General features: G+C 56.7%; 96 protein-coding genes (2 of these 96 only partly in view). 47 read left to right on the forward strand and 49 right to left on the reverse strand.

Annotated features, from left to right (window positions below; all coding sequences use genetic code 11):
• The 3 genes in view from G536_RS0119310 to G536_RS0119320 are tightly spaced (each overlapping or abutting the next) and all read right to left on the reverse strand, a layout consistent with a single transcriptional unit that may run on beyond the window.
• Positions 1-327 carry the beginning of a DUF4097 family beta strand repeat-containing protein gene (locus tag G536_RS0119310; protein WP_022825249.1) on the reverse strand. 615 nt of this gene lie to the left of the window's left edge, so the window shows 327 of its 942 coding nt (coding positions 1-327); the start codon lies at positions 325-327; the stop codon falls past the left edge of the window.
• Positions 324-1,046, reverse strand: coding sequence for a hypothetical protein (locus G536_RS0119315; protein ID WP_022825250.1), 723 nt, complete (start codon positions 1,044-1,046; stop codon positions 324-326). The genes G536_RS0119310 and G536_RS0119315 overlap by 4 nt, the downstream gene beginning before the upstream one ends.
• Positions 1,043-1,591 (reverse strand): RNA polymerase sigma factor, encoded by a 549-nt coding sequence (locus G536_RS0119320; protein WP_051167056.1) that lies wholly within the window; start codon positions 1,589-1,591, stop codon positions 1,043-1,045. The genes G536_RS0119315 and G536_RS0119320 overlap by 4 nt, the downstream gene beginning before the upstream one ends.
• A gap of 185 nt (positions 1,592-1,776) precedes the next feature.
• Here G536_RS0119320 and G536_RS0119325 point away from each other — a divergent pair, with 185 nt between their 5' ends.
• Positions 1,777-3,897 carry a matrixin family metalloprotease gene (locus tag G536_RS0119325; RefSeq protein WP_033370544.1) on the forward strand — a complete coding sequence of 707 codons (2,121 nt, stop codon included), beginning with the start codon at positions 1,777-1,779 and terminating at the stop codon, positions 3,895-3,897.
• Positions 3,898-4,005: 108 nt separating this feature from the next.
• On the opposite strand, the gene G536_RS28940 is transcribed toward G536_RS0119325, so the two are convergent.
• Both G536_RS28940 and G536_RS0119335 read right to left on the reverse strand, forming a co-directional pair.
• On the reverse strand, positions 4,006-4,566 hold the full coding sequence (locus tag G536_RS28940; RefSeq protein WP_022825253.1) for a DUF6992 family protein: 561 nt from the start codon (positions 4,564-4,566) through the stop codon (positions 4,006-4,008).
• 185 nt (positions 4,567-4,751) lie between these two features.
• Complete coding sequence (locus G536_RS0119335; protein ID WP_022825254.1) at positions 4,752-5,699, reverse strand: 3-oxoacyl-ACP synthase III family protein; 948 nt, start codon at positions 5,697-5,699, stop codon at positions 4,752-4,754.
• 160 nt (positions 5,700-5,859) lie between these two features.
• Here G536_RS0119335 and G536_RS28945 point away from each other — a divergent pair, with 160 nt between their 5' ends.
• A complete protein-coding gene (locus G536_RS28945) occupies positions 5,860-6,429 on the forward strand; it encodes a hypothetical protein (RefSeq protein WP_157530781.1) in 570 nt (189 codons plus the stop codon).
• Between the two features lie 73 nt (positions 6,430-6,502).
• Here the strand turns inward: G536_RS28945 and G536_RS0119345 are convergent, their stop codons facing one another.
• Complete coding sequence (locus G536_RS0119345; protein WP_022825256.1) at positions 6,503-7,219, reverse strand: head GIN domain-containing protein; 717 nt, start codon at positions 7,217-7,219, stop codon at positions 6,503-6,505.
• Between the two features lie 200 nt (positions 7,220-7,419).
• On the opposite strand from G536_RS0119345, the gene G536_RS0119350 reads away from it, so the two are divergent.
• Complete coding sequence (locus tag G536_RS0119350; protein ID WP_022825257.1) at positions 7,420-7,911, forward strand: nuclear transport factor 2 family protein; 492 nt, start codon at positions 7,420-7,422, stop codon at positions 7,909-7,911.
• Between the two features lie 24 nt (positions 7,912-7,935).
• Here G536_RS0119350 and G536_RS0119355 read toward each other — a convergent pair whose 3' ends face one another.
• Together G536_RS0119355 and G536_RS0119360 are read right to left on the reverse strand one after the other, a co-directional pair.
• The gene (locus G536_RS0119355; RefSeq protein WP_022825258.1) at positions 7,936-9,693 is read right to left on the reverse strand and encodes a hypothetical protein; all 1,758 of its coding nucleotides are present in this window, start codon (positions 9,691-9,693) and stop codon (positions 7,936-7,938) included.
• A 244-nt stretch (positions 9,694-9,937) separates the two neighbouring features.
• Positions 9,938-11,986, reverse strand: a complete 2,049-nt coding sequence (locus tag G536_RS0119360; RefSeq protein ID WP_022825259.1) for a M13 family metallopeptidase — start codon at positions 11,984-11,986, stop codon at positions 9,938-9,940.
• A gap of 220 nt (positions 11,987-12,206) precedes the next feature.
• On the opposite strand from G536_RS0119360, the gene G536_RS0119365 reads away from it, so the two are divergent.
• The 3 genes from G536_RS0119365 to arfB all read left to right on the forward strand — a co-directional run bounded on the left by G536_RS0119365 (position 12,207) and on the right by arfB (position 14,036).
• Positions 12,207-12,635 (forward strand): hypothetical protein, encoded by a 429-nt coding sequence (locus tag G536_RS0119365; protein WP_022825260.1) that lies wholly within the window; start codon positions 12,207-12,209, stop codon positions 12,633-12,635.
• 98 nt (positions 12,636-12,733) lie between these two features.
• Positions 12,734-13,468, forward strand: a complete 735-nt coding sequence (locus G536_RS0119370; protein ID WP_022825261.1) for a PA2169 family four-helix-bundle protein — start codon at positions 12,734-12,736, stop codon at positions 13,466-13,468.
• Between the two features lie 160 nt (positions 13,469-13,628).
• Complete coding sequence (arfB, locus tag G536_RS0119375; protein ID WP_022825262.1) at positions 13,629-14,036, forward strand: alternative ribosome rescue aminoacyl-tRNA hydrolase ArfB; 408 nt, start codon at positions 13,629-13,631, stop codon at positions 14,034-14,036.
• Positions 14,037-14,105: 69 nt separating this feature from the next.
• Here arfB and G536_RS0119380 read toward each other — a convergent pair whose 3' ends face one another.
• The 3 genes from G536_RS0119380 to mgtE all read right to left on the reverse strand — a co-directional run bounded on the left by G536_RS0119380 (position 14,106) and on the right by mgtE (position 17,299).
• Positions 14,106-14,837 carry a hypothetical protein gene (locus G536_RS0119380; protein ID WP_022825263.1) on the reverse strand — a complete coding sequence of 244 codons (732 nt, stop codon included), beginning with the start codon at positions 14,835-14,837 and terminating at the stop codon, positions 14,106-14,108.
• Positions 14,838-14,881: 44 nt separating this feature from the next.
• Positions 14,882-15,799, reverse strand: coding sequence for a magnesium transporter CorA family protein (locus G536_RS0119385; protein WP_022825264.1), 918 nt, complete (start codon positions 15,797-15,799; stop codon positions 14,882-14,884).
• A 114-nt stretch (positions 15,800-15,913) separates the two neighbouring features.
• Positions 15,914-17,299 carry a magnesium transporter gene (gene mgtE, locus G536_RS0119390; RefSeq protein ID WP_022825265.1) on the reverse strand — a complete coding sequence of 462 codons (1,386 nt, stop codon included), beginning with the start codon at positions 17,297-17,299 and terminating at the stop codon, positions 15,914-15,916.
• 359 nt (positions 17,300-17,658) lie between these two features.
• Here mgtE and G536_RS28950 point away from each other — a divergent pair, with 359 nt between their 5' ends.
• From G536_RS28950 to G536_RS0119405, 3 genes are all read left to right on the forward strand, one after another.
• Positions 17,659-18,474 (forward strand): cyanophycinase, encoded by an 816-nt coding sequence (locus tag G536_RS28950; protein ID WP_051167044.1) that lies wholly within the window; start codon positions 17,659-17,661, stop codon positions 18,472-18,474.
• 178 nt (positions 18,475-18,652) lie between these two features.
• Positions 18,653-19,900, forward strand: a complete 1,248-nt coding sequence (locus tag G536_RS0119400) for an OmpP1/FadL family transporter (protein ID WP_022825267.1) — start codon at positions 18,653-18,655, stop codon at positions 19,898-19,900.
• Between the two features lie 21 nt (positions 19,901-19,921).
• On the forward strand, positions 19,922-21,367 hold the full coding sequence (locus G536_RS0119405; RefSeq protein WP_022825268.1) for an SGNH/GDSL hydrolase family protein: 1,446 nt from the start codon (positions 19,922-19,924) through the stop codon (positions 21,365-21,367).
• Between the two features lie 73 nt (positions 21,368-21,440).
• On the opposite strand, the gene G536_RS0119410 is transcribed toward G536_RS0119405, so the two are convergent.
• Positions 21,441-22,448: a YpdA family putative bacillithiol disulfide reductase gene (locus G536_RS0119410; RefSeq protein WP_022825269.1), complete on the reverse strand. Its 1,008-nt coding sequence runs from the start codon at positions 22,446-22,448 to the stop codon at positions 21,441-21,443.
• A 210-nt stretch (positions 22,449-22,658) separates the two neighbouring features.
• Here G536_RS0119410 and G536_RS0119415 point away from each other — a divergent pair, with 210 nt between their 5' ends.
• Positions 22,659-23,576, forward strand: a complete 918-nt coding sequence (locus G536_RS0119415) for a class I SAM-dependent methyltransferase (RefSeq protein ID WP_157530783.1) — start codon at positions 22,659-22,661, stop codon at positions 23,574-23,576.
• Between the two features lie 94 nt (positions 23,577-23,670).
• On the opposite strand, the gene polA is transcribed toward G536_RS0119415, so the two are convergent.
• The 5 genes from polA to G536_RS0119440 all read right to left on the reverse strand — a co-directional run bounded on the left by polA (position 23,671) and on the right by G536_RS0119440 (position 34,000).
• Entirely contained in the window at positions 23,671-26,559 is a 2,889-nt protein-coding gene (gene polA / locus G536_RS0119420; RefSeq protein ID WP_026880390.1) for a DNA polymerase I, read from the reverse strand.
• A gap of 174 nt (positions 26,560-26,733) precedes the next feature.
• On the reverse strand, positions 26,734-29,157 hold the full coding sequence (locus G536_RS28955; protein WP_022825272.1) for an MG2 domain-containing protein: 2,424 nt from the start codon (positions 29,155-29,157) through the stop codon (positions 26,734-26,736).
• A gap of 31 nt (positions 29,158-29,188) precedes the next feature.
• Positions 29,189-30,373, reverse strand: a complete 1,185-nt coding sequence (locus G536_RS0119430; protein ID WP_022825273.1) for a DUF4249 domain-containing protein — start codon at positions 30,371-30,373, stop codon at positions 29,189-29,191.
• A gap of 4 nt (positions 30,374-30,377) precedes the next feature.
• On the reverse strand, positions 30,378-33,152 hold the full coding sequence (locus tag G536_RS0119435; protein WP_022825274.1) for a TonB-dependent receptor: 2,775 nt from the start codon (positions 33,150-33,152) through the stop codon (positions 30,378-30,380).
• Between the two features lie 56 nt (positions 33,153-33,208).
• Positions 33,209-34,000 (reverse strand): hypothetical protein, encoded by a 792-nt coding sequence (locus G536_RS0119440; protein WP_022825275.1) that lies wholly within the window; start codon positions 33,998-34,000, stop codon positions 33,209-33,211.
• A gap of 260 nt (positions 34,001-34,260) precedes the next feature.
• Here G536_RS0119440 and G536_RS0119445 point away from each other — a divergent pair, with 260 nt between their 5' ends.
• Entirely contained in the window at positions 34,261-34,896 is a 636-nt protein-coding gene (locus tag G536_RS0119445) for a DUF1684 domain-containing protein (protein ID WP_051167046.1), read from the forward strand.
• Between the two features lie 62 nt (positions 34,897-34,958).
• Here G536_RS0119445 and G536_RS0119450 read toward each other — a convergent pair whose 3' ends face one another.
• From G536_RS0119450 to G536_RS0119465, 4 genes are all read right to left on the reverse strand, one after another.
• Positions 34,959-35,837: a glycerophosphodiester phosphodiesterase family protein gene (locus G536_RS0119450; protein WP_026880392.1), complete on the reverse strand. Its 879-nt coding sequence runs from the start codon at positions 35,835-35,837 to the stop codon at positions 34,959-34,961.
• 115 nt (positions 35,838-35,952) lie between these two features.
• On the reverse strand, positions 35,953-37,458 hold the full coding sequence (locus G536_RS0119455; protein ID WP_022825277.1) for a calcineurin-like phosphoesterase C-terminal domain-containing protein: 1,506 nt from the start codon (positions 37,456-37,458) through the stop codon (positions 35,953-35,955).
• An 87-nt stretch (positions 37,459-37,545) separates the two neighbouring features.
• Positions 37,546-38,991, reverse strand: coding sequence for a SusD/RagB family nutrient-binding outer membrane lipoprotein (locus tag G536_RS0119460; protein WP_022825278.1), 1,446 nt, complete (start codon positions 38,989-38,991; stop codon positions 37,546-37,548).
• Positions 38,992-39,142: 151 nt separating this feature from the next.
• On the reverse strand, positions 39,143-42,331 hold the full coding sequence (locus G536_RS0119465; protein WP_051167047.1) for a SusC/RagA family TonB-linked outer membrane protein: 3,189 nt from the start codon (positions 42,329-42,331) through the stop codon (positions 39,143-39,145).
• 180 nt (positions 42,332-42,511) lie between these two features.
• On the opposite strand from G536_RS0119465, the gene G536_RS0119470 reads away from it, so the two are divergent.
• Positions 42,512-43,120: a 3'-5' exonuclease gene (locus G536_RS0119470; RefSeq protein WP_084708715.1), complete on the forward strand. Its 609-nt coding sequence runs from the start codon at positions 42,512-42,514 to the stop codon at positions 43,118-43,120.
• 75 nt (positions 43,121-43,195) lie between these two features.
• Here the strand turns inward: G536_RS0119470 and G536_RS0119475 are convergent, their stop codons facing one another.
• The 3 genes from G536_RS0119475 to G536_RS0119485 all read right to left on the reverse strand — a co-directional run bounded on the left by G536_RS0119475 (position 43,196) and on the right by G536_RS0119485 (position 45,166).
• Positions 43,196-44,017, reverse strand: a complete 822-nt coding sequence (locus G536_RS0119475; RefSeq protein WP_022825281.1) for a TPM domain-containing protein — start codon at positions 44,015-44,017, stop codon at positions 43,196-43,198.
• Positions 44,014-44,475 (reverse strand): TPM domain-containing protein, encoded by a 462-nt coding sequence (locus G536_RS0119480; protein ID WP_022825282.1) that lies wholly within the window; start codon positions 44,473-44,475, stop codon positions 44,014-44,016. Before G536_RS0119480 ends, G536_RS0119475 begins: the two co-directional genes overlap by 4 nt.
• Positions 44,476-44,587: 112 nt before the next feature.
• Positions 44,588-45,166 (reverse strand): LemA family protein, encoded by a 579-nt coding sequence (locus G536_RS0119485; protein ID WP_022825283.1) that lies wholly within the window; start codon positions 45,164-45,166, stop codon positions 44,588-44,590.
• Positions 45,167-45,460: 294 nt separating this feature from the next.
• Here G536_RS0119485 and G536_RS0119490 point away from each other — a divergent pair, with 294 nt between their 5' ends.
• Positions 45,461-46,462: a sugar phosphate nucleotidyltransferase gene (locus G536_RS0119490; RefSeq protein ID WP_022825284.1), complete on the forward strand. Its 1,002-nt coding sequence runs from the start codon at positions 45,461-45,463 to the stop codon at positions 46,460-46,462.
• A 104-nt stretch (positions 46,463-46,566) separates the two neighbouring features.
• Here G536_RS0119490 and G536_RS0119495 read toward each other — a convergent pair whose 3' ends face one another.
• From G536_RS0119495 to G536_RS0119525, 7 genes are all read right to left on the reverse strand, one after another.
• Positions 46,567-47,238, reverse strand: a complete 672-nt coding sequence (locus G536_RS0119495) for a hypothetical protein (protein WP_022825285.1) — start codon at positions 47,236-47,238, stop codon at positions 46,567-46,569.
• Between the two features lie 12 nt (positions 47,239-47,250).
• Entirely contained in the window at positions 47,251-48,762 is a 1,512-nt protein-coding gene (locus G536_RS0119500) for a hypothetical protein (RefSeq protein ID WP_022825286.1), read from the reverse strand.
• Positions 48,763-48,784: 22 nt separating this feature from the next.
• Positions 48,785-50,140, reverse strand: coding sequence for a hypothetical protein (locus G536_RS0119505; protein WP_157530785.1), 1,356 nt, complete (start codon positions 50,138-50,140; stop codon positions 48,785-48,787).
• A gap of 10 nt (positions 50,141-50,150) precedes the next feature.
• On the reverse strand, positions 50,151-53,621 hold the full coding sequence (locus tag G536_RS0119510) for a hypothetical protein (RefSeq protein ID WP_022825288.1): 3,471 nt from the start codon (positions 53,619-53,621) through the stop codon (positions 50,151-50,153).
• A gap of 152 nt (positions 53,622-53,773) precedes the next feature.
• The gene (locus G536_RS0119515) at positions 53,774-55,258 is read right to left on the reverse strand and encodes a hypothetical protein (protein WP_022825289.1); all 1,485 of its coding nucleotides are present in this window, start codon (positions 55,256-55,258) and stop codon (positions 53,774-53,776) included.
• Between the two features lie 224 nt (positions 55,259-55,482).
• Complete coding sequence (locus G536_RS0119520; RefSeq protein ID WP_022825290.1) at positions 55,483-55,893, reverse strand: hypothetical protein; 411 nt, start codon at positions 55,891-55,893, stop codon at positions 55,483-55,485.
• Positions 55,894-55,907: 14 nt separating this feature from the next.
• Positions 55,908-57,281 (reverse strand): hypothetical protein, encoded by a 1,374-nt coding sequence (locus tag G536_RS0119525; RefSeq protein WP_157530787.1) that lies wholly within the window; start codon positions 57,279-57,281, stop codon positions 55,908-55,910.
• A 186-nt stretch (positions 57,282-57,467) separates the two neighbouring features.
• On the opposite strand from G536_RS0119525, the gene G536_RS0119530 reads away from it, so the two are divergent.
• On the forward strand, positions 57,468-58,994 hold the full coding sequence (locus G536_RS0119530) for a hypothetical protein (protein ID WP_022825292.1): 1,527 nt from the start codon (positions 57,468-57,470) through the stop codon (positions 58,992-58,994).
• Positions 58,995-59,093: 99 nt separating this feature from the next.
• On the opposite strand, the gene G536_RS0119535 is transcribed toward G536_RS0119530, so the two are convergent.
• Positions 59,094-60,359 carry a M48 family metallopeptidase gene (locus tag G536_RS0119535; protein ID WP_022825293.1) on the reverse strand — a complete coding sequence of 422 codons (1,266 nt, stop codon included), beginning with the start codon at positions 60,357-60,359 and terminating at the stop codon, positions 59,094-59,096.
• Positions 60,360-60,585: 226 nt separating this feature from the next.
• Here G536_RS0119535 and G536_RS0119540 point away from each other — a divergent pair, with 226 nt between their 5' ends.
• The 4 genes from G536_RS0119540 to G536_RS33110 all read left to right on the forward strand — a co-directional run bounded on the left by G536_RS0119540 (position 60,586) and on the right by G536_RS33110 (position 63,900).
• A complete protein-coding gene (locus G536_RS0119540) occupies positions 60,586-62,763 on the forward strand; it encodes a prolyl oligopeptidase family serine peptidase (protein WP_022825294.1) in 2,178 nt (725 codons plus the stop codon).
• Between the two features lie 170 nt (positions 62,764-62,933).
• On the forward strand, positions 62,934-63,167 hold the full coding sequence (locus G536_RS0119545; protein ID WP_022825295.1) for a hypothetical protein: 234 nt from the start codon (positions 62,934-62,936) through the stop codon (positions 63,165-63,167).
• A gap of 111 nt (positions 63,168-63,278) precedes the next feature.
• Entirely contained in the window at positions 63,279-63,767 is a 489-nt protein-coding gene (locus G536_RS0119550; RefSeq protein ID WP_022825296.1) for a GNAT family N-acetyltransferase, read from the forward strand.
• A gap of 4 nt (positions 63,768-63,771) precedes the next feature.
• Positions 63,772-63,900: a hypothetical protein gene (locus tag G536_RS33110; RefSeq protein ID WP_425402143.1), complete on the forward strand. Its 129-nt coding sequence runs from the start codon at positions 63,772-63,774 to the stop codon at positions 63,898-63,900.
• Positions 63,901-63,929: 29 nt separating this feature from the next.
• Here the strand turns inward: G536_RS33110 and G536_RS0119555 are convergent, their stop codons facing one another.
• The 9 genes from G536_RS0119555 to G536_RS0119595 form a co-directional block, all read right to left on the reverse strand.
• Positions 63,930-64,232: a DUF4286 family protein gene (locus G536_RS0119555; RefSeq protein ID WP_022825297.1), complete on the reverse strand. Its 303-nt coding sequence runs from the start codon at positions 64,230-64,232 to the stop codon at positions 63,930-63,932.
• Between the two features lie 158 nt (positions 64,233-64,390).
• Complete coding sequence (locus G536_RS0119560) at positions 64,391-64,840, reverse strand: DUF6526 family protein (protein ID WP_022825298.1); 450 nt, start codon at positions 64,838-64,840, stop codon at positions 64,391-64,393.
• A gap of 93 nt (positions 64,841-64,933) precedes the next feature.
• The gene (locus G536_RS0119565) at positions 64,934-65,323 is read right to left on the reverse strand and encodes a hypothetical protein (RefSeq protein ID WP_022825299.1); all 390 of its coding nucleotides are present in this window, start codon (positions 65,321-65,323) and stop codon (positions 64,934-64,936) included.
• A gap of 64 nt (positions 65,324-65,387) precedes the next feature.
• Positions 65,388-66,644 carry an MFS transporter gene (locus G536_RS0119570; protein ID WP_022825300.1) on the reverse strand — a complete coding sequence of 419 codons (1,257 nt, stop codon included), beginning with the start codon at positions 66,642-66,644 and terminating at the stop codon, positions 65,388-65,390.
• Positions 66,645-66,674: 30 nt separating this feature from the next.
• On the reverse strand, positions 66,675-67,637 hold the full coding sequence (locus tag G536_RS28960) for a cation diffusion facilitator family transporter (protein ID WP_022825301.1): 963 nt from the start codon (positions 67,635-67,637) through the stop codon (positions 66,675-66,677).
• Positions 67,638-67,800: 163 nt separating this feature from the next.
• Positions 67,801-70,260, reverse strand: a complete 2,460-nt coding sequence (locus G536_RS0119580) for a TonB-dependent receptor (protein ID WP_022825302.1) — start codon at positions 70,258-70,260, stop codon at positions 67,801-67,803.
• 312 nt (positions 70,261-70,572) lie between these two features.
• A complete protein-coding gene (locus tag G536_RS0119585) occupies positions 70,573-71,100 on the reverse strand; it encodes a hypothetical protein (RefSeq protein WP_157530819.1) in 528 nt (175 codons plus the stop codon).
• Positions 71,101-71,178: 78 nt separating this feature from the next.
• Complete coding sequence (locus G536_RS0119590; protein ID WP_071837773.1) at positions 71,179-73,605, reverse strand: TonB-dependent receptor; 2,427 nt, start codon at positions 73,603-73,605, stop codon at positions 71,179-71,181.
• 150 nt (positions 73,606-73,755) lie between these two features.
• Entirely contained in the window at positions 73,756-74,097 is a 342-nt protein-coding gene (locus tag G536_RS0119595) for a hypothetical protein (protein ID WP_022825305.1), read from the reverse strand.
• A 596-nt stretch (positions 74,098-74,693) separates the two neighbouring features.
• On the opposite strand from G536_RS0119595, the gene G536_RS0119605 reads away from it, so the two are divergent.
• From G536_RS0119605 to G536_RS28965, 3 genes are all read left to right on the forward strand, one after another.
• A complete protein-coding gene (locus G536_RS0119605) occupies positions 74,694-75,167 on the forward strand; it encodes a hypothetical protein (protein WP_022825307.1) in 474 nt (157 codons plus the stop codon).
• Positions 75,168-75,372: 205 nt separating this feature from the next.
• Entirely contained in the window at positions 75,373-77,217 is a 1,845-nt protein-coding gene (htpG, locus tag G536_RS0119610) for a molecular chaperone HtpG (RefSeq protein ID WP_022825308.1), read from the forward strand.
• A 212-nt stretch (positions 77,218-77,429) separates the two neighbouring features.
• Positions 77,430-78,392, forward strand: coding sequence for a toxin-antitoxin system YwqK family antitoxin (locus tag G536_RS28965; protein WP_022825309.1), 963 nt, complete (start codon positions 77,430-77,432; stop codon positions 78,390-78,392).
• 66 nt (positions 78,393-78,458) lie between these two features.
• On the opposite strand, the gene G536_RS0119620 is transcribed toward G536_RS28965, so the two are convergent.
• Complete coding sequence (locus G536_RS0119620; protein ID WP_022825310.1) at positions 78,459-78,818, reverse strand: YraN family protein; 360 nt, start codon at positions 78,816-78,818, stop codon at positions 78,459-78,461.
• 277 nt (positions 78,819-79,095) lie between these two features.
• On the opposite strand from G536_RS0119620, the gene lipB reads away from it, so the two are divergent.
• The 10 genes from lipB (at position 79,096) to porN (ending at position 89,483) form a co-directional block, all read left to right on the forward strand.
• Complete coding sequence (gene lipB, locus G536_RS0119625; RefSeq protein WP_022825311.1) at positions 79,096-79,878, forward strand: lipoyl(octanoyl) transferase LipB; 783 nt, start codon at positions 79,096-79,098, stop codon at positions 79,876-79,878.
• 69 nt (positions 79,879-79,947) lie between these two features.
• The gene (locus tag G536_RS0119630; RefSeq protein ID WP_022825312.1) at positions 79,948-80,364 is read left to right on the forward strand and encodes a hypothetical protein; all 417 of its coding nucleotides are present in this window, start codon (positions 79,948-79,950) and stop codon (positions 80,362-80,364) included.
• A gap of 62 nt (positions 80,365-80,426) precedes the next feature.
• Positions 80,427-81,500: an MraY family glycosyltransferase gene (locus tag G536_RS28970; RefSeq protein ID WP_022825313.1), complete on the forward strand. Its 1,074-nt coding sequence runs from the start codon at positions 80,427-80,429 to the stop codon at positions 81,498-81,500.
• Positions 81,501-81,526: 26 nt separating this feature from the next.
• The gene (locus G536_RS28975) at positions 81,527-82,726 is read left to right on the forward strand and encodes a DUF4271 domain-containing protein (RefSeq protein ID WP_022825314.1); all 1,200 of its coding nucleotides are present in this window, start codon (positions 81,527-81,529) and stop codon (positions 82,724-82,726) included.
• A 76-nt stretch (positions 82,727-82,802) separates the two neighbouring features.
• A complete protein-coding gene (locus tag G536_RS28980) occupies positions 82,803-83,633 on the forward strand; it encodes a uroporphyrinogen-III synthase (protein WP_022825315.1) in 831 nt (276 codons plus the stop codon).
• A 143-nt stretch (positions 83,634-83,776) separates the two neighbouring features.
• On the forward strand, positions 83,777-84,769 hold the full coding sequence (locus G536_RS0119650; RefSeq protein ID WP_022825316.1) for a PorP/SprF family type IX secretion system membrane protein: 993 nt from the start codon (positions 83,777-83,779) through the stop codon (positions 84,767-84,769).
• Positions 84,770-85,006: 237 nt separating this feature from the next.
• Positions 85,007-86,026, forward strand: a complete 1,020-nt coding sequence (porK, locus tag G536_RS0119655) for a T9SS ring complex lipoprotein PorK/GldK (protein ID WP_022825317.1) — start codon at positions 85,007-85,009, stop codon at positions 86,024-86,026.
• 90 nt (positions 86,027-86,116) lie between these two features.
• Positions 86,117-86,923 carry a type IX secretion system motor protein PorL/GldL gene (gene porL, locus G536_RS0119660; protein ID WP_022825318.1) on the forward strand — a complete coding sequence of 269 codons (807 nt, stop codon included), beginning with the start codon at positions 86,117-86,119 and terminating at the stop codon, positions 86,921-86,923.
• A 50-nt stretch (positions 86,924-86,973) separates the two neighbouring features.
• Positions 86,974-88,560 carry a type IX secretion system motor protein PorM/GldM gene (gene porM / locus G536_RS0119665; protein ID WP_026880399.1) on the forward strand — a complete coding sequence of 529 codons (1,587 nt, stop codon included), beginning with the start codon at positions 86,974-86,976 and terminating at the stop codon, positions 88,558-88,560.
• Positions 88,561-88,607: 47 nt separating this feature from the next.
• Positions 88,608-89,483, forward strand: a complete 876-nt coding sequence (gene porN / locus G536_RS0119670; RefSeq protein ID WP_022825320.1) for a type IX secretion system ring subunit PorN/GldN — start codon at positions 88,608-88,610, stop codon at positions 89,481-89,483.
• Between the two features lie 66 nt (positions 89,484-89,549).
• On the opposite strand, the gene uvrC is transcribed toward porN, so the two are convergent.
• From uvrC to porW, 3 genes are all read right to left on the reverse strand, one after another.
• Positions 89,550-91,364: an excinuclease ABC subunit UvrC gene (gene uvrC / locus G536_RS0119675; RefSeq protein ID WP_022825321.1), complete on the reverse strand. Its 1,815-nt coding sequence runs from the start codon at positions 91,362-91,364 to the stop codon at positions 89,550-89,552.
• 171 nt (positions 91,365-91,535) lie between these two features.
• Entirely contained in the window at positions 91,536-93,791 is a 2,256-nt protein-coding gene (locus G536_RS0119680) for a penicillin-binding protein 1A (RefSeq protein ID WP_026880400.1), read from the reverse strand.
• A 177-nt stretch (positions 93,792-93,968) separates the two neighbouring features.
• Complete coding sequence (porW, locus tag G536_RS28985) at positions 93,969-97,052, reverse strand: type IX secretion system periplasmic lipoprotein PorW/SprE (RefSeq protein ID WP_022825323.1); 3,084 nt, start codon at positions 97,050-97,052, stop codon at positions 93,969-93,971.
• A gap of 274 nt (positions 97,053-97,326) precedes the next feature.
• On the opposite strand from porW, the gene G536_RS0119690 reads away from it, so the two are divergent.
• From G536_RS0119690 to atpG, 8 genes are all read left to right on the forward strand, one after another.
• Positions 97,327-97,551, forward strand: a complete 225-nt coding sequence (locus G536_RS0119690) for an AtpZ/AtpI family protein (RefSeq protein ID WP_022825324.1) — start codon at positions 97,327-97,329, stop codon at positions 97,549-97,551.
• Between the two features lie 134 nt (positions 97,552-97,685).
• The gene (locus G536_RS0119695) at positions 97,686-98,093 is read left to right on the forward strand and encodes a hypothetical protein (protein WP_157530789.1); all 408 of its coding nucleotides are present in this window, start codon (positions 97,686-97,688) and stop codon (positions 98,091-98,093) included.
• A gap of 33 nt (positions 98,094-98,126) precedes the next feature.
• Positions 98,127-99,191: a F0F1 ATP synthase subunit A gene (atpB, locus tag G536_RS0119700; protein ID WP_022825326.1), complete on the forward strand. Its 1,065-nt coding sequence runs from the start codon at positions 98,127-98,129 to the stop codon at positions 99,189-99,191.
• Between the two features lie 48 nt (positions 99,192-99,239).
• Positions 99,240-99,500 (forward strand): ATP synthase F0 subunit C, encoded by a 261-nt coding sequence (gene atpE / locus G536_RS0119705; protein WP_019946527.1) that lies wholly within the window; start codon positions 99,240-99,242, stop codon positions 99,498-99,500.
• 166 nt (positions 99,501-99,666) lie between these two features.
• Positions 99,667-100,164: a F0F1 ATP synthase subunit B gene (locus G536_RS0119710; protein WP_022825327.1), complete on the forward strand. Its 498-nt coding sequence runs from the start codon at positions 99,667-99,669 to the stop codon at positions 100,162-100,164.
• Positions 100,165-100,252: 88 nt separating this feature from the next.
• Positions 100,253-100,813 (forward strand): ATP synthase F1 subunit delta, encoded by a 561-nt coding sequence (gene atpH, locus G536_RS0119715; RefSeq protein WP_022825328.1) that lies wholly within the window; start codon positions 100,253-100,255, stop codon positions 100,811-100,813.
• A 4-nt stretch (positions 100,814-100,817) separates the two neighbouring features.
• A complete protein-coding gene (atpA, locus tag G536_RS0119720; protein WP_022825329.1) occupies positions 100,818-102,401 on the forward strand; it encodes a F0F1 ATP synthase subunit alpha in 1,584 nt (527 codons plus the stop codon).
• Positions 102,402-102,497: 96 nt separating this feature from the next.
• Positions 102,498-103,388 carry an ATP synthase F1 subunit gamma gene (gene atpG / locus G536_RS0119725; RefSeq protein ID WP_022825330.1) on the forward strand — a complete coding sequence of 297 codons (891 nt, stop codon included), beginning with the start codon at positions 102,498-102,500 and terminating at the stop codon, positions 103,386-103,388.
• A 65-nt stretch (positions 103,389-103,453) separates the two neighbouring features.
• Here atpG and G536_RS0119730 read toward each other — a convergent pair whose 3' ends face one another.
• Positions 103,454-104,179: an HAD family hydrolase gene (locus tag G536_RS0119730; RefSeq protein ID WP_022825331.1), complete on the reverse strand. Its 726-nt coding sequence runs from the start codon at positions 104,177-104,179 to the stop codon at positions 103,454-103,456.
• A gap of 129 nt (positions 104,180-104,308) precedes the next feature.
• Between G536_RS0119730 and pafA the strand changes: the two genes are divergently transcribed.
• From pafA to G536_RS0119750, 4 genes are all read left to right on the forward strand, one after another.
• On the forward strand, positions 104,309-106,033 hold the full coding sequence (gene pafA, locus G536_RS0119735) for an alkaline phosphatase PafA (protein WP_281170620.1): 1,725 nt from the start codon (positions 104,309-104,311) through the stop codon (positions 106,031-106,033).
• Between the two features lie 138 nt (positions 106,034-106,171).
• Positions 106,172-106,756: an inorganic diphosphatase gene (locus G536_RS28990; protein WP_022825333.1), complete on the forward strand. Its 585-nt coding sequence runs from the start codon at positions 106,172-106,174 to the stop codon at positions 106,754-106,756.
• A gap of 112 nt (positions 106,757-106,868) precedes the next feature.
• Complete coding sequence (locus G536_RS0119745) at positions 106,869-107,555, forward strand: DUF6766 family protein (protein WP_033370548.1); 687 nt, start codon at positions 106,869-106,871, stop codon at positions 107,553-107,555.
• A gap of 39 nt (positions 107,556-107,594) precedes the next feature.
• Positions 107,595-108,539, forward strand: coding sequence for a UbiA family prenyltransferase (locus G536_RS0119750; RefSeq protein ID WP_157530791.1), 945 nt, complete (start codon positions 107,595-107,597; stop codon positions 108,537-108,539).
• A gap of 15 nt (positions 108,540-108,554) precedes the next feature.
• Here the strand turns inward: G536_RS0119750 and G536_RS0119755 are convergent, their stop codons facing one another.
• Positions 108,555-110,069: a bifunctional ADP-dependent NAD(P)H-hydrate dehydratase/NAD(P)H-hydrate epimerase gene (locus G536_RS0119755; protein WP_022825336.1), complete on the reverse strand. Its 1,515-nt coding sequence runs from the start codon at positions 110,067-110,069 to the stop codon at positions 108,555-108,557.
• A 39-nt stretch (positions 110,070-110,108) separates the two neighbouring features.
• Here G536_RS0119755 and G536_RS0119760 point away from each other — a divergent pair, with 39 nt between their 5' ends.
• The 3 genes from G536_RS0119760 (at position 110,109) to sdaAA (ending at position 112,633) form a co-directional block, all read left to right on the forward strand.
• Positions 110,109-110,942, forward strand: coding sequence for a M949_RS01915 family surface polysaccharide biosynthesis protein (locus tag G536_RS0119760; RefSeq protein WP_157530796.1), 834 nt, complete (start codon positions 110,109-110,111; stop codon positions 110,940-110,942).
• A gap of 105 nt (positions 110,943-111,047) precedes the next feature.
• Positions 111,048-111,524, forward strand: coding sequence for a peptide-methionine (R)-S-oxide reductase MsrB (gene msrB, locus G536_RS28995; RefSeq protein ID WP_022825338.1), 477 nt, complete (start codon positions 111,048-111,050; stop codon positions 111,522-111,524).
• Positions 111,525-111,733: 209 nt separating this feature from the next.
• Positions 111,734-112,633: an L-serine ammonia-lyase, iron-sulfur-dependent, subunit alpha gene (sdaAA, locus tag G536_RS0119770; protein ID WP_022825339.1), complete on the forward strand. Its 900-nt coding sequence runs from the start codon at positions 111,734-111,736 to the stop codon at positions 112,631-112,633.
• Between the two features lie 63 nt (positions 112,634-112,696).
• Here sdaAA and G536_RS29000 read toward each other — a convergent pair whose 3' ends face one another.
• Positions 112,697-113,761, reverse strand: a complete 1,065-nt coding sequence (locus G536_RS29000; RefSeq protein WP_022825340.1) for a hypothetical protein — start codon at positions 113,759-113,761, stop codon at positions 112,697-112,699.
• Positions 113,762-113,854: 93 nt separating this feature from the next.
• A complete protein-coding gene (locus tag G536_RS0119780; RefSeq protein WP_022825341.1) occupies positions 113,855-115,237 on the reverse strand; it encodes a LutB/LldF family L-lactate oxidation iron-sulfur protein in 1,383 nt (460 codons plus the stop codon).
• Between the two features lie 51 nt (positions 115,238-115,288).
• On the opposite strand from G536_RS0119780, the gene G536_RS0119785 reads away from it, so the two are divergent.
• On the forward strand, positions 115,289-115,343 hold the beginning of the coding sequence (locus G536_RS0119785) for a hypothetical protein (RefSeq protein ID WP_022825342.1). Its footprint extends 338 nt past the window's final position; only the first 55 of its 393 coding nucleotides appear in the window; it begins with the start codon at positions 115,289-115,291; its stop codon lies off the right edge, out of view.

Consider the following 115,343-nt stretch of genomic DNA (forward strand, 5'->3'; position numbering starts at 1 on the left):
GATGGTGGTGCCTTTGCGCGCTATCTGGTAGCGGGCGGCGGGGAGCTCTCGTTCGGCAATGGTGCGCTCGGGGTGGCGGGCGCTCAGCTTAAGCACCACCTGCACGGTGGGTTTGTCCCAGCCCTGCACCTTGAGGGTGGCTTTTTCGGCCCGAATCCGAATCAGTGTGCCGGTGGGGCAGGCCAGGGTTTGCTCAATGGTGCGGGTGAGCACCTGCACCTTGCGCTGCGCCTGCGCCGCTGGCAGCGTCAGCAGCAAGCACAGCAGCCCCAGCAGTAGGTCGCCCCAGCGGCGCGGCCGCCAGACGTAGAAAGGGTAAGCACTCATGAGATTAAGAGTTGAATCAGCTCCCGCGTAACGGAAGCTTTGAGGGTAGTAACCCGCACCTGGTTGCGGACCAGCTCGGGAGTGGCGCCAAAACGGCGGGTGGCTTGCTGCAAGCGGATTTCCTCGGTTTCCAGCTCGGTTAGCTGGGTGCGCAGCTCCTTGAACTCGCCCGACTGGCACACGGTCGGCAGCGAGGTGCAATGCGCATCAATGAAGGCCACTCCCTCCTGCCCCAGCGGGTCGATGGCCGATTGGATAGGTAGCGTGGCAGCGGGTGCTTCCACAGTTTCTTCGGAGTAGGTGATGGTTTCGTGCGGAGCAGAAGTTTCCTGGTACGCCACGGCGGGCGTATCGGCCACGGGGCGCTGCCACCACACCAGCACGCACACCAGAATGGCTGCGGCTATACCCGCTACGAAGCGTAACGGCCGGGCCGCCGACCACATAGTGCGAACTACAGCTGGCGTAACTGGTTCGGGAGTAGTGGTTTCGGTGGGTAGTTCAGTTGCGTCGAGGCGGCTGGCAATGGCGGCCCACAGAGCATCATCGGGGGCGTGAGTAGGAAGAAGGGGAAGGGTGCGGTGAATGGCTTGGTCAGCCGCCAGCTGGGCTTCGATATGGGCCCAGGTGGCGGGAGCGGGTTCGTGAGAGGGCAGTTCATTCAGTGCCCGCCGCAGGTTCTGGTGCCCTTGGTCGGGCAGCTCGGGGGTCTGGCTCATAGGTGATACAAATGGTAAAGTTTGACTTGCAGCAGCTTCTTGGCGTGAAACAGCTGCGACTTGCTGGTGCCTTCCGAAATGCCCAGCATCTCGGCCACTTCGCGGTGCAGGTAGCCTTCCACCTCAATCAGGCAGAATACGGAGCGGTAGCCGGCGGGTAGCTCACTGATGGCTTTTTCCAGGGCCTCGCCAGTTAAGTTATCGTGCCAGGCCACCAGCGGCTCGGGGTGGCGCTCCTGGTCGTACACTTCCATGCGTTGCTCGCGCCGGAGCGTAGCCAAGGCCCGCCGCACCACAATGGTTTTAATCCAGGCGCCTAGCGTAGACTGCTGCCGGAAGCTGGCCAACTGCCGGAACACATCCACAAAAGCATCCTGCAACGCATCCTGCGCCAAGTCGTGGTCGTTCCCCAGGATGCGTAGCGCACACGAAAACATGGCCGTTTTGTAGCGCTGATACAGCCGGTACTGCGCCTGCCGGTCCTGGTTGAGGCAGGCGGTCAGCAGCAGGTGCTCTTCAGCAGACGTATCGGGGGCGGGAGGCAGCGTCACGGAACGGGTTGTTTAGCCTAAAGGGAAGCGGCACCAAATAAAGGTTGGCAACCACTGAAAAAAAGCTTCAACCTGCTTGCCGTCAGCGGATAAATAATAGTGTAAAGTTCACAGGAACAGGCTTCCGGCTCCTATCCAAATCCCGTATCTTGAGGGCCTGTTTTCATTGCACCTTTTCTATGCTCTTGCGTTTTACCGCTCTCTGCCTGTTTGGTTTGCTTTTGGGCGACGCTGCCCAGGCGCAAATTTCCGCTGCTCCTGCTGAAACCCACTGTTTGGTTGTTCCGCTCGACCCCGCCCAGCGATCCAGCCAGGCTACGCTGGTAGTGGAAGCTACCGTGCTTAATAGCCGTAGCTTCTGGGACGCCCGCCACCAGCGCATCTACACGGCCCACCGGGTGCAGGTGTTCAGTAGCTTCAAAGGCCAAGCTCCCACTGAGCTGACCGTGCTAACCGAAGGCGGTACCGTAGACCTCACCCGCCATGAGCTAACCAATACGCTCACCTTGCAACCTGGCCAGCAAGGCGTGCTGTTTCTGGTGCCCGCTACCTTCCCCGGCACCGAAAGCGCCGGCCCAGCCTGGATGGCCTACGGCAGCCAGCAAGGCCTCATCGGCTACGACTTAGCCACCGGTATGGCCGCCGACTTGTTCCGGCAATATGGTACGGTGAGCTCATCATTCTACCAAAGCCTGACTACGCTCACCAGTGAGCCACGCCGAATAGTGCAGCCTAATCCGGTGCTGGCTGCGGCACTAAAGCAGCAGGAATCTCCTATTCTGGCCCGTGGCACGGCTCCGGTGGTCAGCACATTAAGCCCTGCCAGTATACCGGCCGGCACCGGCGCCGTGCTGACTATCAGCGGCAGTGGTTTTGGTGCAACGCGCGGAACAGGGTTTGTGGAGTTTCGCAACGCCGACAACGGTGGCTCCTCGCTGGTGAAGCCGCAGGATTCAGATTACGTCAGCTGGACTGATGCCCGCATTCAGGTGCGGGTTCCCTCGTTGGGGCAAGGGGTGAATGGCGCGTTGAGCCCGGCCGGCAGCGGACAGGTGCGCGTGACCACCGCCGACCAGCTGGCTGCTACCAGCTCGGCGGCCATTACCGTGCCCTACGCCATCAGCAACGTGCAGCTCAACGGTACCAACCAGATTCTGCGGCCTAGTCCCATCAACCAAAACGGGCGCGGTGGCTATACTTTCCGGTTTGAAGCAAGCTTTGCCAGCAACACGGCGGCCGTTACGGCCTTCCGCAACGCGCTGGCTACCTGGCGCTGCCAAAGTGCCATGAACTGGGACCTAGATGCTATTCCGCGTACCAGCCGGGGATCCAAAGAAGACGGCGAAAATAGTATTGGGTTTGACTACGCCGAGTCGGAATTGCCGGCGAATGTGCTGGGGCGCACCACCAGCTACTACCGCGGTTGCTTCCAGCCTGGTGGCGGCGTGGCATTTGCGGTGCAGGAAATTGATATGCAGTTCGATGATGCCACCACTTGGCAGTTCGGACCTCTGCCTGCCGTTTCACCCCAGCTGGATTTCGAGTCGGTGGCGGTGCACGAGCTGGGGCACGCACAGCAACTGGCCCACGTTATTTTGCCCCGCGCCGTGATGCACTACGCCGTGGCCCGTGGCCAAACTAGCCGCGCCATCAACCAAGATGATGTAACAGGCGGGCGGCTGGTGCTGCGTACCCGCGGCTTTGTACCGCAGGGCTGCGGCAGTGGGCCCATGCTGCCCGCACCCCTCACCGGCCTAGCGGCCATTACCACCACCGCCGGTATCGACCTCACTTGGACCACCCAAGACGAGTGTTTTCTCGACAACTTCGTGGTGGAACGCTCCTTGGCCCCCGATACCAGCGCTTGGCAAACCCTGGCTACCGTGCCGCGCGCCACTGGCAACGCCTACCGTTACCTCGATGCCCAGCCCCAGCCCGGTTTGCGCTACTACCGCCTGCGGCTGCGGCGGCCCGCCACTAGCTTCGGCCCCGCTTCCCTAGATACCACCGTGCCCGTGCTTGCCCAGGCCGATGCCGCCACGGCGCTGCTGCCCCAATTGTTTCCCAACCCCGCCGATGATACCGGCCTGACGCTGCAATATCCCGCCACCGCCAACGGCCGTTTGATAGTGTCGGTGGTGGATGCCATTGGCAGGCGGCACAGCATTATTGGGTTGGAGTTCCTGTCAGGCCTCAACCTATTGCGCGTTCCTACGGCCAGCTTGCGCCCTGGCTGGTATATCCTTCGTTTCCGCGTGCCCGGCGGCCGGGAAACCAATTTGCCCTTCGTGCGGCGATAGGTGATAAGTGGTGAACTGGTGAGCTTGCGAGATGGTGAGTTTGATGTTCTATTTGCGCCACTTGCGCAGATTAGCGCTAGCAGTACATAAACTCACCACTTCACTTATTCACAATTTAGCCACAAAAGCCACTGAGTTAGGGCCTGCTTCAAGGTGGCTCAGTAGCGGGTAAAGGCCAGTTTTGCCGTGGGCATGGTGGGCGGCGAACAGTATGCCATCGAAGGCCAGTAGGAAGCCGCCTTGCAACAGCAAAGAGCGGCCGTATCCCGTCAGGCGTTCCTGCTGACGCTGGGTGGAGCGGCTGCGGGCGCGCTCTTTCAGGTAGAAGCCGGTGGCCACATACGCCACATCCAGACCCGTATTGAGCAGGTAGAGGTTTTCGGTGCGCAGCTGGGCTTTCACGGTGCCGGCTTGATCGGTGGGTAGAGTGGCGCGGCGCGCGGCCAGCAAGGAGCCGCCGGCCAGCGCCAGGTTCACAACTCCCCAGCCCACGTTCATCTGGTGGAAGTATTTCTCGGGCCCATCGGTGGCAAAATACCGCGCGCCGCTCACGGCCACGTTGCCCACGGCCCAAGCGCTCAGCACTTGCATGCCACGTTGGTCGAGGGTGGTGCGCCGGGTGTTGTAGGCGGGCACGGTTTGCGCCACCAACGGCAGTGGCAACGACAAAAGGCAGCAGAACAGTCGTAATGGTAGAAACACGAGCCAGAGCATAAGTGGATACAGCGGAAAGCCGGACTTTGCAACATTTGTTTGCAAATCCCGGCTTTCTAATAGCCCGTAAACAATAGGCAAGCATGGAGTGTGGAAGTCTGTTCCGCGCTACATACTTACGTGGTAGATACCCTTACGTCTTACCGCTCCAGCAGCATAGCCCCGTAGGAGTAGCCCCCGCCAAATACGGTAATAATCACCCGGTTGCCTTCTACCAGCTGGTTCCAGGTGTCGCCGAGGCCGATGGCGGCGCCAGCGCATCCGGTGTTGCCGAGTTGCTCGATGTTGGATACGGCCCGGCTGGGGTCCATGCCCAGCTGCTTCACCACATTTTTGGTGATGCGTAGGTTGGCCTGGTGCGGAATCAGGTAGGTTACATCTTCCACGGCCAGCTGTTGGCGCTCCAGCAGTTGCTCGGTTACGCGGGCCATGTAGGTGCAGGCGTGCGTGAATACGTCGCGGCCGTGGGGCATCACAATGCCTTTTTCCACCGGCTTCAGCGTTACCGATTCGTCGGCTTTGCCCACTACGGCCGCGCCACCGGTTACCACTTCCACAATGCGCAGGTCGTCGGGCGAAATTCGCTCTTTGCTGATAAGCAGGGTGGAGGCACCATCACCCCAGAGGTGGCCGGCCATGGTATCCTGCTCGTTGTTGTAAGCGGTGTTGTGCTCACTCACTACCACCACCGCCCGAGTAGCTTTGCCCATGGCGAAATAGCCTTCCACAATCTCAATAGCGTTCAGCAGCGACGAGCAGGCCGAAGAAATACTCACCACCGGAATTTCATTGACGCCCAAATCCCGTTGTACGGCGTGGGCCAGCGTGTAAATGGTGTCGTGGGGGGTATAAGTGGCGCCCACAATCAGGTCGATGGAGCTGGCGGGGAAGGCAGGAGCCTGCGCCAAGGCGCGCCGGGTGGCCTCCAGGGCCATGGTGTTGGTGTTTTCGCCGGGGCCAGCCTTGCGCCGCTCTCTGATGCCGGTGCGCTCAATTATCCAGTCGGAAGCCAGGCCGTTGAGGCGCGTGAAATGCTCGTTGGTTACTACGTAATCGGGCAGATAAGCTGCCACTCGGTGAATATACACGGAGAAGAAAAGGTCGGGTTGGAGCGAAAACAGCTGTAAAGGTACGAGGCTGTAACCGGACCGTAAGGACTGATTAGCAGAGGGGCCCGTACTTTGCAGGGCGTTTTCGCGTTCAAACGCCGAAACCGGGGCCTAGTTCCCTTCCATCGGTTACAAGATTATGATGTTTTACCATTCCTCTTCCTTCTATTTTCCGCTTCTACTGGCCGTAGCCCTATTGCTGGGGGCCAGCCGGCCCGCGCAGGCCCAGAAATACCGCACTGCCGCCGGCCTCCGGCTTAGCTCGGGTATGTACGGCCTCACGGTGCAGCAAAAAATTCTACCCAAAACTACGCTGGAAGGGCTGGCGCTGGCTGGCTCACGCGAGGTGACGGGCACGGTGCTGGCCGAGCAGCACTTCGGGTTGCTCGGCCCCAGCCTCAACTATTACCTCGGGGCTGGCGGGCACGTGGGCAACCACAAGGACACGGGCGCGTTTGGCGGGGTTGATTTCATTGTGGGGGCTGAGTATAAAATTGCGCTCAGCCGCTTCGTTGTTGCCGCCGACTTCAAACCCAGCATCGAGTTCAACTCCGACGACTGGGCCCGGTTCCCCACGGCTTTTTCGGTGCGCTACATCCTCATCAAGGACAAGAAAAGCGGCTTCCTCAACGATGTTTTCGGCAGCGACAAAAACGATAAGAAAAAGAAAAAGGCCCCAAGCCAGCGCCGGGGCCTCTTTGATTGGTGATTTAGTGAGATAGTGAAATGGTGAGCTTGACGTTCTACCGGTGCCGCTTGCGCAGCCACGACATTAAACTCACCTACTCCTGCCGTACTCGGCCGCTGCCAGCGGTGGAGCTGCTGACTTTGGCGCCGCCCGTGACGTAGACGTTTCCGGATCCGGAAATCCGGGCGTCAAGCGTTTCGGTGGCGTTCAGGCGGCAGTTGCCGGAGCCGCTGATGCGTACGTTGCAGACGTTGGAGCGCACCTTGGCGGCTTGCAGGCTACCCGAGCCGCTGATGCTCACACTCTGGCGCGGGGCGGTACCCGCACCAAGGCTCACATTGCCGGAGCCGGAAACGGTGGTTTGCAACTCTTCGGTCTGCACAGGGCCCAGGTCCAGCGTACCCGAGCCACTTACGTTCAACGCCAATTCCTGAGCTTTTACGCCATCGGCAGCTTTCATTCGGCCCGAGCCGCTTACGGTGAGGGCGTTGACGGAGGGCACGGTTACGTACACTGTCACGGGGCCTTTGAACTTGTAGTTCGACCAGCTCATGCCCTTTTCCTGCTTGGTACCGATGCGTAGCCGGTTGCTACTCACGGCGGTTTCCAGGTGGGTCAGGTCTTCGGGCTGGGCATCTACCACCACTTTCTGGGGGCTGCCCTGCACCAATATCACCGTGGCCGAGCCGGCCAGCGTAACCTGGTTGAAGGTGTATACTTCACGCGTTTCGCGAGCGGCTGTAGCGGTGAAGCCGGCCAGCAGCAGCGCGCTGGCGAGGATAGGGGAAAGGAAGCGGCGCAGGGTTTGCATAGCGGCTGGTAGTTGGAAGTGAGGTATCTGCTGGGGAAGATGCCGGGCCGCGCCCAACCGTTGCCTGGCTTGCGGTACTCAAAGAAATAAACCTGTGCCGCTGCCGTAAATAGTGAAAAATCTGCCTGGCGGGCGCGGTTTTTTGTGCAGCTTTAGGTTTCCGACAAGGCCGAGTTTCGGCTGCTACCCATTGCCCTGCCATGCATCCCCACGACCAGCTTCTACACCGTTTTTACCAGGCTTTCCAGCGCCGCGACCATGCGGGTATGGCAGCCTGCTACCACCCTGAGGCTACGTTCGAGGATGCCATATTTCAGTTACAGGGTCCGGCCATTGGCAAAATGTGGCGCATGCTTTGTGAGCGGGGCCAGGATATGCGCCTAGCTTACAATGACATCCAGGCCGATGCGCAACAGGGTAGCGCCACTTGGGATGCGCACTACACGTTTTCGCAAACCCGCCGGCCGGTACACAACCATGTGCAGGCCCGCTTCACGTTTCAAGACGGCTTGATTCGCACCCACCACGACCGGTTCAGCTTCTGGCAGTGGTCGAGGCAGGCGCTGGGGCCGGTTGGCTGGCTGCTGGGTTGGTCGGGGTGGCTGCAAAACAAGGTGCGCAAATCGGCCGCTGAGGGGCTGGCCAACTACCGCGCCTCTTCTGATAAAGCCGTGGTCAACCCGGTGTCATAAGAATTGCCTGGCCGCTACCAAACCCTAGTAGTGCGTGTGGTTAACGACGGTGCTTTTCAGGTAGTCGCGGTTTTTCTTGAGGTCGGGGCCACTGGTGCGGGCCGTGCGGCTACCGTACACCGCAAGCCGGCCACGGGCCAGCGTAATCACCTGCTCAGCGCCGTTGCCCAGAAAATCGAACATGTGAAACACCGGGTCGGGGAAGTACAGCTCGCCGGTGCCCGCGTCGTTGAGGCGGAATTTGTGCCAGAACAGCGTGGTGGAGCCGTTGCCGAGCCAGTTGCCGCGCACGAAGTCGGGGTTGCCGTTGATGGGGTTGCCGGGCCACTTTTTCAGCAGGGTGCCTTGGTTATCGAACCAATAGAGCTGGCTAGATAAGTAAGGCTCCCCGATGGCCCGGTTACCGTAGGTGCGCCCGCCAATTACCACCTGCGGGCCGGGTACATTTTTCAGGAAGTCGCCCACGGCTAGCTGCTGGCTGTGCTCGGCGGTATTCTGCCAGATGATTTTGCCGGTCAGGGCCTCGTACACAAATACGCCAGTTTCACTGTTGGCCGTCACAATATCGAGCTTGCCGTCGTGGTTCACGTCCGCGAATTTGTAGCTGTCGGCGTGGTCGTGGTTGTCGGGCAGCAAATCGAACCGGTTCCAGATTTCCTGGCCGTTGTGGTCGAGCAGTAGCGTGCCCACTAGCACCTCATCGAGGCCATCGTTGTTGAGGTCAACGGGGTATACGTAGTGGCCGAGGTTGTCTTTCTTGCGGGTTTCGGTGTGTTGCCAGAGCTGCTTGAGGCCCGAAGAGTAAGCGGTGATGGTGATGGTGCCGCCCATGTCGGTGAATACTACCAAATCGTTTGGCCCATCGGGGTGCAGCTTGGCCACGGCCAGCCGGAAGTTGTTATATGCGTGGGGCAGCGGCCGGGTGGGCCACGGCGTTTTGCGCTTGATTTTGCCGGTGCGGCCGTCGGCTACTACCAGGTACTCCTGGCCTTCCAGCTGGCGCCAATGCACCACTTCCGCCTTGCCGTCCCGGTCGAAGTCCCAGACCACGCCGGGCGCTTCAAACTCTGAGCGTTCCTTGGTGTACTCGGTGGGCGCCTGGTAGCTCCACAGCGGGCGGCCTTCGTAGTCGAAAACGTGCGCGGAAAAATCGGGTTCCAGCACCAGAAAATCGGTTTTACCGTCGCCGGTTACGTCGCCGAACTTCACCGCGTTGGAAGCCGGAATAGCATAGCTTTTCAGCAATTGCACATCGGTAGGCAGTTGGTAGGGGCGCACGTCATCTTCGCGTAGGTTCGGGTTCTTGCTGAGTGCCAGCACGTCAAACGCCGGGCTGCTGTCGATGCGCGTTATCTTGATATTGAGCGAGCCCGCCGGCAATTCAAACGTGCCCCCGGCCTGCCAGCTCAGCGGCGTCTGCCCAAACGTAGCGGTGGTTACCTTATCGTTGACAGCTACTTTAAAGCCGGTTTTTCGTTCGCCCTGGCTGCGCACGTACAGGTAATACGTGCCGGCCTCGGGCACTGCTACCTTGGTCATCAGGTTGGTTTCCGACTTCAGCACTAGGGCAGTATTATTGAACACCCAAGGCGCTTTCAGGGCGTCGGCATCGGCAATGAGGTTGCCTTTGGGAATCTCCTGTAAGAAGTCGGAAGCGGGAATAAGCACTGTAGCCGGTAAGGGCGCCGGGCGGCTACCGCCAGGGCGGGTGGGTGTTTGCTGAGCCCAGGCGGGTAGGCTACCGGCAAACGCCAGCAGGCAAATAAGGAGGCGGGTTGTCATGGCGGCGTGGCTGGCGTGGAGTGGTAAATCAATGGTATCTATTTGCGCCGGGCGAAGCGTCCTGTACTTGCCTGTCGAAATTCGCCAGCAAAAAAAACCGGTCATGCCAGCTGATGCACCAACTAAAAAGCCCTTCTGCCAGACAGCAAAAGGGCTTTTCTTACTACATACCGCAACTAGAAAGGTAAAAGCTAGTTCCCTGAGCTGAGGAGGAGAACTAGCTTTACCTTTCTAGTTGCTCGAATTACCAGATGGTTACGCGGGCGGAGTCGGGGCGGTAGAGCTTGTCGGTGGGCTTCACGTTGAAGGCTTCGTAGAACGCCGGCACGTCGGCGAAGGGACCATTTACGCGGTAGCTGGCCGGCGAGTGCACATCGGTGAGGATGCGCTGGGCCAGTACCTCGTCGCGCTGGTGGCCTTGCCAACCCAAGGCATACCCCAGGAAGTAGCGCTGGGTGGGCGTGAGGCCGCCAATCTTCTCGCCCTTCTTGTACTGCTCGGTTTTCTTGAAGGCATCAAAGGCAATGACGATGCCCCCGAGGTCAGCAATATTCTCGCCGGCCGTGGCCTTGCCGTTGATGTGCAATGAATCGAGCACGGTGTAGCCGTTGAACTGGCGCACAATGCCGTTGACGCGCTTCTGAAACGCGGCCCGATCTTTCTTGCTCCACCAGTTGCGCAGGTTGCCTTTCTCATCGAACTGGCTGCCTTCATCATCAAAGCCGTGCGTCAGCTCGTGCCCAATCGTGCTGGCCCCCGCGTAGCCGTAAATGATGGCGTCGTCGGCGTCGGCATCCTTGAGGCCCGGAATGGCGAAAATGGCGGCTGGCAGCACAATTTCGTTGTTGCTGGGGTTGTAGTAGGCGTTGTAGGTCTGCGGGCTCATGCCCCACTCGGTGCGGTCAACAGGCTTGCCCAGCTTGTTGATGTTGAAGCGGTAGTTCCACTGGTTGGCGCGCATCATGTTGGCGGCGTAGGAGTCGCGCTTGATGTCCAGGGCCGAGTAGTCTTTCCACTTGTCGGGGTAGCCCACTTTCGGCGTGATGCGGGTGAGTTTCACCAAGGCTTTCTGCTTGGTGGAGTCGCTCATCCAAGTAAGGGCCTGAATATGCTCCCGGAAGGACTCGACCACGTTTTCGGTCAGCTTGGCGTAGCGGGCCTTGGTTTCGGGCGCGAAATACTCTTTCACGAATAGCTGCCCCAGGGCTTCCCCCATAGCGTTTTCCTCGTCGTCGAGCACCCGTTTCCAGCGGGCGCGCTGCTCTTTGCGGCCTTGCAGCACGGTGCCGTAGAAACGGAAGTTTTCGTTGTCGAAGGGGGTACTTAGGCGCTCGGCGTAGGTGTGCAGCAGTTGCCATTGCAGGTAAGCGCGCCAGTCATCCACGGGGGTAGTGCGCAGCAGGCGGCCCGCTTCGCGGTAGAACTCTGGCTGGCCCACAATAACGGTGTCCACCTGGCCTAGTTCCAGTTGCGTGAGCCAGGCTTTCCAGTCGAGGCCGGGCGTGAGCTTGCTCAGGTCGGCTACGGTCATCTTGTTGTAGTTGGCGTACGGGTCGCGTAGGGCTTCCAGCTTGCGCGAGGAGCCGGCCAGTGCCGTTTCCAGCTTCACAATCTGGGTGCTGTGGCGCTGGGCCGTGGCTGCATCTTCGCCCATCAGCGTCAGCATCTTGGTGATGTGTCCGCCGTACTCGTTGCGGATGTTGGCGGTGCGCTTGTCTTTGTTGAAATAGTAGTCCCGGTTGGGTAGGCCCAGGCCGGCTTGCCACAGGTACAGCACCATCTTGTCGCTGTTTTTGGCGTCCTGCATCACCGCCGGCCCCATCAGCGCATTCACGTTCAGCGGAATCAGGCGGGCAATGGCGGTCTGCACGTCGGCGGGGGTACGCAGGGCAGCCAGGCGGTCCAGCTCGGGTTTCAGAGGGGCCAGGCCCTGCTTGTCAATAGCCGCGGAATCCATGCCGGTGGCCCAAAAATCCCCGATTTTCTGTTGGGTGGAACCAGCAGTGGCTTTTGTGCCAGCGGCTTCTTTGTTGAGCGCCAGCAGGCGGCCATACACTTCGTTCTGCACTTCCTTGGCAATGCTCCAGCCGCTTTCGGAAGCCGGAATCGGGTGCTTCTTCAGCCACGCACCGTTGGCGTACTGGAAAAAGTCATCGCCGGGGCGGACGGTGGTGTCAAGGCTGGCCTGAAGCAAATCGGGCTGGGTGCTGCCTGCTTTGCCGCCCGACTGGCAGCCTCCCAATGCAAGTAAGAAAGCCGGCGCGGCCAGCAACTGGGAAAAACGGAAATTCATTGGGCAGGGGAAAGAGAATGATGGAATGTGCAAGTGTGAAAGTAGTGGTTCGCAACCAGCGAAAGAAGCGTAAGTAAGCTGAACGGGTTGCAAGGCCGCTTCACCCGATTAGCTTTCTCGTTTCTGAGTTGGGCTAGCCTAGAAACAAGGATGAAAAGCTACTCCGTTCGTATGAGGCTAAGGCCGCGGTGGCTTCCTGACTTGTGCTTTCTCAATCTGTATGTCAATCAAGCTCTTAGTGCTGCTCAACTTCACGCTGGCGGTGTACCTTACCGGCGTTATCTGGACGGTGCAGCTGGTGCATTACCCCAGCTTTGCGCAGGTAGCGCCCGATAAGTTTGTGGCGTTTCATCAGCAGCATTCCAACCGCATTAGTTGGGTGGTAATGGCTCCGATGGTGCTGGAACTGGGGCTGGCGGCGTGGCTGGCATGGCAGGGGCGGGGTTTGGGGGCGCCGGTGTGGTGGGCCTTGGCGCTGGTGCTACTGGTGTGGGCAGCCACGTTCTTCCTATCGGTGCCGTTTCATAACCGGCTGGGGCAGGGCTACGACTACGTGGCCATTGATGGGCTGGTGCGTACCAACTGGACCCGAACCCTGGCCTGGACGGTGCGAAGCGGCCTGCTAGGGTGGCTGCTATGGCGGCTGTAAGCGCCAGCATAAGAGTAGCCTATTTGTAAGCTCAACCTAACTCATTGAAACGGAATGGCGTAAGCGACGACACGAATCATCCTTATACGCTCAGAGCCATGAAACAACCTCAGCAATCAACCACGCCCGACAGCGGCTTGCCAAACGTTACTGCCCCCGATCAAGCAACCGATACCAACGGCGCCGCCAACCTCCTCGACCAAGCCAAGGAGTGGGTGAACGAAAGCAAAGTGCCCGAGTTGCTCACCCAGGTGAAGGTGCCGCAGTCAGTGAAGGACGCCGGTACCACTGCCCTCAACAAAGTCAACAAGCTGACCACCACTCAAAAAGTGGTGGGTGGCGCACTGTTGGCCGCCGGTGTGGGCTACTTAGCCGTACGCAGCCGCAAACCCAAAGCCAGCGCCCAAGCGGCTACTTTGCACGAGCTGCTGCTGTTCGTGAACGACCGGATTGAAGGTTATCAGCGCGCCGTAAACGAAAGCCAAGACGATAAGCTCAGCGGCTATTATAAGCAGCTAGTTAGCCAAAGCCAGCAGTTTTCCAACAAGCTCAACCAGCACCTGCGCCAGCAGGATGGCAGCCAGGAAAAAGGCAAAACCGTGAAAGGCCGCCTCTACCGCGCCTGGATGGATGCCAAAGCGGCCCTCACCGGCGCCGACGAAAAAGCCATCCTCGGCTCCAACATCTACGGTGAAGAGTGGGCTCTGAAAGCCTACGAAGATGCCCTCGACCAAGACACCCTCGCGGGCACGTTGCGCCTGGAAGTGGAGCGCCAGTATGCCATTTCGCAGAACACGTACAAGGAGCTACAGAAGCTAGCTGACAAGCTGTAAGCGCCTCGCTACCCAACAAGCCCTGCTGGCCGTGCTCTACCGTTGTAGCATCGGCTGGCAGGGCTTTTTGTGTGCTGGCTAACACACAGCGTGGCACTGCCTACCTACTTTTACGTAGGCTGGGTTGCTTATCCTTCGCTGTTCTATTTCTTTGCTTGCTATGCTTCCTCCCGCCGCCGACTTTCTGCCCGAACTAGTATTCCAAACCAGCCGCAGCAGTGGGCCGGGCGGCCAGAACGTGAACAAGGTGGAATCTAGAGTGGAGCTGCGGTTTCGGCTGCCCGAGTCGCAGCTGCTTACTGACGAGCAGAAGCAGGTGCTGCAAGTGAAATTGGCTTCCAAGCTGACCACCGAAGGCGAGCTGCTGGTAGTAGCCCAGGAAGACCGGAGCCAACTCCGCAACAAGGAAACCGCTCTCCGCAAATTCCACGAAATGTTGACCAAAGCCCTGCACAAACCCAAAGCGCGTAAAGCCACCAAGCCTAGCAAAGGCGCCGTGCGCCAACGCCTGGAATCCAAGAAAAAGCACGGCGACAAAAAGACGAACCGGGGCCGGGTGGATTATTGAATGGGGTAGCTGCTACTTAGCTGGCTGGAACAATCAACTGTCCAAAAATCAACGCTTAGATAGTAACGCTCAATTTAAATCCAGCCCGAACAGCACCCCAAACCACGGCTTGCGCTGGTAAATCCAGTTGATTCCGTCGGGGCCCAGCAACTGGTCGAAGCCGATGGCTAGGCCGAGGTTGAAGATGCGCGCATCGTAAATGGCCGCGCCGCCGGCGTGCACCACAAACCCTTCATACTCGGCCACGCGGGTTTGCTGGTTGGTTACGTCGGGGTTGATGATAGTAGAGCCTAATCCCGTAAACAGGCCGTAGCCCAGCCCCACCGTCCGGATTTGCGGCTCCTGATGGCCGTTCAGGAGTTGCTTGCTGTTGACGTGGTAGAAATCGAGCCGGCGGCCGAAGTACAGGGCCGCGTTGAAGTTGGTGTTGAGCTGCACCGGCACCGGCCCTTGCGGCGGCCGGGCTTTGAAGGGAATCGTGAAAACGTCGAGGTCGAACTTGCGGTCCAGCAGAATGACGTGGTTTCCCCGGCGCACGGCGTAGCTGAACTGCCGCGCCGCACCACTCGCCGGCTGCGACAGAAACGTAAGCGAATCGTGGTTTTGCTCCACATAAAAAGCCCGGTCCGGCTCCACGGAGGCGGCCAAAGCGGGGTCGTTGGTTCGGAAGAACTGGTAGTCGCCGGGCTCCAGGGTGGGCAGGCGCCCCACGGCCGCGCAGCCACTCAGTAGCACGCTAGCCGCCACCAATGGCCAGCCACGCCAGCAAGAGGTGCAACGCAGAAAGTTGAAGTGCGGCATAGGCTAAGTTATCATGGTATCACGTCACCCGATCAATACCTCAATCAAATCCAACCTTTGCGCTTGAACCACACATAGATACCCACCGATATGACCACCATACTCACCATAGCAATGGGGTAGCCGAGTTTCCACGTAAGCTCGGGCATGTGCTGAAAGTTCATGCCGTAGATACCGGCAATGAAAGTAAGCGGCAGAAAAAACGCCGAAAACACCGTGAGTACCCGCATGGCCTCGTTGGTGCGTTGCGACGACAACGACAAGTACAGGTTCATGAGGTTGGTGGCGCCCCCATCAAGCTGCTGGTACATGGTTTCCACTTTCACCTGCAAATCCTGGGTGTCTTGCAGCAGCGTGCTGTCGTTGGTGTTAGCCGCCGTTTGCCGCCGCAGCATAATCAGAATATCGCGGGTTAGGAGTAGCAGCTGCTTAGCGGCCGAGGCTTTGCGTTTCAAAAAGTAAAGTCCCTGCAAAGCGTTGGGTACTTCCTGCTTCAGAAAGATTTCGGTTTCATAATCATCCAGCTCCTTGGTGAGCGTGAGGGCTGGTTGCACGTAGCTGTTGAGGGCATAGCGCACGATATGAATGGCCACTTCCACCGGCGAGTCGCACTCTTCGCCGGGGGCCCGCGCTATATTCTTGAGGGCGCTCAGTACTGGGTGCGGCCGCCGGTGCACCGTGATTAGGTACTTCGAGGAGTAGAAAATGGCAATCTTGGTGCTCAGCTCCTGAATGGTGTCGGCCTGGGAGCTTTCGGGCATGCTAAACACCCGCAGAATTACGAAGTTCAGCCCGTTGGTCGATTCAAACTTGGGCAGGTGCGTGGGTTCCAGGCAGTCCAGTACCAAAGAATCGGGCAGGTCGTACTGTTCGGCTACGGCTTGCAGCTCGGCGGCAGTGGGGCCGGTGATATCGAGCCAGGCAAAATCGGCTTCCTGGCGGGTGAGAAGGGTTTCGGTCATTGGATTTAGCTGTTAGCTATCATTGGCTGTTAGCGGCGGGCTAGTAGCTGGTAGCCCGCTTACGTCAACGGCAAAGCCAACAGCTAACAGCCCGCCGCTAACAGCCAAAACATTCTACAGCAGCGTGCCGCGCAACACCATGGTTGCCACCGAGAAGTAGATAATCAGCCCGGTTACGTCCACCAGCGTAGCCACGAAAGGGGCCGAAGCCGTAGCCGGGTCGAGGCCCAGGCGCTTGAGCAGCATCGGCAGCATAGCGCCGGCCAGGGCACCCCACAGTACAATGCCCAGCAGCGAGAAACCCACTGTAATGGCAATCAGCTGCCAGTATTGGCCGAAGTACCCAGGGTCAACCACGGTGGCCCACAGCACAATGCGCAACGAACCGACCACGCCCAGAATCAAGCCCAGTAGCAAGCCCGACTGCAACTCCCGCCGCATCACCAGCCACCAGTCGCTGAGCTTGAACTCACCCAAACTCATAGCCCGGATGATAAGCGAGGTAGCCTGCGAGCCCGCGTTGCCGCCCGCCGAAATAATGAGCGGAATAAACAAGCCCAGCACGGCCGCCTTCTGCAAGTCGTCCTCAAAATGGTGCATGGCCGAGGTGGTCAGCATTTCGCCGATGAGCAGAATCACCAGCCAGCCGGCCCGCTTCTTTACCATGCTCCAGATAGACGTAGCCAAATAGGGCTCATCTAAGGCCTCCGAGCCGCCCAGTTTCTGAATATCCTCGGTGTCTTCCTCTTCCCGGATGTCTAGAATGTCGTCAATCGTTACGATGCCGAACAGCACGCCTTCGTCGTTCACCACCGGCAAGGCGCCCCGGTCGTTGCGCCGGAACACGTCGATGGCCTCTTCCTGGTCCTGCATGGCCCTGAGCGACACGTAGCGGTGGTCCATCAGCTCGCGCACCTGCTTTTGCGGGTCAGCCAGCAGCAGCTCCCGAATCCGAATGTCATCAATCAGCACACCCCGCCCATCGGTCACGTAGAGCATGCTCAGCGTTTCTGATTGGCCGCCGTGCCGCCGAATGTAGTCGAATACCTGTTGCACCGTCCAGTTTTCCCGGATAGCAATGTAATCAGGCGTCATCAGGCGGCCCACCGAGTACTCGGGGTAACCCAGCAGTTCCAGCGTCACCTTGCGCTCCGACTCCGACAGCGTCTGAATCAACTCCCGCACCAACTCGTCGGGCAGAAATTCCAGCAGCGCCGTCCGGTCATCGGGCGACATTTCGTTGAGGATGTTGGTGATTTTCTCCTGGGTCAGGTTGGTGAGGAAGTGCTTTTGCACTTCCAGGTCCAGGTATTCGAACACCTGCGTGGCCAGCCGTAGCGGCAGCAGCCGGAAAATAATCAGTTGTTCCCGCTCTTCTTCCTCCTCAATCAGCTCGACCAGCTCGGCCGGTTCGTAGAGTTTGAGGAGTTCTTTGAGTTTAAAAAACTCGCCCTCCTGAATCAGGGACGTGATGTGCTCGGTGGTCGGATGCTGATTCATGAATAATAGAAGGGCAGTGTCTCGCTAGGCAAGGGGAATTGGTGATTGAAACGGCGCGCAAAAATAGCCGGATTCCGTGGCTCAACCGCACAGTAACAGAAAAATAGCAATGGCACGAACCGCTATGTGGTAGCCTCAGCCACCCGGCAAACTCAGAGGTATAAGGTTGAGGTTGGAGCAGAAGCCAGGGAAGAAAGTAGGCGCTGCCCTCGCGACTAAACGCCAGCAGGCCGCTTTGGTTGAAGCCTGGTACTGATCAGCTTCGTGGCTTTTCCGGACGCAAACCGCGCTATCCTGGTTTTCCAGCCAGCCAAAAGTTGCGGCGACCCGTACATTTGAGCGTCCTCTTCGCGCTTCTCATGCCCCAACCAACGCCTGCTGCTTTGCCCCTCGGCACTCTTGTTGCCCTCGGTGGCGGCGACGACGATGCCCTGCTCGCCCTGCTCTGCGACATGCTGCCCACGCTGGATACGCCGGTCGAAATCCTGACTACGGCCTCCAGCAACCCCTCCCGTACCGCCGGGGCCTACGAAAAAGCTTTCCACGATTTGGGCTGCACCGCTGTCCGACACTTACCCGTGAACGAGCACCACCCCGCCGATACGCCGGCCACCCTGCGGCGGCTAAGCCGGGCCGGCCTGGTATTTTTCACCGGCGGCGACCAAGAGCGGATTGCGGAATACCTGCGCGGTACCGAGTTTCTGACGCATCTCCAGCACCGGTTCCAGACCGAGGCCAGCTTTATCATATCGGGTACCAGTGCCGGCGCCGCCGCTTTGCCTGGCCACATGCTGGTAGAAGGCTACGGTTGGCGGGCCATGCGCAAAGGCGGCATCCAAACTATGCGCGGGTTGGGGCTGTTACCCAACCTGTTCATCGACCAGCACTTTGTGGAGCGGGGCCGTTTCGGGCGCCTGATGCACGCCTTGCTGGCCCATCCTAGCTACCTGGGCCTGGGGCTGTCCGAAGAAACCGGCATCATTGTGCGGGGCGGCGCCGTGGCCGAAGTGTTCGGCGACGGTCTGATGATAGTGGTAGACGGCAACCACCTGCAAGGCAACAATATCGGGCGGGCCGGCCGCGGTGAGCCAGTGAGTGGCCAGGACCTGCGCGTGCATTTGCTGGTGGCCGGCCAACAACTGGATTTGCGCACGCGGCAGATTTCAAAGGTGTGAAATAAACAATATAGCTTGCACTATACTGCGGCAATGTATTGTTAATTAAGTACTTACTCACTAAGTATTTCTATTCACTAAAATCTTGATGAAGTTTGTTAGGCAAGCCTACTAATTATTGCTTTTTTCGCATACATTTAATCCCTTAGTCCTCAATTCTCACCCATTTCTTGTTTTTATGGACTCTAAATTTTTACTCCTTGCGGGAGGAGCGTTGCTGTCCGCAACGGTGGCTTCGGCAGGTGGTTATCAGGTGACGCTGGCCGGGCAGAAAAACAACGGCATGGGCGGCGTCGGGGTGGGTCTGTCGCTCGACCAGGCCGCCATGTTCTACAACCCCGGTGCCCTGGCCATGGTGCGCGACCGGGGGGTGCAGGTGGGCGTCAATTTCACGCTGGCGCGCAATGCGTACGTGGCAGAAGGCGGCAGCCAGCAGCGGGAATTGCGCAATAGCACCGTTACGCCGTTCAACCTGTACGCTGGCTTTGGGCCGGCCGAAGGGAAATTTCGGGCGGGCATTGCGGTGTACACGCCATTCGGCAGCAAGCTTCAATACGCCAACGGCTGGGAAGGCCGCACTTCTCTAACGGATATTACCCTGGAGTCTATTTACGTACAGCCTACGTTCAGTTATGCCATTACTGATAAGCTGAGCATCGGGGCGGGCCTAATGATTCTGGCGTACGGCTCGGTGAACTTGCAGCGCGACATTCCGTTGCCCGATTCGTTCGGTCACATCGAACTGGATGGTAAAGCCGAAAACAAGGTGGGCTACAACGCCGGTATCTTCTTCAAGCCTTCCGAAAAGCTGAGTGTTGGTATCAGCCACCGCTCCAAAATTGATGCGCAGGTGAAGGGCGGCGACGTTTCGTTCACCAACGTGACGTCTAGCTTTGCTTCGCGCTTTGAAGCCACCAAATTCGACGCCACGCTGCCGCTGCCGGCTACTACCAGCCTCGGACTCGGCATCATGCCCAATGAAAAACTGACCATCGGGTTGGATGTCAACTTTGTGCAATGGAGCAAGTACCGCGTGCTTCGCTTCGACTTCGATAAACAAGTCAATGGTAGCACTTTCAGCGAGTCGAAACGCTATTATCAGGATGCGCTGACGTTCCGGGTGGGTGGGCAGTACAAGCTCACCAGTGGCCTGACCGTACGAGCCGGTGGTAGCTACGACGCAACACCCGTGAAAGACGGCTACGTAACGCCCGAAACCCCCGACAACGACCGGATTAGCGGTACGTTGGGGGCTTCTTACTCGTTCGGTAAGTTCGGCCTGGACATATCGGGGCAATACATTTCCATTAAGAAGCGCACCCAAACCACGCAGGATCTGCTCAACAACGGGACCACCGACCGGATTGCCGGTACCTACAAAACCAACATCGTGATTCCAGGCCTGGGCCTGAACTACAACTTCTAATCGCGCCGCGTTTCCCACCCCATGAACACATTTCTATTTCGCAAGTCTGCGCCGTTGGTGGCGCTGCTAGGCCTAGGTCTCAGCGCTTGCCAGCCCGACCTAGAAAACGATGTGAAGCCTAGCGCCGGCTCGGTCGACTTCTCCCGCTACATTGCCGTGGGTAATTCCCTCACGGCTGGTTTTTCAGATAATGGTTTGTATTTGAGTGGTCAGCAGGCTTCGTATCCTAACCTGCTAGCAGGGCAGTTTCGGCAGGCCGGCGGCGGCGATTTTGTGCAGCCCTTGTTTCAGGCTGGTCAGGAAAATGGTTCGGGTTATCTACGCCTAGCAGGTTTTACTAGCACGGGTTCACCCATTACCGCCAATGTAACCACCAGTCTGGCTCTGAGGAGTGGGGCCACGGCTGCCCGGCCGCTCTACACCAAGTACATCGAGCCAGTGAACAATTTGGGGGTGCCAGGTATCCGGCTTTCGGACATTGAAACTGTTGGTTATGGCAGCACGGCTGGTAACCCCTATTTCGAGCGTATTACACCCGACGCACAGGCTACTCAAACCTATCTGGCACGAGTGGCCGCCTCTAATCCTACGTTCTTCACCAACTGGCTGGGCAACAATGATGTGCTAGGCTATGCCACAGCTGGTGCGGCAGCCAGCTTCCTAACGCCTATAGCTGACTTCACCGACAAGAACACCAAAGTCATCAATGCCCTGACCGCAAACGGCGCGAAAGGCTTAGTAGCTACCATTCCGGACGTAACCAATATTCCGTTCTTCACTACAGTTGGGCCGGCTTTCAAAGCTACACTCACCACCAACAACGTGCCCGCCGTAATTATTACTACCGGCGGCTTCAATACGTCGCTCACCGGTACGCCACCTACCCGGCGCACCATTGCCACATCCACCATCCGCGACGCTAGCGGCAACGGTGTGCAGCTATTTACGCTGACATCCTCACCCTATGTGGCGCTGTTTGGGCGGCCCAACAATGGCAAAGCCTGGCGCGATGTATACAATCAGGCGCGTCCTTCATTGCCAGCCGTTGTCACTTTAGGTCTGTTTCTACAGCTGCAAGGCGTGGATACCACTCAGGCGTTCGGGGCTAGCAATGGCAACCCAATTCCAAGTACGCTGGTCCTTGACGATACCGAGCAAGCCACGGTACGCTCGGCCACTACCGCTTTCAATGCCGCAATTACGGCTAAGGCTAACGAGAAAGGATTGGCCATCTTCGATGCTAATACGTTCTTCACGCGGGTAGCCAGTGCTGGTATCATCACAAACGGCGTGACCAATACGGCCAGCTTCATCAGCGGCAACCTGTTTTCGCTGGACGGCGTGCACCCTACTCCTCGGGGATACGCAGTGGTAGCCAATGAAATGATTAAGGCCCTCAATGCCAAGTATGGCGCCCGAATTGCGGAGGTAAATCCGAACGACTATATCGGAGTGAAATTTCCGTAATAGCCAAATGCCAACTTGATTTAAACCCCTTATCTGTTTTTCGGATGAGGGGTTTTGCGTTTAGCAGTTGTTTCTACTGGGGCGTGAGTTGCACGGGTTGCAGTACTTCTGGTAGTTCCGGAGCGGCCTCGCCGGCCAAACGCGCTGCAATTACCTGGGCGTGGTAGCGGCCATTCTCGATAAACCAACGGCTGGTGTTGAGGCCGCCACAGACGGTGCCCGCCAAGTACACGCCGGGCCGGTTGGTTTCCAGCGTATCGGCGTCGTGGGTAGGGGTTTGGGCGGCGTCAGTCTGGCAGGTGATGCCGAGGGCTGCCAACAACGAGAAGTCGGGGTGGTAGCCGGTGAGGGCATATACGTAGTCGGCTGGTACCGTAAGTAGGCCGTCGGGTGTATCGAGCTTCACGGAGTCGGTGAGGATGCGCTGGATGGTAGCGTTGAAGTGCACCTTGATGCGGCCTTCCTTGATGCGGTTCAGCAAATCGGGCCGAATCCAGTATTTCACCGAGTTGCTGATTTCTGGGCCGCGCACCACCATCGTTACGCGCGCCCCGGCTCGTAGGAGCTGTAAGGCCGCTTTGGCCGAGGAGTTTTTGGCGCCTACTACTACTACATCCTGGTCGACATGGGCATATGGCTCTTTGTAATAATGGTTGACGTGGGGCAGGTCTTCGCCCGGCACGTTGAGGTAGTTCGGCACATCGTAGAAGCCAGTGGCAATGATGACGCTGGCACAGGTTATGCGGTCTTTCTCGGTCACTACTTCATACTGGCCCGGTTCGCCTTCCAGGCTCATTACCCGTTCGTAAAGGCGCAGGTTGAGCTTTTCGGTTTGGGCCACGCGGCGGTAATAGTCGAGGCCGTCTTCGCGCAGGGGCTTATAGCTACTGGTAGGAAAGGGATGCCCCCCGATTTCCAGCAGCTCAGGCGTGGAGAAGAACTCCATGTTGGTGGGGTAGCCGATGATGGAATTTACCAGTGCCCCCTTGTCTACCACCACTGCCGTCAGTCCGCGCCGCTGCACTTCCAGCGCGCACGCCAGCCCCACCGGCCCAGCTCCAATTACAACCACATCAACCATATATATCAACTTTAGAAATCAGTGAAAGTGCGGCCCGACGAAACGGCAAGCGCGCTAAATAAGACCAATACGGCGGAATGCCGCGGCCGGTACGAAGCAGCTTGCTCCTGCCCGGCCAACGCTACGCCGCCCGTGCTTAAAACAGTGAAAGCCCACCTACGGGTTTCGGGGATAAGTGCGAACTTGCTTCCTGATTTGATTTCGAGCACTATGCGCACTTGTGATTTATGCGGGCATACCGATTTTCGGCCGCGCCCTTTCTACTACACCTTAGAAGGGCAGCGCCTGCAAGGTGTGCAGTGCCAGTACTGTGAGCTGGTATTTCTCGACCCGCAGCCCACACCTGCACAATTGGAGCGGCTCTACGGCAAGGAGTATTTCACGGAGCGCCCCAACTACGACCGGACCATTCAAGACCAAAAGTTCATCGAGGAAGGGGCGGCGCTGGATTTGAGTAAGCCCCGCGCCGATAAGTTCACCGATTATATGTTGCGCCACTACCCCGGCCGGCACTTCCGGTACCTGGAAGTGGGCTGCGGACCAGGCTACACGCTTAAGAGCCTGCAAAGCCTAGGCTGGGAAACGCACGGCCTCGAAATATCGGCTCACGCCGCCGAATTTGCCCGCACGCAGTTGGGCTTGCCCGTCGTAACCGGCAACATCGAAACCGCCGAGGATTTCCACGAAAGCCAGTTCGACTTAGCCTACCTCGGCGACGTGCTGGAGCATTTGCTGTCTCCTTCGGCTACCATTGCCAAGTTCCAGCGCATTCTGGCGCCCGGTGGCTTGCTGGTACTGGCCTTGCCCAGTGTGCTCAACTTGCCCAGCATGCGGGCCGGTTTTGCGCTATATAGCCTGCTGGGCCGGCAGCGCCGCATGGATTTGCCGCCGTATCACCTCTACGAATTCACGCCCACCACCATCCGGAAAATGCTGGCCAAGCACGGCTTTGAGGTAGTGGATTTGCTGAACCCCGTGAAAAAGCCCCAGCAGATTCGGTTGGGCGGCAACCCCGTGGAACAAGCCGGCAAGCTACTGGGCCAGTACCCCACCTACTTGCTGAATCAGGCCACCGGCCGCTTCGGCGACCGAATGTTTGTGGTAGCTAAAAACGGAAAGCCGAGCTGATTTTGTAGCTCAACCTCCCGTTTAACTTCTATTTAAACAGCCAGCCCGTCCGGTTTCATTAAACTGATTGCAACTGGATGAGCTTGTTTATTATTTAGTGTGCCTGCAACCAGTTGCGGCCGGTGCCTACTTCCACTTCCAGGGGTACACCGTGCGGTAGCAGCAAAGCCGTAGCCATCAACTCCTTGATTTTGGGCGTGATATACTCGATTTCTTCCTGTACGGCGTCGAACACTAGTTCGTCGTGGACTTGGAGGATCATCTTGGTGCCGAGCTTTTCCTCTAGCAGCCAGTCATGAATGTTGATCATTGCCTTCTTGATGATGTCGGCTGCTGTGCCCTGGATGGGGGCGTTGATGGCGTTGCGCTCGGTGTAGCCGCGTAGGGTAGCGTTGCGCGAGTTAATGTCGCGCAGGTAGCGGCGGCGGCCCAGCAGCGTGGTAGCGTATTCCAGTTCTCGTGCCTTATTGATGCTTTCGTCCATAAATTGCTTCACCGACGAAAACTCCTGGAAATAGGTGTCGATAATTTCGGTGGCCTCCTTGCGGCTGATGCCGATACGCTGGGCCAGCCCGAAGGCCGAAATGCCGTAGATGATGCCGAAGTTGACGGTTTTGGCTTTGCGCCGCATCTCGCCATCCACTTCGGCTAGCGGTACGTGAAATACCTTGCTGGCCGTACTGGTATGAATGTCCTGGCCCAACCGGAACGCTTCAATCATGGTTTTGTCGCCCGAGAAGTCGGCCATGATGCGCAGTTCCACCTGCGAGTAGTCGGCGGCGAGCAGCACGTGGTTTTCGTCGCGGGGCACGAAGGCTTTGCGGATTTCGCGGCCTTTTTCGGTGCGGATGGGGATGTTCTGGAGGTTAGGGTTGGTGCTGCTGAGGCGGCCGGTGGCGGTTACGGCTTGGTTGAAGCTAGTATGCACGCGGCCATCCAGCTCACACACCAGTTGGGGCAAGGCCTCCACGTAGGTACTGCGGAGCTTGGTCAGCTGGCGGTGTTCCAGAATCAGGCCGGCCACGGGGTTGTCGGCGGCCAGCACACTCAGAATTTCCTCGCCGGTGGCGTATTGGCCGGTTTTGGTTTTCTTGATTTTGCCACCACCGAGGCCCAGTTTATCGAACAGGATTTCGCCTAGCTGCTTGGGCGAGCCAATGTTGAACTCCTGCCCGGCAGCCGTGAAAATCTGCTGCTCGATATCCACAATGTAGCCTTGCAACTCGGTGGAATATTCGCCCATAGCAGCGCTATCAATCTTCACACCCTCATATTCGATGGCCGATAGTACTGGTACCAATGGGTTTTCCACCTCATTCAGCAAATCTAGCAAGCCCACTTCTTTCAGCAGCGGCTCGAATACGTGCTTGAGCTGCAAGGTCACGTCGGCATCTTCGCAGGCATAGTCCGACACTTCGGCCGGCGGAATGTCGGCCATGGTTTTCTGGTTTTTGCCTTTCGGGCCAATAAGCGAGATGATGCTGACGGGCGTGTAGTGTAGGTAGGTTTCGGCCAGCACGTCCATGTTGTGGCGCATGTCGGGCTCGAGCAAGTAGTGGGCCAGCATGGTATCGAACAGCGGCCCTTCAACCTCCACGTTATAGTGGCGCAGAATGGTGAGGTCGTATTTGATGTTCTGCCCAATTTTGAGGATGCCTTTGGCATCGAAAAACGGCCGAAACTCGTCTATCAGGGCTTGCGCGGCGGTGTGGTCGTCGTGCGGGACAGGCACGTAGTATGCCTCGCCGGGCAGCCAGCAGAACGATAAGCCTACCAGCCGCGCCGTCATGGTGTCGAGGCCAGTGGTTTCGGTGTCAAAGCTGACCTCTGCCTGCTGCAATAGGAAGTCCAGCAACGACTTGCGCAACTCGGGCGTGTCGATGAGGTGATATTGGTGCGGTATGTCGGCAAGGGTGAGGCGCGGACCGGCGGGGGCACCAAAGCTGCCGGTTTCGCCTTCTTCGGCACCAATGGCCACGGCTGCGTCGGAACTGCTGCCGAACAGGCTGCCTTGGCCTTCCGTGACCTTAGGCCGCCGGGCCCCGCGTGGAGTAGGAGCCGCAGTGCTGCTTGTGCCAGCCGCGCTGCCGCCGCCTAGTACGCGGGCAGCTAGTTGCCGAAACTCCAAGTCGTCGAACAGCTGGCGCAACGCATCTTCATCGGGCTTGTCGAGCACTAGTTTGTCGGCTTCAAACTCGATGGGTACGTTCAGGTGAATGGTGGCCAGTTCCTTGCTCATCAAGCCCTGCTCAGCGAAGTTGCGCACGTTTTCCTGCTGCTTGCCCTTTAGCTCGTCCACGTTGGCAATCAGGTTTTCCACCGAGCCGTACTTCTGAATTAGGGTTTTGGCCGTTTTCTCGCCGATGCCGGGAATGCCAGGAATGTTGTCGGAGGCGTCGCCCTGAAGGCCCAGAATGTCGATAACCTGCTCGGGCCGCTCAATCTCGAAGCGTTGCAGCACGTGCGCCACATCCAGGACTTCAGCAGCGTTGCCCATAAAAGCCGGGCGGTAGATTTTTACGCAGTCGGTTACCAGCTGGCAGTAGTCTTTGTCGGGCGTCATCATGAACACTTCCCCAAAGCCCTGCGCCTCGGCTCGGCGCGCCAACGTGCCGATTACGTCGTCGGCCTCGAAGCCATCTACCACTAGAATCGGGATGTTGAAGGCCTTGATAATCTTCTTGATATATGGAATGGCCAGCCCAATATCCTCGGGCATGGCTTGGCGTTGGGCCTTGTAGTCGGCAAACTGTTCGTGGCGGAATGTCTTTTTCTGGGCATCGAAGGCCACCCCGATATGCGTGGGCTTTTCCTTCTGCAACACCTCTACCAGTGTGTTGGTGAAGCCCAGAATGGCCCCAGTATTAAGGCCCTTGGAATTGACGCGCGGGTTCTTGCTAAAGGCAAAATGGGCGCGGTAAATAAGAGCAAACGCGTCGAGCAGAAAGAGCTTGTGGGGCTGGTTGGCGGCAGTATCGGTCATGGAAGCGAAGGTACGGAAGCGGATAAGGATAGCAGAAAGGTTGGCTACTACTCCTACGGCTACAGTCAACAAACGACAAGCAAGAAGAGTGGCAAAATGCGCCTTACCCACGAAAAAGCCGTTGCTGAATTGCTTCGGCAACGGCTTTAAGGCGTTGAGTGGCCGCTGAGGTTGTTACAGTGCCTGTTTCACTTCGAACGTGAAGCTGGTGCTGCCGGCCAGCCCAGTTTTTGAGAGGCCCTGAAGTACCACTATATAACGCCCGGCCTGGTCGCTGGTGTAGAAATCCAGCGTAGCCGGTGTGGTGCTGGTGGTCGATACGCTGGGGTTCCAGTAGAGTAGGTTGCGCAGGTCGGGGAGGCGGCTTTGGCGGGCCTCGGGCGTGTCGTAGCGGGGGGCGTAGAACTCGCGTTGCTCTTGCAAGCCCTCGTAGCGCTGCACTAGCACCCGCGCGTCGAGCGGGAAGCCTTCCAGGTCGCCTTTATAGGTGGTGTAGCTCACCAGACCATCGTACATCATAGCGCCGTGCAGATAACGGCTGTCCATTACTTCCAGCTTCCTGATTTTCAGCGGATCCATGGCCATCATCTTGTTCAGGTTGAACACGGGCACGCCATCGAGCAGCACCATGGGATTTTCGGTGAGCAAGGTTTTGTTGGTCTTATCAACCACCAAGAAATGAAAGCCGTCCTTTCGGATGCGTACTACCACGCCCGGCACATACTCGCGCATCACTTCCTCCAACACCTTAAAACGGGTGTACTTGTCCAGAAAGTAGGTTTCGTCGGGCTTGCCATAAAAACCCGAGCTGTCTACTACGGCTATTCTGGCTAACGCTGGCGCCTTGAAGTTACGGGCATACGTGGCCTGCACCTGCGTCTGAAAGTGACGTTTGGCGTAGTCGGCCTGGAAGCGGGGAAGGGGAGCAAAAGGCGCGGCCCGGAAGCCACTAAACTGGCTGGTGAATGGCGAAAGAATTTCAAAGCGGCTGGTGCTGTCCTGCCGCGGGTTGGTTTGCAGCACTACGTCCTGGGCACCATAAAAATTATCTAGCTCGAACTGCGCCAGACCACTAGCATCCGTCCGAGTATTGTTGAGTTTGATAATTCGGCTAGGGACTGACAGATAAGCAACCACCCCCCCGGCTGGCCGCTTAGACTCGGGCGAAGCTAGCCGAGCCTGGAGCAGCGGGGCGTTTAGCTCCGGCAAATGCTCAAACGTAGCAACAGAATCAGCCAGAATCTTTTCCCACCGAAACCGGCTCCAGCCCTGGGTCAGCATCAGGTTGTCGGCGGCGGCGGTGGCGGCTGGTTCGGTAGTGAAGTAATACGCGGGGTTTTCAATCCGGCCGCGTAGGTCCGACGTCAGCCACAGGTAGCTGTTGATGTCGGCCGCCGCCGTAGACGTCAGAGAATCCAGCCGATACACGGCCATCGATAGGTTAGCGCCTAGCGGCTGATCAGCCAGGCCGGTGGTAGCCACCTGCAAGCTCACTTTATCGCGGCTGGCGTACTGGGCTTTATCGGGGCGGGCGGCAATAGCTAATTTGCCGGTGGGCGGCTGAAAGTATAGCCGTTCACACAAAGGAGTATGGTTGGCGTCAAACAGCGTGAAATGCGAAATGCCATCAAGCAGCTGTTTTTTGCTGACCGTGAAGCTGGCGCGGCCATTAACGGTTTGGGTACGGGCCGTTACCGATACCTGCTGCCGGGCATGCCCCAATAAATACAAGGTTTCCGACTGCGCTTTTGTAGTGCTGACGGTGAACGTAAGGGCATCGGGGCTGCTGTTTTCTAGGTGCAGCACGTAGCCTTGGTCGAATAGCCGTGGCAACGACCGCCGGATAGCTGGAGCTTTCTGGGGCGTAACCACCGCGGTATACGTCTGGCCAGCTTCTGGCGTGAAGCTAAAGCTACCCATACCCGCCGTTAGAGTCTTGAAATCAACTATTACCGTTCCGTTTTGATTGAGTAGACGGCCCTCGGCTGGCACGCCCCGGCCGGTACGGTTGGTCACTTTGAAAGCTACCTTGCTGGCAAGGCCCTGCACTAGGTTGCCGCCTTCCGGGAAAAACTGCACCTCATACGCCGCCGAATCTTTGTTGGCCACGGCCCCCGAGGCGGTGAGCGTGTTGAGTATCGTTACGGAGCTATGAAAGTAAGAGTCCGGCCCGAAGTTTTTCATCCAGTTGGTATAAGCCCGCACCGTATATGTGCCAGAAGCCAAGGTGGCCGGCAGCACAAAAGCACCTTGGCCAGTAGCATCTTTCAGGGGAACTTTAGCCTGCAAAACGGCTCGGTTGTCGTGGTCGAGCACTTCTACATAGGCCACCTTGCTTAGCTTCAATGGCTGAGCGTGAGTGCCTTCCACGGTATACGCCTTGAACCACATGGTTTCGCCAGTGGTGTACAGGGGCCGGTCGAGGTGCAGAAATAGTTTCTCGGGCAGCGCGGCTTTCTGGTAGCGGCTGAACCGGCTAGCCAGCCCACCCAACGAATCGGAAGGAGCCTGCGCTGCCACATGGTTTGCTACTGCCAGCCCAAGCAGCAGCCCCAAGCAAGGCGCAAGGCGAGTAACTGTAGTTATCAATAAGGTCATACGGGTGCAATAGGTATACTTCACTTGAAAATTAAGGCCAGAAGCTAGGCTTCACTTCGGTACCTCGTGTGCGGCAATCCACACAGTCACGGGCCTTAGCTAAATAAGCTACCACTGTGCCGGCAGGGGAATAAATCCGGTCAATTGGCAAGTAGCCTGGGTTGTTGAAGTAGCTTAGCAGGGTTTCAGAAACTGGCCGAGGCGGTCGGTCCTTATACAAAAAGACGGTGTCGGGTGGTATACAATCCCTGTAGCCATTGGTAATAGGCCAGGTTCCAGGAAGCTCAGATCGGGAAATAAAGAGGCGTTTCTCTTGAATGGAATAGGCACCAACGTATCCTAAGGCTAATTCAGGCTCGTTGGTAAGACAACGGATGTTGCCGGTAAGCTGAGAAGGCAGCGGATCGAATAGTGTGCCGATGTTTTCGGTGTTTTTCTTAAGCTGGTCCCAGTACATATACTCCTCCGCAGTCTGGGCATACTGCTTAACTTGGATGCTGTATTTATACGCAAGTAGGTCGGAGGACGTGGGGAGTGAGCGAATAGGATAGTCCGCTACTACATCCTGGGTTAGCCGGATGGTATTGCTGATTTTAATTTCAGTGGATTTGGTGTTGCCCCAGCAAATGGTAGGAAATGGCACCGTTATGTCCTGTATCTGTCGGTTTTTGTATTCTACCACCGGCGAATAGGGCGGCCTGATTTCCCAGGTTTCCTCGTACTCCCAGCGGTAATACCGGGTGGCACTGGCGTCGTCGTGGCTATTAACATAGATGGTTAAGCCGTTATTAGCGGCGCGCCACGTAACGGCATCGATAGGCGGCGTGGTCTTGACTGGCACGAAGGATGATGCGTACTCCAAGCCCGCTGCTGTGCGAATGGAAAGGCGATAGTTCTTGGCTGGATTCAGGGTCAGGCTGGCCGAGGTATAGGTGCCTTTCACGCTGCCTTCCAACACTGGATAACGAGTACCACCTTCTTCCTCAATGAATAAAGTAGCGCGCGTTTCGATGGGTGGGGCTGTTTGGGCCGCTATATCAAACGTGCGTGACAGTTTGATACTGGTACTGCCCCGACTGTTAATGAAGCCATCAACCACCAGATAGCTCTTAGTGGTACTAATGGCGTCGGGCATGTAGGGGTCGATGCAGCCGGATAAAGCCAGGGTCAAGCACCACAGCACGGCCAGCCGGAGAGAGAGGGATAGTGCGCGCATCTAATTAGAACTTGAAGTTATAGGTGATAGTAGGAATAGGCTGGCCGAAGATGGAAAGCTTATAGCCTTTGATTTGGCCGTTTTCCGATTTGAAGTAAATGGAGTACGGGTTGCGGCGGCCCGTGAGGTTGTACACGCCCAGCGTCCAGGAGCTGTGGGCCAGTTTCTTCACCTTATGGCTGCCTTCGATATTCAGCGCAAAATCGGCGCGGTAATAGTCGGGTACGCGGTAGGCGTTGCGGTCGGAGTAATACACGCGCAACGAGTTGGCTACGTAGTACTTGGCTAGCGGCAGCGTGATGGGGCGGCCGGTACTGTAGTTGAAGTTCAGGGAAGTGCTGAAGCGGCGGCTGAAACGGTAGTTGCCAATCAGCGTCACATCGTGCGGTTTGTCGAAGTTGCTAGGGTAATAGCGGCCCCCGTTGATTTGCTCGGCCGTGGTACCGGTATTCACTTGCACCAACGAACGGGAATAGGTGTAGCTCACCCAACCGTTGATTTTGCCGGTCAGCTTCTTCACCATCACCTCCACCCCGTAGGCCTTGCCTTCGGCATTCACGATGTCGGTTTCAATGTGGTGATTGAGAATTAGGGTAGCGCCGCTCTTGTAGTCCACGAAGTCACGCAACGACTTGTAGTAGGTTTCCACCGACGTTTCGATGGTGTTGGACTTGAAGTTGCGGTAGTAGCCAATGGAGTATTGGTCGGCGAGCTGCGGGCGAATGTTGGCGTCGCTGAGCTTCCAGATATCGGCTGGCGACACGGAGGCTGTATTAGTGAGCTGGTGAATGTACTGGCGCGTGCGGTTGTAGCTGGCTTTCACCGAAGAATTATCCGACACGGCATACCGGGCCGACATCCGATACTCGGGGCCGTGGTAAGTGGCTAGTACCTTGCCTGAGTTGTAACGCACCGTGTCGGTGATGCTGCTTTCACTCCGCGTCACGCCCGGCGCGTAGCGGTACACGTCGCGCGGGCCGAGCGCATTGAACAGGGAATACCGCAACCCCAAGGATACCGACAGCCGCTGGTTGACATCAATCCGGTCAGAGACGTACAGGGCGCTTTCCAGGGCCTGCTCCCGCGCCAGAATATCTGGGTTAATCAACGACTCGGTACTGTTGGGCGTCAGGCTGCCCGGTGAAATATCGTAGCGCAACGTGCTGACCCCGAAGTCGATGGTGTGCTTGGAGTTAGGAAAGTAGCTGAAGTCGAGTTGGGCGTTGGTTTGGTTGATGCCGTACTTCAGGCTGGAGGCGTTTACTGGGTTCTTCTCGCTGGTAATGTCGTAGGCGTAGCGGCTGTAAGCACCGGTAAGCACGGCGTACAGTTTGTTGTTGAAGTTGTGCTGCCACTTCAAACTGGCATTCTGGTTCACATATTTATACGAGGTGTCACTGGCCAGCCGGAATTTATCGGCGCTGAGGTAGCCAGTAGCGTACAGCGTATTCTTATCGTTGAGCTGGCTGCTGACGTGGGCACTAACGTCGTAAAACGCCGCCGAACTGTTGCGGAACGAGCTGTTGTCGAGGCGCTTCAGAATCCAGTCGGAGTAGCTGGTGCGGCCACTGATGATAAAGGCCGTTTTGTCTTTCACAATCGGGCCTTCCAGCGTCAGGCGGCTGGTCAGCGGCCCAATGCCGCCGGAACCCGAAAACTTCTTCTTGTTGCCTTCCCGAGTCTTGATTTCCAGCACCGATGACAACCGCCCGCCGTACTTGGCCGGAATGGCGCTTTTATACAGCTCCACGGTTTGCAGAATGTCGGGGTTGAACGCCGAGAAGAAGCCGAACAAGTGCGACGGATTATAGATGGTAGTGCCGTTGAACAGAATCAGGTTCTGGTCGGTGGCGCCGCCGCGCACGTTCAGGCCGGTGCTGCCTTCCCCCACCGACTTCACGCCTGGCAGCGTAAGCACCACCCGCAGAATATCAGTTTCGCCGAAAGCCGTGGGCACTTGGCGCATCGTTTTGATATCCAGCTTCTCCAGGCCCATTTGCATGCCGGTCACGTTCTTGTCCTTCTCGGCCTCAATCACCACTTCTTTCAGCGGCGTAATATCTTCTTCCACCTCTATTTCCAGTTTGCCATCGGCCCGTAGCACCACTTGGCGCTTGGTGTTTTTGATGCCGATACCCCGGATTTTGATGTCGTGGCGGCCTACGGGTAGCGTGAGTGAGTAGTACCCAAACTGGTCGGTGCTGGTGCCTACAGCGGGAGCTTCGGTATAGATGGTAGCCCCAATTACCGGCTCGCCCGATTTCAACTCCCGCACATGGCCCGCCACCGTGGCTTTGCCGCTGCTTGAGCTGCCGTTGCCTATTTCGTACACCTTGTACTCGGCCTCACGCACGTAGCGCGACCGGCCTGGCGCAGTGGTAGGGGCGGCTTCGGTGCGTGGTGCGGGTGCTACGTCGCGGCTGCCGGGAGGGCGGAAAAAGCTGGGCGGTAGCATGGGGTCCAGCTCCACCCCGGCAGTTACAAACACCCGCCGCTCATCGTCGATGGCAAAGCGGTAGGGCGTATTTTGTAAAGCTCGCTCCAGCACGTTGCGTACGGGCTGGTCTTGCACTAGCAGCGTAACGTATAGGCTGTCAACGGCCTGTGGATCGAAGTAGAAGCGGTAGTCGGAACGGGCTTCTAGCAGCGCCACAAACTGCTTGAATGGTACGTGCTGAAAGTCGCCGCTAATAGTTTTTTCGGCGGGTTGCTGGGCCTGGGCGCGCAGGCATAACAAGCTGAATAAGAAGGTGACAAGCAACAGGTAGGCGTGCCTCATATAGAATAGCAGGGTGTGGCAACAGGAAATAAAGAACGAGTACTGTAAGAAGGCTATTACCGCCGCAAACCGGCGTAGTAACGAGTGAGATGCGCAATGTCGGCTTCGCGCCGGGCTTTCTTGAATTTCAGCTTGTTGTCTTTGATATATTGCTGTACTTCCTTGCTACGGTCGGCAAACAGCCGTGTAACAGAGCTTTTTGATTTGACGGGGTAATAGATGCCGTCCTTTTTAAGGAATAGCCTGTCAGTAACGTTGAATTCAATGTCTACTTGTCGTTGATTTATTCTTTCCTGTCTTCTTTTCGCGCGTTTGGCTAGCAGCTGTACTGTACTGTCTACCAGTACCTCGTAGTAGCCGGTGCGGAAAGCAGTTGGAGCCGTGCTATCGGCCTCTATCCGGATGAAGCGGTGCTCGTTGATGGTGAAATAGCGCATATCCTTGTCGAGGAAGCGCACTATAAACGGGCTAGTAGCGTGCTGAATCAACAACTGGTCGAGAACCACATCGTAGCTCAGCAGCAAATCAGAGAAATAGTGGTTGTTGTAATACACACTGCCTGGCTGCTGCTCGTCGGTCAGGAAATATTGGTGACCGATGCGGGCGTGGTAGCGCTTGGCATAATCCACGTATTCGGGCCCGTTGTAGAGCTGCGGATGCGTTACGAATGCTTGGGCGTATTGCTTTTCAAGCACCGCCATCGACGCCGAAACCAGCCGGCTGGTATCAGACTGTGCTTGCGCCTGTTGGTTGCCTAATACAAGAAATAGTAAATGTGCAATATATACTATCCGCTTAGGTGTGAAGTTGCTGGCAAAGTCTTGTAGAGAAGGGTAGTTTTGGAGCATAATGTACTACACTGCAAAGGAGGATAATAAGAGAGGCTAGCACTAGGTATCTGAAAAGTAACAATTAAAATTGTTCAATAACTAAATTAATGCATCGCCCGTAGATGAACCTCAACAGTAACAAGCAGGCCACGCAACGAACGAAGGCCAATGGGCAGTCAGCCTCATCCTGGATTTGCGCTTTTCTGCGCTCAAGTACCGCATCACGTAGCTAAGCGAGTGGCACTGCTAAATCATTTGGCGGATACTTACTTTGGGGCATGAAACAACCCTATGTAGTGGTGTGCTTGCTGTGGTTAGGCAGCGTTTGGGCCCAGGCGCAGTCAACCACGCCGGTGCCACTTTCAAAAGAAGAACACAGCAAGCAAGTGCTGGCTCATCAAGCCGAGCTGAACGCCGAATACCGGGACGCCGCCCGTTCACCGCTGCCGCCGGCTGTGCGCGGCCAATTCACTGGCCTGCCGTTTTTTCCTATTCGGTATGAAGCTTGCGTGCTGGCTCGTTTCGTACGCGACTCGTCGCAGGCGTCATTTGCTATGCCCACCAGCACTGAGCGTAAGGCCATGTACCGCAAGTATGGCGAGCTACATTTCGTGTTGGAAGGCAAGCCGCAACACCTAACGGTGTACCAGAGCCTGGATTTGCTACGCCGCAAAGAGTACCAGGACTACCTTTTCGTGCCTTTCACCGACCTTACCAACGGGCGCAGTAGCTACGGCGGTGGCCGCTACCTCGATTTGCGCCTGGGCCAGATCAAAGACGGGCAGCTGGTGCTGGATTTCAACCGGGCCTACAACCCATTCTGCGCCTATAGCTCCGCTTATTCCTGCCCGGTGCCACCCCCCGAAAACCGCCTCCCCGTAGCCATTGAGGCCGGCGTCATGAGCGACCATTAAACATTACGCCCCAAGCAATAAACTGCCTGGGGCGCGCTGCATACCGTTTGTGAGCGGCTGTGTTAGTGCTTGAATAAGTCCGGGTAATCGGTGATGATGCCGTCTACGTGAAGCTGGGTGAGGCGCTCGATATCAGGGGCGGTATTCACGGTCCAGGGAATGATTTGCAGGCTTTTCTGGTGGCACTCGTTTACCAGGTCCGTCGTAACCAGCTTGTAGTGCGGGCTGTAGATAGTGGGCTGGAAGCTGAGGCGTTGCAGATTAGCGGCCAAACCTTGCAGATTATCCACCAGCAGGGCCGTGCGCCAGGTGGGTTCGGCGCGGTGCACCAGCTCCAGGGTGCGTGGGTCGAATGACTGAATAGTGACGCGGCTGGCAATGCCTTTGGTGCGCACCACAGCCAGCAACAGCTCCACAAATTGCGCTGGCGCTGGGTGCAGTGTTCCGTCGCCAGTTGGGGTGGTTTTGGTTTCAATGTTGTAGCGCGGTGCAGGCAGCTTTTTCAGGCGGGCGTAGGCTTCAGCCGAATCAATGACTTCGGTGAGCAGGGGCTTGTAGGTGCGCAGTTTCTGCTGCCGCGGAAACTTGGCGTTGCCGTGGCTGCCCACATCGTAGCGCCGGATGGTGGCGTAGGGCAGGGAGTAGAGGCGGTGCCTGGGCTCGTCGGCTTTGGCAATCGGCTGGCCTGCGGGCGTCAGCACGAAGTCGGCATTCATGAACGGGTCGTGCGAGAGAACCAGCTGCTGGTCCTGGCTGACCAGTACGTCCATTTCCAGCGTGGTGACACCCAAATCCTGGGCTTTGCGCATGGCCGGAACGGTGTTTTCGGGCATCAGGCCGCGGCCACCGCGGTGGCCCTGCCGGTCGAGGGTAGCTGCCGACTGCGCCGTAGCGCCGAGCGTAGCCAGCAAAGCGGGTAGCAGGAAAACGAGCTTGGGCATTTCGGAAGGAAGAAAAAACAAACGGATTGAAAAACTCCGCAGCCCAAGGTAGCAACCCTGAACTGCGGAGTGAAACCAAATAAGTCAGCAGCGAGGCTGTCTGACAACCAATAAGCTAGGCCGTCAGCGTGTCGGTGTACACCTGCCCGAAACGGTCGGTGACTTCCACCCGGATTTCCTTGGCCTGCCCCGATACGCTGGCTACGAACAGGTGCTCGGTGAGGGTAGGGTCCACCCATTTGTGCTTGGCGGGGAGGGCCGGCCCCGCGTGCAGCCGCACCGACAGCGGGTCGAGGCCAGTGTGCTGGGTCATGTTGCCCTTGCGGACGCCATCCTCAAACCAAGCCACTTTCCAGGTTGGGTCCCAGTTCCAGACGTTCACCACCAAGTCGTTGGGGCGCTCGGGCAGGCTGCCTTTCGGGTAGATGCGGAACTGGTGGCTGCGCTCCTGCCCAATGGCTTTGTAGTACCATTTCAGCTCACTGCCGCGCACCTCGTACACGCCGTAGCCGCCGGGCGTGCCGTCGGTGCAGATGGGGCCGGTCCACCAGGCGCCGCACACGGTGCCGTGTACGTGTTCGGTCACGTTGTCAGCGGTTTGCAGCACCTCGTTGAAGTGCGTGTGCCCCGACATGATGTGCGCTTTGTAGGGTTTCAGCAGCCGGTACAGCTCTTGGCGGTTGGCCACCACGCCGCCCATCGGCTCTTCTTTGTCTTTATTGCGCAGGTGCTGCCGGGTGTAGGGCGGAATGTGCAAGCTCACTACTACCGTGGTGCCGGCCTTTACGTGAGCTAAATCCTGCTCCAGCCACGCCAATTGCCGCTCGGTCAGGTAGCCAATGTACTTCTTGGCGGCCCCGATGAAAAACACGTCATCGAGCACCACATAATGGATTTCGCCGCGGTTGAAGGAGTAATAAGTGGGGCCGAACAACTTTTTGAACGTGTCCGCCGAGCCTTCGTCGGCGCGGGCCGTCAGGTCCATGTCGTGGTTGCCGATTACCTGAAAGAACGGGATGCCAGTGCTGGCTACGCCCTCCTTGTAGTCCTCGAATATTTCGAAATGGTCCCACACCAAGTCCCCACAGCCAATGCCGTGAAACAGCGTGTTGGCGCCGTAGCTGGCAATCAGCTTTTGGGTGTCGGGTACGGCAGTGGCTTTAAACTCGGCGGCATCGGCCTTGGATATCATCTGCGGGTCGGCCCACACAATAAAGTTGTGCTGGCTGTCATCCTGCGCGAGCTTATGCAACTCGAAATCCGCTTTGAAGCGGCCCTTCACTGGCTCTTTTTTGCGGTAGAAACGCGCCACGCCCTGCTCGTGCGGAAACTCGTAGCCGCGCGGCACCGAGATGTACACAAACTCGGTGGCACCGTTGCTTTCCAGCGTATACTGGCCTTTGGCATCGGTCAGCACTACGCTGAGGCCGTCGGTAACGGCCACGCCCGCCACGCCTTGGCCACCCGCATGCACTTTGCCGCTGAGCGCGGCTACGGCCGTTTCGGGGCTGGCCGCGGCGGCGGTTGTTTTGGGTTGGGCCAAGCCCAGGTTCACATCCAGGGTTACGCCCAGGCCCGCCAGGCCAATCGATTTAAGGAAGGTTCTTCTTTGCTGCGACATTCGTACAGGTTAAATCAAGCGCAAGTAAAGAGCTGCGTCATGCTGCGCGGGGCGTAGCATGACCAGCCAATCAATCAATACCGAGGGTTACTTTTCCCACCACACTTTGGTGTTCACATCGTCGGCGCCCATGGCTTGCACGGCGGCGCGGTAGTTGGTGCCGTTGTTGGTTTGCACAATCAGCGGGTACTTGAAGCGCGTTGGCATCACACCATTGTTCTGCAAATCCTGGCCGCGCGGCAACACCGGCAGGCCGGTGCGGCGGTACTCAAACCATTGCTGGTAGTCGTTGAAAAACAGCGCGTAATACTTTTGCAGCATGATGCGTGCTAGGGTGCCGTTGTAGGCTACGGCGGGGTTTTGGAAGTACGTGGTAGGCACCGTCAGGCCCCATTGCTCAATGGCGGCCTTCACGCCCCGCTCGTAGTGCGTGCGGGCGTCGGCGGTGGTGTAGCCCCGTTGCGCGGCCTCGGCCTTGATGAGTTCCACTTCCGCGTAGCTCATCAGCACGGAAGGTACCGGTGCCGCTACCGTGGCCGTTACCAGCGCAATATTGAAGTTGGATGGCTGGTACTGGAACTGCGCATCGCTGCCGCCGTAGGCACTCGGAATGCCTTTATAGCCGATGGTGCTGCGGCCATCTTTGGTGCGGGCCTGAGTGTTGAACTTGGTTAAGCGCGGGTCGGTCCAGGTGTTCAGGTTGTCAATGAAAAACTCGGCGGCGGCCCGGCTGGTCGTGAAGTCGATGGCGCGGCCCCAGGGAGAAATATTAGGCGTAACGCCCGTAATCTTCAGGATGGCCGACTCGCTGTTCTGGGTGAATACCGGGTACTTGGCTGGGTCATTAATCATGGCCGACAGGCGGGTGGCGGTGTTCATTTCGGGGCGCTTGGACACGCGCAGCAACAGCCGCATACGCAGCGAGTTACAGAAGCGCCGCCAGCTGGCCACATTGTTGTCGAACAAGATATCCGTGCCGTAGTTCATCGGCCGGGTGGTATCAAACAAGGTGTTGGCCGCTTCCAGGTCGTTGAGAAGCTGCGTGTACACCTGTTGCTGCGAGTCGAACACCGGGTATAGCAGTCCTTCCTCGGCGCGGCTGGCCTCGGCCATGGGCACGTCGCCAAAGCAGTCGGTGAGGTTGGCATATACCCAAGCGTTGAGGGTGAGGGCCACGGCTTCGTAGTTAGGATCTTGGGCGGCCACAGCGGCGGCGCGCATCTCCCGAATGTTGGCCAGCCAACGGTAGTAGGTGTTCCAAGTGGAGTTGCCGGCACTTTCGCTCACTACGTAGCGGTGCACCCCGCCCGATACGCTCGGAAACGGCAGCGCCACCTGCATAATATCAAAAGTGAAGGCGTCGGCGCGGGCCGTGTTGAAGGCGGCCACTTCGTATACAATCGGGTTGAGCAGCGTACCAGGGCTGATTCGCTCGATGCGGGTCGGGTCGGTGTTCAGCTCCTCGAACCCATCGGTGCAGCCGGCTAAGCTACCGCTCAGGGCCAGCAAAATGAGGGATAAGTATTTTTTCATCGGAAACGGTAAGGCGAAAATTGAAAACTCTCAGAACGTCATGCAGAGGCGGCGCTGAAGCATCTCGCCTGCTGATGGTTGGTTACTAGCTCCTCAGAACGAGATGCAGAGGCGCCGCCGAAGCATCTCGTTCTGAGGAGCGAAGTCCTAGCTAGAACCGCAGCGTCAGGTTCACGCCCATGGTGCGGGTGGAGGGGAGCTGCCCGATTTCCACGCCGGGCAGAATAGTGCCGCCATTCAGAGCTGCCGTTTCCGGGTCGAACATGGGGAACTTGGTCCACATGGCTAGGTCGCGGCCGTAGAGGCCGATGGTGGCGCCGGTTAGGGCCTTAGTGCGGGCCAGTAGGGCGGCCGGCAAGTTGAACTCGATGCGGGCCTCGCGCAGCTTCAGGTAGGAGGCGTCGAACGAGTTGCTCTCGATGTTGGCACGGCGGTAATACTCGGCGTAGAAAGCCGCCGGAATAACCTTGGTGGTGTTGGGTGAGTAGGTGCCATCGGCATTGGCCACCACTCCGTCGCCGATGATGAAACCTTCCTCACGGCCCGGCAACGTTGATTTCAGCTTGCCCTGCTCGCTCATCTTGTGGTGAGTTTGGGAGTAGATGATGCCTCCATATTGCCCGTCGAAGAGCACACTCACCCGGAAGTTCTTGTAAGAAAACTCGTTCAGGAATCCGCCTTTCCAGTCGGCGTAGGCCCGCCCGATGTGCTTGATGTTGGCGGGCTGCACCGGCAAGCCGTCTTTGTTGTAGATAATCTGGCCGTCGGGCGAGTAGTCGAAGCCGTAGCCCCAGATGTCGCCGGTAGTACCGCCCACGGTGGCCAGAATGGTAGCCGTACCGCCGGAGCCAATTACCTGCTGATCAGTGAGTCCTTCGGCCAGACTCAGCACCTGATTGCGGTTGCGGGCCCAGGTGATAGTGTTTTTCCACTTGAAGGCGTTGTTGTCAACGGGCCGGGTATTCAGCACCACTTCCACGCCCCGGTTGCGTACTTCGCCCGCGTTCAGCAGGGCGCGGGTATAGCCGGTAGTGGGGTCGATGGGAACTTCCAGAATCTGGTTTTTTGTGGTGTTCTGGTACACGGTCAGGTCGGCACCAATTCGGCCCTGGAACATCAAGTACTCCACCCCAGCCTCGTAACTGACGGTTTGCTCGGGAGTTAAGTTTTTGTTGTAGAGCGTGGTAGCTACGGAGCCTGCGCCCGGAAAGTCACTCCGGCCGTAGTACTTGCTGGTGCCGTACGGGTCGGTGTCATTGCCCACCTTGGCCGCTGACAGCCGTAGCTTGGCCAGTGAAATGGAGTTGGGCATCGGGAACAGCTCATTAAGAATGAAGCTGGTGCTGACGGACGGGTAGAAGAACGAGTTGTTGCGGGCCGGTAAAGAACTCGACCAGTCATTGCGCCCAGTCACGTCGATAAAGATTTTATCGTCGTAGGAAGCCGTGAGCAGGCCGTAGGTGCTGTTGATGTCTTTCTCGTACACCGACGAGCCAAATAGCGTGCTGTTAACGCCGTTGGCGAGCTTGTACACACCCGGAACCACTAAGTCGCGCACCGAAGCATCGGTGCTGCGGTTGCGGCGGCGCATGGCGTTGCCGCCCACCGAGGCGCGCAGGTCGAAGTGGTCCTGGAACTGCTGGTGGTAGGTGAGCAGGAAGTCGGTGTTGACTTCGTAGTTGTTGATATCCTGCTGTTTGAAGTAGCCTTTCTGGAAGTTGGCCGTGCTGTAGGGCCGGCGCATTTCGCGCTGCTCTTGGGTCATGGCAACTCCTGAGCGTACCAGCAAGCTCAGGTTCTTGGTGAAATCGTAGGTGCCCGAAATGTTGCCGACCGTGGTGCGCGTAATGGCCGAGTTGGTCATTTCGTGGGCAATCAGGTAGGGGTTGTCAATAAACGAGCTGAACGGATGCACTTGGTCAATCTGGTCGAAGCCGTTTTTCCAGATGGTGCGATACGCGTCGAGCGGCACGTTGGGGTTCTGGAAAATCATGAAGTACGACAACGACTGGTTGTTGTAACCGGTGGCGGGCAGGTTGTCGCTGGTGCGGTTGGTGAAGTTGGCTTTGCCAGCCAGTTTCAGCTTGGGCGTGATGCTGTGGTTGACGCTCAGGGCCGCAGTGAGGCGCTCATAGCCCGTGTTGGGCATAATCCACTCGTTTTTGGTATGGGTGATGGAGGCCCGTGCCGAGCTGGTTTCATTGCCGCCTTCCAGCGCCACGCTATTGGTGAGCGTCGAGCCGGTCCGGAAAAAGCCCTTCACGTTGTCTTCGTACGGCACCCACGGCAGTCGCTCCGCCGACTGTGCCTGCGTTACAGGGTCGTACTGGTAGTACTGCTGCCCATTGAACTTCGGCCCGAAGGCGCTGCTGGTGCCACCCGTGCTGGCTCCGTCGGCAGAGGCGCCATAGGAGTAGTACATTTCACCGGCCGCATTGAAAGACCGGCCGGTGCCTTGGCCGTATTCGTACTGGTAATCGGGCCATTTCAGCACCGTATTCACGCTGTAGTTGCTGTTCACCGTTACACCCAGCCCCTTCTTTTTGCGCGAGCCGCTTTTGGTGGTGATGATGAGGGCGCCGTTGGCGGCTCGGCTGCCGTACAAAGCAGCGGCGCTGGCGCCTTTCAGCACCGTAATGCTGGCAATATCATCGGGGTTGATGTCGGCAATGCCGTTGCCAAAATCCACGGGTACGTCGTTGCCGGCCCCTGCGCCGTAGGCACTGCCTACGCCGGAGCTCGTGAGGCCGCTGTTCATGGGCACACCGTCTAGCACAATCAGCGCGTTATTGCCGTTAGGGTTCAGGGAGTTGTCGCCGCGCAACGAAATGCGGGTGGAATTCACCGGCCCCGAACCTGGCGAAATAAAATTCAATCCGGCCACCTTGCCCGACAACGCCTGCGAGAAGTTGTTGGGCCGGGCTTCCAGCAGTGCTTCGCCGCCAATGGTTTGGGTAGCGTAGCCCAACGCCTTCTGTTCGCGCTTGATGCCTAAGGCAGTTACTACCACCTCATTAAGCTGCTTGGTGTCGGGCGTGAGGCGGAGGTTGAGCTGGGTTTTGCCTTCTACCGGCACCTCGCGGGTCAGAAAGCCGATGTACGTAACCAGCAGCGTGGCGTCGGGGGCGGCATTTATAGTATAGGCACCCGTTACGTCGGTGGAAGCACCGTTGGTGGTGCCTTTCACTACCACGGTGGCGCCCGGCAGCGCGTTGCCTTGGTCGTCGGTTACGGTGCCCGAAACGGATTGAGATTGTGCAAAGGCAGTGCCGCTCAGAAAAAGCACGGGGATGCCCGTCGCACAGAGCCGGCTGGCTCGGGCTAAGTAACTGTGAAGCATGATTTTGTGGAGTTATTTCAACCGCAAAAGTATCTGCGCCACGTTACCGGGGTGTTACCTCAAGACTAAGTTATTGTATACTTCATAGAATAAACATACCATTTTTAGTATACAGCCGTAACAGGATGTTAGCTAAGCAGCAGCCCAACGCCGGGCGTCCCACTGCGTACAGCTTAGCCTATGCGCTATATCTCTCTTGATCTTGAAATGACAGGTGGTAATCCCCAGCGCCATCAAATTCTGGAGCTAGCCGCTGTGGTAGAAGACACCAAGCACGTGTTGCCGCTCACTGAGTTACCCGCTTTTCGTCGCGTGGTGCGCCACCCCGAATACGTAGGCACAGCCGGGGCCTTAGCGCTCAACGCCCGCCTGCTGAAAGAGCTGGCCGGTAAAGAGCCCAACCCCGAACTGTGCACCCCCGAGGAGTTACTACCCCAGCTGCGCGAGTTTCTGTTGCTTCACGGCTTCAAGCCCGACAAAAAAGACTGCGTAGCCGTAACTATGGCCGGCAAAAACATTGCCTCCTTCGACCTGGGCTTTCTGCGCGAATTACCCGGCTATGGTACGCTAGTCCGGGCCGAGCCCGCCATGCTGGACCCCGCCGCTTTCTACCTGAACTGGCGCAAAGATTCGCGCCTGCCTACCATGCAAATCTGCAAGGCCCGCGCCGCTTTCGAAGATGATACCGTGGCCCACGAAGCCTTGGCCGATGCCTTGGATGTGGTGCAACTCCTTCGCCCGTTTTACGAGACGCCCATGTATAAAGTGACTGAGCGAATGAGTGACTGAGTGAAGTAGCCTATACAGATGGGTACAGCCTACTTCACTTAGTCACTCATTCGCTCACTCAATCACTTATCGTAGTTACCAGTCGCCGCTGGCGCCGCCACCGCCGGAACTGCCGCCACCAAAACCGCCAAAGCCGCCGCCTCCACCGCCACCGAAGCCCCCTCCGCCGCCGCCAAATACGCCGCGTCCGCCAGAGAAGTCACCGAAGATGATGGGCGGAATCATGCCACCGCCCATGCCGCGGTTGTTGCGGCCGCCACCACCTTTTGAACGGAAAATCATGAACAGCACCAGTGCCGCAATAATCACCCAAAAGGTCCAACCGGAGCCGCTGTCGTCGTTGCTGCGGCGCTGCCGGGGCGCGGTGGTTTGGTCTGCTTTGTATTCACCTTTGGCCAGCGCAATCAGCTGGTCCGTCGCTCTGTCCAGGCCCTGGTAGTACTGCTGCTCCCGGAAGGCCGGCACAATGGTATTGGTGATGATACGCTTCGCCAGCGCATCCGGAATAGCACCTTCCAGGCCGTAGCCGGTCTGAATGCGGGCTTTCTGCTGCTGTTTAGCTACCAGCAGCAGCACGCCATTGTTGTTGCCTTTCTGCCCGATGCCCCAACTTTCGTAGAGCTTCTGAGCGTAATCGGCAATTTCGTAGTCGCCGAGCGTGGGTACGGTTACCACGGCAATCTGCGAGGAAGTGGAATCGTTGTAGGCTACTAGCTTACGTTCCAGCGCGTCCACTTCGCTGGCGCTCAGCATGCCCGCTAGGTCATTTACGAGGCGCGGCGGTGAGGGACGTGGCGGCGTGTCTTGGGCCCAGGCGCTGAACTGGCTGCATAGCAGCAGCACCAGCAGTAGCTGCCGAAGCCACGCCCGATAAAGTACAGGAAAAGAATGCATCATGCGCGGGGGGGCTTCGGCGTGCCACTGCCAAATGAAATGGCGTCGTCGAGTTCGTTTGTGTCAGTCACCGCGTTGTAAGGGAAATACCGTTTCAGTTGCTCCCCCACCATCCGGATGCCTTGTTCCAGTCCCACTACGTATTTGCCGCTCCGAAACTGGCTGAGCACGGTCTCTTTGGTGGTTTCCCAAAACTCATCGGGCACAGCGGAATTGATACCGGCGTCGCCGATAACGGCAAACTGCCGGCTTTGCCAGGCTAGATAGAACAGTACCCCGTTGCGTTGCGCTGTGCGGTGCATGTTCAGCTCGGCAAATACCTGGGCCGCTCGGTCGAGAGGCTCGGGGGTGGGGCAGTTGTCTTCCAAATGCACTCTTATTTCGCCGGATGTGGTGATTTCAGCCTGCCGGATAGCAGCCACTAAGGCAGCTTCCTGCTCGGAGGTGAGGGGGTTAGTCATAGGGTGGGGGCTTGGGGGCTTGCGGACTTAGGAGCTTGGCTGATATTCTGCCCTCAAGGTAGAAATAGAACACCAACCAAGCCCCCAAGACCTCAAGCCCCCAACAACCAAATTAAAACTGCACAGTAGGAGCCTTCTGCGAAGCCGCGTCGGCTTCGAAATAAGGCTTCTCTTTAAAGCCGAACATACCCGCAAACAGGTTATTCGGGAACGACTTCACAAAGCCGTTGTAGTCGTTGGTAACCGTGTTGAACTTGTTGCGCTCCACATTGATGCGGTTTTCGGTGCCTTCAATCTGGGCTTGTAGCTCTTGGAAATTGGCGTTGGCTTTCAGCTCAGGATAATTTTCCGATACCGCCAGCAACCGGCCCAAGCCGCTGCTCAGCTGGCTTTGGGCTTCCTGGAACTGCTTCAGGTTTTCGGGTGTCAGGTTATCGGCGTTGAGCTGCACGCTGGTCGCCTTGGCACGGGCATTGACCACATCGGTCAGGGTGCTTTTTTCGAAGTTGGCGGCACCTTTCACGGTGTTCACCAGGTTCGGAATAAGGTCGGCACGGCGCTGATAGGCGCTCTGCACGTTGGCCCATTGGGCTTTCACGGTCTGATCTTTTGACACCATGCCGTTGTAGCCGCACGATGATTGTGACAGCAGAAGCACCAGACCAGCGAAGTAAAGAAGGAAACGTTTCATAAAAAGTAAGGAGGGAGAGAGTTGGTAAATGGAAAGTCGGTGAACAGATGAGAAGTCGGCCCGTTCCGGCCGCTTGCCGCAGCCTCATACGGTGCTTTTGCAATAGTAAATAATATTACCGTTGCATAATATTTTAGGAGGTGCAGAACAGAGCGGCTGGCTTGCGGGTTACGTGCTCTTACAATTCCACTATTTCATCGTGCCAAAGTACGAATTCACGCCCCGACGGTTGTCTATGCGGCCGCTCCCGCCGCGATTCACTATTTTGCGGACTTACGCCACGCTCTGTTGCTCATGAAAGCTATTATTCCTGTTGCAGGTATTGGGTCGCGTTTGCGCCCGCACACGCACACGCAGCCCAAGTCTCTCGTGCCCGTGGCCGGCAACACCATCTTGGGCCACATCATCGACCGCCTAAGCGTAGCCGGCGTGCAGGAATTCGTGTTTATCATCGGCTATCTGGGCGAAAAGATTGAGAACTACGTGCGCCGCGCGTACCCCCAGATAAAGAGCACGTTTGTGGTGCAGGAGCCGCGCGAAGGCATCGGCCACGCCCTATGGCTGGCCCGCGACACGTTCCGCCACGAAGCCGACGGCATCCTGATTCTGCTCGGCGACACCATCGTGGACGTGGACCTGCCCGCCATGATGGCCACGCCCGGCAATGTGCTGGCCGTGAAGGAAGTGAAGACGCCGTCTATGTTTGGGCTGGTGGAAACCGCCCTCAACGGCCGCGTAACCAAAGTGGTGGAGAAGCCGCGCATCCCGAAGTCCAACTACGCGCTGGTGGGTCTCTACAAGATTGCCAACGCCGAGTGGCTTGCTGCCGCCTTAGAGCGCCTCATCAGCCAGGAATTGCGCACGCACGGCGAGTTTCAGCTGACCGACGCCCTGATGATGATGATTCAAGAGGGCGCCGAAATGACCACCGCCGCCGTGGACAACTGGTTTGACTGTGGCCGCAAAGATTCGTTGCTGGAAGCCAACGCCCGCCTACTCAACCGCCCCGAGTTCCTGGACCGTCGCGACTATTCCGAGTTTCCCGACACCATCATCATCCCACCGGTCAGCATCGGCAAGGACTGCGAAATCAGCAACTCCATCATCGGCCCCAACGTGGCCATCGGCGACCGGACCATCGTCAAGAACACCATCCTGAGCGAGTCCATCATCGGGTCGTACAGTGAGTTGCGCTCCGCCGTCATGCACGACTGCATCGTCGGCTCCGACGCCCTGTTCAAAGGCACCCGCCACAGCCTCAACATCGGCGATAACACCGAAATCGACTACAGCTAAGTGGTGATTTGGTGAGATAGTGAAATAGTGAGTTTGATGTTCTGCTGGCGCTACTTGCGCGGTTCGAACATCAAACTCACCATTTCACTATCTCACCAAATCACTTATTTCACCGCGTCAAGCGAGCCTATTTTGGGCTGGATTTGGATGATGAAACGCTTGTTGCGCTGTTCACGCTGAAAGCCGGTGTAGCGGCCGGCGCCGCGGTAGCCGCTGCCGCCCGGCACCAACTCCACGTTGCGCGGAAACCGGATACCCGCTTCGCGCCAGAGGTAGATAACGGCTAGCGCCCGGTTGTAGCTAAGCTGCCGTACGGCCTGTAAGTCGGCATTGATGGGGTGGTCGGCGGGGAAGCGCGGGTCCATGGCGGCGCGGCCCTCAATGAGCACGAGGTACTGGATACCGGCTTCTTGCTTGAGGCTTTGCATCTGGCGCAGCAGAAACCGGCCGGCTTCAATCAAGGGTTGGCGAGATGCAGCGGGTAGCTCGTAGCGGCCGGGCCGGAATTCCACCTCGAAGTTCAACTCGTAGCGCTTAAAGTCCTTGTTGTACACGAAGTAGCGCGGGTCTTCCAGCCGCTTCAGGGCCTCTTTTATCTCATCTATTTTCCGCTTCTCTTTGAGCTGTACTTTCAGCTGCGCATTGGCTGATATGAGGCCTGCTTGCTTGTCCTGAAATAGCTTGTAGCTCAGCACGAACAGCACCAGCATGGTCAGGAACAGGGCCGTCATCAGGTCCACGTAGCTGGGCCAGAAAAAATCTTTGCTTTGTTTCACCGGCGGCGGAGGTTAGCGGGGAGAGGAACCGTCGGACCGCCGGGGCGGAGTTTTCTTGCCGAGAATGGTGCGCTGGAACCAGTTCGGCTCCAGAATACGATCCAGCAAATCCTGCGTGCGGTCGGTTTGTTGCAGCAGCCGGGCCTGGATTTGCTGGTTTTGTTCGAGCTGGCGCTGCATGGCTTGCAGGGCCTCGGTGTTGCGCCGGGCCTGGTCTTCCTGCAAGCGGTTGAGCTGCATCTGTTGCGTGGGGAGCTGCTGAAACGGGCTCATGTACTCCACAATCTTCTCGTAGATATTGTCTTTGTTGAGCTGGCGGAAGTGGGCGCTCCACTGGGCGTGCGCCGCCTGGGCCTGCTTCTCGAACTCCTCGCGCCGCTGGTCCAGCGCCGCCCGCATCAGGGTAGCGTCCTCGTTTAGCGCCTGGTTCACGCCCTGGCTGATGTTGCGCAATAGTGCGTGATGCTCGCCAAAGAACCGCGCCTGCTCCCGAATGCGGTTGTCGTGCTCCTGCAAGTAGCCCGGCACCTGGTTCAACGACTGTTCCAAAGCGGTAAGCCGGTTCAGCAGCGCGGTAATAGTCGTCACGGTTTCGGCGCCCTTCTCCACCGACACATTCAGGGCCTCCTGGTACCCCAGAAACTTCTCGAACGAACCCGCACTCTTATCCACTCTATCGAATACCTTGATGGTGGCGTTGGCCAGTTCGGTGTAGCCGATTTGCTGGAGCTTTTCCAGGAAGTCTTTCTGGATGCTAATGTTCTCGGTTACGCGGGGCAGAAAGTCGGCAATGCGGGTCATGAAGTCGTCCTGCACCTTGGAGAAGAACTTCTCGTTGAAGGCGTCCAGCACGTTCTGCAAGCTGTTCATACTCCGCTGCATATCGGAGTTGAGCTTGGGCAGCAGCGCCTTTTGCAGGAAGTTGTAGTAGCCGTTCTTGAGCCGGTCACGGGTAGCCCTTGCCGATTTTAGCAGTTGGTTGCCCCACAGCGTAAAGCCCAGCCCGAACAAGCTGCCGCACATGGCAATCAGAACGCCGCCCAAAAAGTGCGTTACGTCGTCGTTATTAAACGACGAGGCCGCTGCGTCAGCGGCGTCCCTAGCGCCAAACGGATTCACCAGCGCCAGCAAGCCTAAGATAGCGCCAGCAAACGTTCCCAACAGCCCTAGGTACAGCGGGGTAGAAATCTGAGCCTCAATTTCGGCGTCCAGCAACGCCGCTTCCCGCTCGGAGATGTCGCGTAGGGTGTTGAAATCGGCGGCGGCCCCGATGTTGGCCCGCAGGTAGTCGTTGGTGTCCGTGACGATGCGGCCGAACTCCGGGCTGGTGCTGGCGGCCGTCACGGCGTCGTATTCCAGCGTGTTATTGAAATCGGAAATAGTGGTCTGCTCCACGCCCATCTGGTTGGTAGGCGGGTACATGGTTTGCACCCGCTCGATGAGGCGCCGATTGCCAATAAAAATATACACCTGCCAGGCAATGAGCCCGAGAATCAGGATGATTTCAATAATCTGTAAAACCATGACTAGCAGTTACAAGTAGGGCTCAACGAATGATGAGCCGGGCGCGTTCCACTACCTGCCAGCCATCGGCCTGGCGCTGGAGCGTGCCCGCCGCCGCTGCGGCCACGGAGTTGATACGGCCCACGGGCGGGTCGTACTCGAAAAACTTTTGTAACCGGTTCAGCCCGTCGCCAATCAGCATGCTCTGGTTGACGTGCGGGTTGAGCGTGAAGCTGGCCTGGTCGGGGTTGCGCGGGTTGACGGTGAGCATCAGGGCCAGCTGCGGCAGCGGGTTGTCCACAATCTTGCGCTCCTCCACAAACGGCGTTTCCTGCACTGGCCCGTAACGCGTAGCTGGCGGCAACTGCGCGGCCGGCTGCTCATACGCGGGTTCTGGCGGCGCAATAGTGCCCAGTCCCACGTTCAACAAATCGTCGTGGTCATCGGCTTGCGCCTGTACTGGCGTTGGCGGTGGGGCGGCAGTGGTACGTTTGGGCGGTGCGGCTTTAAGTGGGGCAACGGGCACCCCCGTCACGCGGGCCTTCAGGTCGGCTAGTTCCTTCTTTAGCTGATCAAGCTGCTTTTGAAGGTCTAGGTTTTGCCTTTTCAGCGTGCGGTATTGCGGCGTATTCATAACAGACTGCGTTTCGGGTTCAGCGGCGGGTGTGGCCACCATATGCGACGAAGAGTGCCGCCGTTTACGGCGGGCACTCTTCATGCGGTTATACATTAGTCCGGCGCCTACCAAGGCACCAAGCAAAGCCAGTAATGTGCCAGCCACCGCCGACGACAGGCCCCAGTAGGTGGGTGCTACCGCTGACGGAGCCATTGTTTGCTCGGGAAGGGCTACGTTTTCGGGTATGGTGTCCTGATAAACGGCTTCGGCGGTAGATTCTGGTTGCTGCACCACGCTCGCCGGCGCCGTAGAATCTACGGCTTCGGCGGTGCTATCAGCAGGCGTGGCCGACTGAATGAACGGAGCTAGCTCGTTTTGTAGAGCGGTTACGTCCACGCGAGCCAGAGCGCCTACTTTCTTTGCGCGGCGTTGGGTTATTTCATCCAGAATAGCTTGGGCAACCTGCGCCGACGTTCCAACTTGGCCCTTACCAATCCGCTCGATAACTGCGCCCCGCAGAATGCCCAACTCCGATTTAGCTGCTGGGTCAGGATTTTTAATGAGCCAATCTTCAAACTCCTTCGACGTTGCCCACGGTGGTGGCGGTGGCGTTTTCTGCTTGGTGTCCGTCCAAACTTGTTTAGCCGTAACCGTCCAGATTTGGCCCTTTAGGTTTTCCTCTTGGCTGGCCGCCACGGGCGCGGTTTGGGCGCGCAGCTCCCAAGGCGAACCAGCCAGCCCCACCACCATCAGCAAGCAAAGTACCCGGTAACGTATCGACATAGACGAGAGCTTAGCGGGCGGAATCGTGGAGCTTCTGCGACAACACGTAGAACGCGTGCTTGAGCGGCAGGAAAAACAGCGTTTCGGGGATTGGCTCGCCGGCGGGCAGCGTATTAGCGTAGCGCTGGCGGCCCAGGTTGAACGAGTCGGCTAAGGCGTCTTTCAGCTCGCGCAGCACTAGGCCAGGCGGGTTCTTGATGCCCAGGTTGGTTTGCGCTGCCACCAAATCGGGGTCGGTGAGCAGCAGCGTGAGGCATTTCTCCACATTGGCCAGCACTGCGTTTTTCACGTCTTCCGTGATGTCGGACGGGAACAGCGGGTGGTTTTCGGCGGCATCAGCCGCGCCGGTGCCAATAGGCTGCACGATAGGTGGCACTTCGGCGGTGCTTTCCGCATCGAGGCCGGTAGCCAGCACGCCTCCGTTGGCGGTGGTTTGCTTGGGGTCATCGGCCAGCACAATCTTGAAATTGGCTGGGGCGGGTACGCCCATTACCTTGCTCAGAATCAGGCTAGCCACTTGCTCCAGCGGCCGTAAGTTGCTGGGGCATAACAAGCGCAGGTACAAGCTGCCGCGGCCCGTGAAGCATAGGTAGCGTGGGGCAGCCAGTCCGCGTAGCGCCGTTACTTGTCCCAAGTGGTATACAATGGACCCGAAGTGCAGGTAGAACAGCACCCGCAGGTGCTGGGCCATCAGCAGCCGCTCGCCAAACTGGAATTCTCGCTCGTAGTTGAACAGCAAGCTGGCTACTTCTTCGGAGCCGAACGCCGGATTGGCCTGCACGACGGCTAAGCACTTCACAGCTATTTCGGCGGCTTTGGTTTGCGGGAGCGGGTGGGCATTGATGCTGTCCAGCCCGAAGCGCACGAGGCCGTTGTCTTTGCTGCCGCGTACGTCGGCGGCACCGTCGCCCCACAGTTCGTTGCCGGCAAAGCGGAACGAGGTGCTGAACGCCGGGTGGTGCTTGCGCGGGCCGGTGGTATCGGCGGTTTGGTCGGAGTAGAACAACACGTCGGAAGTGCCGCCCCCGATGTCGATGAAGGCCGCATTTTCGCCGGGACCGGGCGTCACGAGGCCACGTCGGGTCAGGAAGAAGTACGGCGCCGACGACTCGGGCAGGTAGGTGGTGGTGCGGTTGGTCTGGAAAATCTCCCGGAACAGCGTGTCCCACTCGCGCTGGTACAAGTCGCGGCTGAATGCCGAGAAGCTGAGCGGTGCAAACCACACCACTTGCGTGGCGCCGATATTGCCGCCGTGCAGCGCCGCTTTGTACTTGAACAGCAGTAGCATCTCACGGAAGAACATACGTACCCGGTGGCGAGCTGCCTCGCCGGTTTCGCCCCACTTCAAGTTGGTGTGGTACGAGTCGTTGGTTTCTTCCTCGGTGTTGATGCCGAAGCCTACGTTGATGTTAGCCAGCAGCTTAGGAGTTTCGATAGAGAAGCCCGCCGATTCGCTGGTGGCCGTCCGGATGGGGAACTGGTACGGCGAACCGGCCGCACCCACAAACGACGGTACGAACTCGCGCTGCTGATACCGTTGCCAGCGCCGCAGCTGAATACCGTGCGCCGGGTCGTCTTCCACGCCCCGGTACAGTTGCTCGTACGCGGCGTAGTCTGATTCTTCCGACGATTTTTTCAGCAGCGCCACCGGCGTATCGTCGGGCCCGAAGCTGAACGGCTGGGGCGGGTGGCTCGGGCCGTCGTGGTAGGCAACGTGGGTGTTGGTGGTGCCGAAGTCGATGGCGAAGCGGAACTCCTTGGTACCCTGGCGCACCTCGCGCCACTTAGGTACCACCAGCGCCCGGCCAGCGGCCGGCGCGGGGTTGCTGATTTGCACGTAGTCGAAGGGCGTGCCTTTCACCTCGTAGTAGGTGCTGCCTTCGTCGGTGCCGGTTTTGGCGGTACGGCGGTAGGCCGTGGCGCTCTGCTCGGTGCCCGTAGCCGACAACAGCCGGCCGTTCACCCCAAATTGCAGTTCCACCGGCTTGTTTACCAAGCTCGGGTCGATGTTGTTGGCATCCACCAGCATCACCTTATAGAAGTCGTTGAGCTGCGGCGCGTCCACGATTTTCACAAACGGGAACACCGACAAGCCCACGTTGGTCACCAGCAAGCGGCCAAGGCCTTCGGTGCGCGGGTTAGGGTAATAGGCACGCTCGTAATCCACGGTGAAACCGCCGGCCACCGGAATCCGCAGCCGCACCCGCACGCACACCGGATCTAGCTCCATCGTGAGCTGAGTGGCTAGTTCGGCCGCCGTGAAGTACTCGAAGTACATCGGCGTAACCGGGAGCAGCGGCCAGCAGGTGGGCTTGTAGCCGGGCGCCACTTTCAGCTGCCCGGTCACGAAACGGCTGCCGTCCACCTCGTAGGGCACAGTCAGCAAGGTTTCTTCCAGCAGGTCGTTGAGGGTCAGGTAGGGGTAAGCCAACTCCGGGCCCGGCAGCGTGCGGTCGGCTAGGGCGCGGGCGTCGGAGGCGGGTACTTTATTGCCGCTGTCGTTGAGCTGGGAGTTGTTGTAGTAGAATTTGCCCGGCATCTGGAGGCCCGGCCGCAGCACCAACGGCAGCGGATTAGGCAGCGGCCAGCCCGGCGCAGGTTGCCGGTCGGGCCGGATGGTGAAGTCGGAGTTGCGCACAATGCCTTCATCAGGCCGGATGCGCACCGTCACGCTGGCTACGGCTACGGGGTTGCCGGTTTGGTCGGCTTGCAGGGCAGGGTAGTCGGCGAGTTGAGCGGTACCATCGAGGCCCCACTTGTTCAGGATGTTAGGGTCGAGGACGTTGCGCACGGCTGGCGCCAATCGGGCCAGCGCGGTATCTACCACAAACTGCTGATACACGAAATCCTGGAAGGCCTGCTCACGCTGGTGCAAGCCTACGTACCGGCCATCGAAATACTGGCCGCCGCCCTCGGGCCGCTGCACTGGCAACGCCCGCACCGACGGCGCCGGGAAAAACAGCGTCAGCGGCGACGTACCGCCGAGTAGCTGCGGTGCCTCGTTGGGCGTGGCACCGGGGAAGTACAGCAAGTGTAGTTCCGTGAGGTTGGCAAAGCGCTTGTCGTTCAGATAGAGGCGCAAGGCCTGGGCCAGCGGGCGAGTGGTGGGCTGGGAATCCAGTTTGGCTAGCTCGTTGGCGCGGTTCCAGGTGCGCACGCTCAGGCGTTGGCCAGGCTGCCGCCGCTGATAGTAGTTGAAGGTCAATTCCCACAAATCCCAAAACTGACCCACCAGCTTGTGGTGTACGGTGTCGGTAGGGGCGGAGGTACCCGCATTGCTCACGTAAGCCAGCGCCGTTTCTACGAGGTGCAGGCGCGCAAACGGCGACGGAATAGCCACCGCCACTCGCTCGGCCCGGCCGCCTTCGGGGTCCAGGATGCCGCTGGGGCCTTCAATTTCGTTTTTGCCGATTTTGCCGGTCCGGCCCCAGCCTTCGTGGGTGCTGGAACCAGTGCGGTGCAGGCGGAGTATCTTAGCCATGTAAGGAAATTCGGAAGGAAGAAATGGTTGGCAAGCGTGTCGGCGTTGCTAATCTATCTGTCATACTCATCTGGCGTCCATTTGTCGAAGTGGTAGAAATGCTTCGACAAGCGGGCGTCAGATGAGCATGACGTTCTTATACATAATAGAGACTAGCTGTATTGCAGCTTGGTATCGACTACCTTTTCGGTGGCCTTGTTGAAGGCTTCCACAATCCAGCGGAGGGCGCGGGAGGCGTCGGGGTTGTCGAGGTTGGTTTTGCCCACGGCGTCGTTCAGTTCGGCCCGCAGCACATCATCGGTGAGGCCTTTATTGAAGAAACCGGTGCTGATGATTTTGTCGGCCACCATCTTGTTGAAATCGGTTTCGTCGGGGTGCAGGGCGCCGAAGCGCCGCTCACTCACGCCTAGTTCGCGCAGCCAGCTTTCGTACTCCGTGAAGAAGTCGGTGAGGTCGGCGAGGGGGCCGGTGCTGGCGGGTAGGTGCTGGCCCAGTTTGCCGCCTTTGTAAAGCGGCGCGTTTTTCTCTTCCAGCAAGTGCTGCCGGAAATACTTCGCGAAGTAGTGAAACTGAATCATTGGGCGGGCTACGTCGCGGCGCAGGGCCGGCGGCAACTGCCCGAAGTCGAAGGTCTGCTTGTCTTCTTTCAGTCCGAACTCGTGGTAGGCCGGGTTGCCCCGGTCGAGTTGGTTGGCGGGCTGCCCCAGGAAGTGCGGAATCGACAAGGCGCCTAGCATTTCCAACAAGTGAGCCTGGTTGCGCTGCTCGGCACGGCCGGGGTTGTTGGGTAGCGGCTGGCCAGCTTGGTCGCCGAGGTAGTACAGAGATTCTAGCCCATCGAGGTGCTCGGCGTAGTAGCTGAGGGCGGTTTTGGTTTTGGTGATGAATGTGTTGGAGTCGATGTAGTCTTGCCCATCGGCCTTCTCTTGGGCGGAAGGCTGTTGGAGCTTGAAATACGGCAGCAACACCAGCGCGCCCGCCGGTACCTTGGCCCGCACCGACGGCTGCGGCAAGTCCACGTCTGGGTCGCGCAGGTTCTTCACCAGCAGCGGGAAACCCGCCGCGCCCGTACCACCAAAGATGCTACTCACGAAAAACACCCGGTCTTCAGAGTTGAGGCTTTGCGCCAAATAGCGCATTTCGGGGGCCTGCACCAACGAGTTCAGCACCACACTGCCCACGTTCGGCGAACCGCGGAAACCCAGGTCCAGGCTAGCGTTGAGGCTGTCGGGCGTGAACAGCAAATCCAAGAGGCCGCGGGTTTCCACTGAGGCCTCGTTGTAGTGGATATAGTCTTTGAATGACTGATTAATGCCACCGAAATCGTACACGAACGAGTCACGCAAGCCGTCAACACCGGCGGTGTTGAGCTGGGCTAGCGTGGTGAGCGGCTGCCCGAAAAAGCCCTGGCCTTTCGGGTGCTGCCCATCTTGATACAAAGCGTTGTGGATGCGGGAATAGCGCTTCAGCAAATCCACGGTGCGCGTGACGTCCCCGTTTTGGGTGTCGGGGTCAACTAGCACAGGCACCACCTGCTCACAGTCGGGCAGGCGCATACCGGCGGCCAGTAGCATGGTGAGGGAGCGGAGAACCCGCGCCCCGGTGCCACCCACGGCAAAAATGAAAAGACGAGCCATATAATCGAGTTGGAAAGGAAGTCAGTTGAATAGTTAACTAAAGGACCGTCATGCTGAGCGCAGTCGAAGCATCTCTACCGCTTCGTTGCAACGGTTCAGATGAAGCGGTAGAGATGCTTCGACTGCGCTCAGCATGACAGATAGTTTTGCAACGTCATTCATACAACGTCAGCACGCGAGATTCCTCGCTGCACTCGGAATGACGTTCTGGGATGCCAGGGTTGCTAAAACGGCGTGCGGCGTGCGTGGTGGGAGCCCCACTTCAGGGCTACTGAAAACAGCACGAACCACAACGGCGCTATCCAGGTGTTAGTCAGGATGAAGTAGCGCATGTAGGGGTCGGAGGTGGCGCCTTGGCCGATGCTCACGCGCCACGCCAGCAAGGCGCCCAGGCCGGCGACCAACAAGAGCACCAGCAGCCAGTGAATGGGGCGGTACAAGCCTTGGTGGGTGAGGGCCGGAATGAAATGGTTGAATACGTAATAGAACACCACTACTAACGCCAGCGCCGTCAGGACGGTGTAAAGGCCGGTGGCGTTGAAGATTTCTGCTTTGTAAAGCCCGTAGAGCGGGGTTTTGCGGTCATAGAGCAGCCCGATGGCAACGGTGTACAGGCTGTTGAAGAATTGCTGCATACAGGGAGAGATAGTTAATCTTGAGAAAGCGAGAAAGTGGCCGTGAATACGGTGGGTAACTGTTGCGGGAAGGCGTCACGGAGCCCAGTCATGATTTCCGTGAGCCGATACGTTTGGTTGAGCGGCCCGGTGCGGTTGTCGTTTTCGGTGCTCCACTGCGTTACCCAGGCCGGAACGCCCGGCGCGGGCAAACGCAACGTGAGGGTGGCGGGCTCCTTGGGCAATCCAGTCAGGTGCACCCGAATGGTATGCGTGTACGCTGCCAAGCTAGGCGTACCGCTCACGGCTTTCACCGAGTTGGGCACCAGCTTCACGGCGCCACCGGGCAGGTCGGCTTGCAAGTTGCGGGCCAAAAAGCTGGGTTCCCGCCAAGCAGCGGGCAGCTGCGCTAAATCGAGGGCAACGGTGAAATCCACGCCGTCCTTAACGTCCGACACTTCCAGATTCGTACTTACGCCCGCGCCAGCGTAGGAAATAGAGCCGCTGCCCTCACTGGCCGGGGCTAGCGGGCTGGTGGATGGCACCTGCGTAAGTACCGCATTGTAAGGGACTTTCGGGAAGCTCAGTCCAAAGTAGGCCTGCTGAGTTTTGGCGTCAGCGGCGGGGGCTACTTCATTCAGATAGCGCCCAACCGCCGCCGCCGGCCCGATGATCCAGATGTAATACGGCCGGCTTTCCCCTTTCAAGGGAATACGTTCCTTGGGCGTTTTCACGGCCGGATGGAAGGTGCCGTAGAAGGCGGAGGTTTCGGCCAGTACGGCTACGGCCAGCTGCTTGCGGGTGGCAGCGGCCAGCGCATCGGTGATGCGCACGCCCATTACGGCCACGTCGGCTTGGCGCTGGGGGCCATAGATGAAGTCAGAAACAACCACGTTCACCTTTTGGGTGGCATTGGGCTGAGCCAGGATGTTTTCCAGCATGGTGGGCAGCTCGGTACCGAGGGCGGCACCCTTGGTATCGCCTTGCACTACATCACGAAAGTGGGTATACTTGCTGCTTTGGGGTGTTTTGTTGAGCGAAAGCCAGAACTGCGCCTGCTCCACCGCCGGGTTGCTGTTGGTGCGTGAGGCCAGCAAGCTGATGCGCTTCTGAAACGCCGTGGGCTCGGTGGCCGTGGTATTCACCGGCATAAAGCCCTTCATGCCCCCCGACAGCTCCAGAAACACATTTACTTGTAGCGGTGCGGCCTTTGCTGGCGCGGTTGCCGTGGTGGCGGGAGCAGTAGTCGTTTCGGGGTCGGTGGTTTCGGTGCTGGTGGAGTCGCCGCCGCAGCTAGCCAGGGTCAGTAACCCCAGCGCCAATGCAACCGACCAAATTCTAGCAGTATCTATAGGGAAAGAGAAAGGGTTTCGGCCCTTTCTGCGCAGCAACAAAGAAACTTCCGACATAGCAGAGCTAAGGTTTAGGGTAGCTATTTACAACGAAAATCCGACAACAAAAGTCTGGTTAAAGCTCAGCAAATAAAGTGCTGACAGCCATTGCTGCCAACTCTGCGTACGGGGTAGTTGCTAGTCAATAGGGTTGGATGTTCTATCTTGGAAGCTCCTTCTCGCCTTTCCCGCCTGTTTGCACTCATGAGATATTTCCTGTTAGGGGTCCTGCTACTGGGCCAACTACTGACGCAGAACGCCACCGCCCAAACCCCCCTCGGCCAGCCCACGCTTGATGAGCAAAAGGTGCAAGTATGGTGCGCCACGGCTCGGTTTGTGTACGAAGACAACGGCCGCCCCAACCTCAAGAACACGCTGGCCTGCGGTGGTACCCTGAAAGAGTTTGAACGCAGCATCCGGGCCGATAGTCAGCGGGTGTTCAGCGCGTTGTACCAGCCGCTGGAAGGCCGCGGAACTATTTATAAAGGGCTGGGCTCCAACCCGTCGAGGCTGCAAAAGCTGAAAACGGAAATCATCAACCGTCTGAAATCCTCGCCGGCCCGCCGCGCCAGCACCGCCCGGATGGCCCGCTTGGCTACCCTGGAAACCGCCCTCACCAACTACGTTGACAACGGCACGCCCATCGTTAGCCAAGCCGAAGAAGCCACCAACGCCGCCGATTTGGAAGGTGAAGAAATGGCAACCGACAACCCCGCTGATGCTGGATTAGCCGAAGCCGGCGTTGCTCAGCAGCCAGAGCCCGCCCAAGGTTCCAGCGAGGGTTTGATGAGCAAGCTTTTTGCGCCGTTGGCCTTTGTGCTGGCGCTATTGAGCTTGGTGCTCTACGCGTTGATGCGCCGCAACCTGGCCGTTTTCCAGCAGGAGCTAGCCACCCGTATGACCGCTCGGCAGGATGAAATAATGGCTTCCCGCCCCGCTCCGGCTCCATCTAGTACGCCTGCCGTTGCGCCCATGCAAACTATATCACCAGAGCTACAGCTTGAAGTAGAGCGCCTGGTGCAGCAGCGCGTAGCTGCCGAATTGGCCAAACGAGAGTTGCTCACCGAAAAGCCGACTGCTCCGGTTATTGTCCCCGAGCCAGTTGCGCCCGTGTCCCCAGTGCCTCTCACGGCGGCCACGCCAGTAGCCACGGTAGTGCCTGCCCCCGCCGTTGCGCCTGTAGCAGCCGAAGTAGCCACTGAAGCCCCTGCTACTCCAACGGTAATAGAAGCCCCCGTGCCTCTAACAGAAATACCGGCCCCGCCAGTTGTGTTGCCGCTTGGCTCGCCGGCTACTGCTATGCGCGAAGAATTTGAAAGCGTAGTGCCACCTACGCCCGTAGCTGAATCGGCGCCCGAGCCGACAGAAGCACCGGCACCTCAGCCAGAGGAAGCATTGGTATCTGTAACCACGATGCGCTACGCCAAGGCATCAGCAAACAGAACGCTCAACGAAGCGGACTTCACCGACGAGCTGCAACCCGACAGCGTGTACGAAATCTACCAGGACTCGCAATGGCCCGCCTTAGCCACCTTCCAAGTGAGCATGGAGCCTGTGGTGCAAACCTACCTACTACAAATAGCCCCGCCCGAGTTGCTGGCCGACGCCTGCGAGTACGAACCCCCAACCGGCCCAGTATCCGAAATCCTGACGCTGGAAGAAGGCGTGCTGCGCAAAGTAGCCGGGGTATGGCAGGTTGAGCAGAAGGCGGTGGTGCAGTTTGAGGGGTAAGTGTTTAGCGTGCAACGACTAGCTGGCTGCTTCCTTAAGTGAGAATTGTCAAACTCACTTAATATGAGCGTGCAGGAAGAGCCAGCGTGTGAATACCGCTTATTGAGCTTTTGATTGCTCGGCTTTCCACCGCATAGCTGTAAGCACACGGGTGTGCCCACTCGGGTGGTCGAAGAAGAAAAACTCCTCCCACGGGCCCGGCTCAATTTTCCGGTACTCCGACAACTTCATGGCAATAGAAGCAAAGGCATCGGGTTGGCGGGCGGCATTCAACCCAAATATGTCCGCCTCCAACTCTTGCGTGCGGATGACGTTATTGAAAATAGGGGTAGCCAGAAAGTAATAAGCACTGAACAGTACCACCAGCAACGGCAGGCTACCAATATCAGCCAGGCCAGTGATATTCCAGCGGGTGCCATAGCGCGCTAACAGCTGATGCAGCGCCCAGTTAACCGTTCCGAAACCTAGCGCTAGGAGGAGGGCAAAGTAAATCATCATCTTCTCGATGTGGTTCAGCACATAGTGGCCTAGCTCGTGGCCCATTACGGCCTGCACCTCGGCCGGCGAACAACGTTCAAGCAGATTGTCGTTGAGCGATACGCGGATGGTGCTGCCCAAGCCGCTCACGTTGGCACTAATGCGTTTGGTTTGCTTGGAGGCGTCGAACAGGTACACGTTGTCGGCTGGTACGCTGTTGGCCCGGGCCATGCTCAGAATTTGGTTGCGTATGGGGCCTGCCGGTAGCGTGGTGTAATGGTTGAACAGCGGCTTGATGAACACCGGCGCCACAAACGTCTGCAACACCAGAAAAGTAGCCGTAATAGCCGTTGCCCATACCCACCAGCGCCGACCTGTGCGTCGGATGGCCGCATACAAAGCCAGCAGCAACAGGCTGCCGAACACCAAGGATAGCGCCAGCCCTTTCAAGTCATCACCCAGCCATTCACCGAAAGATTGGTTGGATAAGCCGTACTGATGCTCCCGAAAGTAGCTTCTGTACACACTCAGCGGAAAGGTAAGTAGGTAGGATAAAAGCAGATACAATGCCGCGTAGGCGAAAGTCGGCAGCGCCTTGCCCGGCAGCCGGGCCGTCCAGCTTTTCATCTGCCGCGACAAACCCAACCCCAGAAATACCGCCGCCACTCCCAAAGCATACAGCATCTCCCACAGTTGCAGCCAGTAGCCACCTTCAAAGTAGGCATCGGAGCTGGCTTTTTGGGCGGGTGTTAGCGTATCGAGGTGGTGCCTAGTAGCCGCTTCAATGTCAAAGGATGCTGTATCGGCTAGCTCCGGTGCAGCCCAAACGGGGGAGGCCAGCCAGCAAGAAAGCAGTAGGATAAGCAGCGTTAGTTTGCTGAGAAGCATAGTGTTTTGTAACAAGGAAAGGCCGCGAAATACTTGGTATCGAATGGTTGTCTAAGCTAATGCTTTCAACTTGATAAGTAATATATAGTGTATCTATTGTATTGGGCGATCTATCTATCAGGACCTAACTTATCTGAACAAGTGCGTACAACTCCTCGAATACAATTCATTCCAGTCTAGGAATCTCTGCTTTATATTCGCCTTCCTCTTCTTGCCAACTCTTTCCATGCAAAAACGACTACTGCCGGCGCTGGCTTTTCTATTGCTGGCGGGCTGCCGCTCGTCGCAAACGTACTCGCCTTCCACTGCCGGTACTTCTATTCCTGCTTCTTCCCGAATACCCGTGCAATACCCCGAAACCCGCAAATCTGACCACGTAGACGATTATTTTGGTACGCCCGTACCCGACCCGTACCGCTGGCTGGAAGACCCCGATTCGCCGGAAACAAAAGCCTGGGTGACGGCCGAAAACAAGACCTCGTTTGGCTATCTGGAGCAGATTCCGTTCCGCGACAAAATCCGGGACCGGCTCACCACCATCTGGAACTACGAGCGGTTTGGCGTGCCTCAGGAAGAAGGCGGCCAGCTCTATTTCTCGAAAAACGACGGCCTGCAAAACCAAGCGGTGCTTTACACCCAGCAAAATGGGCAGGAAGGCCAGCCCGACGTGCTGCTCGACCCTAACAAGTTCTCCACCGACGGCACCACGGCCCTGATGGGCACCTTCTTCTCTAATGACCACCGCTACATGGCTTACGCCACCAGCGGCGGCGGCTCCGATTGGCAGCAGTACAAGGTGATGGATCTGAAAACCCGTAAGCCTATCTCCGACGAGCTGAACTGGGTGAAAGTATCCGGCGCGGCTTGGTACAAGGACGGTTTCTTTTATAGCCGCTACGATGCCCCCAAAGCCGGCCAGAACAGCTTGGCGGGCAAAAACGAGTACCACAAAGTGTACTACCACAAGCTCGGCGACGCGCAAACCAAAGACCGGCTGGTGTACGAAGACCAGAAGATGGCCCTCGGTTTCCGCACCGTGGGCACCACCGAAGACGAACGGTTTCTGGTGCTCTACCTCACCGATGGAAAAGCCGACGGCAACCGCCTCTCGGTGCGCGACCTAACCGACCCCAAGCAAGCCGACAGCTTCACGCCGCTCATTAGCAGCTACGAGCACAACAACTCGGTGGTCGGCAACATCGGCGGGCAGCTGCTGGTGCTCACTAACTACAAGGCGCCGCGCTACCGCGTCGTGCTCATCGACCCTAAAAAGCCCCAAGAGGCGAACTGGAAAGAGGTGTTGCCCCAGACCGAGCAGAAGCTGGAAGGTGTAGACCAAGTGGGCGGCTACTTGGTGGCGTCCTACTTGAAAGACGCTAGCAGCCTAATTAAAGTATATACCGAAAAGGGCGAGTTCAAGCACGATGTGGCGCTGCCCGCCATTGGTACGGCGGCCGGCTTCGGCGGTAAGCGCGACGCGAAAACGGTGTACTACGCCTTCACCTCGTTTACGTACCCAACCACCATCTACAAATACGACCTCGCCAGCAACACCAGCACCGTGTTCCGGGCTCCGAAAGTGGACGTGAAGCCCGAGGACTACGTGACTACACAGGTGTTCTATGCCAGCAAGGACGGCACCAAGATTCCGATGTTCATCACCCACAAGAAAGGGGTGAAGCTCAACGGCCAGAACCCGACGTACCTGTATGCCTACGGCGGCTTCAACGTTTCGCTCACGCCTTCCTTCTCGGTGGCGCGCATGTTGTGGCTGGAAAACGGCGGCATCTTGGCCATTCCGAACCTGCGGGGCGGCGGCGAGTACGGCGAAGGCTGGCACAAAGCCGGCATGACGCCCAACAAGCAAAACGTATTCGACGACTTCATTGCCGCCGCTGATTACCTGAAAGTGCAGGGCTACACCAACACCGAGCGGCTAGCCATTGCGGGCGGCTCGAACGGTGGCCTGCTAGTAGGCGCCACCATGACCCAGCGCCCCGACCTGTGTGGCGTAGCATTTCCGGCGGTGGGCGTAATGGATATGCTGCGCTACCAGAAGTTCACCATCGGCTGGAACTGGGCCCCCGAGTACGGCACCTCTGATAACTACGCGCAGTTTCAGAACCTGTACAAGTTCTCGCCGCTGCACAACTTGAAGCCGGCCGCGTACCCCGCCACCATGATTACCACCGCCGACCACGACGACCGGGTGGTGCCCGCGCACTCGTTTAAGTTCGCGGCCACGTTGCAAGCCGCCAACACTGGCCCGCGCCCCCAATTGATTCGGGTGGACGTGAATGCCGGCCACGGCGCCGGCAAAAGCACCAAGCTTCAGATTCAGGAGTGGGCCGATATCTGGTCGTTTGCCTACCAGAACATGGGCTTGAATCCGTATAAGAAGTAAGGTGCTTATTAATTGGTGGCGGTTGATTGTTGATGTTCAGTGGATTGATAATCGTTGATTATAGCCGCCACCAAGCAACAATTCGACAAGCAACAATCGACAATCAGCCCTTCACCCCGTATCTTCGCGGCCACAACGCGCGTAACTAGTCTGCATCTTTTAGTTTCCACATGAAAAAAACGTTTCTGCTCGGTCTGTTGGCCGCTTCGCTGATGCTGTCCGCCACGTCGTGCAGCAACCCCGATTATACCAAGGAAGAGGACATGGCCTCTAAGCCACTGCCCCCCATTCCGGCCGCACCCGACACAACCGGTGGCAAAGCTGCTCCTGAAAACCCCGCTACCCGCGAAATAACGGCCCCCAACGCCACCGAAGACATCAAGAAAATGCAGCCCGTCATGTAGTTGGCTGCATAGCTGATAAACTACAGAAGGAGCAATGGCCGCCACGCGCCGTTGCTCCTTCTCTGTTTCTGTTCCACTCGAATTTCGATAACCACTCTACCTGCCTTCCCGATGTCAACTATTATCCGCCGTGGCCGTGAGGCCGATTTGCCCCAGGTGCTGGCCCTGATTCAGGAGCTGGCCGAGTATGAGCGCGCCCCGCAAGAAGTAACGAACACGCTGGCCGATATGCAGCGCGACGGATTCGGACCGGACTCGATTTTCAAGTTCTTCGTGGCCGAGCAGGAAGCGGGCGGCATCGTGGGTATTGCGCTCTACTACACCGCCTATTCCACCTGGAAAGGCCGGATGCTGTTCCTGGAAGACCTGGTAGTAGCCGAGGCCACACGCGGTACGGGCGTGGGCAAGCGCCTGTTTGATGCCGTAGTGGCCGAGGCTCGGCACACCGGCGCCAACCGTATGAAATGGCAGGTCCTTAACTGGAACGAGCCCGCCATTGGCTTCTATAAGAGGGTAGGGGCCAACCTCGACCCCGAATGGCTGAACGGCAACCTCACGGCCGAGCAACTGCAAGCCTACGGCGGGGAAGTGGTGCGCTAGAAGGCTGCCAGAAAATGCAGCAAGGGTTATTAAAAAAGCCCGTCAGGCAGAGCGGAGCAAAGCATCTCGCGTGCTAATGTTGGGTTACTACTCCCTCATCAGCACGCGAGATGCTTCGCTCCGCTCTGCCTGACGGGCTTCTACTATTTCACTAAATCACCGCTAGCTGACTATTTCCAGCATGGTGCGGAATGAGGCGTAGCGGCCTCCAAATTGCTTCTCGATTTCCTGACGGAGGGCTGGCGCGGCCACTTCTTGGTAGGTTTCTAGCTGGTCCAGGCTTACGCAGTAATACTGAGCGGCGTAGGTGATGCCATCGTCTTCCTCGTTGAGCAAGCGGCACAGCTGGCTTTTTACGAAGAAGCCGGTGGCCATTACCTCAGGCATGTGGGTGTCGCGCATGTAATCCACCCACTGCTCCGCAATTTCCGGGTCGAGGCTGGTGGTGACGTTGTATAGAATCATGAGTTGGATGTTAGAGGCTTTTCAAATAAGCCCAGACTGATATTGGGCATAGACCGCCAAACGATGCTATTCGGCAATACGGTCCTGGGGAAATGAGTAACGCAAAAGTCGGCCAAAAAATCCAAGCTCCTAAGCCCTCAAGACCCTATTAGCCATTATCACACCCGCATATAGTCGAAATGGAAGTCCTGAATGCGCGCCTGAATATCCTTGGATGACAGTTTCTCATTGATGGCAGCCTGCACCAGGGCCGGCAGTTCGGCGTCGCCGGCGAAGCGCAGGGCCAGGATCTGGCTGAGCTGCAACTGGCTTTCCAAGGGGCGGAAGCTCTGGCCGGTAGCCTCAAAGTATTGCTGGCGCACTTCCAGCCGGATAATCCGGTCTTGGAGCGTGAGGGCGTAGTGCTGGCGCAGCATCAGAAGCACCCCAAAGCCTACTACGGCCAGTCCCATGACCGTAAACCACAGACGCGAGTCTTCAGAGTCATCGCCAAACACCGCTGCGTACCGACGGATGCTGTAAATAGCTAGAATAAGCAGCGCAGGCAGCAGGACGAAATGGTGCCATACGTACACCATAGGCTTGTTTTTGGTTGGGCGAGTCGTCATAACGAGAAGGGTAAAAGAGAATGATGAGGGCACAAAAAACTCCGGCAATAAGGCCGGAGTTTTTGTAATTCAAATAGGATAGGGCCGAAGCTACTACATAGCAGCTTTAGCTGCTTTCTTGGCGTCGCGGGCTTTACGCTTTTCCAGGTTAGCTGTTTCCTTGGCCATTTTTTCTTGGCGTTTGGCTTCCTTGGCGGCATCCTTTTCGCGGCTCAGAGCAAGTTTCTGCTCTTTCATCTGCCGCTTCTGCTCACGCAGGGCATTCTTCTGGTCTTTGAGCTGATTTTCAGACTGGTTTACATTGCTGCGCGAAGAAGAAGTTTGCTGCTTCTGGGCTTCTAGGGCCGCTTTGGCATCGGCGGCGCGCTGCTGCTGCATTTGCAGCCGGATTTGAGTGGAGTCGGTGGTGGTAGTTTGCGCCAAGCTGGCATGGCTGCTCACGATACCAACTGCAAAAGCCAAAAGGGCAAGGATCTTTTTCATGACACTACTTAGAGTTGAGTTTATCCTGATACGGCTTGCTCTGATCTAAGTTGATTTTACTATGTTATTCCTCAACATAGTCCAGTTCTTTGCCGTAGCTCTCCGGTAAGGAGCTAACTGCCCAGAAGGCCATCAGCAAGGATACCACAGCCAGCACCGTGGCGCTACCAATCAGGCCCAGCGGAGCTTTGAACAGCTGAAACAGGAAGGTGAGCAGCACCACCGAACCCCGCGCAAAGTTAGGCGCGGTAGTAGCCACCGTAGCCCGCAGGTTGGTGCCAAACTGCTCGGCTGCCACCGTTACGAACAACGCCCAGAAGCCCACCGTGAGGCCCAGCACAAAGCAAACGGCGTAAAACGTGCTCGGCGAAGCGCCCCGGATGCCATACAGATACACCGCTACCAGTACCGAACACAGCACCAGAAACAGCTGCAACGCCCGGTTGCGGCTGCGCATCAATTGGCTGATAGTGCCACTAGCAAAGTCGCCGAATACCAGCCCGAAGTAGCACCAGAACACGCCCAACCCCGCCGAAACCGGCCCGGTGATGCCCAACTCGGCGCCAAACTCGGGGGCCAGCGTAATCAGGATGCCGACTACAAACCAGAGCGGTACCCCAATAAGCAGGCACTTGAGGTAGCGGCCCAGCCGGGCGCTATTGGTAAACAAGCTCAGGAAGTTACCGCGCGCTACCCCGCTTTCCTTGGTCTGCTGGAACATGCCCGACTCATACACGCTCACGCGCAGCACCAGCAGCGCTAAGCCCAGCCCGCCCCCAATAAAGTAGGCGTTGCGCCAACCCCAGCCGGAGCCTTCGCCCACCCAATACGCCAGCATGGCCCCACTTACGCCCACGGTAGCTACTATCATGGTGCCGTAGCCGCGTTTTTCCTTGGGCAGCGTTTCGGCTACCAGCGTGATGCCCGCCCCCAGTTCGCCGGCCAGCCCTACACCGGCTATCAGGCGCAGCCAAGCATATTGGTCGAGGGTTTGCACGAAACCGTTGGCAATGTTAGCCAGCGAATACAGCAGAATCGAGCCGAACAACACCGACAGCCGCCCCCGCTTGTCGCCCAAGATGCCCCACAAAATTCCCCCGAGCAGCATGCCGCCCATCTGCATGTTAATCAAGAAGATGCCTTGGCTGGTAACGGCGTCTTTGGCCGTGATGCCCAGCTCGTTCAGGCTCCTGACCCGCACAATGCTGAACAGAATCAGGTCGTAGATGTCAACGAAATACCCCAGGGCAGCCACAATAACAATGGCCGAAAATAGCTTGGTGGGAGGAGTGGTGGGTGGAGCAAGGGGAGCAGACGGCATACTAGGGCGCAAAGAAATGTTCGATGCAGATTACGCAAATTTCCCGGCAGGTTGCGCATGGCTGGCTGCCTCGTCGCAGCAGCCGTGGGCACCCATGGCGGGGGTTACGTCTTCGAGCTGAACGGTGCAATGGCTGATGTTGAACTCGTGCACCAAATCGTGCTGCAAGGCGCCCAGAAAGTGGTTGTTGTCGGTGCCGCCCGGCCGGACTAGGTGGGCGGTAAGGGCGGTATCCTGGGTGCTGAGGGGCCACACATGCAAATCGTGGACGCTTACCACACCGGGCCGCGCCAGCAGAAACGCCCGTACAGCCGCCATATCAATGCTTTCGGGAGCGGCTTGCAGGCCCAGCTGCACCGTTTCGCGCAACAAGCCCCACGAGCTGTAGCCTACCACCGCCAGAATCACGAAGCTGATGGCGGGGTCCAACCACTGCCACCCAGTGAAGTACACCAGTGCACCGCCAATTACCACGCCCACCGAAACCAGCATGTCGGTGAGCATGTGCAAATACGCACCGCGCACGTTCACGTCGCCTTTCTGCCCGCTGCTGAACAGCCAGGCTGTGAAGCCATTAATCAGGATGCCCAACCCGGCCAGCGCCATCACCACCGGGCCATTAACGGGCGTAGGGTGGCGCAGGTGGTCGATGGTTTCCCACAAAATAAAGCCCAGCGCCAGGTACAGCAACGCTGCGTTCAGCAACGCTGCCTGAATGGTAGCGCCCTTGTAGCCGTAGGTGAACCGCTCGGTGGCGCGGCGCTTCGCCAGCAAAGCAGCCCCCCAAGCCAGCGCCAGACTCAGCACGTCGCTCAGGTTATGGCCGGCATCGGAAAGCAGCGCCGCCGAGTTGGCCCACAAACCGCCCGCCGTTTCGCCCGCCACAAACAGCAGGTTCAGGATGATGCCCCACTTGAAAGCCTGGGTGAAGTTGCCATCGGCAGGCGGGCCGTGGTGATGCGCGTGGTCGTGTCCGTGGTGGTCGTGGGCCATATTTTCAAGGAGGAATTAAAACGAGGAAGTGGCAACAGTCAGATGGATATAAGCCGCCTGCCAACTCTGCTACGGTGTATACGTCGGGTTACTGCCTAACAATGGTAACCGTAAGGTAGTGCGCAGCCTTTACACGCTGACTCTTGTTCCTCGCTCTTCAATCCTACATAAAGCTCAGCGGTACCACCACCCGCACGCTCACGTTGCGGCCCTGGTTGAATACACCAGTGCGGCCGTTGCTGGGGTTGTAGGCCGCGTACTTCAGGCGGCTCAGGTGGCTCTGGTAGCCTACATCGAACAGGTTATTGGCCGTCAGATATACCGAAAATAATGTCTTGTCGTGGCTGTCCGTCACATCAGACCCCAGCCCCAAGTTCACCAGCGTATAGCCCGGCGTGCGGGTTTCGGTTTCGAAGGCGGAGAAGATGCGGTTTTGTGCGAAGGTGTGTTCCACGCCGCCGCGGGCGTATAGGTTGTGCAGCCGCGTGGTGCCCACCTTGCGGAAGTTCACCCGCAACTCTGATTGGAGCCGGTCGGCGGGAATGAAGGGCAGGTACTTCTGGCCCTCGGGCTGGTCGAACTGAATGGCGCGCACCATCGAAAACGAGTTTTCGAAGTGCAGCCAGTCGAGCGGGTGGGGGTGAAGGTCGAGCGTTATTTCGCCACCGGCGAGGCGGGCGTTGCCTTGGCCGTACCGGAATACCGGGTCGCCGGTGGTGGCCACGGAGTCGGCGGTGCCGCTGGCATCGAGCAGCTTGGCGGGGAAGATGTAGTTGCTAATACCGTTGCGGAACGCGTCGATGCTTAGGCCCACGTGGTCGGAGGTGTAGCTCAGACCGCCATCCACCTGCAAGCTGGTTTCAGCCTTCAAATTGGGCTCCCCAATTTCATAGCGAATTGTGCCCTCGTGTTGGCCGTTGGAACCCAGCTCAGCAATATTGGGCGCCCGAAAGCCGCGCGCCACGTTGGCTTTCAATATCAGCTTATCAGTCAGACTGTAGGCGCCGCCCAGGCTGCCGCTCACGTTGCGGAAAGTGCTCTGGAAGCCCGGAAACTTCTCTTCGCCGCTGGCCGCTGGCTGTTCTTGCTCGTCGAGGAAGAGCTGGTCGGCGGTGATGCGGCGCAAATCGTAGCGCAGGCCCCCGCTCAGGTCGAGCTTGCCGAAGGTTTTCTTGGTGACACCAAACACGCCGCCATCGGTAAGCTGGTAAGCCGGAATCAGGAACTCAATGCCCTTGTTCTGGTTTTCCTGGCGCATACCGCTCACGCCGAATGTGGTTTGCCAGCCATTCATTTCGGGTAGGAAATACCGCGCCGCGTAATCCACGGTGCGCAGCTGAAAGAACAGCGAGTTTTCTGCGGCATCGGCTGGGTTGCCGAACTCGCGCCGCAGGTTCTGCTGCCAGCCCACGTTCAGGGTCAGGCGGCTTTCCCCCAGGATAAAGCTGTTGTCGGTGCCGATGCGCAAGTGGTTGATTTGCTGGCGTGGCACGTCCAGGCCGTAGCCGCGCAAATCGGCATCCGTCACGGGCACACCCTCCACGTTATCCGGGTCGCCGCCAATAACCACCGACTTCAAGAACCGCCCCGACACCGAATCCCGGTCGCCTTCCACCAAGCCGAGTTCCTGGTTGAACGAATTGAACGTGAGGTGCGAGTAGCCCCAGCTTTTATTGACGCCCACGTAGCCGCTGCCGTCCAGTTCCCGGAACCCCGAGTTGTACACGCGGCCGTCGTAGCTGTTGCGGTAGTTACCGGCCAGCTTGCCCGAGCCGCGCACCAGCCAGTTCAGCCCGTTCAGATTGCCGGCGTTCATCAGCGAGTAGCCTTGTAGGTAGTTGTTGGTTTGGTAGTTGGCCGCCACCGAGCCCAGAACCCGGCCTTCGTCCACGGGCTCGGGTGGTAGGAAGTTGATGACACCCGCCAGCCCATCGGACCCATACAGTAAGCTGCCCGGCCCCTTGATAATCTCTACTCTATCAATGCCGTACTCATCGATTTCGATGCCGTGCTCGTCGCCCCACTGCTGACCTTCCTGCTTGGCGCCGTTGTTGAGCGTAACCAGCCGATTAGAGCCCAGGCCCCGAATAATAGGCTTGCTGATGGCTGCTCCCGTGGTAATCTGGCTGAGGCCAGGGACGTGGGCAATGGCGTCTACGGCGTTGGTAGCGGCCGTTTGGCGCAGCCGGGTTTGGTCCACCACGCTGGTGGGCACCGGCGAGCGGCGCATTTCCGTGCTAGCCGACACGCCCGTTACCACCACTTGCCCAATTTCGGTGGCGGCGGGTGTCAGGGTCACGGCTAGAGGCTGCCCGGTGCCGGTATCCACGGTGCGCACTACGGTGGTGTAGCCTACAAAACGCACCTGCATCAGGAACCGGCCGCGGGGCAAGGCGGCAAACTGGAAGCTGCCATCGGCGGCGGTGGCGGTGGCCTGTTTCAGGTCGGGGAAGTAGATGGTGGCACCTGGTAGTGCTTCGCCGGTGCCGGCATCCGTAACGCGCCCGGTGGTGGGTACGGCTACTGACGTGGTGCGCGTAGGGCGGGTGGCGAGCGTTGCTTGGGCCAAAACACTCCCGGCTTCTAGCAGCAAACCGGCAGAAAAGAGTAGAGAACGAAACATAGTGCGAAGTAAGGAGGGTGAAATGAACGGGAAATGAGGAGTTTGGATGCACCGCCTCATTATAAAGCAAGAAGGCTCCGACCAACCGGCCGGAGCTTTCCCTGTATATCTCCAAAACCAAACCAGGAGAAAAAAGCGCGAAGCCGTTTGCAGCCAGCCCCGCTATGATTGGGGTAGGAAGGTGAGAGGTGATGAGGGTAGGAGGGAAGTAGGCTATAAGGTGAGAGGCACTGACATGAGCGCACAAAAACCTCTATCCTGCTTCCTTGCCTTTTCACCCATACCCTCTCACCTTCCTATACTCTTGCCCTTCTATCGAACCGTAGTGTTGAATTTCACTTCCACGTCGGTGTCGCCGGGGGCGAAGGTGCCGTTCTTGGTGCCGGGCTGGTGGCGCAGCGTGATTTTGAGCTCACCGGTGGCGGCCGCCGTGGTTACGAGGCTGGTTTGCAGCCCGATTTGCAGGTTGTTCTTGTCTCTGTCGGTGCGCGTTACGGTCACTAGGTTGGCGGGCGTTGACTCGAACCAGAACAGGTGCTCATCGGCTTCTTCCAGAATTTCGACCGAGGTGTTTACCACTGGGATTTTCGTCTCGTCGAGCAGCGTCAGTACACCAGTGTAGGTGGTGTTGGCCGCCAGCGTCAACGAGCCAATAACTGGAGCCGCTCCCCCGTCGCCATCCAAGTCGCGGTAGGTTGCCGAGACGGGCGTGCCGCCGCCAGCGGGCGTGAGGGTGTACGTTAGCGTCGTGATTTGCTCGTTGTCGTCGTCGGGCGTGGGGTCGTCGTCATCGTTGTTGCAGGCGCTGAACAAGGGAGCGGCGGCCAGCAAAGCCAGCATAGCTATTCGGGAAATAGATTTTTTGTTGAAGCTGTACATAGTGAGGAAAAATTAAAAGTTGATGTCAGGGAAGGGCAATCAGGTGCCACTGCTGCTAGCGCGGCTCAACTCCAGCGGCACCCGTACACGTAGCGTCACATTACGGCCCATTTCGTCGGTGAAATAGCGGTAGCGGTTCAGGTAGTCGCGGTAGCGGGTGTTGAGTAGATTGGAGCCCGCCACGCTGATGTCAAGCGGTAGGCGGCCCCAGTGAATGGTGGTGCCAGCTTCCAGCCCCAGCAGCGCATAGCCAGCGGGGGGGAGCTTGTAGTCCCGCTCGGCGTAGTTATCGGGCACGCGGGTTTGGCGGGCCACCGCGTAGCCGCCCAACTGCACGTATGACTGGCGGAAATGCGTGGCTGGCTGGTTGCTGAAATCGTAGCGCAATGAGACCTCCGCCCGGTCGGCGGGCATGAAAATCTGCCATTGGTCCTGGCGCGTATCACGGGCCCGAACGATCGAGCCCTTGGCACCCAGTAGCCAGCGCGGAGCCAACTGATAGGTGCCCGCTACGTCCACGCCCCGAAACGTGGCATCGGTTTGCTGATACTGCCAGCTAATCAATGCCCCCCGAATCGTTACCACCGCCGGCAGAATCGGCACCTGATAGATGAAGTCGGTGATGCGCGTTTGGTACACGGTTATTTCGCCGTTCAGGCGCGGGTTGTCGTGCCAGGTAGCCGTCAAACCCACGTTGAGGGCGGTTTCCGGTACCAGGGGCCCATTGCCTGGCACCAGGTCGTAGCCCAGCTCGTACTGCGCATTGTGCACCCCGTCGCTGAACCGTTCGTTGGCGGCCGGCGCGCGGCGCGTCAGGCCCGTTGCCAGATTAAGCGTCAGGTGTGTGGTGGGGTCGAAGGTGGCACCCAGCGAGGCGGCCGGCGTCGTGTACTGGAACTGGCGGCGGTCCACGAAGTAGACGCCAGAGCTGTCCCGGTCGCCGCGCTTTACTTGCAAGTTGCGGTGGTCGAGGCGCAGGCCGGCTTCCAGCAGCCACTTGTTGCGCTGCCATTTTTCCAGCCAGAAAGCTCCCACCGCCGTGTTGGTGTAGAACGGAATAAACTGCCGGCTGCCGTTGGCGTAGCGGTTGAACTGGTAGGTGCCCGCCACCCCAACGCTGCCGGTCAGGTTGTGCCGGCGGCGGTGTTCCCACAGCAGCTCGGCGGTGCTGGTACGGTTGGTGTAGCTGAGTTCCGGTTTGTTAAGGCTGGCCAGATTGTCGTTGCGCGGCCGGAACTTGTCGTACTCGTCGCGGAAGTCGGTTTGCTGGGCCACGGTGGCCGTGAGGCGGCCCGCGCTACCAGTTTCCACGAAGCCTGTGAGCTTGGCCACATCGTGCCGCACCTGCTGATACGCCCGCTCCACGTCGTAGCTAAAGCCCGAGGTTTTCAGCGGTTGGTCGCGGGCAATGGCTAGCTGCAAATCGGTAGGACTGCCTACGTGCGCGGCTGGTAGAATCCCGATTTTGGTGTTGAACTGGCTGTAGAAAACCTCCAAGCCGTAGGTTTCCTTGCGCCAGCCAGCCGCCGCCGAAAAGTCGTATTCTTGAAAGCCGGAGTTCTTAAGGTAGTACCCCGGCGCCCGGAAGGTGCCGGCCCGTTTGGCCGTGCCCTGCACCCGCCAGCTCAGCGCCGGCAGGCGGCGCACATTGCCTTCCACCGTGCCCGAGGCCGCGCCCAAGCCGTTGTTGCTCATGCCCACCAAGTTCAACTCGCCCCCGGTGCCTGCCGAGTCGCGGAGGGGTTTGGGCTCCACCAGCACCACGCCGCCAATGGCATCGGAGCCGTAGCGCACACTGGCCGCACCCTTCACCACCGTCAGACGTGAGGCGATAAACGGGTCGATTTCCGGGCCGTGCTCCTGGCCCCACTGTTGCCCTTCCTGCCGCACACCGTTATTCAGAATGGTGAGGCGGTTGGAGTGCAGCCCATGAATCATTGGCTTGAAGATGCTGGGCCCAGTTTGAATAACCGTCACGCCCGAAATCTTCTGCAACGCTTCACCCAGCGCCTGGCCCCGCGTTTGCTGCAAAGCCTGGCCGCTCAGCGTGGCCGTGGGTTGAGTAGGAGCCAGCACCCGCTCACCGCGTACGGTGGCGCCGCGTAGTGCCACGGCATCGGGATGCAGCTGGAAATTGCGCACCACGGCCCGTTCCAGGCGCAGCTCCGCCGTTTCGGACTGGTAGCCCAAAAACGAAACCCGCACGTGGTAAAGCCCCGCGCACAAATGAAAATGGAAGTTGCCAGCCGCATCGGTTTCGGTGGCTTGCTGGGTTTCCAGCACCACTACCGTCGCCCCCGGCAGGTCCGCCCGCGACTCATGGTCGGCGACGCGCCCGCTCAGCGATAGGGCACACGCGGTTGGAGCTTGGGCCCAGCCGAGGCGGACCGTACTCAGCGTTAGCAAGAGTAGCAGCCACAAGCCTGGCCGTCCCGCTCCCGGTGCGCCCGGAAATCGGAAAGACATAAAAGGAGGGAAAGCCGGTGAAAACTAAACCGGCTGCCGTAGCCACCCACTAGCCCAAAGGCAGGGGTACTTCACGCGAAAAGCGGAATTCTGGCAGCGCATAGCTTCCCCAAGGGAAACGCGCCGCCGCTCTACTGGCAGCCTACAGGCTTAGCTTCGGTAGGGCGGGCCGCGCAGGTCGGCCGTGGCGTGCGTAGCGGCCAGCCACACCGAGGCCACCGGCTCGGAGCAGGTGGGCACGTACACCGCAAATAGCACCGGCAGCTCCACCGGCGAGGCCGGCTGGAACGGCACATCATAAAAATGGTCGACGTCGCAATGCTGGTGCTTGGCACTCAGGATGGTCTTGCCCTTCAGCGCGCCCGGTGCCTGCGTCGGCTCCTCGGTGGTGTGCTGGTGCGCGTGCAAATTCAGGATCCACGCCTCCGGTAGCAGCACCCGCGTAAAGCAGAGCAGCAGCACCAAAGCCAGCCGGGACCGAAGAGTTTGCATATGCAACAATGTGTCGAAGAGGGGCAAAGGTACACGGGAAATCGAAACTTGATTCAGTTTCCCGTAAAAACTATCAGAGGGTTGGCGCAGGCTTAATACAAGCGTAACTCGTTGGCAATGTGCTGGCAACAAGCTTCACCGACCTTTGAGGCATTATTCAGAACCCCACTCGTACTGCGTCATGAAACTATTCGCTGCTCGTCTGCTTCGCCAATTAGCCACTGCTCTACGGCCGGTGCCCAGCCGCTCATCTCGCAACTCCGAAGAGCTATTTGTGTGAAACGCGGCGCTGCCACCGTTTCTTTCTGCTACCGGCCCAACCGCTTTGGGTATCGGCAGCCAGCCACTGTTTTTCGCTCCAGTTTGGTAAGCGGTACTGCTGAGCTTGGACTTAAGAAAGAAGTGGATTCAAGGAAAGTCTTGGGCACCGTTACGGGTAGCTTCAAGCTGCTGAAAGCGGCGTAAAAGCTCGGCGCTGTAATCAGGCGTTTCGTCGCTTTAAAGTTCAATGTGAGCGAAAAAGTACAATTATAGATATAGCTCCCCTATACTTTTGTAGCACTTAGGATGGCCGACAAAGGCTGCCTAAGCTGCTCATGATTCATTACCTGGATTCTCTGTGTCTGCAATTTTATCCTAAACTCCGCCTGATGCGCTGGGAGTGGCACGGGCCTATGTCGTTAACTCGCTTTCAGGTAGCGTTCAGCAAGATGCTGGTTTTTGCGTCGCAGCACATGCCTAACCGGTGGCTGATTGACTTGGCGCACATGCCGCCACTGGGCATTGATGAGCAGGAATGGCTAAGTGACATGTGGCTGCCTTGTGCCCAAAATTTATCATTGCGGCATCTGGCCGTGGTGCTGCCCGGCAACCTGCACAACCAGTTGGTTATTGAAAACGTGCTTCAGGACGGGCGGCAGTACTTCAACGCCAATATGCAATTCTTTGCCGATACCACCACCGGGCTGGATTGGCTGACAGGATCGGCTAAACTTATGCTGGACCTGGAGCAAGAATGGCAGGAGGCGCACGTAGGGCAGTGGCAGACGCGAGTAACGCATTGCAGATAAGTCTGGCTGGCAGCTGCATGGCTTCGCCCACCAGCGTCTGCCCACAAGGAGCGCCGAACTTGGGTGAGCAAAATGCTTGGGTGTCACTTTGACAGCGTACACAGGCTGGAATAGGTTTTGAAACGGGCGGCAACCGAAGCCGCTTCCTAGCAGAAGCTGGCATATCGTCCGGATATTAGTTTCTACACCTCACAGCCCACGTGCCATGCAAGAGAAAGGCAGTATCTCGATTCACACCGAGAATATTTTCCCCATCATCAAGAAGTTTCTGTATTCCGACCACGAGATTTTCCTGCGGGAACTGGTCAGCAATGCCGTAGACGCCACCCAAAAACTCAAGAGCCTGGGCCAACTGGGCGAGTTCAAAGGCGAACTGGGCGAGCTGAAAGTGCGCGTGACCGTGGATAAGGAGGCACGCAAAATCACGATTTCCGACCGCGGCCTGGGCATGACGGCCGAGGAAATCAAAAAGTACATCAACCAGATTGCCTTCTCCGGCGCCACCGAGTTTGTGGAGAAGTACAAAGACAAAGACGCCGCTGCCAAAGACCAGATTATCGGGCAGTTCGGCTTGGGTTTCTACTCAGCCTTCATGGTGGCCAAAGAAGTGGAAATCTGGTCGAAGTCGTACAAAGACGACACCCTGACCGCTCACTGGATTTGCGACGGTAGCACCGAATTCACCCTCGACGAGCCAACTGGTGAGCACGCCAAAGCCGAGCGCGGCACCGACGTAGTACTGCACGTAGCCGAAGACTCCGACGAGTTCTTGGAGGAAGCGCGTCTGAAAGGCATCCTGACTAAATACTGCAAGTTCCTGCCCGTTGAAATTGAGTTTGAAGGCGAGGTTATCAACCAGACGGCCCCCATCTGGACCAAGCAGCCCGCCGACCTCACCGACGAAGACTATGTGAAGTTCTATCAGGAGCTGTATCCGTTTTCGGAGGCGCCCCTGTTCTGGATTCACCTCAACGTTGATTATCCCTTCAATCTGACGGGCATTCTGTACTTCCCGAAGGTGAAGGACGAGTTGCAGTTCCAGCGCAACAAAATCCAGCTCTACTCGCGCCAAGTGTTCATCACCGACGAGGTGAAGGACGTGGTGCCTGAGTTCCTGATGTTGCTGCACGGCGTTATCGACTCGCCTGATATTCCGCTGAACGTGTCGCGCAGCTTCCTGCAAGCTGATAGCAACGTCCGCAAAATCAACAGCTACATCACCAAGAAGGTAGCCGACAAGCTGGCCGAGCTGTACCGCAAAGACCGCACGGGCTTCGAGGAGAAGTGGTCGGACATTGGCTTGTTTGTGAAATATGGCATGCTCTCCGACGAGAAGTTCTACGAGAAGGCCAAGGATTTTGCCTTGGTGCAGAACGTAGCCGGCAAGTACTTCACGCTGCCTGAGTACCAGGAGTTCGTGCAGGCCAACCAGAAAGACAAGAACGAGCATACCGTGGTGCTCTACACCACTGATGCCGAAGCGCAGCACGGTTTCGTGCAGGCCGCGCTGGACCGGGGCTACGATGTGCTGAAACTGGACGCCGTGCTGGACCCACACTTCATCGGCCAGTTGGAGCAGAAGCTGGAGAAAACCTCATTCAAGCGCGTGGATGCCGACACGGTGGGCAAGCTTATTGAGAAAGACGAGCAAACCGAAAGCGTCCTGAGCGACGACGACAAAACCAAGCTGCAAGACCTGTTCAAGTCGGCCATCAGCAACGAGCAGATGCACGTGCAAGTAGAGGCCCTCTCGCCCCAGGATGCGCCCGTTATCATCACGGTGCCCGAGTTTATGCGCCGCATGAAGGATATGCAGCGCACCGGCGGCGGCGGCGGCATGCAAATGTTCGGTAGCCTGCCCGACAGCTACACGGTGAGCGTGAATGCCAACCACCCTATTGCGCAGCGCGTGCTGAAGGCTGAAGGCGACGCTGGCCAAAAGCTGGCACGCCAGGCATTCGACTTGGCTTTGCTCGCGCAGAACATGCTAAAAGGCGAGGCGCTAACCGCGTTTGTGAAGCGTAGCGCCGATTTATTGGCGGCTGAGTAGTTCTTAAGAGTTTAAAGAGTACAAAGCAGTACAAAACCCCAGCGGCTGTTGTCGTTGGGGTTTTGTTTTTGGCGTCCTGCCGTCCTCAGTGGCGAGAAAGTAAGCAATTGCTAGATTGATGATGGATTCCGTCTGCGCTGGCAACATAGCTGGTTGGACACCAAATCCCTATATCTTTACGTTTGATGCTGCGAAAACTGCTTGTATTGCTAATGCGCCCGTTCCATCTCTACATAGTATTGCTGCTGGTGAGCAGCCTGGGAGCTTGCTCCAAAAAAACGGTGTCGTTCAATAGCCGTATCGAGCCGCCAGCCTTGGCCCTGGCCGATACGCTCACCAACTCCAACGACACCACCAAAACGCCGTCGTTGGTGCCCAAGAAAATCGCGCTTACCAAAGAGCAGGAGAAAGCCGCCAAAGACAAAGAAAAAGCCGAGCAACGTAAGCCCAAGAAAAAGAAGAACATTTTTCTGGGTGAGCGAATCAAGAAAGCCTACACAAAGTCGGGCGCAAAGGGCAAGAACCAAATACTGGAAGTGTTTTACTGCCTCAAAACCTTCAAGGAGCCCAATGCCTACTCAACGGCCGTGTACTACTTCAACCCCCGCAAACGGAAAATCTTCCGGGCCAATGGTGAACTGAATCCGGCCACTGATAAAGTGCTGCACGGTCCGTACAAGAAGCTACAAGGCGGTAAGGTCATTGAAACCGGCTTCTTTGCCATGGGTACCAAGCACCTGCGCTGGGAGAAAACCACCAAGGACAACGTGCTGGTCAGCAAGATTCACTACGAAATGGGTTTCCCCCGCGACGCCAACGTAACCTACTACGACGCCGGCCAGAAGCAGGTGAAGGAAGTGGTGCCCTACGTGAACGGTAAGTTGGAAGGCGACTATGTGCGCTTCAATGAGTTTGGTAAGCGCGAATGGGATGGTGCCTTTGAGAACGGCAAGCGAATAGGAGAGTGGACCAACTATTGGGGGTTCCGCAACACAAAGGACCGCCGTCATTATGTGTACGAGTACGGCGAATCGGGCTTTGACCCTGAGGTGGCTGAGCCGGTCCTTATTAAGGAATACAACCGCAACGGCGTATTGGTGTACGAGAAGGACAAGTTCGATAAGCGCGATGCCGTAACCGACCGACCCGGCAACACCAATACCCGACGGAATTAGCGGCTGATAATCGTCGGCGAGTTGGCTGTCGGAGGTTTAACAAGCAATTCGCCAACAATTAGCTATTCAGTAAAACGCATCCTCGAAGTGCTCTACCCGCAGGCCACCAGCTGCCGGGGTTACAGCCAGGATATCAAAGCGGATGTCGCCAAGCCAGTTGAGTTGTTCCTGTAAGTGCTCGGCGGCCAGCCGGAAAAGTTGTTTCTTCCGTTCCGTCACGAAGGTTTCGGGGTAACCGAATTGGCTGGAGGAGCGGGCTTTCACCTCCACGAACACCAGCAGCTCCTGGCCTCGCCGCACCACTAAATCTACTTCGGCCCGCTTGTGCCGGTAGCCGGTGTACAGTACCTCAAAGCCAAGCGCCACCATAAAAGCTGCCGCGGCGGTTTCCCCGGCGTGCCCAAGTTCGTGCGCTGTAGAAGGCATAAGATAAGTAAGGCGAAACCTTCGGCAAGAAGGTGCTGATCAGGCCCCAGCCGCAAGGGTTCAGGTTGAGTTTGGTGCTTAATCTAGTAACTTTGCGCGTTTTCCGGGCCAAGCGGCAGCAAGAACGACTACCGGCGACAGGGTACTATATGGTAGTTACTTCGCGCTATCTTCTGCTCGTCAGCCTTGCTGTTTACTTATCGGATGGATTGAAGGAGTTGGTTGGATATAGCATAGGTGCCAATGGGTGGCTGTGTTTTCGCTTTAGTTAGTTGCCATGGACAGTCAGTATACGGAGTTAGTGCCAGTAGCCCTTCCCGATTCGGTAGCAGCAATTGCCGCTGGCCAGAACCGGGTTATCCGGGTGGAGCGGTTGGGAATGATGCCCTACGAAGCCGCCTGGGCCTATCAGGAACAACTGCTGGCTGATACGCTGGCCTACAAAACCCGCAACCGGCAAGCCGCTGAAGCAGGCCAGGCCTTAGAGGTTACACCTAATTACCTCTTGCTCTGCGAGCATCCACATGTATATACCCTCGGCAAAAGTGGCAAGCCGGAGCACTTGCTTCTCACCGAAACGGGCCTGACCGACCACGGCGCTACTTTCCACCGCATCAACCGGGGCGGCGACATCACCTACCACGGCCCCGGCCAACTGGTCGGCTACCCTATTCTCGACCTTGATAACTTCTTCACCGACATTCACCGTTACCTGCGGCTATTGGAAGAAGCCGTAATCAGCACACTCGCCGATTATGGTCTGCGTGCTGGCCGGATTGCCGGTCTCACCGGGGTTTGGCTGGATTTTGAGGAAGGTGCTGCCAATCCGCGCAAGATTTGCGCCTTGGGCGTCAAGTGCAGCCGTTGGGTAACGATGCACGGCTTTGCCTTCAACATCAACACCGACCTCACGTACTTCAACCACATTGTGCCGTGCGGCATCCCCGACAAAGCCGTGACTTCGTTGCAGGCTGAACTCGGCCGCCCGGTGCCATTAGCAGAAGTGCAGGACCGCCTGCTGGTGCATATTGCGCGGCTGTTCGATGCTATCCTGTTATAGGTATCAGCTACCTACTATATAATAGGAGTGCATCTCTGAACAGGATTAACTTAAGGAGCCCATTGGTCTATGAAAGAGGATATCAATTTTGATCCGGTAGAAGGCGTTTCAGTGGCTATTGTGCCCGATGAAGCAGCGGTTACCGAAGAAGGAAAAGCTGGCTGGCAGGTGTATCTGCTGAACCACAACGCGTACCCGCTCCTTAATGTAATTGTTAACTCCAACGGCTACGGCATCACCTCCGAGGGGGAAACTGTGCGCACCTCCACACTTCGGCACGTTTTTACGGAGATAGAACCGCACACCGCCGTTCCCATTGAGCCCATCGACCCAGACCTGTTCCATCTCAATAACCAGTACTGGGTGAGCTACTACCGCGACACGCAGATTTTCGATAAGAAATTCATCTTCGTGCCCGATTCTATTGTGCCGGCCAATCTGACGCCTATTGCTTTGCTTGGCCGCGAAGGTGTACTGCATGGATAACACCTAGTTGTACCCATTAGGAGGCATTAAGGATCAGCTACAGTTTTTATTTAAGTTGCGTAATGAGTACTCTCGGAATACAATTGAGCTTGTCCTTTCTCTGGGCGTTTTTGGTGGCACTGTTCGCGGTGCCATCCATCATCTACATTGCGCACCTGAAAAACATGCTCGATACGCCCAACGTGCGCACCGTGCATGAGTCACTGACGCCGCGGCTGGGAGGAGTGGCCATTTTCGCGGGCTTCATGTCGGCCCTTACCATCTTCGCCGACCTCGACAACGGTATTCAACAACTCCTCGCCGGCTGCATTGTGTTGTTCTTTGTTGGTCTGAAAGATGATTTGGTGACCATTTCAGTAACCAAGAAGTTTGTGGGCCAATTGCTGGCTACTGGTATTGTTATGATCATGGCTGATGTACGCCTAACCAGCTTCCAAGGCATTTTGGGCGTGCACGAATTGCCAGTGGGCATCAGCTACGCCTTCACCTTCGTGGTAATTGTGGGCATCACCAACGCCATCAACCTCATCGACGGCCTCGACGGCTTAGCAGGTAGCATTGTTATCATCATTGCCAGCACGTTTGGCTACTACTTTGTGCGTTATGGCGGGCCCAACTACAGCAACTACGTATTTGTGTCGGTGTGCCTGATTGGTGGTATTATTGGATTTCTGCGCTACAATTTCCATCGGGCCAGCATCTTCATGGGCGACACGGGGTCCTTGGTTTGTGGTTTCATCGTGTCGGTTCTTACTATTCAGTTCGTAGAAATGGGGCTGAAAGTTGGGCAGCCATTTGGCTCCTCGGCTCCCTCGGTAGCAGCGGGTATTCTGTTCGTACCTCTTTTTGATACGCTCCGAGTATTTATCCTGCGCATGTTGGCTGGCCGTTCGCCTTTCTCGCCCGATAAAAACCATTTTCACCACCGTGTTCTAGCCATGGGGTTCCAACAAATCGGCACGGTGCTATTACTTGGTGCGCTCAATATCATCGTGAGTATCTGCGTCATCAACTTCGCCGAAGTGGGTAACACGCTACTTATTGGCGGATTGGTTGTTTTTTCGTTGCTACTAAGCGTGTTTTTAGGCGTGTACCGTAGCCGTAGTGCTACTGAGCAACAGCGGGTAGCATCCTGAAGTTGGGTTCAAGGTTACGTATAGGCATGAGTCAGATTTTCAGTTGCCTCTTCATCACCCACCTGCGGCGCTATCTGCTGCTGTGCTTGCTGGCCGTGGCAACCAGTTATTCTGCATTGGCCGCTGAGTACCGTCCGTTGCCGCCTGCTCCGCATAGTGGCCTCTCACCCGACTGGCTTATCCATGATGGGACCCGGAACCGGCTGGTGCTCTACCTGCCCGACTATCATGCGCCCACGCACGCCTATTATCAATGGTTGGCTCTCAACCCGGCCCGGCCCTTTCTAATTAGTTTCGCTGCGCGTGAGGGGCAAAGCCTCTTTCTTGACAACCGTTTAGTATTCACGGCAGCGGCCACGGCTACCTACACACTGGATCTGGCTCGGCTGCTGCCAAGCAAAGCAGTGCCTGGTGTGCATCTGCTTTGTGTGTGGCATCCGCAGGTAGCGCCCAATCTGAGCTCGTTCACCGATGCGCAACTGAAAGCCACCACCAATGCGGCCAATAAGCCGGTCCGCACGACCCTCGCCCAGCCCTTGGCCCGTAGCCACCCCGGCGAAAACGTGTTCCTGTGTTTTCTGTTGCTCGTTGGCTTGCTGTATGGTGGTATTAGAGCCACCTATCAGCCTGGGTTTGCCCGAATCTACCAGTTAGAAGGCTTGTGGAGCCGTTCGGCCGCTCAGCAGGATTTCCTAGTGAAGCCCACCGTAACCTGGTTGAATATTCTATTGGTAGTAGTTTTCTCGCTCTCGTTTGCGCTGCTTCTGGTGGCCATTCATACCAACGTGCAAAACATCGTTATCCTGCGGCGCCTGTTCGACGTGCCAGAGTCGGCGCTGGTAGCGCGGGTGCTGCTCTATACGGCTCTGATTGCGGGGTTTATTTTAGGCAAGTACCTGTTTTTGGAGCTGCTCGGCTACATCTTTGATGTAGGCGAATTGGTTTTGGTACAGTACCGGGAATTTATCCGAACCATTTTGTTTCTCGGACTATGTCTGCCGGTCGTTATGGTACTGTATCTGGGCCTAAATCAGACCCTGCCCGAAACCGTGCTTTGGGTTTCTAACGGAGTGGTTTCCTTGCTGTTGGTAGGAACCGTTATCCAAGTGGCCCGGACTCTGCACCGCAAGGCCTCCCTGCTGAATCTGCATTTGTTTTCGTACCTTTGCGCCACTGAAGTAATTCCTTTGGTAATTCTGCTTAAACTCATTGTTTTTACCTACTAAGTCCCCACGTTTTTACATCGGGACGGGCCGTTGCCAAATTTTCTTATCGACTTAGACTTACCCTTTCCTTTACCCTATGGCCGAGAGCAAAGACAAACCGGGGACAGGCCGTCATGCCAAGCGAATCTCCAGCATTCTTGTCACCCAGCCTAAGCCTACCACCGACGTATCGCCCTACTTTACCATTGCCGATAAATACGGCATCAAGGTAGATTTCCGCGAGTTTATCGAGGTACAGCCGGTTTCTTATAAAGATTTCCGGAAGGAGAAGGTCAATATTCTGGAGCATACGGCAGTTATCTTTACTAGCCGCAATGCCGTTGACCATTTCTTCCGCATCTGCCAGGAGGCCAAGCTGGAAATGCCGGCCGAAATGAAATACTTCTGTATTTCCGAGCAGACGGCTAACTATCTGCAGAAGTATATTGTGCTGCGTAAGCGCAAACTGTTTGTAGGGCAGCGCACAGCCGTTGACCTTTTCGAGGTAATCAAAAAGCACAAGAGCGAGAAATTCTTGTATCCCTGCTCAGATATCCGCAAGGATGACATTCCAGAATTCATGCGGGCCAACAACTTCAAATTCACCGAAGCTGTTATCTACCGTACTGTTGCCAGCGACCTATCGGACCTGAGCGACGTGAAGTACGATTGCATTGCTTTCTTCAGCCCCTCTGGTATTAGCTCTCTATTCATCAACTTTCCTGATTTTCAGCAGAATGGTACTCGAATAGCTGCATTTGGTCCCACTACGGCCAAAGCAGTTACCGATGCCGGCTTGGAATTAGACATTGAGGCGCCGCAACCCAACGCGCCATCCATGACTGGCGCCATCGAAGCATACATCCGTATCCACCACGGGCCCGACATCGGAAAAGAGAAAAATAAAAACGGAAAACAGAGCGCCTAGTGCGTTTGAACGGGGAAGCAGAAACATCTGCTTCCCCGTTTGTTTTTTACTTAGGATTTGTTGCACTAGGTTTTTTGCATACATTTGGAAACCTCTTCCATAGACCCACCCTAGTCGTAATACACCTTAAATCAGTTGTTTGTATGAAGGTAACTTTACTTTCCACCCTCCTGTTAACAGCCGTTGCAGGAACTGCTTTTGCCCAACAGCAGCCACAGTTCACCCACTATGGCTTCACTGGGATGTACCTCAACCCCGCCTATGCCGGCATCAAAGGCCAAGGCGAGATAACGGCAATTGGCCGCTATCAGTACTACAACTACAATGCTACCTTCGATCAGGGTGGCTCACCTAAAACCTATATGCTAACCGGTTCATTTCCGGTTCAAGTATTAGGCGGTGGCATCGGGTTTCATGTGTACCGGGATGAAATTGCGCAGTTTGAGATGACAAACGCGCAGATATCTTACTCCAAACACATTACAGTAGGTGAAGGAAAGTTAGGTATTGGTATTCAAGGCGTTTACAATTACCTCTCGAAAGGTGTGTACACGTACATTGATGCGGACGATACTAGCATTCCACGGGATGGCTCCGACAGCAAGTTTGATGCAGGCGTAGGGGTGTGGTATGAATCACCGACTTTGTATGCTGGCTTGAGCGTAAATAACTTGCTCCGCTCAGAGTATTCGTTTAAGAGTCAGTTCGGCGGTGGCAATACTGCAAAATACATCGGCGAAAATCATTCTTATTTCACCGTCGGATACAATATTGAAGCTTCTTCATCCGTTGTAATTACACCGTCGGCGTTGGTGAAGATGGTAATGCCTGGGAAGTTTGGTGATGATGGAAAATTCACGTTCAAAAACAACTCGTACGAAGCTAACGTACGAGCTACTTTTAACGATAAATTCTGGGGTGGTGTAGGATACCGTTACGACGAGTCGTTTACGGGTATGGCAGGATTGGCGCTTGCAAAAGACAACGCGTTGCGGATAGGCTATGCCTTCGATTTTATTGCATTCAACCAAGATGCTCGGGCTCTTGGCTCACACGAGATTATGCTCTCGTATCGGTTGGCTAAGCCCAACCTAAATGGTCGCCCAGCTATCCGCACGCCGCGTTATAGCTTCTAAGCTCGTCGCTTGCGATGAGTTGATTTGGCGTTTTGATTACGTGGGGAAAGGTTTATTACTAAGCGGGCACTAACTCTTTGCTTTTCATCGTTTAGCTGGCATCTCTGCCAGTTCACAGACAAATGAACGGCATTGAGCGTTTGGCTTGCGCACGAACGTAAGTTTCGTTAGATTTGCCAATCCTAAAAATTGTAATCTTCTGGTATCGCCGCCTCATCAGTCATTTTACTTCCTCACATGAACAAGTTTCTTTCATTGCCTCTCGTCGCCTTTTCGGCACTGCTTCTAGGGAGCTGTGGTTTTGGCAAAGGACCGCAAGGCGACCTGGTTGGGGCAGAGGACCGGCCCGAATTCAATCCACAAGAAGTGCCCTTCGGGATGGTACCCTGCCCCGGTGGTACGTTCCACATGGGCCAGACTGATCAAGATATTTCAGCCTCCATGGTAAACATGAACAAGCAGGTAACCATTGCCGGCTTCTACATGGATGAGACCGAAATTACCAACAACGAATACCGTCAATTCATGAATGCCATCCGGCAGGATTCGATTGATGTGCTGGGCGAAGAGTATGTGATGACGGAGCTCTATCCCGATACTACAGTATGGGTGCGCGACTTTACATATCACATGGGTGACCCACTGATGGAGTACTACTATACGCACCCTGCCTTCGACGACTATCCAGTAGTAGGAGTTGACTGGTTTGCGGCCAAATATTTCTGCAACTGGCGCACCAAACACAAGAACACTGCTAATGAAGAAGCCGGCGTAGCAGGCTTCCCGAACTTCCGGTTGCCTTCTGAAGCTGAATGGGAATATGCCGCCCGTGGTGGCCGCGACCTTGCCACGTATCCTTGGGGTGGACCTTACTTGCGCAACTCTAAAGGTTGCATGTTAGCCAACTTCAAGCCCGGCCGTGGCGACTACGCCTCCGATGGATATGCTTACACTTCACCAGTAGGTGCGTTCTTCCCCAACGACTTCGGCCTGTACGATATGTCGGGTAACGTGGCTGAGTGGTGTGATGATGCCTACATGGAAGCCTCGGTACCCGTGGTATGGGACATGAACCCAACTAACCCTGACGACAACGAGCCTCGCAAAGTAGTGCGTGGCGGTTCCTGGAAAGACATTGCTTACTTCCTCGAAACCGGTACCCGCAACTTTGAATACCAAGATTCTTCTCGTTCCTTCATCGGTTTCCGGACCGCTATGATTCAGATTGGAATGGGCACAAACAGCCGCTTAAACTAACGCTTACCTCTAGTATTATAAAATTCCCTCACCACCCAGTTTTCTTTTTTCCTCCAATCACCAACCTCTTCTTTCTAACAACCAATTCACATGGCAGCTAAAGGCGGTAGTTTTTTGTATGATGTGCTGATGCCCAAAATTTATGGCATCGGGGCCGCAGTAGTAATTATTGGGGCTTTGTTCAAAATTCAGCACTGGAAGGGTGCTGACGTTATGCTAATCGTTGGCCTGGGCACAGAGGCCGTTATCTTCTTCCTGAGTGCATTTCAGCCTGCTGAAAAGGCTACAGACTGGTCACTTGTTTATCCTGAATTGTCCGAAGGCTACGACCCTTCTACTGGCAGCAATAAAGTGGTTGAGCAAAGCAACGGCAAAGGCTTGACCAAGAAGTTGGACGATATGCTGAAAGACGCTAACGTGACTCCAGAGGCCATTTCTTCATTGGGTCAAGGGCTGAACCGTTTGAGTACCACAACTCAGCAGCTTTCTAAGCTTGGTGATGCTACCAACGCTACTGATGAATACACAGCCAAAGTTCGCTCAGCTGCTACTTCGCTAGAGCGTATCAACGAAGCATATTCTAATACTGCTCAAGCAATGAGCGCTATGTCGGATGCTACGAAAGATGCTAAAGAATATCACATCCAAGTTCAAACAGTAACTAAGAACCTTGGTGCCCTGAATGCAGTGTACGAAATGGAATTGCAGGATGCTAATACGCACCTCAAGTCTATGAACCAGTTCTACGGTACGCTGAGCCAAGCCATGCAAAACATGACCGAAGCTGGTAAAGACACCGAGAAGTTCAAAGATGAGGTAGCCGCTCTTACTGGTAACCTCAACTCGTTGAACCGAGTGTATGGCAACATGTTGAACGCCATGCGCGCAACTAGCTAGTCTTACGACAGCAGAAAATCTTCGAGCCCACTATAAATTAGGTAGACGCAATGGCGGGAGGAAAAGAAACCCCACGGCAGAAGATGATCGGCATGATGTACTTGGTACTGACTGCCCTTCTGGCTCTGCAAGTGAACTCAGCAATTTTGCTGAAGTTCAAGTTCCTGGATGATAGCCTTGGTAGTATCAACGACAAGGTTTCTAAATCCAACGATGGCACAATTAAAGGCATTAAGGCCCAAGTTGAAAAGAACCGAAATACGGCTGCAGACTTAGCTGTATTGAAGCAAAGCGAAGATATTCGTGAGCGGACCAAACAGATGATCGAATATCTGCGCGGTGTACGTGACAAACTCGTGACTGCCACAGAAAATACGAAAGGCAAAAACGAGTACAAGAACATGAGTGCCGAAGATAAAGTGGCTATTACCATGCTCGGTGGTAAGAAGGATGGTGCCGCTTATGAAATGAAGAATAAACTCAATGAGTATTCCACTTTCATTAAAGGATTCGTGCCAAATGCTTCCCCATTAGCATTGGACGCAAAAGAGGATCCAATGGTTGTGGATCCAGAGCAGCGGGCTAAGAATTTTGCTGAACTGAACTTCGAGAATACGCCATTGGTAGCTGCTTTGGCTACTTTATCGCAGAAGGAAGCTGAAGTGTTGAAGTATGAGTCAGATGCTTTGGCTGCTCAGTCAGCGAAGGTTGGTGGTAACATCATTGTGTTTGACAAAGTAGGTGCTTTTGCTAGCGCTGAATCAAACACCGTGGCCGCTGGCACAAAGTACAAAGCAGAGTTGTTCTTGACTGCTTCTGCCACTGGCCTTAAGCCAACAATGACCTTGAACGGTTCCCCTTTGGCTGTTGACGCATCAACTGGTAAAGGCAAGGTTGAATTCACGGCTCGTCCTGGCAACTTTGATGCTGCGGGTAATGCTAAAGCTAATTGGACTGGTACCATTCGCTTCAAGCAAAATGGCCGCGACACAACCTTCAAAGTTACTGTGCCTTACACTGTAACTAAGCCCGTAATGCAAGTGCAGTCGGCCTCGGTGCAGGCTTTGTACTTCCGTTGTGGCAATAAACTGAGCGTGCAGGTACCTGCCCTTGGTGCTCAGTATGATCCTAGCTTCTCAGCTTCAGGTGCCGCTACTATTAAAGGTTCGGCCAAGGGTGAGGTAACTCTGGTGCCAAACTCGAAAGAGGTAACCTTGAACGTAAGCAGCGGTGGTAACGCCATCGGTTCGCAGACGTTCCAAGTTCGTCCGATTCCGAAGCCAGAGATTAAATGCATCGTGGGTGGTCGTGAGGCTAACGAAAAGCAGGGTACCCCAATCACTGCTGTACGCAACATGCAACTGCGTGCTGTTCCAGATGCTGGTTTTGCTACGTTCTTGCCAGAAGACGCTCGTTATCGGGTATCTCGCTACGAAATCACGCTGGTACGCGGCAAACGCCCTGCCATGCCAATGATTCCGGTTAACGGCCCAACAGTTGACTTGAGCAGCGTAGTAAACAGCGCCCGTGAAGGTGACCGACTCTTCATTGAAGTAAAACAAGTGCAGCGCATGAACTTCCAGAATAACACCGAGGATGTGAATGTGTCGAAGCAATTCAATATTCCGCTGCTGTAAGCGTTATTCTACTGAACTAACTGCAGCCTCTTTTCGATTATCCCGGTATGAATAAATTCTTTTCTCTCGCCGCTCTGACGGCTGGTCTGATGCTGTCAGGGGCAGCTTCGGCACAGGAACAAGCTACTACGGCGAGCAGCAATGGCTCGTATCGCCCGATTCCGAATTCGGACATCATGTTCCGCAAAACTATTCTGCGGGCAGTTGATTTGCGTGAAAAGCAAAACAAGCCGATGTTCTCGGAAGGCAAAGAAATCAGCCGGGTAATCATTGATGCTGTGAAGCGGGGTGAGTTGATGGCTTACCGCAATGACTCACTAACCAGAACCTTCACACCAGCCGAAGTAACGAGCAACATGTCGTATGCTGAAGCTAGTGCTGGTCTGAGTGATGAGGAAAGAGCGGCAGGCTTCTCCGATGAGTCGGCTGACGATTGGGGAGCCCCTAAACCCAAGAAGGGTAGCAAGCCAGTTGCCAAAAAGCCAGTTGCGCCACCTAGCTACGAATACCGCTATAAGGATTTGTACCAAATGGAATTGAAAGAGGATATGATCTTCGACAAGAAACGGTCGAGAATGTATCACGATATCAAAACTATTGCCTTGGTGGTACCTTCTACACTGAGCTCTAACACTTCAGGTATTGAAAAGCCGATTGCTACGTTCAAGTACAGTGACTTGGTGAAGGTGTTCCGCAATAATCCAGATAAAGCCATCTGGTTTAACTCGCAGAACGATGCTCAGCATAAAAACTTGGCTGATGCATTCGAGTTGTGGTTGTTCAACTCGTACATCGTGAAGGTGTCGAACCCGAATGATGCCCGTCTGGACGAAATCTACGGTGGTCAGCAGCAGGGTATTCTGGCGTCGCAGCAAGCTGCCGCCGACCTTATTGAGTATGAATACAACCTCTGGAGTTTCTAGAGTTACAGCTTGGAAAAAAGAAGGCCTCACCTGCTAACAGGTGAGGCCTTCTTTTTTCCAAGCTAATTATTCCGAGGCAGTTCGCTCTTGTTCAGCAAAATAGTTGATCAATACCTGCGCCTTTGCCTTTCCCACCTCCGTTACTAGTTCAGCTTCGCTCAACTCCTTGATCTTCTTCACCGACTTGAATTTGCTAAGGAGCTTATCGGCGGTGATAGGACCAAGGCCTTTTACATCGGTAAGTTCTGTTTTGAGCGTGGCCGCGTCACGGCGGTTGCGGTGGAAGGTAATGCCGAAGCGGTGTACTTCGTCACGCATGCGCTGAAAAAGCCGTAGTGATTCGCTTTTCTTATCGATGTAAAGGGGCAGCGGGTCGTTGGGAACGTAAATCTCCTCGAGGCGCTTAGCAATGCCAATGACGGCAATCTGGCCCCATAGGTTCAGGTCCTTCAACGCCTTAACAGCCATGCCCAGTTGGCCTTTGCCTCCATCAATAATAATGAGTTGGGGTAAAGAAGCGCCTTCGTCAACTAGGCGGCGGTAGCGCCGCGATACAACTTCATACATGGAATCGAAATCGTTGGGCCCGATTACAGTTTTGATGTGGTAATGGCGGTAATCCTTTTTGCTGGCCTTGGCATTGCGGAAGCATACCATAGCCGCCACCGGATTGTCACCTTGGAAGTTGGAGTTGTCGAAGCACTCAATGTGCTTAGGAAGCTCGGTAAGGCGCAAATCCTTCTTGATGGTTTCCATAATCCGAACCTCATTCAGGTCTTTGCTCCGCTCATTCATGCTCTCCTTCTCCTTGCGCAAGTACAGCACGTTCTTAATGCTCAGTTCCAGTAGCTTGCGCTTGTCGCCAATTTGGGGCTGTGTGATGGTGACACCGGGCAAAGGCAGTGCCGATAAGGCTACGTTGGTTAGGATTTCCTTGGACTGGCTATCAAATTCCTGGCGCATTTGCATCACCATGACCGCCAGAATTTCTTCGTCGGGCTCATCTAGTTTCTTCTGCACTTCCACCGACTGCGTGAGAATAATGGAGCCGTTCATCACCTTCAGATAGTTAATGAAAGACAGTTTCTCATTGGAAGCAATGCTGAAGACATCAATATTGGAGAGGGACGCATTGACGATGGTACTTTTAGCTTGAAAAGCATCCAACCGATCTAGCTTCTGCTTGAATTGGTGGGCTAATTCATACTGTAGCTCCTGCGCCGCTTGCGTCATCTTCTCCCGGAAATATTGCTTCGGGATACTTAGGTTGCCATTCAGAATCTGGCGAATCTGCTGGATGTACTGGTTGTATGTTTCCTCGTCCTGCAGGCCTTCACAAGGGCCTTTGCAGTTGCCTAAGTGATACTCCAAGCAGACCTTGAACTTGCCAGCTGCTATATTCTGCGGCGTGAGATTATACGTGCAGGTCCGTAGTGGATACAGCGCCCGAATGAGCTCTAGCAACACGTTCAGGGAAGACCCATTGGCATAGGGCCCGAAATAGTGGCCGTCGCCGGGGACTTTGTTGCGCGTAGGGATGAGCCGAGGGAACCGCTCGTTGGTTAGTAGCAGATAGGGGTAGGTCTTGCCGTCCTTGAGCAGGATGTTGTACTTGGGCTGGTGCTGCTTGATAAGATTGTTTTCCAGCAGAAAAGCATCTGACTCACTGTCTACAATGGTGAACTCAATGCGCTTGATATTCTTGACAAGCTGCTGCGTTTTTTTGTTGTGGTCTTGCTTGGTGAAGTAACTGCTGACCCGTTTACGCAAGTCTATAGCCTTACCCACGTAGATGATGCCTTCATCATCGAAGTACTTATACACACCAGGGCGGTGTGGCAATTGGCGAATCTGGTCTTGTAGATGGGCTTGGGCGGCCATAGATAATGGGGTTGCGCTGGTAGTTGTGGTACGCTGATTCGAGTGGCTTGTTCGGACGGCGGCGGCAAGAGTGTCTATACGAGTAGTGAGCCTTACCTATTCTCTGTAAACCAGAAATGACCAGCAAAAGTCGCCGGTCATTTCTGGTTTTATAAGCGGTGCAACGAGCGGCTAGATATCCTCGTCGTTCAGATCCTCTAGCTTCGCCTGATTGAGCTTCTGGTCGTAAGGGATGGTGTCGCGCTTGGCGCCATTGTAGTAGCGTGAGCAGTCTATTTCCACGCTTAGCGTATCGGGACGCGGGAAAGGCTTCTTGTCGATATCAATGTTCTTGTCGGCGTACACTTTCTTCATGAAAATGCCGTAAAGCGGCAATGCCATGCGGGAACCTTGGCCATAGGCACCAGAGCGAAAATGGATGCTTCGGTCTTCGCCGCCCACCCACATGCCGCAAACCAAGTTGGGCGTAAGGCCCATAAACCAGCCGTCGGAGTAGTTGTTGGTGGTACCGGTTTTTGCTCCCATTTCGTACGGAAATTTGAAGCCGCCTTTCAAAATGATGCTGGTGCCGCCCTGTTCTTCAGTTGCGCCTCGCAGCATATAGGTCATCAGATAGGCAGTTTCCTCACTAAGCGGGGTGCGGGTGCGAGGTACAAATTCGCGCAGCACGTTCTGGTTTTTGTCTTCGATGCGCGTCACCATGATGGGCTGGGTCCAGACGCCTTTGTTGACGAACGTGCTATAAGCCCCGGTTAACTCGTAGATGCTGACATCGGAAGAGCCAAATCCAATAGCGGGTACGGGGTCAATGGGCGACGTGATGCCCATATTCTTGGCATATTCAGCAATTACATCAGGGCCTATTTTCTGTACCAGCCACGCCGTAATGGAGTTCATGGAGCGGGCTAGTGCCTGTCGTAGCGTGAAGGTGCGGCCCGAATAAGAGCCCTCGAAGTTGCGGGGGGTGTAGGCTGGGCGGCCGCGCTCCGCTGGGAAGGTGGTAGCCACATCGGGCCGCTGATAGCACGGTGAGAAACCCTGGTCGATGGCAGCAACGTACACAAACGGCTTGAAAGTAGAGCCCGGTTGACGTTTGCCCTGCTTTACGTGGTCGTACTTAATGTACTTGTAATTAATGCCACCTACCCAGGCTTTTATCTGGCCGTTCAAAGGATTCATGGCCATGAAACCGGAGTGTAGCAGCCTCTTGTAGTATGCCAACGAGTCCATTGGCGACATATTGACTTCCTTCTCGCCGCCGTTCCAAGTAAAGACCTTCATCTTGTACTTCTTGTTCAGATAGTACTTGATGGAGTCTTTGTTGCCATCGTAGCGGGTATTTAGTGACTGATACCGAGCCGTTCGCTTGATGGAATTGCTCAGGAAGTTCGGAATTATACGGCCGTTTTCGTCGCGCCACGGCTGCTGGCCTTTCCACTGCTGGTCGAACCACTTCTGTTGCAGCTTCATGTGCTCGGCCACGGCGGCCTCCGCATACTTCTGCATTCGAGAGTCGATAGTCGTGTAAATCTTTAGGCCGTCGGCATAGAGGTCGTGTTCGGTTTCCTTGGCCCACTCGCGTAGTTCCTTGCTAAGTTCGGTGCGGAAATACGGCGCAATGCCCTCGTTCTGGTTTTCCACCTTGTAGTCGAGCTTGATGGGCTTGGCTACAGCGGCCGTGTATGTGGCCTCCGGAATGTAATTGTTCTTGCGCATTTGGCTCAGTACCCAGTCGCGGCGGCGCTTAGAGCGCTCCGGGTTGCGCACAGGGTTGAACCACGAAGGGCCGTTTACCAAGCCCACCAGTAGTGCTGATTCTTCCAGCTTCAGGTCGCGCGGATGCTTGTTGAAAAAGGTCTTCGCCGCCACGTTGATACCGAAGGCGTTCGAGCCAAATTCGGCGGTATTGAGGTACATGCGCAAAATTTCACGCTTGGTGTAGTTGCGCTCCAGCCGCACGGCCAAAATCCATTCCTTGGTTTTGGTAACCACCATGCGTAAGCCCGGCACGTCGTTCAGTTTGCCATCGTTAAGGTCTTCCCGGGTTCGGAACAGCATTTTGGCTAGCTGCTGGCTGAGGGTGGAGCCGCCGCCGCTTTTGCCGCCACCTACCAAGCCTTTTACCACGCGGGCCATGGCCTTAGGGTCGATGCCGGAATGCTGCTCGAAACGGGCATCCTCGGTGGCAATCAGGGCATCAATAGTGGTTTGGGCCAGCTCTTCGTAGCTGACCGGCGTGCGGTTTTCGCGGAAGTACTTGCCCATCAGCACGCCGTCGGCTGAGTATACTTCCGAGGCCAGTTCACTGCGCGGACTCTCCAACGACTTTAGGTTAGGCATCTGCCCGAACAGGTTCAGAAAGTTGACGCTGACTGCCAGAACGTACAGCAGAAAGGCAATGAATCCACCGCCAAACAGCACCCACATAGTGCGCGTGAAAGCAGTGAAACGGCCGGGCCGCTGCGGTTTACGGGAAATGGTTTTGGACTTGGTGGCAGGTTGAGCCATTATGTAACGCTGAATGATGAATTATGAATGCTGACCTATGGCTTGCACTGAGCCAGAACGCAGAACAACTCACAAGCCAAAACTCACAACTCAGAATTATTTAGGGTATTTCTGCTGATAAAAACGCTGGTATTCCTCTACGTCGCGGCGTTGGAGCAATAGTGGTAGATTATCAATACCAACAACCAGTGTTTGGTAACCCGCCCCCCGCAATTTGCTCAAGGGCGACTGAGGACCGCGCAATTTCAGAGCGTAACCCTGGGCTATTTTGGCGCTGGCCAAGCCCTGTATCACTACCAACTCCAACGAATCGCTGAGGGGCTGTTGCTGCACCTGCAAGTTGCTGGCCTTGAAGAACCGACTATTGTAAGTGCCTAGCTGAGTTGGTAGACCCTGTAAAGGCGCGGCTGCTTTCGGGAACACTAAAATCACTGCGTGCGCACCTGCCGGGTTGAGCGAAGCGGCATATGGCGATGCCGGAACGGCAGGAGCAGTTGGAGCGGGAGAGGCCGGGGTAGGAACGGAAGGCGTAGTTGCTGGCGGTGTGGTGGCCGCTGGGGTAGGAGTGGTAACTGGAGCGGTGGTTGCCGGAGACGCAGCAACCGGAGCAGGAGTTATCGGCGCTGACTTTGCTGGCTTTTTGCCTCTGGCACGAGCCTGGGCTGCTGCCATGCGAGCAGCTTTCACGGGGTCTATGGCCGGGGCAGTGGGAGTAGCCGGTACTGCTGATGAGTCGGCTGGTGTAGTAGGGCTAGGTGTTTTGTCAGCGGGCTGCTTACCTGCTTCCAATACCGGAGCAGGTTCCTTAACTGCGGGGGCCGAAGTGGGAGTAGGCGTTGCTTTAGGAGCAGTAGCGGGCGTATCATAAATGATGCGTACCCGGTTGTTGACCTCGCCAGGGCGGAATATCGATACGGTTGGTTTCTCCGTGGAAGCCAGTGCCCCCTGGATTTCACCAGTGCCGTATTTCTGATAAGAGGTCAGTAGCGTACGGGCCTGTGCGCTAAGAGGCGACTGGGGGTAGTCCTTCAGAAACTTCTCCACCGCCGCTTTAGCCACCAGTGGCGTCTGGGTGCGAGTGTCAAGCAGAGCGTTCAAGAAAGCAACTCGGTCGTTGAGGTCATTTTCCGGAAACTTCTTGGATGTAGTAGTCAACAGCGCCGCGGCTTTCTTGAAGTCCTGGTTTTTATACAGTACGAAAGCCGAATCCACCTGAATGGCTACTTCCTTGTTCACCAACGATGTGCGCCGCAAATACTCGGGGTCGGCGGCCAGCCGGGCGTATGCTGAAGTCGGAAATTCCTGCCGCAGCTTCTGAGCGTAGATTTCGGCTTTGGCCAGCTCTTTCTGCTCCTTATAAATAAGGTAGAGGCTGTAATAGGTTTCCGGCGAGTGAGTGGTACGGGGGAAACGGGTAAGCAGCTTCTCGTAGGTTTGGGCGGCTGGCACCTGCTCCCGCAACTGCTGGTTGTAGATACCACCCAGCGCGAATAATGCCTCTTCCACCTGCTTTTCCGACGCTGCCATCTGCGCATTGGTAAGCGGCAGCGCCTGCCGATACTGTGCCACCAAGGCCTTGCGCTGCGTGGCAGGGTCTGCGTCGGCAGCTGCCTGGCCTAGGCCATCGGTAGCGCCGGCCGTTACCTTGCTTTGATTGGCTCCCGCAATGCTCACCGGCACGTTGCCACCATTAGGCGAAACGGGCGAGGAGCTGACCACCGTTACGGTGCGCCAGTTGTCTTGTAGTGGCCGGTCGCCCCATTTACGGATGAAGTCAGCGCGGGCCGTACTCATAGCCGTGGGGTTGTCGAAGTACCACTTGGTACCCGTGCTGCCCGCCACAAAGTCCTCGGTGTTGATATCGGTTTGCAAGTCCCGGGAACTGCTCACGCCGGTTGCGGTCTGCCGGTTGTTATCGCGCTCCTGCTTCAGGGCTAGGGCCTCGGCAGCTTTGCGCTTGGTTTCCAATTCGGCATCGGCAAAGGCTGTGAGGCGGGTGCGTAGCTCCACAGTATCGAGGCGAGCCAATACTTGCAGGCTGTCCTGCGTTTCAATGATGGTCGTTTGCTGGGCGAAGTCTTTTAGAATACCCGCCCGCTCCGAAATAGCCTCATAATCTGGAGCTTCCTTGGCTAAGCTCTGCACTGTGCTGTCGTAGTAAGCAGCCGCCAACCGGTACTTCTGCAAGTTCTCGTAGTAGATGCGTCCCGCCAGCAAATACGTGTACGACTTCTGGGCCTTGTTGCTGCCGCCCGCCCGCGCCGATTGCCGGAGCAAGGCTAGCGCTTCGTCGTAGCGCTGCTGCCGGTAGTTGAGCCGCGCCATTTCGTAGTAGATTTTGTCGCGGTACTCTTTGTTCTTGGTGTCTTTCAGCAGTTTGGCGAAGTACTTGTCGAGCCGGGCTTTGTCGTCCTGGTTCAGGTCGGATACTTGGCCTAGCATCAGCTTCGAGAAGAAGTCTAGCTCATAAGGTGGGTTCTTTTTGAGAATCTTGTTGAGCTCAGCGTAAGCCTTCTTATCCTCGCCCTGCGCCTGGTACAGCTGCGCCAGAATGTAGCGCGTGCGCGACTGTTCGTTTTTGGGTTCTACCAGCGGCACGGCTTTTTCTAAGTTCTCAATGGCCTTAGCTGGCTCGCCTGTTTTCAGATAGAAGTCGGCCCGAGTGAGAAACAGCTCTTTGGCATTTCTTTCCAATCCTTCTTCCTTATCCAGTACATCCGACACGGCCTTGGCGTTTTCCAACTCTTTGGTGGCCAGAAACGTGCGCATCAGCCAAATCAGCGCCTCGTGCTTGGCGTTTGGGTCTTTGCTGGTGCTGTTAACGTACTTGAAGGTTTTGGCCGCGTCTTCGTACTCCATCTTGTAGAAGCGGCTCTTCCCAATCAGGATGTAGGCGTCATCGGTCCAGTCAGAGGCCGACCGGTACTGAATCGGTAATGACGCTTTTTTCACCACGTCTTCCAGGTCGGTAGCCACAGTAGCCACGGTGGCTTCATCCAGTGTCGGAAACAGGGGCAGCGTGCGGTTGTAGTCGTTTTGCCGCGCCGCGTACAGCTTATCTTCCACCGTCCGGAGTTTCTCCCGCCCCAAGAAATATCCATTATCGCGGGCTACCACATTGTCGTAGGCGTGGCCAAGAGTGCTTTGGCGCTCTGAAGCGCAGCCTCCTAGGCCAGCCATAAGCAGTAGTGCAAATGCCGGAACAGCAAACAGGCGAAAAGTCGGATATCGAGTCAAGGCAGGAACAGGTCGGAAGTACAGATTTATCAGCTACGCCAACGCGCGCAACCGAGGAAATTGTTCAGGCGGCGGGCCGTTGCGTATAAGGTACAACGTCATTCGGTCAGTAAAATTACGCTTTTTCTCAGCCCTGCCGGCGCATTACTTGTCCTGCCGTCACCTGCGCGCGGTAGCGGCGTATGAGGCCTGTATTGCTCACCCTGTTTCACTAGGTATGTCTGCTACTCCTACCCCCGACTCACCGCGCCCACGCGGTAACAATTTCATTAAGTATTCCGGCCTGGGGCTTCAAATGCTGGCTGTTATTGGGCTAGGTACTTGGCTAGGCGTGTGGCTTGATGGCCGTTTCGGCAGCAGCCCTTGGGGTACTATCGTGTTGATGCTGGTATCCGTGTTTGCGGCCATGTATCAAGTTATCCGGTCAGTGTCGAACGAATAGCAACTGCAGTATAGTCGAAGGATAATAAACGAAATGATATTGCGCCAAAGGATATTTCTATTCTTTTGCTTACTACCTTTGTGCCCCTTTTTAAGGGTGTTTTAATTTATTAAGCTTTTCTCTACGTATTCGATTTGCTTCGCTTCCTTGGCTATTTGCTGCTGCTAACGCTGCTACTTTACGGTACGCTGTATCTGCTGCATGCCCGCTATGGTACGGCTGTTGTGCACCCGCTAGCCCCTTATGTGCTGGGGTATTATGCTGCGCTTACGACGGCTACCTATTGGTTTACAGCTCGGCTCGTGCGTGCTAACCCGGATAATTTCATGGTAGCCTACTTCGGCTCCATGCTAATGCGTTTACTTCTTTCCGCCGGGCTTGTCGTGCTTTACCTTTATACTGGCGGCGCTCATGAAGGCAAGGGTAGATATGCTTTCCTTGGGGTATTCTTCGTCGGCTATTTTCTCTACTCCGGGTTTGAAGTCTGGAGCGTTCTGAGTAACTTGCGCCCGTTTTCAAAACCGGGTGAAATCACAAAATGAATTTTTCGTGAACCTCACCTTAAGCCACTCTGAATGAAGCGCTTACTGATAGCACTTTTCTGTATTCTCTCGCTTCCCGTTTTCGCCAACGAGCCTACTGCTACTACGGCCGAAGCCACCGACTCGGAGGCTTTCAGCCCCGGTGAGATGATTCTGCACCACATTGGCGACTCACACGAGTGGCACTGGTTCTCCACTGACCGCGACGACCACTATACTACTTACCTGCCTATTATTGCTTACCGTTCTGGTAAAGGTTTGTCGGTTTTCTCTTCGCGCAACTTGGCTGAGGGCAAGGAATACGACGGTTTGAAACTGGAGCATGAGCATCTGGAAGCCGAAGACGGTAGCAAGGTATACGATTTTTCGATTACCAAAAACGTTGCTTCACTCATGTTGAGTGCTTTGCTGCTGGTAGTGGTCTTCACGACAGTTGCAAGAGGTTACGCTAAACGTGGCACAGGTGCCCCAAAGGGTATTCAGTCCTTCTTCGAGCCCATCATTGTATTTGTGCGCGACGAGGTGGCCAAGAAGTCTATTGGGCCAAAGTATAAGCGGTATATGCCGTATTTGCTCACGGTATTCTTTTTTATCTGGTTCAACAACCTCTTAGGTCTGCTTCCAGGTGGTGCTAACCTCACCGGCAATATTGCAGTGACCCTAACGCTGGCATTGTTAACGCTGCTCATTACCCTGTTCAGCTCTAATAAGAACTATTGGCACCACATTTTCGCTACGCCCGGCGTGCCAAAGGCCCTGTTGCCTATTATGATTCCGGTGGAACTCATTGGCATCCTTGTGAAGCCTTTCTCGCTGATGGTGCGTTTGTTTGCCAACATCACAGCAGGTCACATTGTAATTCTGAGCTTTGTCTCGCTCATTTTTATCTTCCGCAACGTTGGCGTTGCACCGGTTACGCTGGCTTTCGGCTTGTTCATCAACATGCTTGAACTCTTGGTAGCCATCTTGCAGGCATACATTTTCACGCTACTCACAGCCATGTACATTGGTGGAGCAGTGGAAGAGCACCACGATGCCGACTACCAGATGGGTGGCGGCGAAGGTGCCGACAATGCTCACGCCAACCACGCACACTAAGCTTTTTAACTCTCTTTTTCGTTTTTCACTTCCCCAAAACTCTGTTTTATGCTTCTTTCTCTGTTGTTGCAGGCCATTACTAATTCTGCTGGTCTAGCCGTATTCGGTGCTGCTATAGGTGCTGGTCTGGTTGCTCTAGGTGCTGGTCTGGGCATTGGCCGTATTGGTGGTCAGGCTATGGAAGCCATCGGCCGTCAGCCAGAAGCTTCAGGCAAAATCCAAACTGCTATGCTGATTGTAGCAGCTCTGATTGAAGGTCTAGCACTGTTTGCAGTAGTTGTGTGCTTGCTGATTTCCTTTAATCTCTAAGAATAGAGGTAGTATATAAGCAGCCCGCTGCGCGCGTCGCTTCGGCGCACGGCGTGGCGGGCTGTCTTGGCTTTTCTGGTATTAATAACTAGGGTGGCTTATGATAGGACGTCTATCATCTAACCATACTTAACAATACCTTTTTTTCACTACCGACTACTTTCTTATGCCTCCATTAGTAACCCCCGAGTTTGGCCTGATTTTCTGGCAATTGGTGATTTTCGGCATTGTGCTGCTCTTGTTGCGCAAATTCGCTTGGAAACCTATCCTAAGCGCCCTGAATGAGCGGGAAGACTCCATCGAAAACGCCCTGCGTATGGCCAGCCAGGCCAAACTAGAGATGCAGGCTCTCCAGGCTGGCAATGAAAAGTTGTTGGCTGAAGCCCGTTTGGAGCGCGACCGTATTCTGAAAGAAGCAACCGACGTTTCCAATAAGCTGATCGAGCAGGCGAAGAATAAAGCAACCGAAGAAGGTGGCCGCATGATCAACCAAGCTCGCGAAGCTATTCAGAACGAGAAAAACGCGGCTTTGGCTGAAGTGAAAAATACGGCTGCCCAGTTGTCTATCGATATTGCTGAGCGCATCCTGCGCCGCGAACTAGTCGATACGGCTTCTCAAAAGGAGCTTGTCAACTCGTACTTAAAAGAAGTAAAGCTCAACTAAGAAGTTAGGAGCTAGAAGCTAGAAGCGTAGAAACCCATAAGGTATCTGGCTCCGGGCTCCTGACTCCTAGCTTCTAACTCCTACTACAATGTCTGAAATACGAGTTGCCTCCCGTTACGCCAAGTCCTTGCTTGATCTGGCCGAGGAGCAGGGTACGCTGGAACAAGTGAAAGCCGATATGGACTTATTCAGCAAGACGCTGACTGAGAACCGTGACTTGCGCCTGTTGCTGCGTAACCCTATCGTCAAGCACGACAAAAAGCTAGCTATTCTGCGCGCCGTGTTCGGTGGCAAAGTGTCGCTTCTCACTGAGAAGTTCTTCACTATTATCACCGAAAAAAACCGCGAAAGCGCGCTGGAGTTTATTGGCTCCGAGTTTCTGATTCAGTACAATGCCCTACGTGGCGTACAGGTGGCTGAAGTCACGACGGCCACACCGCTGAGCACCTACCTGCGTGCTGAACTAGAGCAAATGGTGCGTCAGCAAACCGGCCTGCAACAAGTTACTCTCACCGAGAAAGTAGATGAGTCGCTCATCGGTGGCTTCGTGCTACGCATCGGCGATAAGCTGATTGATGACTCGGTGAGCTTCCGGTTGCGCAAGCTGCGCAACCAATTCTCGAAGAACCCCTACCAACCTTTAGTATAAGATCATGGCAGAAGTACGTCCGGATGAAGTATCCGCCATTCTGCGGCAGCAGTTATCCAACTTCAAAACCGAAGCCGAACTCGAAGAGGTTGGTACGGTATTGCAGGTTGGCGACGGCGTAGCCCGCATCTATGGCTTGGGCAAAGCCCAGTCGGGGGAATTGCTTGAATTTGAAAATGGCCTTCAGGCCCTAGTGCTCAACCTCGAAGAAGACAATGTAGGCGCCGTAATGCTCGGCGACTACTCTGAAATCAAGGAAGGCGCTACGGTGCGCCGCACCAATAAAATTGCCTCTATTCAGGTGGGCGAAGGCATCGTGGGTCGCGTGGTAAACACGCTGGGTCAGCCCATTGATGGCCGTGGTCCTATCCAAGGCGAAACGTTTGATATGCCATTGGAGCGTAAGGCGCCAGGCGTAATCTACCGTCAGCCGGTAACTGAGCCCATGCAGACGGGTATTAAGGCTATTGATGCCATGATTCCGATTGGCCGTGGCCAGCGGGAACTCATCATCGGTGACCGTCAGACGGGTAAGTCGGCAGTTGCTATTGATACTATCCTCAATCAGCGCGAGTTCTTCGACCGAGGTGAGCCAGTTTTCTGCATCTACGTTGCTGTAGGTCAAAAAGCCTCGACGGTGGCCCAAGTGGTAAACTCCCTGACCAAAGGTGGCGCCATGGACTACACGGTAGTGGTTTCGGCTTCGGCTGCTGACCCAGCTCCGATGCAGTTCTTTGCTCCCTTCACGGGCGCTGCTATCGGTGAGTTCTTCCGCGATACGGGCCGTCCGGCTCTGGTTGTGTATGATGATTTGAGTAAGCAAGCAGTAGCATACCGTGAGGTGTCGTTGCTGTTGCGTCGTCCTCCGGGGCGTGAGGCTTATCCCGGTGACGTATTCTACCTGCACAGCCGCTTGCTGGAGCGCGCCGCGAAAATCAACGCTTCCGACGTTATTGCTCGCGACATGAACGACCTGCCCGACAGCATCAAGCACCTTGTGAAAGGTGGTGGTTCGCTGACGGCTCTGCCGCTCATCGAAACCCAGGCTGGTGACGTATCGGCGTATATCCCAACCAACGTAATTTCGATTACGGATGGTCAGATCTTCCTCGAAACCAACTTGTTCAACTCGGGTATCCGTCCGGCTATCAACGTAGGTATTTCGGTATCCCGTGTGGGTGGTAACGCCCAGATCAAGTCGATGAAGAAAGTGGCTGGTACACTGAAGCTGGACCAAGCACAGTTCCGTGAACTGGAAGCCTTTGCCAAATTCGGTTCCGACCTTGATGCTTCGACCAAGCTCACGATTGAGCGTGGCCGCCGCAACCTGGAAATCCTGAAGCAGCCGCAGTTCTCGCCGCAGAAAGTGGAAGATCAGGTAGCTGTTATCTACGCTGCTACCAACGGTCTGCTCGACCAGGTGCCGGTGAACCGCGTGCGTGACTTCGAAAAGGAGTTCACCCAGACCATGCAGACCCGTCACCCAGAGGCGTTGCAAGGCCTGAAAGCTGGCAAACTCGACGACACCATTATCGGTGCTATCCGTCAGGTTGCCAAAGACCTATCGGCCCAGTACGCTTCGAAGTAATTAGTTGATTGTTGGTTGTTGATTGTTGGAGGTTTGGCTAAGTAGCTGAACCTCCAACAATCAACAATCAGCAACTAACAATCAACAATAAACTAAATGGCTAGCTTAAAAGAAGTCCGCAACCGCATCGTATCCGTGCAAAGCACGCAGCAAATCACCAAAGCCATGAAGATGGTAGCGGCGGCCAAGCTGCGGCGGGCACAGGACAACATTCTGCGGATGCGCCCCTACGCGCAGCGGCTCAACAGCATCCTCACTAACCTTACGAGCCAAACCGATGGCGAGGTGGTAAGCGAGTATGCAGTGCAGCGGGAAGTACGCCAGGTGCTAATTATTGCCGTTACGTCGGACCGTGGTTTGGCTGGCGCTTTCAATAGCAACGTCTTCAAAGGCGTAAACGCCCTGATTCGGGAGCGGTATGCTGCACAAGCCGCCGCTGGCAACGTGACGATGATGGCCATCGGCAAGAAGGCACACGACTACTTCGGGAAGCGTGGGCCGCTGCTGGGCAACTACACTCATGTGTTCGGTAAGCTCTCGTTTGACACGGTACGCACGGCGGCTGAAGAAGCCATGTTGGGCTTCCGGGAAGGCCGCTTTGATGAGGTGGTGATGGTGTACAACGAGTTTCGCAACGTAGCCACTCAAATCATCCGTACCGAGCAGTTACTGCCGCTGGTACCCGCCGAGCCAACTGCCGACGCTGCCAAGACGATGAACGTGGATTACATCTTCGAGCCCTCGAAAGAGGAAATTGTGCAGACGTTGATTCCGCAGTCGTTGAAGGTGCAACTCTACAAGGCAGTGCTGGAAAGCAACGCTTCGGAGCACGGCGCCCGCATGACGGCCATGGACAAAGCCACCGAAAACGCTGGCGAGCTGTTGAAGTCGTTGAAACTAACCTACAACCGCACACGTCAGGCGGCTATTACCACCGAGATTCTCGAAATCGTAGGTGGTGCCGAAGCTTTGGCTGCTAGTCGGTAAGAAGTACGCTTACCCGAGTAAAAGGCCCGCTTCTTTTCGGAAGCGGGCCTTTTTTATGTGGGTGTCTACAACTGCATATACTGCCGCTTAGCCAATTCTTTGCTAGGCTTGGGCGTTTCGGGGTGTTGTTCTAACAATTCCATAATCCGCGCCGGCGTGAGGCTAGTGAAGTCTTTTACTACGGCTAGCGGCGCCTGAAATTTGTCGGGCTTGATAGACGTGCTGAGGGCTAGGCAGCGCATACCAGCTTTGTAGGCGGCTTGCTCGCCCATTAAGGCATCCTCGAACACCAGGCACCTTTCGGGCGGTACTCCTAGCTTCTGGGCCGTAAGGGTGTAGGTGTCAGCGTGGGGCTTACCGTTGTCCACATCATCCTTGCCGACGATGACGTCGAAATACTGCCGAATATTTAGGTGGTCGATAAGGTAGCTGATAGTTTCGTTGATGGAGCCGGTGCCGAGGCCGATTTTGAAGCCGGCGGCGCGGGCCGCTTCCAGAAACGCCGTGAGACCCGCCACTTCCCGGCGCTTGTCCCAGTAAAGTGTGCGGTACAGGAATTCGCGCTGAGTGGCGTATTCTTCCAGCTCTTTCTTGGGCACGTCGTGGGTGAATACTGTTTTCAGAATGGCGGTGGCAGGCATGCCATTTAGGCGTTCCAGCAGGCGGCGGGCATTGGTAGTGAGGCCTAAGTCACGGAACAACAGCTGGAAGGCGCGGGCCTGGTAGGCAGTGTTATCAACGAGGACGCCATCCATGTCGAAGATGAGGGCGTAGGCAGGAGTATCGGGCATAAGCAGAAAGGGGCGGCCCGGAATGTGAACCGCGTGTTACTTCTTTACGCGCACAACCCGGATTTTGCTGCTGTGGCGCTTGATCCTGACCTGATGGCCTATCTTTGCCGCCTCGTACCTAAGGGGCCTTTGCCCTTACTATTCGATTTGAAAAAGAGCCTGAGTTTTCTGCTGGCCGCTGCCTTGGCCGGTCCTGCCTTTGCGCAAAAACAAAAGCCCCTGCCGCGTCCTAAACTAGTAGTAGGCATTGTGGTAGACCAGATGCGCTACGACTACCTCTACCGCTATTGGAGCAAATACGGTAACGGCGGCTTCAAACGGCTGCTAGGGGAGGGGTTTAACTATTCCAACACCCACTACAACTACGTTCCCACCTACACCGGACCGGGCCACGCCAGCATCTACACCGGCACTACGCCCTCGGTACACGGTATTGTAGGCAACAACTGGCTGGTACGCGAAGAAGGCAAGGGCACCTATGTAACCGAAGATAAAACCGTGCAAGCCGTGGGCGGTACGGCAGCGGCTGGCCAGCAAAGCCCACGCCACATGCTCACCAGCACCATTACGGATGAGCTGCGGCTGGCTACCAACTTTCAGAGCAAGGTAATTGGGGTGTGCATCAAAGACCGGGGCTCGATTCTGCCAGCCGGGCACGCCGCCAACGCCGCCTATTGGTACGACGGTACCAACGGGGCCTTCATCAGCAGCACGTTCTACCAGAACAGCCTGCCCGAGTGGGTGACTAAGTTCAACGCCGAGAACCGCGCCGCGCAGTACCTCGATAAGCCTTGGACCACGCTGCTGCCCATTGCGCAGTACACCGAAAGCACCGCCGATGATGTGCCATGGGAGGGAGCCTTCAAGGGTGAAGCCAAGCCGGTATTTCCGCACGATTTGCCTATCCTTAGCGCTGGTACCAGCCCGGCCGTAACGCCCAGCCAGCCCACCGGTGCCGAGAAGGTGCCGGCTGCCGTCCGTAACCTCGACCTGATTCGGAGTACGCCCTTTGGCAACTCACTCACTGCCGATTTTGCGCTGGAAACCATCCGGGCCGAGCAGTTGGGGCAGCGCGGTCAAACCGACTTCTTGGCTCTCAGCTTCAGCAGCACCGACTATGTGGGGCACCAGTTTGGGGTGAATGCCATTGAAACCGAAGACACCTACCTGCGCCTCGACCAGGACCTGGCCCGCGTGCTCGACTACCTCGATAAGACCGTAGGGAAGGGGCAGGCACTGGTATTCCTGAGTGCCGACCACGGCGCGGCCCATTCGCCCGACTTTTTGCGCAGCCAGCGGATTCCGGCCGGTTCGGTGGGGCCACGCCTCATGCGCGACTCGTTGCAGCAGGAATTGGTGCGCCGCCACGGGGCCGGCAAGTGGGTGCTGAGCTATGAAAATCAGCAAGTGTACCTCAACCGCCCGCTTATTGCCGAGAAAAAACTGACCCTGCGCGCTATGCAGGACGAGGTGGCTGATATTCTGATTGGCTTTGCGGGCGTTACGCGCGCCATCACCGCCGACGATTTGCAGAAGTCGCACTGGGAAAGCGGCATGCTGATGTACCTGGAAAACGGCTATTTCCCGAAGCGCAGCGGCGACGTGATGGTGGTACTGGAGCCCGGCTGGCTGGAATCGTATCAGTACCCGATAAATAAGGGCACCACCCACGGCTCATCCGGCAACTACGACACACATATTCCGTTGGTATTTTGGGGCTGGCACGTGAAGCAGGGTCGCTCGGTAGCCCCGGCACGTATTGTGGATATTGCCCCTACGCTGGCGCAATGGCTGAATATTCAGGAGCCCGATGGCTGCACTGGCTTGCCGCTGCCGGAGGTGCTAGGCAAATAAAAGCGCAGGGAATGGAATAGATTTTGGTTATTTTAAAGGATAGTTGCATTTTGCACGACTGTTCTTTTTAAAAGAACGTTTATTCCTGAAATCAGGATAAATTTAGACTTCAGTAACTAGTAACCGAAACATACCTCAATGGCTCATTTTAACCCGTGGCATGATGTGGAGCGTGGCAACAACGCCCCTCAAACCGTAAACGGCATCATTGAAATTCCGAAAGGCTCGAAAGCCAAGTATGAGCTAGATAAAGAAAGCGGCCTGCTCAAGTTGGACCGCGTGCTATTCTCGGCCGTGCATTATCCGGCCGCTTACGGCTTCATCCCCAAAACCTACTGCGACGACAACGACCCGCTCGACATTCTGGTGCTGTGCTCGGTTGACATCGTACCGATGTGCTTGGTGGAAGCCAAGGTAATTGGCGTGATGCAGATGATTGATGGCGACGAGGAAGACGACAAAATCATTGCCGTAGCCGCCCACGACATTTCGGTGAATCACTTCAACGATATTTCCGACCTGCCGCCGCACACCCTCAACGAGATGCAACGCTTCTTCGAGGACTACAAAGCCCTAGAGCACAAGCACGTAACGGTAGAGCGTTTCATGGGCCGCGAGGATGCATACCGCATCATTGATGACAGCATCAAGCTCTACAACGAGACTTTTCCGAACGGTGCCAGCTCGGAAACTGTAGAGAAAACCAGCGGCGTTGAGTTGTAAGCTCTAGCGCAAGTGAAGCCAAGGCCCTTCCTAAACTCACGTTTGGGAAGGGCCTTGCTGTTGGTAGTGACCATTGAATTGACTTTTTAGTGAGTTCAACGTACTTCTTTGCATGCCTACTAAGCCGTCGTCCTCTCCCGTCATTCGGTTTTTGTATGAAAACAGCCTGTTGCTGGTCGTAACGCTGCTGATGCTAGGTACGCTGGTGGGCCAGACCCTAACCGGCTGGCACGACTACAACAGTGAATTGGAGCAGATGAAGCTGCTACCGTTCACGCTGAAGCAGTACCTAGGCTCGGGGCACTTTCTGGAGGCCACGTTCGAGAACTGGGAAAGTGAGTTCTTACAGATGGGGCTGTATGTGCTACTCACCATCTGGCTGCGGCAAAAAGGCTCATCGGAATCTAAAAAGCTGTACGAGGAAGAGGAGGTAGACAAGGAGCCTGACCCCACTAAGCCCGATGTACCAGGCCCCGTGAAGCGTGGTGGCTGGCAGTTGGCGCTTTATAAGAATTCCCTCACGCTGGCGTTTTTTGCCTTGTTCTTTGTGTCCTTCTGGCTACACGCGAAAGGCGGGGCCGAGGTGTATAGCATTGAGCAGCAGCAGGAAGGCAAGTCTGTTGTTACAACGCTGGAGTATGTGAGCACGGCGCGGTTCTGGTTCGAGTCGTTTCAGAATTGGCAAAGCGAATTCCTGAGTATCATAGCCATTGTGGGCCTGTCTATCTACCTGCGGCAGCAAGGCTCCCCTCAGTCCAAGCCCGTTGATGCCAGTTACAGTGAAACCGGCGAGAATTGATTGTTATTTGATTCTGGGCTGTCAATTCGTGGGCTAGCTGTGCCTTATCCAACAATTGCCACCAACTACCACCTCATGCCGCTAGAGTCGCCCCATTCGTCGAGTACTGCCCCGGTTGCTGATGCGGTGCAGGTTTCGTGGTGGCGGCGTGGTCTGGATGCCGTGCTTTATAGTAGCACTTGGCTGGCTCTGGCGGCGTTGGGCCTCACCTGGTCTACCTTCTTATTTTGGCAGGTGCACATTCCGTTTCGGCCGGGGCTAATGATTTTTACGGCCACGCTCTTTCTTTACAATATCGACAGCGTACTGCCTTATAAACACGGGCAGCCGCTGATGCTTTCCGGGCGCAAACGCTGGATGCTAGAGCACCGGCGGGAACTGCTGGCACTGGCCATGGTGGCACTAGGTGTGTCGGGTACGTTGTTTTTTCTGGATGGTTGGCAGCACCTGATGCTGTTCCTAGGGCATCTGGCAGCTATTTCCATGCTCTACTCGCTGCCAGTGGTGAAGGTGCGCGGGCAGTGGCGCGCCCTCCGCGACTTGCCGCTGCTCAAGGTGTTTCTCATTGCCTACGTGTGGGCCGCCGTGACGGTGTGGGTGCCCGCACTGTACCTCGACAAGTCACTTTTTGGGCCAGTAGTAGGTATTCTGTTTTTGCGGCGCTTCTTCTTCATTCTGGCTTTGGCCTTCGTCTTCGATATTCGGGACTACACCAAGGACCTGCACACCGGCACCCGCACATTTCCGGGTCTGTTCGGCGTGCAGGCCACTAAGTGGATAGCCTTGGGCGCGCTAGTGTTGGCAGGAGTACTGCTGCCCACAGGCGTGGGCGCCACCGAGGCGCTGGTGCTTACCCTACCACTACTGGCCGCCGCCGGCACTATCTGGTACGCCGAGGAATCCCGCTCCGACTACTACTACGCGCTGCTTGCCGATGGCGTAATGGTGTTTCAGTTTCTGGTGGTATACCTAGTGAAATGGTAAGGCAAAAGGCCACTGCTAGCTCACCAGTTCCGCCAGCGCCGGCCCTATGAAGCGCACAATGTCGCCGGCAATGAGACCAGCCTCGCCAGTTTGCTGAGCCGCCAGGTCGCCGGCGCGGCCGTGGGCAAAGATGCCGAGCAGCGCCGCATCGAGGGGAGAGAGGCGCTGATCGGCGCGCAACGCCAGCAGCAGGCCAGTCAATACGTCGCCGCTGCCGCCGGTACCCATGCCGGGGTTGCCAGTACTGTTGAAATACACTTGGCCGTCGGGAGTACCGAGGGCCGTATAGGCTCCCTTAAGTACACAGTAACAACGGTAGCGGGCGCAGAAGTCGCGCAATAATTCCAGACGGTGGTAGTCGTCGCGGGCGGGCTCGGTGAGGCGTTCAAACTCTTTGGGATGCGGAGTCAGCAGGGTATTGGGTGGCAGGTCAGCCAGCAGCTCGCGGTGCGAACCCAGGATATTGAGGGCGTCGGCGTCAATAACCAGCGCCAGTGAAGCCTCTGTGGCTTTGCGCAGCAGTTGGCATAGCACGTTGGCCGTCGATTCTTCTTGCCCCAACCCCGGCCCGATGCCTACGGCAGCGTACGATTTCAAATCGGGCAGCTCGGTCACGAAATCGGTGGCCGGGTCGGTGAGGGCCATGGCCTCGGGTACGGCGGTTTGCAGGATGGCATAGCCCACAGCTGGCGTCCGGACCGTGAGCAGGCCTACCCCGCCGCGCAGGCAAGCCCGCGCCGCTAGCACGGCCGCCCCTACTTTGCCGTGACTGCCTGCCAATAGCAAAGCATGCCCAAACGTGCCTTTGTGTGCAAACTTAGGCCGCTTAGGGTAGCGGCCCGCCAGAGATGCAGCGCTGATGAAATAGTTATCCACATCGGTCTTGTGGATAAAGTCTTCACTCAAACCAATAGGTAACACTTCCCATTCGCCTACGAACTGCGAATTATGCGGCAGCAGGTATGCCAGCTTAGGCAACTCAAACCCTACAGTATACTGGGCCTGTACTACAGCGCTGTCTTGGGGCTGCGGGGCGTCGGTGAACAGGCCAGAGGGCAAGTCGATGGCGTACACCGTTGCATTACTCTGGTTGATGTGGTTGACCACGATAGCAGCCAAACCCGTGAGCGGGCGGCTTAATCCGGTGCCAAACAGGGCATCTACCACAGTAGCTCCGGCGGGCAACGAAGGCAGTTTCTTGGGCTTCAGCTCAATACAGCCCACCTCGGCGGGGAGGCGTTGCCGGTTCGTGGTGAAGTCAGGCGAATATTTCTCGGCAGGCAGTAGCCACACGCGTACTGCGTAACTGGTATGGTGCAAGTGCCGGGCCACCGCTAGTCCGTCGCCGCCGTTGTTGCCGGGGCCGCAGAAAATATGCACTTCGCCGGCTGTCTGTGGTCCTATTCGGTTCATCAGCCAGTTGCTAAACGCAGTGGCGGCTCGTTCCATCAACTCATCGGAGCGGATACCTTCGGCGGTGATGGTGGCGTGGTCGGCAGCACGGGTCTGGTCGGCAGAAAGGATTTTCATAAGTTGCTGCTTCTGGAATACATTTAGCTCTTACGTGAAATGCGTCAAATCTTATGCGCTTTGCTGCTGGCCGGGCTAGCCGCCTGCTCCGATAATGCCAGCCAGCAAGCCCAAACCGAACAACCAGCCACTGCCAACGCGCCAACCGATTCGGTGTCGGCTACTGCGCCAACAACTCAGCTTACCCCCCAAGCCATAAAACTGGCTGATATTCCGGCCAAGCTACGTCTGCCCGGACAGTTGCAGGAAGCTTGGCGCTGGACTGATGCCAACGGGGAAAACCTGCTGGTGGTGTTTCGAACGGTATCCTCATCGAAGCAGCAACTGGCAACGCCTTCACCAGACTCCAGCGCGGTGGAAGACATGCATGATTTCGAGCGTACTGCCCGCATAATGGCCCGGCAGTATGTGCGGCAACCAAGTCAAAATAACTATCAAGAGCTGTGGCGTTTACAGGATGCCGTTACGGATTGTGCCCTCGACATGACACTGCGCCTACAGCCGGGTAGTACCGCCATAACCGACCTCGACCAGAATGGCCGCAGTGAAACCACGCTGGTGTACGCGCTGGCCTGCCGCGGGGATATAAGCGGCGCTGACCTGAAGCTAATTATGCGGGCTGGTGCGGCCAAGTATGCCTTGCGCGGCTCTTCCATTGTGCAGTACGATTCTATCCCGGCCCAACAGCGGCAGCCTGCTAATCCTTGCTGCTTGGAGAAGTTCAGTGCCACCCAGCGGAAAGAAGACAACACCGAGGGGTACTACCAAACCGAGGCAGAGTTTCAACCAGCACCTCCAGCTTTCCTGGCATTTGCTCGGCAGCATTGGCAGAAGTTCAGCATCGAAACGCTAGACGAGCATGAGGATTTGTAGAAATAACCTATTGTTACCAACCTCAGCCGTGCAGAGTAAACTTCCGGCGGGCCGTTTGCGTTTTGCTTGAAACATACTTGATCTGCTGACCCCAAAACCAACGATATGCAAACTTGGAACGACGTCATCCGCTTGGCCAATCACCCTGCTCCCTCGCCTCGCCGCGTGGAGAAAACCGATGCCGAGTGGAAAGCGCAACTCACCTCCGAACAATACCACGTAACCCGCCAGCACGGCACCGAGCGTCCCTTCACCGGCGAGTACTGTGAAGCTCACGAAGCCGGCCTCTACGCCTGCGTGTGCTGCGGTACTCCACTCTACGATTCGCGCACCAAATTCGAGTCGGGTACCGGCTGGCCCAGCTTCACGCAACCCGTAGACGAAAGCGCCATTCGCTACAAGAAAGACACCAGCTACGGCATGGTGCGGGTAGAAGCCCTCTGCAACATCTGCGACGCCCACCAGGGCCACGTCTTCCCCGACGGCCCCGCTCCGAGCGGCCTGCGCCTGTGCATCAACTCGGCCAGCATCAAGCTGGTAACGGAAACCAAGGAAGTACCCAAAGCCGAATCGGCCGCGTAATGAGTGTCGGGAACAAGCAAAGCCGCTGCTGGATTCAATACCAGCGGCGGCTTTTTCGTTGATTGGAACAGTGGGTGGCTACGGCTTTGGCACGTTGGAGTAGTATCTTTCGTTCTACCAAGCTGAGCTGCGCACGTAGGTTTCGGGGCAACTAGTTTCTTCGAGCCGCTCAACTGCCAATCCTCTCTTACCATATAACTCCCGCCGCCATGTCCCTGCTCTTCACTGATTTCGCTTCTTGGCGCGCCCACTGCGCCGCCACCGGTGAGCCCCTTTACCAGCCCGTACTGGCCTACGAAATAGAACAGAAGGGCCGCTCGGAAGAGGAAATCTGGAACGGGTTGCAGCGGGCCTACGACGTGATGCGCGACGCCGTGCAAACCGGCCTCACCCAGGACATGACTTCCCGCTCGGGCATGGTGAACAACGGCGCCAAGAAGATTGCCGCTTCGCCGGTTACGGTGTTGTCGCCGGAGTTCAAAAACCTGATTATGCGGGCTTTCGGGGCCAAAGAAGTGAATTCGTGCATGGGCCGGGTGGTGGCCGCGCCCACAGCCGGGGCATCTGGCATTTTGCCCGGCGTGCTGGTTACGCTGCAAGAGCTGCACAAGCTCTCTGACCGCCAGATTCTGGAAGGGCTGCTAGTAGCGGCCGGCATTGCTCTCATCATCGAACAAAATGCTTCGTTGGCCGGTGCCGTGGGCGGCTGCCAGGCCGAAACCGGCTCGGCGGCGGCAATGGGTAGCGGTGCCATCGTGTATTGCCTCGGCGGTACCGTCGATCAGGCATTTGCAGCGGTGGCCGTTACCATTCAGTGCATGCTCGGGCTGGTCTGCGACCCGGTGGCGGGGCTGGTGGAAGTGCCCTGCGTGGTGCGCAACGCTTCGGCCGCCGCCATTGCCTTTAGCTCCGCCCAAATAGCCATTGCCAACATCGACCCGGTAATTCCAGTGGACCAGTGCGTGGCGGCGCTAGGCGAAGTAGGGCAGAGTATGGAAACGCGCTACAAGGAAACCGCCCTCGGCGGCCTCGCCAACACCCCCCGCGGCCGCGAAATCGAGAAGATGGTGCTAATCCAGGACGTAGATATCCTACCCGACGAAGGGTAGTATGTGTTTTTTTGGTTTTGCAGATTGAGTCTTCCAGTGGATTGCTATGAGCGTATGCAAGAGTTACTGCTCGTTGCCAATCATTTTCTGGTCGGGCGACATGGTGAGACGAGCCAGAAAATCCAGGGGTTCAGTGTAGCGGCTGCGCAGGCTATGGTAGGTTTTCCAAGCTTGGTCTAGATTAGGTTGAAGTTGCAACCCAGCGGCTTGCAGCTGCTCACAGGCGCTCATGAAGTCCTGCCGGTGTGGGTCCTCTATCGGCGGGTCTTTGTCGTCGGGTTGTTGGGCTGGCTCGGCATGGGCGCGGTCATGGAAAAAGCGCGTCACGCGGTTCATGGCCACGCAGCCGGCCTTAAAGCATATCTCCATATCGGGGCTGCGGGGCTTCGGCACAGTGCTGATGATGAGGGCGGCCGCATCGAGAATGATACCAGCAGCCGTTACCCAGGAACGCCCCGGCTGCGGTGAGCGAAAAAACGAGAGGATCGGCAACGACGTGTGCGTTTCCTCTATTTCCACAAACCATTCCTCCCAAGCCTGCCACTGCACCCCGTCGTTTTGCAACGAGCCGGAGCGGTTCAACCATACCACTAAGTCGGTGGCGGAATGGCCGGGGCTGGAGCGTAGTTCCAGCCGGGCTACCACCAATTCGCGCCTTGAAAACGCCTGGTACATGGTGGGCAGGTAGGAGATGAGCAGCGTGAGCAGCAGCAACCCCATCGTGGCCTCGGCAAACGTAAAGATGGTGATAATGGGCCCCCGCGTTTTGTGCGTGCCCAGCGTGAGCAACGAACTACCACTTAGTTGGTAGCTTTCCAGCCAGGAACCCTCGTGCAAGGCCCAGTATATACCAGTGAAGCCCACCGAAATAACCGCCAGCCACACAATAGGCAGTGCCACCAAACTCACCGGCGCATACAATGACATTACCCGGTCGCGCTGGGCGTAGGTGTGGACTAGTCGTGTTACTTGCTCGAACACGTAACGCAGCGCCCGAAACACCCAGTTATTGAGCAGTACGGACTCATTGCGGGGCAACACAAACGAGCGGATAGCCGCCAGCATCGTGGTGATAATCAGAAAAATGCCCACCGCAAAAGACAGCACCCGGAATACAAGATCAAGCATACACCTACAACAAGCACTTCAAGTGAAGTAGCCCTTGTACTCTGCTTATCTAGCCAGGGTTGGCGGCTCTAAATCAGAGCAATAAGCTCGGACTTACTTCCGCGCCTTCCAGAGCTGCTTGAACGACTTGGGGGCCACTTGCAGCGCGTCGCGACGCTTGCTCCAGCCCACTTGGCTGAGGAGGCGCAGCAGCACCCAGTTTTTGGCGCGGGCGGGCAGCAAATCCAGCAGGCGACGGTTCTTCATGGCCACCAGCCACAACCGGATGGCGGTGCGTTCTTCCTTATCGGTGAGCTGCTCGCGCACGGCTTGCTGCCGGTTCTGGAGGAGCAGGTTATGAATCGGGATTTTCACGGGGCACACCGAGGTGCAGGCGCCGCATAAGCTGCTGGCGTAGCTCAGGTGCTTGTTTTCGGCCATGCCCGCCAAGTGGGGGCTGATAACCGAGCCGATGGGGCCGGAGTAGGTGGTTTCGTAGGTGTGGCCGCCGATGTTCTTGTACACCGGGCAAATGTTGAGGCAGGCGCCGCACCGGATGCAGTTCAGGGCCTCGCGCTGGGCAGGTTGGGCCAGCAGGTTGGTACGGCCGTTGTCAAGCAGCACCACAATCATTTCGTCGGGGCCATCTTTTTCCAGCGGTTGGCGCGGACCGGTGTAAATGGTGTTGTACACCGTCACTTGCTGGCCGGTGCCGCTGGTGCTGAGCAGCGGCCAGAACAAAGCCAGGTCCTCCAGCTTCGGAATCACTTTCTCGATGCCCACAATGGCAATGTGGGTGCGCGGAAACGTGGCTGACAAGCGGGCGTTGCCCTCATTCTCAGTGACGGCAATGGCGCCGGTATCGGCAATCAGGAAGTTGCCGCCGGTAATGCCTACTTCGGCGGTGGTGTACTTGCTGCGCAGCAGGTGGCGGGCCGTGAGCACCAGTTTCTGGGCGTCGTCGGTGTACTCGATGCCGAGGTGCTTGACGAAAATGTTGGCAATGTCGGTCTTGCTCAGGTGCATGGCCGGCGTCACGATGTGGTAAGGCCGCTCCCCGTTCAGCTGCACAATGAACTCGCCCAAATCCGTCTCCACCGACTCGATGCCGTTTTGCTCTAGGAAGTGGTTGAGATGGATTTCCTCGGTGGTCATGCTCTTGGCCTTCACCACGGTTTTGGCCTTGCGCCGGGCCATAATCTTCCCGATTTCGTGCAGCGCCTCGTCGGCATTCTGCGCCCAGATTACCTTGCCGCCCCGAGCGGTGAAGTTGCGCTCGAATTCCAGCAGGTATTCATCGAGGTGGTTGATAACCTTGGTTTTCAGGTACGATGCCCGTTCCCGTGCCAGCTCGTGGTCTTCGTAGAAACCCAGGCCAGTACTCACGGCGGCGTTATACTTGCCGATGTTGAACCGAATCTTGCGCCGGTGCTCCAGGTCAAACGCCTTGGCGTCGGAGTCGGTCAGGAACTGGGTGGCTTTCGTGGAAACTGGCATATAGACGCAGGCCTTACTACTCGTTGAATTCGTTTTACTTACTCTTGCCCCATGGCTGCACCCCGTATTCCTCGTCCGCTACCACCCGAAGGCTTCTCGGTACTCG

The organism is Hymenobacter norwichensis DSM 15439, from assembly GCF_000420705.1.
Classification (GTDB): domain Bacteria; phylum Bacteroidota; class Bacteroidia; order Cytophagales; family Hymenobacteraceae; genus Hymenobacter; species Hymenobacter norwichensis.

Coding starts and splice junctions, on each gene's coding strand:
- G536_RS0119315 (WP_022825250.1), bottom strand. CDS start 1,046: ATGAGCCAGACCCCCGAGCTGCCCGACCAAGGGCACCAGAACCTGCGG.
- G536_RS0119325 (WP_033370544.1), top strand. CDS start 1,777: ATGCTCTTGCGTTTTACCGCTCTCTGCCTGTTTGGTTTGCTTTTGGGC.
- G536_RS28945 (WP_157530781.1), top strand. CDS start 5,860: ATGATGTTTTACCATTCCTCTTCCTTCTATTTTCCGCTTCTACTGGCC.
- G536_RS0119345 (WP_022825256.1), bottom strand. CDS start 7,219: ATGCAAACCCTGCGCCGCTTCCTTTCCCCTATCCTCGCCAGCGCGCTG.
- G536_RS0119350 (WP_022825257.1), top strand. CDS start 7,420: ATGCATCCCCACGACCAGCTTCTACACCGTTTTTACCAGGCTTTCCAG.
- G536_RS0119355 (WP_022825258.1), bottom strand. CDS start 9,693: ATGACAACCCGCCTCCTTATTTGCCTGCTGGCGTTTGCCGGTAGCCTA.
- G536_RS0119360 (WP_022825259.1), bottom strand. CDS start 11,986: ATGAATTTCCGTTTTTCCCAGTTGCTGGCCGCGCCGGCTTTCTTACTT.
- G536_RS0119365 (WP_022825260.1), top strand. CDS start 12,207: ATGTCAATCAAGCTCTTAGTGCTGCTCAACTTCACGCTGGCGGTGTAC.
- G536_RS0119370 (WP_022825261.1), top strand. CDS start 12,734: ATGAAACAACCTCAGCAATCAACCACGCCCGACAGCGGCTTGCCAAAC.
- arfB (WP_022825262.1), top strand. CDS start 13,629: ATGCTTCCTCCCGCCGCCGACTTTCTGCCCGAACTAGTATTCCAAACC.
- G536_RS0119380 (WP_022825263.1), bottom strand. CDS start 14,837: ATGCCGCACTTCAACTTTCTGCGTTGCACCTCTTGCTGGCGTGGCTGG.
- G536_RS0119385 (WP_022825264.1), bottom strand. CDS start 15,799: ATGACCGAAACCCTTCTCACCCGCCAGGAAGCCGATTTTGCCTGGCTC.
- mgtE (WP_022825265.1), bottom strand. CDS start 17,299: ATGAATCAGCATCCGACCACCGAGCACATCACGTCCCTGATTCAGGAG.
- G536_RS28950 (WP_051167044.1), top strand. CDS start 17,659: ATGCCCCAACCAACGCCTGCTGCTTTGCCCCTCGGCACTCTTGTTGCC.
- G536_RS0119400 (WP_022825267.1), top strand. CDS start 18,653: ATGGACTCTAAATTTTTACTCCTTGCGGGAGGAGCGTTGCTGTCCGCA.
- G536_RS0119405 (WP_022825268.1), top strand. CDS start 19,922: ATGAACACATTTCTATTTCGCAAGTCTGCGCCGTTGGTGGCGCTGCTA.
- G536_RS0119410 (WP_022825269.1), bottom strand. CDS start 22,448: ATGGTTGATGTGGTTGTAATTGGAGCTGGGCCGGTGGGGCTGGCGTGC.
- G536_RS0119415 (WP_157530783.1), top strand. CDS start 22,659: ATGCGCACTTGTGATTTATGCGGGCATACCGATTTTCGGCCGCGCCCT.
- polA (WP_026880390.1), bottom strand. CDS start 26,559: ATGACCGATACTGCCGCCAACCAGCCCCACAAGCTCTTTCTGCTCGAC.
- G536_RS28955 (WP_022825272.1), bottom strand. CDS start 29,157: ATGACCTTATTGATAACTACAGTTACTCGCCTTGCGCCTTGCTTGGGG.
- G536_RS0119430 (WP_022825273.1), bottom strand. CDS start 30,373: ATGCGCGCACTATCCCTCTCTCTCCGGCTGGCCGTGCTGTGGTGCTTG.
- G536_RS0119435 (WP_022825274.1), bottom strand. CDS start 33,152: ATGAGGCACGCCTACCTGTTGCTTGTCACCTTCTTATTCAGCTTGTTA.
- G536_RS0119440 (WP_022825275.1), bottom strand. CDS start 34,000: ATGCTCCAAAACTACCCTTCTCTACAAGACTTTGCCAGCAACTTCACA.
- G536_RS0119445 (WP_051167046.1), top strand. CDS start 34,261: ATGAAACAACCCTATGTAGTGGTGTGCTTGCTGTGGTTAGGCAGCGTT.
- G536_RS0119450 (WP_026880392.1), bottom strand. CDS start 35,837: ATGCCCAAGCTCGTTTTCCTGCTACCCGCTTTGCTGGCTACGCTCGGC.
- G536_RS0119455 (WP_022825277.1), bottom strand. CDS start 37,458: ATGTCGCAGCAAAGAAGAACCTTCCTTAAATCGATTGGCCTGGCGGGC.
- G536_RS0119460 (WP_022825278.1), bottom strand. CDS start 38,991: ATGAAAAAATACTTATCCCTCATTTTGCTGGCCCTGAGCGGTAGCTTA.
- G536_RS0119465 (WP_051167047.1), bottom strand. CDS start 42,331: ATGCTTCACAGTTACTTAGCCCGAGCCAGCCGGCTCTGTGCGACGGGC.
- G536_RS0119470 (WP_084708715.1), top strand. CDS start 42,512: ATGCGCTATATCTCTCTTGATCTTGAAATGACAGGTGGTAATCCCCAG.
- G536_RS0119475 (WP_022825281.1), bottom strand. CDS start 44,017: ATGATGCATTCTTTTCCTGTACTTTATCGGGCGTGGCTTCGGCAGCTA.
- G536_RS0119480 (WP_022825282.1), bottom strand. CDS start 44,475: ATGACTAACCCCCTCACCTCCGAGCAGGAAGCTGCCTTAGTGGCTGCT.
- G536_RS0119485 (WP_022825283.1), bottom strand. CDS start 45,166: ATGAAACGTTTCCTTCTTTACTTCGCTGGTCTGGTGCTTCTGCTGTCA.
- G536_RS0119490 (WP_022825284.1), top strand. CDS start 45,461: ATGAAAGCTATTATTCCTGTTGCAGGTATTGGGTCGCGTTTGCGCCCG.
- G536_RS0119500 (WP_022825286.1), bottom strand. CDS start 48,762: ATGGTTTTACAGATTATTGAAATCATCCTGATTCTCGGGCTCATTGCC.
- G536_RS0119505 (WP_157530785.1), bottom strand. CDS start 50,140: ATGTCGATACGTTACCGGGTACTTTGCTTGCTGATGGTGGTGGGGCTG.
- G536_RS0119510 (WP_022825288.1), bottom strand. CDS start 53,621: ATGGCTAAGATACTCCGCCTGCACCGCACTGGTTCCAGCACCCACGAA.
- G536_RS0119515 (WP_022825289.1), bottom strand. CDS start 55,258: ATGGCTCGTCTTTTCATTTTTGCCGTGGGTGGCACCGGGGCGCGGGTT.
- G536_RS0119520 (WP_022825290.1), bottom strand. CDS start 55,893: ATGCAGCAATTCTTCAACAGCCTGTACACCGTTGCCATCGGGCTGCTC.
- G536_RS0119525 (WP_157530787.1), bottom strand. CDS start 57,281: ATGTCGGAAGTTTCTTTGTTGCTGCGCAGAAAGGGCCGAAACCCTTTC.
- G536_RS0119530 (WP_022825292.1), top strand. CDS start 57,468: ATGAGATATTTCCTGTTAGGGGTCCTGCTACTGGGCCAACTACTGACG.
- G536_RS0119535 (WP_022825293.1), bottom strand. CDS start 60,359: ATGCTTCTCAGCAAACTAACGCTGCTTATCCTACTGCTTTCTTGCTGG.
- G536_RS0119540 (WP_022825294.1), top strand. CDS start 60,586: ATGCAAAAACGACTACTGCCGGCGCTGGCTTTTCTATTGCTGGCGGGC.
- G536_RS0119545 (WP_022825295.1), top strand. CDS start 62,934: ATGAAAAAAACGTTTCTGCTCGGTCTGTTGGCCGCTTCGCTGATGCTG.
- G536_RS0119550 (WP_022825296.1), top strand. CDS start 63,279: ATGTCAACTATTATCCGCCGTGGCCGTGAGGCCGATTTGCCCCAGGTG.
- G536_RS0119555 (WP_022825297.1), bottom strand. CDS start 64,232: ATGATTCTATACAACGTCACCACCAGCCTCGACCCGGAAATTGCGGAG.
- G536_RS0119560 (WP_022825298.1), bottom strand. CDS start 64,840: ATGACGACTCGCCCAACCAAAAACAAGCCTATGGTGTACGTATGGCAC.
- G536_RS0119565 (WP_022825299.1), bottom strand. CDS start 65,323: ATGAAAAAGATCCTTGCCCTTTTGGCTTTTGCAGTTGGTATCGTGAGC.
- G536_RS0119570 (WP_022825300.1), bottom strand. CDS start 66,644: ATGCCGTCTGCTCCCCTTGCTCCACCCACCACTCCTCCCACCAAGCTA.
- G536_RS28960 (WP_022825301.1), bottom strand. CDS start 67,637: ATGGCCCACGACCACCACGGACACGACCACGCGCATCACCACGGCCCG.
- G536_RS0119580 (WP_022825302.1), bottom strand. CDS start 70,260: ATGTTTCGTTCTCTACTCTTTTCTGCCGGTTTGCTGCTAGAAGCCGGG.
- G536_RS0119585 (WP_157530819.1), bottom strand. CDS start 71,100: ATGCTGGCTTTGCTGGCCGCCGCTCCCTTGTTCAGCGCCTGCAACAAC.
- G536_RS0119590 (WP_071837773.1), bottom strand. CDS start 73,605: ATGTCTTTCCGATTTCCGGGCGCACCGGGAGCGGGACGGCCAGGCTTG.
- G536_RS0119595 (WP_022825305.1), bottom strand. CDS start 74,097: ATGCAAACTCTTCGGTCCCGGCTGGCTTTGGTGCTGCTGCTCTGCTTT.
- G536_RS0119605 (WP_022825307.1), top strand. CDS start 74,694: ATGATTCATTACCTGGATTCTCTGTGTCTGCAATTTTATCCTAAACTC.
- htpG (WP_022825308.1), top strand. CDS start 75,373: ATGCAAGAGAAAGGCAGTATCTCGATTCACACCGAGAATATTTTCCCC.
- G536_RS28965 (WP_022825309.1), top strand. CDS start 77,430: ATGCGCCCGTTCCATCTCTACATAGTATTGCTGCTGGTGAGCAGCCTG.
- G536_RS0119620 (WP_022825310.1), bottom strand. CDS start 78,818: ATGCCTTCTACAGCGCACGAACTTGGGCACGCCGGGGAAACCGCCGCG.
- lipB (WP_022825311.1), top strand. CDS start 79,096: ATGGACAGTCAGTATACGGAGTTAGTGCCAGTAGCCCTTCCCGATTCG.
- G536_RS0119630 (WP_022825312.1), top strand. CDS start 79,948: ATGAAAGAGGATATCAATTTTGATCCGGTAGAAGGCGTTTCAGTGGCT.
- G536_RS28970 (WP_022825313.1), top strand. CDS start 80,427: ATGAGTACTCTCGGAATACAATTGAGCTTGTCCTTTCTCTGGGCGTTT.
- G536_RS28975 (WP_022825314.1), top strand. CDS start 81,527: ATGAGTCAGATTTTCAGTTGCCTCTTCATCACCCACCTGCGGCGCTAT.
- G536_RS28980 (WP_022825315.1), top strand. CDS start 82,803: ATGGCCGAGAGCAAAGACAAACCGGGGACAGGCCGTCATGCCAAGCGA.
- G536_RS0119650 (WP_022825316.1), top strand. CDS start 83,777: ATGAAGGTAACTTTACTTTCCACCCTCCTGTTAACAGCCGTTGCAGGA.
- porK (WP_022825317.1), top strand. CDS start 85,007: ATGAACAAGTTTCTTTCATTGCCTCTCGTCGCCTTTTCGGCACTGCTT.
- porL (WP_022825318.1), top strand. CDS start 86,117: ATGGCAGCTAAAGGCGGTAGTTTTTTGTATGATGTGCTGATGCCCAAA.
- porM (WP_026880399.1), top strand. CDS start 86,974: ATGGCGGGAGGAAAAGAAACCCCACGGCAGAAGATGATCGGCATGATG.
- porN (WP_022825320.1), top strand. CDS start 88,608: ATGAATAAATTCTTTTCTCTCGCCGCTCTGACGGCTGGTCTGATGCTG.
- uvrC (WP_022825321.1), bottom strand. CDS start 91,364: ATGGCCGCCCAAGCCCATCTACAAGACCAGATTCGCCAATTGCCACAC.
- G536_RS0119680 (WP_026880400.1), bottom strand. CDS start 93,791: ATGTGGGTGCTGTTTGGCGGTGGATTCATTGCCTTTCTGCTGTACGTT.
- porW (WP_022825323.1), bottom strand. CDS start 97,052: ATGGCTGGCCTAGGAGGCTGCGCTTCAGAGCGCCAAAGCACTCTTGGC.
- G536_RS0119690 (WP_022825324.1), top strand. CDS start 97,327: ATGTCTGCTACTCCTACCCCCGACTCACCGCGCCCACGCGGTAACAAT.
- atpB (WP_022825326.1), top strand. CDS start 98,127: ATGAAGCGCTTACTGATAGCACTTTTCTGTATTCTCTCGCTTCCCGTT.
- atpE (WP_019946527.1), top strand. CDS start 99,240: ATGCTTCTTTCTCTGTTGTTGCAGGCCATTACTAATTCTGCTGGTCTA.
- G536_RS0119710 (WP_022825327.1), top strand. CDS start 99,667: ATGCCTCCATTAGTAACCCCCGAGTTTGGCCTGATTTTCTGGCAATTG.
- atpH (WP_022825328.1), top strand. CDS start 100,253: ATGTCTGAAATACGAGTTGCCTCCCGTTACGCCAAGTCCTTGCTTGAT.
- atpA (WP_022825329.1), top strand. CDS start 100,818: ATGGCAGAAGTACGTCCGGATGAAGTATCCGCCATTCTGCGGCAGCAG.
- atpG (WP_022825330.1), top strand. CDS start 102,498: ATGGCTAGCTTAAAAGAAGTCCGCAACCGCATCGTATCCGTGCAAAGC.
- G536_RS0119730 (WP_022825331.1), bottom strand. CDS start 104,179: ATGCCCGATACTCCTGCCTACGCCCTCATCTTCGACATGGATGGCGTC.
- G536_RS28990 (WP_022825333.1), top strand. CDS start 106,172: ATGGCTCATTTTAACCCGTGGCATGATGTGGAGCGTGGCAACAACGCC.
- G536_RS0119745 (WP_033370548.1), top strand. CDS start 106,869: ATGCCTACTAAGCCGTCGTCCTCTCCCGTCATTCGGTTTTTGTATGAA.
- G536_RS0119755 (WP_022825336.1), bottom strand. CDS start 110,069: ATGAAAATCCTTTCTGCCGACCAGACCCGTGCTGCCGACCACGCCACC.
- G536_RS0119760 (WP_157530796.1), top strand. CDS start 110,109: ATGCGTCAAATCTTATGCGCTTTGCTGCTGGCCGGGCTAGCCGCCTGC.
- msrB (WP_022825338.1), top strand. CDS start 111,048: ATGCAAACTTGGAACGACGTCATCCGCTTGGCCAATCACCCTGCTCCC.
- sdaAA (WP_022825339.1), top strand. CDS start 111,734: ATGTCCCTGCTCTTCACTGATTTCGCTTCTTGGCGCGCCCACTGCGCC.
- G536_RS29000 (WP_022825340.1), bottom strand. CDS start 113,761: ATGCTTGATCTTGTATTCCGGGTGCTGTCTTTTGCGGTGGGCATTTTT.
- G536_RS0119780 (WP_022825341.1), bottom strand. CDS start 115,237: ATGCCAGTTTCCACGAAAGCCACCCAGTTCCTGACCGACTCCGACGCC.